We start from the raw sequence: 113387 nt of genomic DNA, 5'->3' as shown, positions 1-113387 counted from the left end.
ACCTCACCCTGGCCCCCTTCGGCTACGACCTGGCCAAGCTGCTGCACACCCTCGCCCTGGCCCACGGCCGCCTGTCCCCCGCACGCCTCCACGCCGCCCGCGACGCCTACAACGCCGCCGCCAGCCGCTACGGCCCGGGACTGACCGTGAGCGGGGACGCCCTGGTCGGACACCTGCAACTGCACCAAGCCCTCACCGCGCCGTACCACGACCGCCCCCACTACCCGTATGCGCCGCGTCCGGCGCAGCCCGCCTCCGGGAGTACCCCGTGATCGAGACCGAACTCGTCCTGCTGCGCCACGGCCAGGCCCAGTGCAACCGCGACGGCGTCGTCGGCGGCCCGCTCACCTGCACCGGCCTGACCGACCAGGGCACCGCCCAGGTCGAACGCGCCGCGCGCCGCCTGGCCGCCGAACACGCCGAGCGCCCGTTCGACGTCCTGCTGGCCGGCCCGCGCCTGCGGCTGCGCCAGACCGGGCAGATCCTCGCGGGCGCGCTCAAGCTGCCGCTGACGGTGGAGCCGGTCCTGGACGGCCCGGTGCACGGCGCCGCCGACGGCCAGCCCTGGCGCACCGTCAAGGACCAGCACGGCGGCGGCCCCCACGCCCGCCCCGACCAGCCCTGGGCCGAGGGCTCCGACACCTGGAACGGCTACCTCCACCGCGCCGGCCTCGCCTTCGACCAGCTCATCGAGCAGCACCGTGCCAAGCGCGTCCTGCTGGCGGTCCACGGCGAGAGCGTCCAGGCCCTGCACACCCTGCTCCTCGGCCCGGTCGACCAGGCTGCGGTCGGCTTCACCGTCGACCACGCCTCCCTCACCCGCTGGCAGCACCACCGCAACACCCGCGGCCAGCGGCGCTGGCTGCTGGAGCGGCACAACGACACCGCCCACCTTGGGGAGGCGCAGCCGTGACCACCTCGCTGACCGACCCCCGCCTGGAACTGGCCCGCATCGTCGCCGGCGAGGTCACCGTCCACCCCGACCCGCGCCTGCCCGAGCGCATCCTGCACCTGACCGACGCCCAGGGCCGGGGCTTCTACGCCAAGCAGCACCAGCAGCCCGGACGCTTCGCCCAGGAACTGCGCGCCTACACCAGCTGGTCGCACCACGTCGGCGCGAAAGTCCCCGCCCTGGTGGCCCACCACGAGGCGAGCCGCACCCTGCTCCTGAGCGAAGTACCCGGCACCCCTGTCACCGCCCTGCCCCTGGACCACCCGGACCAGCCCCGGATCTACGAGGCGGCCGGCACTGCCCTTCGCGCCCTGCACGCCGCCACCCTGACCCCGCTGACGTCCGAACTCGGCCGACAGCTCGCGCTCAGGCTCACCGGCTGGGCCGACCGCGCCCACCATGCCGGCCTGACCAGCGCCGCCAGCCGCGCGTTCCTGCACGCCGCCGCAGCCGACCTGGCCGAGGCCGAACTCGAAGCTGCTGCCTGCCACTTGGACTACCAGCCCCGCAACTGGTGCTGGTCAGCGACCACCGGACTGGCCGTCGTCGACTTCGAGCACATGCGACCCGACGCCCGCCTGCGCGACCTCGCCCGCCTGCACCACCGGCACTGGCCCACCTCCCCGCACCTGCGCGACGCCTTCCACCGCGGCTACGGCACACCCACCGCCGCCGAGAGCGCCGTCCTGCACACCTTCGGCGCCTACGAGGCCGCCACCGCCCTGGTCCGCGGACACGAGAGTGGCGACCAGACCCTCCACCACTACGGCACCGCCCTGCTCGACCGCCTCATGTGACCGCGCACCCACTACTCGATCGGAGAAATCACGTGAACAGCAGCACCAGCCCCCGCAGGGTCGTGGTCACCGGAGCCGCCGGCTTCATCGGCTCCCACCTGACCGACGCCCTGCTGAACAACGGCACCACCGTCATCGCCGTCGACAAGCGCGACCACAACGACCCGGCCGCCGCCGCCAACCTCGCCCCCCTGCACGGCCGCCCCGGCTACCACCCCGTCACCGCCGACCTGCGCGACTGCGCCCTGCAACCGCTCCTCCTGGACGCCGACGCCGTCTTCCACCTCGCCGGCATCCCCGGCGTCCGCCCCTCCTGGGGACCGCAGTTCAGCGAGTACATCGACGCCAACGTCCTTGCCACCCAGCGCCTGATGGACACCGCCACCGCGATGCGCGTGCCGCGTGTGGTCGTCGCCTCCTCCTCCAGCGTCTACGGCGTCACCGACGGCCTGCCCAGCATCGAGAGCGACCACCCCGCCCCCGCCTCCCCCTACGCGGTGACCAAACTCGCCGAGGAACAGCTCAGCCTGGCCCACGCCGCCCGGCACGGCAGCGCCACCACCGTCGTCGCCCTGCGGTACTTCACCGTCTACGGCCCCCGCCAGCGAACCGATATGTTCATCCACCGCGCCCTGCACGCCGCCGCCACCGGCCAGCCCCTGCGCCTGTACGGCGACGGGCACCAGCGCCGTGACTTCACCTACGTCACCGACGCCGTGGCCGCCACCATCGCCGCCGCGACCACCGAGGAGGCCAACCTCGTCATCAACGTCGGCAGCAGCGCCAACACCTCCCTGCACGAGATCATCGCCCTGGCCGAACAGCTCACCGGACAGGCGATCGACCTCCAGGCCCAGGGCACCCGCGACGGCGACATCCCCAGCACCTGCGCCGACCGCACCCGCGCCAAGCAACTCCTCTCCTGGACGCCCATGACGGACCTGCGGACCGGTATGCGCGAGCAGCTCAACGCCCTGGTCGCCCGCCACCAGCCGGCCGCCGCATGAGCGCCGCCCAGGCGCCGGACCACCTGGCGATCATCCCCGCCCGCTGGGGCTCCACCCGCTTCCCCGGCAAGCCCATGGCCGACCTCGGCGGCCACCCCCTGTTCTGGCACGTCCACCAGCGCTGCCTCCAGGCCAAGCTCATCGTCGGCGCCGTCGTGGCCACCGACGACCAGCGCATCGCCAAGGCGTGCGAGACCTACGACGTGCCCTGCGTCCTCACCGGCCCCTGCGCCACCGGCACCGACCGCGTCGCCCAGGCCGCCCAACAGCTCACCGCCGACGGCTACATCAACGTCCAGGGTGACGAACCCTTCATCGACCCCGCCGCCATCGACGCCGTCTCCCACGCCCTGGCCCACGACCCGCTGGGCGCCGACGCCGTCAACGCCTGCACCCCAATCGACCACCCTGAAGACATCAACGACCCCAACATCGTCAAAGCCGTCGGCGACAGCGAGAACAACGTCCTGATGTTCTCCCGCCTCCCCATACCCTTCGCCCGCGGATCGCACCCCGGCTACCTGCGGCAACTCGGCCTCTACGCCATGACCGGCAGCGCCCTTCTCACTTTCGCGGCACTACCCCAAGGCCCCCTCGAACAGGCCGAATCTGTAGAGATGCTGCGCCTGATCGAACACGGACACCGGGTCCGGCTGCTGCGCACCCGCGACGGCGGCCCCGCCGTCGACACCCCCGCCGACCTCGACCAGGCACGCCAGCACCTCCAGCAACGTACCGCGTATCACCTCTGACCGGACCAGGATCAACCGCGACCCCCGGGGACCGGCGCCCGGACGCTCAGCGCCGTTCACGCGCTGATGCTTCACGGCCCCGACGCCGTGTTCAGGGCCGCGCGTCGGCGAGCCCGCTGCTGTTGAGCACGACGCGGTACAGCTCGGGCCGCGCCCGCCGACATCTACGAATCCCGGTCAGCCATGCCTGCTAACCGCTGGCAGGTCGGAAGAGGCTGTCCGACTGCACCCGGTCGAGTCGCGGGCCGGCATACCTACCCTGACCGGCGTGTCGGCCGATCACAGGCAGACGGGAAGGGAAGTGAGCCCACGCACCAGGCGAGTCCGCCGCCAGTCGAGTTGGTCGGTCGGGGTGGCGAGACGGATCCCGGGGAATCGGGACAGGACCGCAAGCAGCGCGATCTCTGCCTCGGCCTTGGCCAGGGGCGCTCCGATGCAGCGGTGAATGCCGTGGCCGAAGCTGAGATGGGAGGCAGTGTCCCGGTCGAGGTCTAGCTGGTCGGGCGACGGAAACCGCCCTGGGTCCCGGTTGGCTGCCCCGAGGGCGACTAGGACCGGTACGCCGGCCGGGATCTCGATAGCGCCGAGGGTGAGGGCTTTGGTGGTGAACCGGAAGGTGGCCGTGCTGACGGGCGCGTCGAACCGCAGCAGCTCGTCCAGGGCAGTAGGGAGGTCGCTCGGGCGCTGGCGCAGCCGGTTCAGCTCGTCGGGGTTCTGGAGCAGTGCCAGCAGGGCGTTGCCGAGGAAGTTCGTGGTGGTCTCGTGGCCCGCGACGAGTAGTAGCACCGCCAGGGACACCAGTTCCTCCTCGCTCAGGTGGTCGTCGCCATCTCGCGCAGCGATGAGCCGGTCGAGGAGAGAGTCGCCTGGGTGCCGACGCTTGGCGGCTATCAGGCTGGTCATGTAGTCGGCCATCGCATGTGAAGCGGCATCGATGACTTCGGGTTTTCCCGCTGCGAACAGCTCTGCGGACCAGCGCTGGACATCGAGCCGGTGGTGCTCGGGCACTCCGAGCAGCTCGCAGATCACGATGACGGGCAGCGGCACGGCCAAGTCGGCGACGAAGTCGACCTGGCCGCCACGGGGCCAGCGGTCCAGCAGCGTGTCGGTGACCTGGGCGATGAACGGACGCATCCGCACAACGGCTCCGGTCGTGAACGCCTTGGTCACCAGCTGGCGCAGGCGGGTGTGCTGTGGAGGGTCGCTGGCCAGCATCGACTGCGACACCGCGGCGTGTAGACGGCGGTTGCTGGGCTTGTCAGCGAAGAAGGCGCTGGTGTCCTTCGACAACCGGGGGTCGGCCAGCGCCTGCCGAGCCTCGTTGTAGCCGGTGACCAGGTAGCTGGTGCGGCCCTTGGCGTCGGCGAGCGCTTGCACGGGGCAGGCGGAGCGCATCCGGGCGAGGGTCGGATAGGGATCTTGAAGGAAGCGCGGGTCCTGGGTCGGTTCCATGGGGTCAGGCTCCAACGGGATCGGGGTGTCCGCCATTGGTGACACGGACGAGATCGCTGTGCGCGTAGGCGTCCGCCACCAGCAGAAGCCACTCGGTCTCGGCCCGCAGGTCGGCGGCGCGGGTCCCGGTGCCTGTATCGGCCGGTGCCGGGACAAGTTGCGGCTGGTTGGCACGGAGGGCGGCAAGCGCTGCGGTGACGACCGCAGCCTCGGTGATGGCGGACCCAGTCGAGGTTCCGCTGTCCGACGATGCGGCTACGGCGCGCTGGGCGGCGAGTTGCACCTCCAGGGAGCGGTACGGGAGCAGGGTGAGCAGGCCATCGCTGATTTCGATGACGCGCCGTTGGAGGCGGAAGTCGGCGTCGGTGCGCGGGTCGAGGTCGGCGTCGGACAGGATGATCTCGGGGGAGGCGTCCGTGAGGTCCTGCCACAGCGGACCCAGCCGATCGAACGAGCGCATCTCCCAGCGTCGCCGCCGGGCCTGCTGGATGGGGTAGACCACGGCAGGGAGTGTCAGGCCCACGAGAATCAGCAGAACTCCGAGCGCGGGGGCAGTGACGCTGAAGGCACAGGAGCCGGCCACCAGCGACGAGCAGCGCTCACCCTCGTACGCGAGGTGGTAGCCCAAGCCCAAGGAGACCAGCACCGTGGTCTTGTAGGCGACATACAGCAAGGCGAAGACGCAGCCGACGGCCGCGGTTCTCAAGCCCACGGTCACGCTACCTCGCACGGCGGTACCCGCCTGGAGTAGGGCTTGGCGGAGGAAGCCGACGATCGTGAACGTCAGCGAACCGACGAAGGTCAGCAGGTAGAGGGCGTGAATCCGCGAGGAGTCGTGGTCCAACTGCTCCCACGCGAACAGCGCCGTCAACGCGATGAGCGAAGCCGCGAGAATCACGACGCAGCTGTGGATTCGACGGCGGGCGTCGTCGGGCTCCAAGTTGACCTGCATCATCAAGGCCACCACGGACGTCGCAGCCATCAGCGCGAAGGAATTGCTCAACAGACGGGCCACGTGCGGGATCGTCGCCCCGACGGCGTCCTGCACCACCGGGGCGTAGGAGGCGAAGGCCAGGCCGAAGGAGAGGAGGAGGCTTCCCATCGCCCAGGTTCCGGCCGGGCGGGGTTTGCCTCGGCCAAGCATCCAGTAGCCGGCAGCCGCCGCGAGAACGAAAGCCATCCCGAGGAAAAGGGCATTCATCGTGAACGAAACCAGCCTTTCTTGATCTTGACGTGCTTGATTGGTTGGGAGAAAAGGGCATCCCAGCTATCGGCACCCTTTTTCGGTTCCCGGGAAGCAGATTCGCGGTCCAGGTAAATACGCTGACGGATGACAGTGGCCATCATTTCTGCTTCGCGCTCATCCGCCGTCGAATACTGGGTGCGACCCGACATTCGCAATGCCAGCGTGGGATTGACTCCGAGAGCGCGCGCCGTTGCGGGATTGAGTTCCAGGCTTCCGGGGTGGTCGCAGAACACGTGGCACAACTCGTGCGTCAGGATGTGCCGCTGGTGGTGGACGGAGGTGGCCTCCTCGTAGAAGAGGAAGTCAGCATCAACGCTCTCCAGCCTTACCCCGCAAGGGACCTTAATCGAGCCGAGCGTACTGAGGGGCCGGAGAACGATCGGCTTCCCCCGCAGTTCAGCGATGGACTCCCGTAGTTGGCGCGTCGTGAAGCGATGTGGAAGATGGAGGCTTTCCACTCGCTCCTCGCAGGCTCTGCGAAGTGTGATTTCGCCACTCTGCGGCAAGGGCATGGCAACTCCCCCTCAACCGGTACGTACAGCTTGTCGCTGGATCAGTGGCTAGATCCTGCCAAACAAAGGCGGGACATAGTATTAACCGGAACTAGTACTTCCGGTTACGTGCAGTGATGCTTACGCGGGCCCTACCGGGGAGGGAGTCGTGCGGCATGGGCCGTACGCGGAGGATCGGCCACGAGTCATGGCGAGCGAGCCCCCTGGATTTCGGCCGTAAGCCTAGTTAGTTGAAGAAGGAACATTTCGTTTCGGCTAGTTACGCAGGATGACCACCTCATGATCGTATGACGATGATTCAGTGCGTGTTGTGACCCAACTCACTCGATCGGGGCCTCTAGCATCTCGATTCATGGACGCCCGCGAGCAGGACGGCGAAGATTCGGCCGGGGAATCGCTCTCCGAGTTGCTACGCGCTTGGCGACGCCGCCCTCTGCTGCGGGGACGGGTACCGGCTGCCCAGCAGCGGCGGGCGCAGGGCCTCTCGCAGCAGGAGGTCGCCCGGCTGTCGGGGGTCAGCGAGCGCTGGTATCGCTCGCTCGAACTGGGCAAGCCGGCGAACTTCTCGGCTGACTTCCTGGACGGGCTGGCCTCAGCACTGCAGTTGAGCCCTGTGGAGCGCCATGTGCTCTATCTGAAGGCGGCTGGGCGTCCGCCGGCGGAGCCGGAGGGGGATACCGAGGGCGTCATGGACGAGCAACTCCAGCACTTCCTCGACAGCCAGGCCCCCAACCCGGCGTATGCCTCGGATATCGCCTGGAACATCGTCGGGACCAACGCTCCGCTGGCCGACTGGTTCCCGTGGGCACCGCACCGGGCCAACCTGATGCGGTGGTCCCTGCTGAGGCCCGAGGCCCGCCATCAACTCGTGGACTGGCGGAACGACTGGGCACGCCCCTACCTCGGTCAGATCCGCTACGTTCGCGCCCGGCACCCGCAGAACGCGGGCCTGCGGGAGCTGGAGCGCGATCTCCTCGCGGGTTCGCGCGAAGTGCGGGAACTGTGGGCCCTCGGTGAGGTGCACGACCACAGTGACGGGGTGGTGCGGCGGCTGCGGCTCCCGTTTCATGGCGGGAACGAGGTCTCCGTCAGCGTGGTGGCGATGGTGCCCATGCGCTTTCGGGCCCTGCGCGTGGTGGTGCTCATGCAGATGCCCCGGGGCCACGTTGTCCGGAACGGGGAGCGGGAAGGCTGATCAGCCGTCGAGGTCGAGGCCGCCGTCCGGATCGGCGTCTGCCATGCCCTCCAGCTTGCGCACCTGGTCGATCACCGTTCCGAGGATCTGCAGGCCCTCCGTGCTGAGCCCGGCGGCCCGCAGGGCGACTCGGCGCACTCCGCGGTCCTGCATTGCGGCGACCACCCCGATCTCGGCACGCGCGCGCTCGGCTGCCTCCTCCTCGAAGAAGTAGGCGGCCGGAACGCCGAAGAAGTCCGCCAGGGCGCGGACCGTCTCCAGCTTCGGGTTCTTGTTGACGCCCGTCCGCAACTGCTGGATCGCGCTAGCGGTGATCTTGAAGTCAGAGCTGTCGCGGATGCCCTGGGCGACCTCCTGGTAGGTGTACGGGCCACGATCTGGCGGGTGCACCTCCTGGAAGAGGTAGTCGAGCAGCTCCGCGAATGAGCGCTCCTGCTTCTCGGTCATCGCCGTCCCTTCGTTGTCGACCCGAGTCTATCCACTCCAGTGGTGCTGGTGCGCGCTCGGAGGCCCACCCCGTGAAACCGTGGTTGACTTCGGCCCGCAATTGCGATGTACGGTGACCCCATCGAGTCATCCATTGCAGTGTTTAATCGCAGGTGGGCGACGCTGCAAAGAGGCTGGACTGTGCGCCAGGGATCGCCATATGGTCCTGGTCGCCATACCAGCGGCAAGCCGGGTCAGCAGCGAGAAGGGGAGGGGCAGTGCAGACGAGAGCACCGTGACCGAGGCCGGGGTCGTGAGACCGGCGCCCGGGAGCTACCAACTCCCAGACGCCGGGTCGGCGCCCCGAAGGGAACCGAATCACATCTCGCGGGCGGCGTGCCTTTTCCACGAGAACGCCGCACCGCGCTCCTACGAACTACGGAGTATCACATGCTCGCCATGTCGAGCGAAACCCTGGCCTGCCCGGACACGGCCCGTCGGCAGCGCCTCGCGGCCCAGCTCACCGACATGATCCCCGGTGCGGCCAAGGTGTACGCCTGCCTGAACGACCCCGAGCACGAGTGGCCGCACCCGCACGCCACCGCCACGGACCGGTCCGGGAAGACCATCACGCTCAACCGCACCGCCTCGCGCACCGCCGCCCGCTGGATGATGCGGGTCTGGCCGGAGCTGGACTGGAACCGGCCGCGCGTCCTGGACCTGGCCACCGCCACCCTCACCGCCACCGAGCTGACCCCTTTCCGCAGGGGGCGCTGACATGGCGCGGATCCGCACCATCAAGCCGGAGGCGTTCATCTCCGAGTCGCTCGCGCAGGTCAGCGTCGAAGCCGAGCGGACGTTCTTCGGCCTGCTCACCCAGGCCGACGACCACGGCCGCCACCGCGACAACGCCGCGATCATCGCCGGACTGCTGTGGCCGCTGCGCGCCGAGCACACCTCCGTCCACGTCGAGGACGACCTCCAGCAGCTCGCCCAGGCCGGACTGCTCTGCCGCTACACCGGCTGCGACGGCCGCCGGTACCTGCACGTCGTCACCTGGTTCGACCACCAGAAGATCGACAAACCCAGCCAGTCCCGCCTGCCCGGATGCCCCGAGCACCACGCCGCCGAGCGCTGCGCGCCGTGCAAGGGCGTGTGCACCAAGCGGGTCGGGGAGTCGCCCACCCCTACCCGGGCGTTCGCCGACGCCTCGGCCACCCTTCTCGGAGGGCTCGCCGAGGCTTCGCCGAACGCTCCCCGAGCCTTCGATCTGCCCGCTGCGGCCGACGCGATGCCTTCCGCCCCGGGAGCAGGGCAATCGACCGGCCAGCAGGACGGCCCCGCCGCCACCCCCACCGCCGCTGACTCGACGGTGAGAGAAACCGCAGCTCAGGGCGGGTTCGCCGAGGCTTCGGGGAAGGCTCCCCGAAGCCTCGGCGAGGGCTCGGCGCCTGGATCTAGGATCTTGGATCCTGGATCTTCTTCTCCTACGGGGCGCGCTGCGCCCGACGGCCCGGCCAGCGCGCGGCAGCTGGTCGGCGAGTACGTGGCCGCCTGCGGCCAGCGCCCGCCGGGCGACCTGCTCGGCCACCTGGGCCGGGTGGTCAATAAGCTCCTCGATGAGGGCATCGCCGCCGACAACGTTCGGGCGGGGCTGCGCCGTTACACCGAGATCGGCGGGCACCCCTCGCGCCTGCCGAGCCTGGTCAACGACGCGATGAACCACACTCTGGCCAGTTTGGTGCGGCCGGGATTCGGGCCTAACGTGCCTGCTCACCAGGCGTGGACCAACCCGGTCGACGCTGCCGCTGCCTACGCCGAGGAGCTCTGATGGCCACCACCATGCCGCAGCCCCTCGGCCACAGCGGGGCGATGGACCGGCTGGCCCGCATCCTGGCCGAGCGGGGCATCTCAGCCTCCGCCGTGGCTGCAGTCGACGAGGAGGACGAGCGGGTCGACGCCCTGGAAGCCATGTCGGCCGGGATGCCGCCACGCTTCCAGCACGCGCTGGCCGACCACCCGCAGGTCGTGGACTGGGTTCGGACGGTCGCCGACGCGGCCGTCGCGCCTACCCTCGGCGCGCGGCGGCAGGTCACCGCAGGCCCCAGCCTGCTGATGGCCGGTGTCGTCGGCGCGGGCAAGACGCACCAGGCGTTCGGTGCTGTACGGAGCCTGGTGCAGGCGGGAGTCGGGGTGCGCTGGCGTGCGACCACCGCCGCCGACCTGTACGCCGAGCTGCGTCCGCGTCCTGGCGTTGACAGCGAGCGGACCCTGGCCCAGTACAGCCGGGTGCCGGTGCTGCTCCTGGACGACCTGGGCGCGGCCAAGTCCAGCGAGTGGGTCGAAGAGATCACCTACCGGCTGATCAACCGCCGCTACAACCTCATGCTGCCGACGCTGATCACCTCCAACCTGCGCATCTCCGACCTGCGCGCCTACCTCGGCGACCGGGTCACCAGCCGCCTCGCGCAGATGACCACCCGGATCGCGTTCGAGACCGCCGACCGGAGAAGAACCGGCAGCGCGGCCTGACCCGCGCCACCGGCCTCACCACCTCCGGCCGCCCGACCTTTCGGGCCGCGCCGCTCCACGCACCTGCCGAACCAGCGCAACCCCCATGCCGCCGACGCCTCCTGCGCGCGCCACGGGGGCGAACGGAGCCACCCAGATGACCACCACGATCCACCGACACCGCCTGCTCGGCGACCACGCCTGGCAGGCCCGCGCCGCCTGCCGCCCCCGCCGGCACCACGACGTGGACCCCGAGCAGTTCTTCCCCGAACACCACGAGACCAGCAAGATCGCCGCCGCCAAGGCGCTGTGCGGCCAGTGCCCGGTCCAACGCACCTGCCTGGACGCTGCCCTGGAGACCCGCGACACCGAGGGCATCCGAGGTGGCCTGACCGAAGAGGAACGAGCCCCCCTGCACGAGAACCTCCAGCACCGCCTGGACTACTCGCGCGTCAATGACGCCATCGCTGGCCGAGACATCCACCTGACCAAGGCCGAACGCAAGGCGGTCGTCACCGCCGTCTACCGCGACGGCCTGGGCGAGGAACGCCTCGCCGCCGTCCTGAAGATCAGCGTCGAGCACGCGCAGAAGCAACTGCGGCGTATGGCCCGCGCCGACCGTAACGGCACCCTCCAGGCCCAGCCGCCCTCGGCCAGCAGCACCGCCGACATCCACTTCACCACCCTGGGAGCAGTAGCGTGAGCGCAACCGCAGCAACCGAGACGACCGCCCGCATCAGCTGGTGGGACCGCATCGCGGTGATCATCCTCGGCGGAGCCGGATGCCTGCTGTCCTTCGATGCCCTGCGGCAGATGGCCGTCGCCATCCACATCCGTCCCGACCTGTCCTGGCTGTTCCCCGTCGTCCTCGACGGCTTCATCGCCTACGGCGTGCGCGCCGTCCTGGTCCTGCGCAACGCCCCCCTGACCTCCCGTCTGTACGTGTGGGCGCTGTTCGGCATGGCGACCACCACCAGCATCTGGGCCAACGCGATGCACGCGGTGCGCCTGAACGACCAGATCGCCCCCACGGCCGGGCTGCGGCTGACCGACCTGGTGGTCGCCATCCTGTCGATGGTCGCCCCGCTCGCCCTGGCCGGCGCGGTCCACCTCTACATCCTCATCGCTCGCGCCGCCTCGGCCAGTACCGACCGACGCCACCACCACGTTGACCGAGCGGAGCGGGCGGACCAGGGTAGCGGCTGGCCTGCCGTCGACCTCGCCCCCGAGGCAGGGTCAGCGCTGACCGGCCACGCCGCCCCGAGCGAGCTGGTCCCCGCCGACCCCGACTCCCAGCAACTGTCCGCCGGTCAGCAGGTGCCGCTGGCCGAGACTCCGACCGGACACTCCGGCTACGGCGGCACCGCCCCCACGGACAACGCCGCCGCCTTCGGTCGGCAGGACAAGCCGGGTCTTCCCGGCCAGGTCAGCACTGACCTGGCCGACACTGCGCCCGATGCCGAGCCTCCGACCGCGCCGGACCCGGCGGAGGACCGGCACGACTACGCCGACGAGGTCAACGCTGACCGGCAGGCGGAGGTAGACACCGAGGAACTGCTGGAGATCGCCCGCGCCGCGGTCCAGGCCGAGGACAAGCTCACCAGGAAGGTTGTCGCCGAGGCGATCCGGGGACAGCAGCTCCCGCTGTCCAGTGCGACCCTGACCGAGCTGATGAGTGAGCTGCGCAAGCAGCACCGGGTGCGGGTCACCCCCGTCCGCAACTGACCGACCCCGGCGGGTCAGGAGTGACCCCAGGTCGCTCCTGACCCGCCACCCCTCCCACTTCACCCGCCGGAGACCACCACCATGCGCACCCGACCCGCAACCGCCGCCGAAGTCGACTCCTGGCTGAGCGTCCTGCTCGAACGAGGCCACCTCTTCCACGCCGAAACCGGCCCCGACGGCACCTGGAGCGTCCAGCGCCGCCGACACGGCCGCCCCTGGACCCTGCACCACCCCGTCCTGGCCATGGACTTCATCGAGGACATCGTGCGCGACGTCCAGCAGCAGACCCCCGAAGCCGGCCGATGACCGGCCGCAACCCCGCCGCAACCAACCACCCGGAGCCGGAGAACGTCAACTCGGCACCTGGCGGAGCAAGTTATCGCCTACGACGGTCCTACGGCCCGACGTACGCACTTGCCCCCGCCCAGGGGGGCGAGGGAAGTCCTGCTGGTCTCCGGGCGGGGGCGCCCGGAGACCAGCAGGACTCGCAGCGCCAGGGGGCGCGGCAAGCGGGAGAAGCCGCCGACCAGCCCGCCGACAGCGCTCTGCCGTTCCCCGAGCGCAAGCCCCGACGCCGCACCCGCAACCCCAGCGAGCGCACCCACAAGACCACCGCCCGCCTGTCCGCCAGTGAGAAAGCCGAGATCACCGCCGCCGCCCAGCAGCGCGCCGTCACCGTCGCCCGCTTCCTCGCCACCGCTGGCCTCGCCGCCGCCCGCAACTCGACCACCCTGCACACCAACGACCAACTCGACACCGCCATCGACGAGCTGGCCGCGCTGCGCACCGGCCTGGCCCGCATCGGCACCAATATCAACCAGATCGCCCATGTCTACAACGCCGGCGGTCAGCCCCGCCCCGGCGAACTCGATCACGCCCTGGCCGCGCTCAAGCGCTCCCTGGCGAAGGTGGACGAGACCGCCGACGCCCTGGTCCGAAAGCGGGTCTGAACAGCAGTGATCCCCAAGATCCGACGCGGCTCGCGCACCTACGGCCTGCTGAACTACCTCTTCGGCCCCGGCAAGAACGAGGAGCACACCGACGCCCACCTGGTCGGCAGCTGGGACGGCATGGCCCCCGACCCCGGCCGCGACACCAGCGACGACCCCGCCGTCACCCTGTCCCGTCTGGCCGCAGCCTTGGACCTGCGCGTCAAGCAGGCCGGCACCGCCGCCCCCGCCCGCCACGTCTGGCACTGCTCGGTGCGCACCGCCCCCGGCGACCGCACCCTGAGCGACGCCGAATGGGACACCGTCGCCCGCCGCATCCTGCACGCCGTCAACCTCGCCCCGGACAACGACCCGGACGGCGGCCGCTGGGTGGCCGTACGCCACGCCGAGGACCACATCCACATCCTGGCCACCACCGTGCGAGGCGACCTGCGCCGCCCCCGCATGAACAACGACTTCACCAAGGCCCAGGCCGAATGCCGCCGCCTGGAGAAGGAGTTCGGCTTCCGCCGCCTCAACGCCGGCGACGGCACCGCCGCGAAGAACCCCACCAGCGCCGAACGCTTCAAAGCCGAACGCACCGGCCGCACCGACACCGCCCGCGAAACCCTGCGCGACGCCGTCCGCCAAGCCCTGGCCGGAGCCGCCACCGAAGCCGAATTCCTCACCCGCGTCCACGAAGCCGGCCTGCTCCTGCAGACACCCCGCTTCCCCTCCGGCGACCTGCGCGGCTACAAGGTCGCCCTGCCCGACGACCGCAACGCCGTCGGCCAGCCCATCTACTACTCCGGCTCCACCCTCGCCCCCGACCTCTCCCTGCCCAAGATCCGCCAGCGCCTCGCCGCCGCCACCCCCGACCGGCAGCACACCGACGAGAACCGCCAGGACGACCAGCGCCTCTGGTCACCTCCCGCGCGCAGCCGGCGCAGCGCCACCGCCGCCGTCGAGGACGCCCTGGCACTGCTGGACGAAGGCGCCGACGAGGCCGCCGCCCACCTGCCCGCCGTCGGCGAAGTCCTCGACGCCCTCGCCCAAACCTCACCCTCCCTCACCCGCAAGGAACTCGCCGCCGCCGCCCGCACCTTCGAACGCGCCACCCGCAGCCACACCCGCGCCGAACAGGCCGACATGCGCGCCGTACGCGGCGCCGCCCGCGCCATCGTCCAAGCTGGCAGCGCCCTGGGCCGAGGCGAGGACGGGGGTGCCACCGCCATGATTCTGTCCACCCTCGTCCTAGCGGCCCTGGCCGCCGCCCGCTGGCACGCCGCCCGCGGCCACGCCCAGCAAGCCGCCGCCGCCCGCCAGAGCGCCCAGCACCTGCGCACCGCCTACCAGCAGGCCGCCGCCACCCCCATGCAGGCCCTGCGCCACCACGGCCGCGCGCTGCCCGAAGGCCGCCGCACTTTCTACGACACCGCCATCCGCACCGCCCTGACCGGCAACAACCTCCCCACCACGACCGCCGCCCGCTTCGACGCCCTGGCCGCCACCCTCGCCCAGGCCGAACAAGCAGGCCACGACCCGGACACCCTGCTCCAGCAAGCCATCGACCAGCGCGAACTCGACACCGCCGTCGACATCGACGACGTCCTGGTCTGGCGCATCCGCCGCATCGCCCACCTCCCCGCTCACCCTGGACCCGCAGCACGGCCGACCACCACTCGGACGCCGGCACCCGGTAGGCAGGCGCAGCGTCCGACCCAACTGCCCGCCAGCCGCCCGTCACCGGCCGATCCGTCTCGCCGCGGCCCCCGGAGGTAACCGGGTGGGGGGCGGCCAGTCCCGCCCGCCCCCACCCGGAAAACCCTGGACACCGCGCCCGACCTGCTGATACGGCAGGACCTGAACGACTACGAACGGGGAATCGCTATGAGCAGAGCTATCGACACCACTCAGTCCACCAGCATCCAGCCGGACACCGGCAGCGACCTGGACCTCCAGGTGCGCTACGAGGCTGAGCCTCCGGCCGGCCCCGACGCGGTCCGCTGCCTGACATACCCCTATGCCATGGACCTGCGCGGCATACCCGTCATCTGCCCCGCCGACCGCGCCAGACAGGACTGGCTCCTGATCAACCAGCACAACAACGTCTGGATCATCTGCCGCTGCGGCCACCAGTGGCACGAGCCCGAACTCGCCCGCGCCGACTTCGACGCCCTCGTCCTGATCCCCACCCTCGCCCAATACCCCAGCGTCCAGGCAGCCCTTACAGCCCTCGGCTTCGACGGCACCTTCGCCGGTTTCAGCCTGTGACCGGGGAATCCCTTCCCCAGTTCGGGTCGCCGTGCTAAAAAATCGGGCACGACCTGCTTCGACGGACTGGTCACACGCGGTATCAACCGCTTTCCCGGGGTGTCGTACGCGGCAGCCCCCTTCGGCGTCCGCCGCTTCGCCAAGCCAGAACCCGCCGAGCACTGGGCGGGCGAGCGCGACGCCACCTCCTTCGGTCCCCGCGCTACCACCTCGACCGTACCGAACAATGCGGTCACCGCCTCGACGTCCACGTCGTCGATCCCGTCGAAAACCCAGTTCTCGTGAACAGAGCCAGCAGCTGGAGGCGCGAGAGAGCCGCCACACCGTGGGTGTGGCGGCTCTTCGTGGTGAGGGTCAGTGGTGGGCGAGGGCGGTGGTGGCCAGCCGTAGGGCCGCGCACAGGCCGCTGACCTCGTGGAGGGTGGGGCGGATCAGCGCGGGCCAGTGCTCGTCGGCGCTGGTCCAGGTGGCGAGGTGGACCTCGGTGCTGTGCAGGCCGAGGTGGGCGGTGACGTGGCGGCCGGACGCAGCGGTGGCGTCCCAGCGTAGGCGGATCTGCCCGAAGCGCAGAGGGACGTTCTCGGGGAGCCAGGTGGCGGTGACCGGCCGTGTGAGGTCGTGGGGAACGCGGTGGACCAGGACGCCCTGGTAGCCGGAGGGGATTCGGGCGGTGGCGATGGAGGAGAGGGGGAACGGCTCGGTACCGGTGAGCACGGTAGCGGTGATGGCGGCCTCCAGGGTCAGGGGTGCTGGGGGCGACCCCAGTCGAGGGCGGCGGTGACGGGCGCGGGGAGGTAGTCGTGCTGGCCGTCCTCGACGAGGTAGACGACGCCGTCGTCCACCCGGAGTCCAGTGGCGAGGTGGTGGGCGAACGGGAAGTCGGGGTTGATGGCGACGCGTACGGGGGTGTCGGGGTCGAGGGCTGCGTGGTGCAGGAGGCCCTGGATGGCTTCGGCGAGTTGGCCGACGGTCATGTGCGGCACGGTTCTCCTCGGGGTGGGGCGGCGGGTCATGGGGAACGGCCCTTCTACCGCTGGTACTTGGTCTGGCAGCGCAGGCTGCGGTTGTCGGCGGCGCGGGCGGCGCGGTGTCGCTTGGCCTTGGCGGTGGGGGTGTCGGGGGTGCGGTCGCGCCAGGCGAAGTGCTGGTCGCACTGGCGGTGGGCGTGGCGGTGGGTGCAGCGGCGGCCGTGGCCGGGGCGCAGTCGGCCGAGCATCGGGGCGAGCGGCAAGGTGGTCTCCGATTCTTCGCGGGAGCGGGGATGGGGTGGCCTGGCGCGGGGCCGGGCCACGGGCGCGGTCAGGTCAGGGAGTAGTTGTCGCCGCTCTGGGTGGCGATGCGGGAGCGGTTGAGTTCGGCGAGGAACAGGCGGATGGCGCGGGTGCCACCACCGAGGCGCTCGGCGATCTGGGCGGCGGTGGTGCCGGGGTGGGCGGCGAGGTCGGCGATAGCGCGGACCACGGTGCGCTCGCGGGCCTCGCTGGCGAGGGTGTCGAGGAGGAAGGCAGCCTCGGCTAAGGGGATGGCGTACCGGGTGGTGTAGCAGAGGATGATCGCTGCGATGGTGGTCATGCGGACGGCGAACGCGAGGGTCGGGTGGGCGAGGGCTCTGAGCACGTGGTGCGTCCTTGTCGTTGAAGATGAGGTGGGGCGGGGCGAGGGCGGGTCAGTTGCCGGTGGGGCCGTAGAGCGCGGCGATGAAGGCAGCGACCAGTTCGGCGGGGACCTGGTGGCCGAACTCCTGGGTCCAGGGCTGGCCGTGGGCGGGGGTGACCTGGAGCGTCCACAGGGTGCCGCGTGCCCAGGCGGCGGGGTCCTCGGGGAGGAAGGCGAGGTAGGCGCGGCCGTCGGGGCTGGTGGCGTGGGCGTCGCCCAGCGGGGTGGCGACGACGGCCCACCCCAGGGCGGTCAGGAGGTCGAGCACGGGTGCGGCGGTGCCGTTGCCGACGGGCCACTCGACGGCGGTGGCAGTGGGGCGGACGGTGGCGGGGAGGAGGGCGGAGGAGGTGGTCACGGTGCACGGTCCCTTCGTTGACCTGCGGTTTTTCCGGTACCCGTACGTTGGCATGGGTGTCGGAGCAGGTCGTAGTCCTTTCCCGCGAGGTGCCGTCTGCCGTGGGCGAACTGCGATCGGGCAGGCCGGGCGGGAATGGATCAGCGCACCGGGTTGTCGTACCTGCCCTGCGGCGAACGGCCGCGGGCGAGCGAAGGGGGATGCCGGGATGGGCAGAGGTGTGCGGCACTGGGACGGTGCGGGCCTGGAGCGCAAGATTCGCTCGGCGGGCAGGCCGTGGACGGTGGGCGACATCACGATGATCGCCGAGGGGCAGTGGGCGGTGCCCACCCGCCCCGAGCCGTGGCTGGAGTGGGAGGACGACGCGGTGGTGCGCCAGCACGGCGAGGACGGCCGGCGGGTGGAGATGACGCTGGAGGAACTGGCCCGCGCGGTGGGCTCGCGGGTGTGGCAGGCCCACCGCGCGGACGAGGTGTAGTTCGTTCAGCGGTGCGGGCGTGCGGCCGGCGCTGCGAAAGCTGAGCGGGCCGGTGCGGCGGGAGCGTCGGCAGACAGGCCCAGGGGGCGTGGGGCGAGGTCGCTGCGCGCCGTGGCGGCCTGCGCGCGCCGCTGCTGGTCCGCCGGTGCGTTGAGGGCGGCGGTCTTCGCGTCGACGATGTAGTGCACGGCAGCCAGTGCGGTGCGCCTTTCGCCGAGCGCCACCTGGATCTTGATCCCGGCCTCGGTGATGCGCTTCGGGTCGAAGGGGGACGGGGCGGTGCCGGGTCGGGTCAGGGATTCGAGCTGCTGCTGGCAGTCGGTGATCGTGTAGTCCGCTCGCTGAACGGCGCCGCGCATGCGCATGGCCGCGCGCAGCAGCGGATCGTCGGCCGGGCGGTGGATGGCTCGGCGTTCCAGTTCGGCGGCGGGCCGGCCCCAGGTGGATTCGATCAGGGCGGTGATGCTGTCGAGTTCGCTGGTCTCGGACACGGGATGCCTCCGGGCAGCGGGTCAGCGGGAGCGCTGCGGTGCGGGGTTGGCGCGCAGCGGCACAGGCGGCACCGGGGCGTGGCTGAAGACGGCCGCAGGAACGTTTCGCCCCAGGCTCGTTGCCGCAGGGCTGCGCCGCAGCGCTGCGGCGCTGCGGTCGGCCCCCGGGCGCAGCGGGACGCCGGTGTGGGTGCGGACAGCGGCCTGCACTGGCGTCCCGCTGCGGCCAGGGGCGAAGGGGGCGGTCCAGCGGTCGAGGGCGTCGTAGACCGGGGCGAGGGCCTGGCCGGCGGGGGTCAGGGCGTAGGGGGCGGGGCGGTCGCTGCTGGTGCGAGTAAGCAGGCCGTCCTCCTGCATGCGCAGCAGCCGCTGGCTGAGCAGGGTGGTCTCCACACCGGTCTGCTGGGCGAGCGCGACCAGGCGCTGCGGGCCGCGCTCCTGCAGCGTCTGGGCGACGGTGGTGGTGTTGCGCAGGTACAGGCGCTGCACGGCGTCCTCGATCCGCTCGGCCGCCGCCACCGGGCCGAGCACGAGGTGCTGCTGGGACCAGTCGGACAGCGCGTCGAACACCGGGGTGAGGGACTGGCCACGGGCGCTGACCTGGTACGGGGCGCGGGGGCGGTCCTGGGTGAGCAGGCCGCCGTCGCGCAGCTGGCCCAGACGCTTGCCGACGTGCTGCTCGGAGATGAACGGCAGCGCCGTGCTGACGTCGGTCATGCGCACGGGGCCGTGGTGCTGCGCTGCGGTCTGGAGCACCCACACCGTCCAGTAGGGGGACAACTGGTGCAGGGCGTCCTCGATGCGCTGGGCGCTGGCGGCGGCCGTGGTGTCGGTTGGAGGCATGGTGGCGGTTCCGTTCGGGAGGGAGAAGCGGCGGGCCAGGAGAGAGGTCAGACCAGGTCGGGGCGCTCGGTGCGCAGCAGGCGCAGCACGGCGCCCAGGCGGACGTTGCTGGCGCGCACGCCGCGGCGGCGCAGCCGCTCGCGCAGCACCTCGCGCGAGAGGCGGTCCAGGTCGGCGGTGGCCTGCCGGGCTATCTCCAGCAGTTCCTCGTCGTTGGGGGTGAACGGCGCGGGCTCGTCGTCGGCGAAGGCGTCCTTGATCTCGAAGTCGGTGATCTCGACGTCAGTCAGGGCCGGTTCGGCGGTGGGCTGGTCCGGGTCGGCCGGGCCGAGGAGCAGGCGCAGGTCGAGCAGGTCGAGCAGGCCGTCGGCGTAGGCGTTGGCGTCGACCTCGTGCAGGGCGGTCTCGATGGTCTGCTTGAGTAGGCGGGTGGTGGCCTCGGGCTGGTCGGCGCGGTAGGCGTGGCAGGCCCCGGCGAGGCGGCGGCGGGAGGCGCGGGCCTGGAGGTCGGCGGCTTCCAGGTCGTCGGCCTGGCTGAGCACGACGGCGAGGGCCGGGTCGCCGGTGCCGGCGGCGGCCTGGCGGCGCAGCTCGGTGTAGGAGTTGCCGAAGCGGTGCTCGATGAGGCGGTGGGCGGCGATGGTGGTGGGCATGGCGGTCTCCGCGGGCTGGTTGCGGGTGTGGTGGGGGCGGGTGCTGAGGCGGGTGGCGGGGCAGCGGTTCACGGCGTGACCTGCATGCGGGCGAGCAGGGTGCGCACCAGGGTGGGAAGGCCGGCGGGGTCCTCGTCCAGGCGCACGTCGGCGGCGGTCAGGACCAGGGCGGCGTCGTTGGCCAGGCTCTCGGCGATCTCGGTGCACGCCTCGTCGATTCGCTCGGCGGCCAGCAGGCTCTCGCTCAGGGCCTGCACGTACGCGTCCAGGGGAAGGTTGGCGGCCTCGGCGGCGGCCTGCAGGACCGGCAGCTCGGGCACGCCGTCCCACTGCGGCGCGGGCTCCTCGGTGCCGGCCTCCGCGCTGGCGGCGGTGTCGGCCTGGTCGCAGATGCGCTCGACGGCGGCGGTCAGGTCGGTCAGGGACTCGGAGAGCCAGCCCAGGCCCGCGGCGTAGGAGGCCAGGGCGAACAGTCCGGCCGGGGTGGTGGGGCCGGGGGCGTCGGCCAGGCGCTCCAACTGCTTGTTCAGCTTGCCGACGACCTGCGGGGTGTGGGCGAGGATGCCGATGACGGGCAGCAGGTAGGACCGCGAGGCTGGCACGGGGTGCTCGGCGGCCAGCAGGTCGTGAACGCGGCCGGCGGCTTCGGCGAGAAGCGCGCCGAGGTCCTCGCGGGAGGACAAGGCGGTGGCGGTGGTGGGCTCGGTCATCGGTGGGCCTTCCGGGACGGGGCGGGAACGGGGGCGGCGGCGGCCGGTACTGGTTCGGTTGTGGCCGGCGGCTTGGTGGTGCTGCGGGAGAGCGCGGCCTTGGCGCGTGCGGAGAACTGCGGGTCGTCGCCCAGGCGCTGGTGCAAGGTGATGCGGCCGGTGCGAAGTTGGGCCTTGTGGTAGACCTGGTAGGCCACTCGCGGGCCGGCGGCGACGAGGTAGACCTCGCGCCGGTGGGCGGATCCGGCGGGGGCGTCGCGGAACTGCACGACCAGGCGGTGGCTGTCGCGGTAGTTGCCGGTGCCCAGGGTGACCTTGTGGTAGCCGACCAGGCTGTGGTCCAGGGGCTTGGCGATGTGCTCGCCGCGCACCAGGTCGTGCAGGTGCAGCAGCGCCTGGTCGCGTATGCCGTCGGGCAGGTGAGCGAGGTCGCGCAGGGCGTCGGGGTGCGCGGCGAACCCCATCACGGCCTTCACCGCGCCCGCCCCGTGCCAAGCCCGACGGCGGGCAGCGGCAGCTGGACGTCGCCGGCGGGCGAGAGCGTCACCGGCAGCCCCGAGTGCGTGCGGGCCAGCGCGGCATCCGCGCACCGGCGGTCGGCGGCCGGGAGTTCCTCGGGGGGATCAGGCAGCGGGCCGGGCCGGTTATGGAGCCAGTCGTAGGCGGCGGCGTCGTCGGCGAACGCGCCCTCACGCAGGGTGGCCAGCGGGCCGGGGCCGAAGGTCTCCACGAACAGCCGCACCGGCAGGTCCCCGCCCTGGGCGTCGGTGACCAACTGCCACACCTCGCCGTCGGTGCCGCTGGAGCTGTAGGAGTCGACCCCGGCGTAGCGGGTGCCGCTCTCGCGCAGCTTCGTTGCGGTGTGCAGGCTCTGCTCGTCGCTCGGCTGGTAGTACGGCTCTTCGACATGGCAGAGCAGCGGGTCGGCGGGGCAGCCGCGCTCGATGAGCCAGGCGTGGGCCGCGGCCTCCAGGGCGTGCCGGGTGCAGGTGACGCGGATCTGGTTCATGGCGTGGTCGCGCTCGACCGCGATCGCCACCAGCTGCGGGCCGCCGGCGTCGTCCCAGACTATGGACAGGTCCCCGCAGCAGTACCAGGAGTGGGAGTCGTTGCGGGTGCTGTACTGCGACAGGACGTACAGGTCGCCGGGGACGAACCAGTCCTCCAGCAGCTCGCGGGTGGTCTCGTCCACCGGCTGGAGGCCCTGCTCGCGCAGTTCGAGGTCGCCGTTCACGCGGCCACCGCCTTCGCGCTCTCGCCCGGGTGGGGAAGGCGGCGGTGGTTGGTCCGGGCGGCATTGGTGGTGCACGCGCCGAACGGACCTGCCGGGGAGCGCAGTTCGGCCAAGGCGGGGCCGAGGTGGTCGCGGTGCCAGGTACTGGGACCGGCCAGGCCGCCCTCGGTGTCGGTCAGCTGCTGCCACGCCAGCCACAGGGCGTGCAGCCGCGCCACCGCTTCGAGGTGGTCGTCGCTGAACCACTGGTCGCACCACGGCTGGGTGGTGCTGATCTCGCGGCCGTAGGCCGGCAGCAGCAGCTGGTCCACCCAGTTGCGCAGTGCCGCCAGCTCGACGGCGTACTCGTCGTCGGCCAGGGCGAGGATGAACAGCGACGCCGGACCCTCCCCGCCCTCGCCGGCCTCCTCCCTGGCGTCCGAGCCCTCCGCCTTGGCAGAGGACTCGGATGCTTCGGTGGCGGGGAACAGGGCGGGGGGCTCGGAGTCGAGGCGGTCGATGATGCTGCCGTGGCGGCGGACCTCGGCCACGGTCGCGGCCAGCGCCGCAGACAGGTGGTCGAGGCTCTCCTCGGGCAGCCGGAACGGCTCGGGAACGTCGCCCGGTTCGGCGGCGGGCGGGGTCGGGTCGGGCACGGGAACTCCACAGGTGTGCACGGAATGGTCGGAAGGCGGGGCGGGGCGGGTCTTCTGAACTGCACGGCGGCACCTCTGTTGCTGGTCGGCATGGGGAACACATTGCTCAGGATTCGCGGCTTGGTATGGCCGGAAATACCTGGTAGAAGCCGCCGCTCACCCCGCGCAGCGCGGGCAGACGAGCAACGGCGGGGCAAGCAACTGCAAGGCCCGGGTGGCCTGTTGGGGGACGACGCCGTTGCCGAGCGCGGTCAGCTGCGCCGGGCGCCCCAGGCCCTCGGTGGCGGTGACCCAGCCGGCGGGGACGCCCTGCATCCACTCCACGAAAGCGGGCCGGAGCCGACCGCGATCGTCGGTGGGCGCCGGAGCCGGGCGGGTCAGCTGCTCCCAGCGGGCGACGGCGGCCCCGTACGGCCCCCACCGCCGGTCGGCTCCGGAGGCGGGTCCGACCACAACGGCAGGACCACCGCCGACAGCGGCGGGCGGAATCCAGAGCCCGCCCGCCGGCCCGGGGTGCCGGTGTCGCTGGCCCTCGGCGTCGGCAGCAGCGAAGCCGTCACCGCCGAGAGGGTGAGGTCGCCGTTGCCGTGCCGCTGCCCCGGCGAGCCCTTCGTCCCGTCCGAGGCCGTCGGCGTCGGCAGCAGCCACTCCACCTCGTCGGCCAGGTTCGGACCGTGGCCGCCAGCCTGGCGCTTCGCCGGATGCTGCGAACCCCCGTTCTTCCCTAGGTTGCTGGTCGGCGTCTTCAGCAGCAGGTCCTCCCGCTGCAAGACCGGCCTGCGCGCCGCCGGCGCGATGGGCGTCGGCTGGCCAGGCGGCGAGGAAGGTGCGCTCTCGACGGTGCGGGGCTCCGACGTCGCTGGCGCGTAGAACGAGCCACCGAGCGTCGTACCGCAAGTCGGCCAAGGCTCCGAGTACGGCACCAAGTGCCCGCACAGCAGGGACGGCTGGGTCCTCTCCCAGACACCACGGGCAGAATTCCACGTCGCCAGGGGTTCCGGCGGGCGCGGAGAGCAGTCCGCGGACATTCTCGATCACCACCAGGTGCGGCTGAAGGGCCTCGATCGCACGGGCGACGTGCAGCCAAAGCCCGCTACGGGTGTGGGCGTTGAGTCCGGCGCGGCGGCCGGCGAGGGAGACGTCTTTGACAAGGGAAACCTGCCGTCAGGACGCACACCCGCGGTACGTCGGCCCAGTTCACGGTGGTGATGTCTTCGAGGTTGGGCGTGCCGGGCCAGTGGCGGGCGAGGATGGCGGCGGCGGCCGGCGCGGGGTCCGCGTGCCAGGCGACCTGTCCGCCGAGCGCGGCCATGACGCCCAGCTCCAGCCCGCCGTAGCCGGAGCACAGGCTGCCGATCAGCGGCCCCGGCAGCGCCGCGCCTTCCGTCTCCAGGCGCAGGGCGTGCTCATGCAGGGCGACGACGTCGTGGGGGTTCATCGGTGCTGATCCGTTCGGTGGAGGGGCGCAGAAGATCGGGCCGCGGCGCGGGCGTGGTGTGGCGGTGCCGTGCGCGGTGGCGCGGTGCGGGAGCTGCGGGCCAGAGCGGCCCTGGCGCGCGGGCCGTCCGCCGCAGCGGGTTCCGCCGGCGCGGCGTCGCCGGTGGCCTGCTGCCAGCGGGCGCGGACCTGGTCGAGGGGTTCGAGCGCGGCCAGCGCCTGGGAGAGCAGCCGGCCCGGGGCGAGCGACTCGTCCTCCGCCAGCGCCTGCACCGTGCGCGCGGCGTTGGCGGCGGTGCGGGCCAGGCAGGCGCGAAGGACGGCCTCGCCGTACCAGCCGGGGTCGCCGCCGGGGCTCTCGCCCAGCTGCGCGAGGCGTTCGCTGGTGGTGACGGCGGCGGCGAGCAGGCCGCGCCGCCGGGCCTCCCAGGTCAGCGTCACCTCGTCGATCGGTTCGCCGCGGTGGTGCAGCACGCCAAGGCACCGGTAGACCTCGCCGTGCTCGCGCACCGCGAAATCGTCCGGTCGCAGCCAGCCAACGACCTGCTCCATCGCGCCGCGCTCGCAGGTGAGCACCCGCAGCAGCATCTCCTCGTCCGCCACCACGCCCTCCCCGCAGCCGACTTCGGCCGCCCCGGGCAGGGCCGGGTTGGCGACGGCCGGGGGTAGGCCGGTGTTCCAGCGCTCGGCGAGGTCGTGCAGCACGTCCGCCAGGACGTCGGCCTGGACCAGGGCGTGCTCGGCCGTGCCCTGGGCGGCGTCGGTGCGGGCGGCCTGGTGCAGGCGCACGGCGTGCTCGGTGACGGTGCGGTGGATCGCGCCCTCCAGCACCATCCGCCCGTAGACCACCGCGTTCCCCGACACCGGGCAGGCGGCGACCAGGGTGTGGACGTAGGAGGCGGACAGGCCCCGCACCTGGTAGCTGGCCTCCGCCTGGGCATCCACCAGCAGCGCCAGCCGCGCCGCCTTGCCCGCGTCCGGGGCGAAGCCGGCGTGGCCGACGCGGTGCAGGGTGCGCAGCGCCTCGAACACCGCCCGATGCCCGGGACGGTAGAAATGCTGCGGCTCCAGCCAGTCCAGGAGGGCGAGTTGACCGGGGTCCAGCAGCACCGCGCCCAGCAGCGCCTGCTCCGCCCGCAGCAGCGGCGTCACCCGGCCACCCCTGCGGCCGGTGCGGGGAACGCAGCGGCAACGGCGGCGTCCGCGGCGGCCAGGGCGCGGGCGAGGCGCTCCAGGTCCGCGCTCAACGCGGCGTCCGCGGGGATCGCCCGGCCAGCAGCGGCCAGCCACCAACTGCCGCACGCCAGCACGGCAGGCGTGCCCGCCAGCCTCGGCGCGGAGCCGAGCCCCCGGGGGCCGGCAGCGCCGGGGTCGGGCAGGGGGCCGGGCATCAGACGGCCTGCTGGTAGTCGTCGCGGATGCTGCTGGTGCCGCGGCACGACCACGGCGAGCAGCCCTCGCTGGCCCCCTGCTCCCACTCGTCGGCCGCCTCGGCGTCCAGTGGCACCTGCCGGTCGGCCCACTCGCGGGCGGTGACGTGGTCGATGGGTGCCTGGTCCAGCGGCAGGCGCGAGCGGTGCAGGAACGCCTCGCCGAGGAGCTGGTTGCCGCCGGCGTTCCCGCGGGCATTGCCGCTGCGGATCGCGTCGTCGAACGCGACGGCGTCGGCCCACTCCGCCGGGGAGGAGTCGCGCAGGGTCCGCCACTGGGCGTTGCCGTGGAACGGGCAGCCGATGCACGCGCTCTTGGGCGTGTCGGCGAAGCCGTGGGCGCGCAGCACCTGCTGGCAGTCCTCCCGGGAGAGGCCGAGGTCCAGCAGGGGGAAACGGTTCTTCATGAAGCCGACGTCGGCGTCCTTGGCGCGGTGGAACTCGTCGGTGGAGATCCCGATCCACTGCTCGACGTGCAGGCCGCGCGGCAACCGCTGCGGCCAGGGGCAGTTGAGCAGGCCGCGGACGGCGCGCTTGATGGGCTTGATCTTGTACTCGCCGGTGCACTGGCGGCGGATCATGCCCTGGCCGCCGTCGCGGTTGCGGACGAACAGCGGCATGCTGGCGAACCGCTTGCCGGGGTCCAGGGCGTCCTCGCGGATGCTGCCGGAGGACACCCGCAGGACCGGGATCCCTGCGGGGGCTGCGACCTCGCGTTCCAGGCGGTCGAGGTGGCGGTAGACGGCGGCGGGCTCCCAGCCGGTGTCCGCGAAGATCGCGGCGTCCAGGCGGGGCAGCCGGCCGGAGGCGGCCAGCAGGAGCAGCGTGGTGGACTGCACCCCGGCGCCGAGCGAGAGCACTCGCAGGGCAGGATGCTGCAGGTTGGGGGAAACGGTGGAAGGCATGAGCACAAGTCCCTGGTGAGGTGGGCGGATCGGGGCGGACCAGGGATGTGCTCTCGCGCGGGACGATGAGGACGGGCGAAGGCGGCCGGTGAAGCCGCTGGCCGGGCTCATACCGCCCGCCCGTAGCGCTCGTGCTTGGCCATGTGCACCGGTTCGGCGACCTCGGCGGTGGCCTTGGCGCGGGCGCGTTCGGTGATGGCGGCCGTCGCAAGGGCGCTGTCGCGGCCAATCGCCTTCGCGCCGGGCTCCTTGTACCAGGGGCGCAGGGTGAGCATCGCCGCCCGCAGCCCGGTGGCGAACAGCAGCGCCTGGCCCTTGGGCAGTGCGCGGATGGCGTCGGGGGGAAGGATCGCCTCGGTGCGCATGGAGACGGAGGTGGAGGTGCCGCCGTCGGACTTGGAGACGGAGACGGTCTGCACCTCGTGCTCGCCGATCAGGGAGGACAGGCGGCCGGCGAACTCGCTGTCGTCGATACCGCTACCGATGATCTTGATGGTGGCGGCGGACCACAGGGAGTCCATGCCGACCTCGCCCCACACCCGCTGCCCCTGGCGGTAGGACTGGAGGATCGTCAGCGGCAGCACTCCGCGCGACCCCAGGTGGGAGTACAGATCCGGCAGGTCGGAGATGCGGCACACGTTGGCGGCCTCGTCGAGCACGCACAGGGCGGGCGGGTCCAGGCGTCCGCCGGAGCGCTCGGCGACGATGACGGCCGACCGCATCACCGCGTCGGCCGCCGCCGCGATGATCGCCGACGCAGAGCCGCCGCCGTCCTTGCTCAACAGGTACAGCGTGTCGCGGGAGGAGGCGAACGCGAACGGCTGGAACTGCGGCAGCCCGGGGTCGGGGGTCACCCACTGGGCGACCTTGGGGTCCAGCAGGCAGCTGGCGTACTGCCTGGCCGTCTCGAAAATGCCGTCCCTGGTCTCGGTCGCACCGGAGACGGTGCCCTGGAGCTGGGCGGCGACCGCGTGGTGGCCGGCGTCACCGAGCAGGTCGACCGGGGTGCGGTCGGCGGGAGAAGCGAGCCAGGCAAGGACGTCGGTGACGGGCCGGCGGTGGCTGGCGGCGGCCAGGAACAGCGCGGCCAGCGTGTTGCTGGCCGCGGTGGACCAGAAGTCGCTGCCGTTGGACTCGTCCACCGAGGCGGCGACGAAGTGGTCGGCAAGCCTTCGGGCACCGGGCAGGTCGCGGGCATCGGCGAGGATGTCCCACCACATCTCCCGGGGGTGGTGGGCGATCTGCTGCGGGTCCAGCACCCACACCGTGCCGACCTTCGCGCGGGCGTCCACGGTCGCGGTGAACGCGTCGTTGGCCGCCTTGTTGGAGGTCAGCAGCACCGGGCCGGGGGCGGAGAGGATCGCGGGGATGGCCAGCGCGCTGGTCTTGCCGGAGCGCGGGGCCATGATGGCGACCATCACGTCCTCCCACGAGGCCCGCACCGGGGTGCGGCCCGGGGCCAGTGTGCCCAGCAGGATGCCGCGGTCAGCGGGCGCGACCTCTTTTACACTCCCGGCCGTTCAGCGTCGGGCGCAGCGAGCGGGCCTTGGCGGTGGCCTCCTTGTCGAGCAGTGGCGCGAGTTCAGCCCTGCGGGCCAGGCCGGTGCGCGGGCCGCGCAGCCGCAGCCACCCCGCCACCCCCGCCGCTGCCAGGGCGGCGGTGATCACGGCGGGTACGACCCGGGCGGCGACCAGCAGCGCGGTGGGGCCGAGGCCGGGCCACAGCTGGGCGGGGTGAGTGATGGCGCCGGTGGGGTTGAACGGTGCCCAGCGGCCGTGGCCGAACAGCCAGTTGGCGGTGTCCCCGCTGAGCCAGGCCAGGGAGCCGTAGACGAGGGCGGCGCCGACGGCGCCGAACAGAAGGTAGAGCAGGGCGTCGGTGCCGGTGGCTGTCGACGGCGTGCTGGTGCGCGGAGAAGGCATGGAGCGTCCAGAGGCGGAGGGGCGAGCGGGGGCTGGGCGGCGGTGCTCGCGGTGCTCTGGTCAGCAGGGTCATCTCGATGGCTCCTCAACGGTGTCGTTCAGCGGGTCGGGGCGCGGCAGCCGGCGGGACTGGCCGGGTGGTCGCGGGTGCGGCTGGGGTGCCGGCGGTGCCGACACGGGTGGCATGGGGGGACCTGGCCAGGGCTGCTGCGGCGCGGACCCGGCTGGGTGGTGGTGCGGTGCCCACGCGGTCGAACGCCTGCGACCGGGGTGCCGGCGGCAGTGGGGCGGCGTGTAGGGCGAGAGACCTGGCGGCGTCCTCCCGGTCCTCGGTCACGTCGACGAGTTCCAGGCCGCGGCCGTAGTTGACCAGCAACACGCAGTCCTGCAGTCGGTTGCGGGTGCCGGTCAGCCAGAGCGTGCCCTCACCGTCGCGCAGGCGCTGGTGGACGGTGAGGTCGCCGGTGGCGATGGCCTGCCGCAGCGCGGCGGCCTCCTCCTGGAACGCCTCCTCCTCCCACTGGCGCTGCAGCTCCAGCGACTCGACGTCTTCGAGGTCGTCGCACTCCGGGCAGATCCCCGGGCACCAGTACCGCCCGCAGTCGCCCATGGCTACCGCGCCCCGGGGGCGGCGTTGACGCCGGCCTGCGGAAGGTCGGTCGCCAGCGGGGAGCCATCGCCCGGAAGGGCGGCATCGAGAAGGGGCGAGCGCCCCAGATCGTCGTTCCAGCTGGCGAGTTCGCTGCTCAGAGCGGTCATCAGTTCCAGCAGCACAGCGTCGGCAACCTCGCCGGGGGCTCCTTCCAGCGCGTGCACGGCGTCCCTGCCGCGCTGCAGCACGGCGTTGAGGTCGGCGAGGAGGAGGCGCTCGGCCTCGAACTGCGGCTGGTCGAGCGCGCCGCCCAGCGCGACCGTCTCGGCCTGGGCCTGGAGGGAGTCGAGCATGAACAGGGCAGCGGCGGACAGCGCGGCGGAGGTGGACTGGTAGGTCGACATGGAAGAACTCCCAAGGGCCGGAACGGGTGAGTGGAAGACCAGACTCTCCGCGAAGGCCGGTTTGGTAAGGCCGGAAATCCCTGCTAGAAGGCGTGGCACCGGGCGAAGGCGGCGCGCTCGGGAATCAGCGCGCACGGTGCCCGGTAGCGCCGTCGCCCCTCCGTGCGGCAGCGGGTGCGGCCGGCGTCGGTGCGGTGCCGGTGGCTGCGGCGGCGGGCGAGACCGCCTTCGCCGCATCCGCACGGCCCGCCCTGGCCAGCCACGAGGCGAACCCCGGCGCGGCGGTCGGCGGCGCGGTTGGACAGGTCCCGCTCCGCACTGTGGCCGCAGGCGTGGTCAATAGTCCAGATCTTCTTCACCCCCGGGGAATTGCGCTTGATGGGCTTGACGTTCGAGATCGGACTGCTGGTCTGGGGCTTCATATCGACTGCTTTCGTTGGAGGTTGGGGGTGATGGCCTGGAGTGCTTGGCGGTGGTCTCGGGGACGCATCCGCCCCCTGCGCCGTCTCAGCGGGTCCTGCGGATGGCGTCTGTGGCCGCCTTGGCGATGGCGGCGGGAGCGCTGGAGGGCTGGGGCAGATGCAGCAAGGTGGTCCCCGGCAAGTGGCGGGAGTTCGCGGTGAGGGTCAGTTGGAGTACGGCGCAGCCGGCGGTCGTGAGGCGCTTGATGCGGGTGACGGCTTGAGCGGTTTGGTCGGGGGTGTAGATGGCGTCGGTGACGATCACGATGAGGCGGCCGGTGCCGGGGCGGCTGAGTTCGAGGCCGTGGTCGAGGGCGTCGAGGGCGTCGCCGAGGTTGTGGCTGCCACCGCGGGCGTCGAACGTCGTCACGCGCTCCGGTGCCCGGTGGGTGGGGCGGGTCAGCGCGGTAAGACTCCTGTCGTAGGCGATGGTGGCGGTCAGGGAGTCGGGGTCGGTCAGGGCTGCTGCGCGTGCCACGATCCAGGCGGCGGACGCGACGGGCGCGCAGGCGGCACGCATGGAGCCGGAGACGTCGACGGCGATTCCCACGCGGAGCGGTGGGGTGGGCGAGCTGCGGCGGCGGGTGTGGGTGAAGGGTTCCGCGGTGGGGACCGACCCGGCCGCGCGCTGGGCGTCGCGGGCCAGGGCCGCGCGCATGTTGAGGCGGCCGGGCGGGGTGGGGCTGGTGCTCCGCTCCTCGCTCCGCTCGCGGTAGGCGGCGGCGCGCAGGGCGCGGCTCAGGCGGGCTGCGGCGCTCTGCTCGGCGGCGGTGGGCCTGCGGGTGCCGGTGACCGGGTTGCCCAAGGGCGCCGGTGTGCCGTCGGGGTCGACGGTCTTGCCGTGGGTGTTGAAGACCGACTTGGCGGTGGCGGCGGCTTTGCGTCGCTGGTCGGCCCGCTGGGTGCGGTCCTGGGCCTGTGCCTCGGACCGGGCGGCCGTGGCGGTGGTCGCTGCCGCCTGTGCCGCGAGTTCGGCGGCGTCGGTGGCGGCCGTGCTGTCCATGACGACCCCCACGGCGTCGGACAGCAGATCGGAGAGGTTTGCCGGCACGGGCAGGGCGGGGGCCGCGGTGTCCAGAGCGTCGCACCATTCCTGAGCGTGCGCGAGCATGGCCGTGGCGTCGTGGTCGGCGCACTGGTGGGCTGCGCTCCAGATGCGGGTGAGGGCGGCCAACAGGTCGGCGCCCAGCACCTGTTCGCACAGGTCGGCGCCGGCCCGGGTCTCGCCGGCGTCCAGGATGCCGACGTCACGGCGGCCGAGGATCAGGGCCGCCACGGCGGCGGCGTGCTCGATGCCCTGGAAGGTGGGGTGGGCGAGGTCGGGCATGACCAGGGTCCGGGCACTGGTACGCAGATAGGTGCGGTCCGTAGGCCGCGTGGTCAGGTGCGCGCCTTCGACACGGCTCTCCTCCAGCAGGAGCGCGGCCTCGACGACGCGGGGGTCCGCTCCGGCGGGCTCCGTCCAGACGGAGTGGGCGGCGTGCGCGGCCTCGTGGACGAGCACTCCCCAGGCGGCGGGATACCGCTCCTCGTCGCCCACGATCCGCGGGTGGACCTCGTGGGGCTGGAGCGGGTCGAACAGGCCGGCGTCGAACTCGACCTCGCCCAGCGTGGGGAAGAACGCGGCCGGTGCGCCGCTGCGGGTGCCGGGGCGGCAGGTGACGAGGAGGTCCTGGCGGCCGGAGAGGGCGACGAGGCGGTCGCCGAGTTCGGCTCCGACGCGCAGCCACGCGTCCGGGGAGGTGCGCGGTTGCGCGGGCGGTGCGCCATCGTCGTCCCAGCGCGCGAGGTCGGCGTCGTCGTCTGGTGTGGTGGCGGGTGACTGGACGTGGTGGTGGGCGCTCATCGCGTGCGGCCCGGGTGTGCGGAGGCGGTGCTGCCCGGGGTCTGCCGGACGGCCGGGGAGGGAAGCTGCTTGCCCAGGGTCAGGGGCTCGATCTTCTTGACGCCGACGGCCTTGATGACGGCTTCGGCGACGGCGTCGCGGTCCTCCACCGGGGCGATGCCGACCAGGTTCCCGAGCGCGGCGTTGGTGCCCAGGACGGCCTCGGTCTTCTGGTAGCTGAGCAGCTCCCGCAGCTGGGGAGCCCAGCCCAGCTCGCCGAGTTCGACCTGGCGGGCGAGGTTGCGGGCGACCCGGACCACCCGGGCGTCGATCCGCAGCGCCAAGGCCAGGTCGTAGTCCGTACCGACCTGGATCTGTACGCTGAAGCGGCTCGACAGCGCCTCCGTCAGCACCGCGCCGTGGACGCCGGGATTGTGGCCCGCCACGACGTAGAAGCCCGGCTCGGCCTTGATGGTCTCGCCCCGGTGGGCCTTGACCTGGATCTGCCTGCGCCCGTCCATCGCGGGATACAGCGACGCCAACACCTTCGGTGAGATCAAGGTGGCATCGTCGATCAGCAGGGCGCGGCCCTCGGTCATCGCGGTGACCAGCGGACCGTACTGGAAGACGTAGCCTCCGCTGTCGGCCTGGGTGTACTCGCCGATCAGGTCGCCGACCGTGGTGTCGCCGTCCCCGGCGACGGTGAGCAGGTCCGGGAACGCCGCCTCCACCAGCGACGTCTTGCCGGTGCCCGGAGGGCCGTAGAGCAGCACCGGCACGTCGGCGTCGCGCAGGCGGTTCAACGCCTCGACATCGGGCAGGTCGGCCAGCTCCCGGGGGTGGTAGAGCTGGCCCCCCGCGCGGCGGATCGGGCCGGTCTGCTTCGGCGTGGCTGCTGCGGGCATGGTCGTGCGGGCCGTGGCCGCCTGGACGCGGGGAGCGTGGGTGCCCGGCGGGCTGATCACAGCGCTCTGCGCGGCGGCGGCGGTCTTCGAGTTCGCACGGAACTCCGGTTGGCCGGTTCCGCTCTGGTCGGCCTCGCCGCGTCGCACCAGAGTGTGGGCGGCGTTGCGGACGGCACCGTGGGAGTGGCCCAGCTGCCGGGCCATGCCCCCGATGGTGAGCGCGTCTGCCGGCCGGTCGGCCAGCAGCCGGGCGACCTTGGCCCGTAGTTCGCCGCCCTTGGTGCGCGCAGGACTGGTGGGCGGTGCGGGCGTGGTCACGACGAGGCCCCTTCAACAGCTACGGGTGCGGGCGGGGTTGGCGACGAGCAGCTCGCCGAGTGGTGGGCAGGCTCGTGCGTCCGCTGCGTACCGGGTTCCGTTGCCCGGCAGGCGCAGCCGGGCGTCTCTTCGAAGCCGTCCTGGAGCAGGATCCGCCGGGCGGCGGCGTTGTAGCTCGTGGTGGTGATCTCGCCGGTAACGGCGTGCCGTATGGGCAGGAACGGTTCTGCTGGTGTGTCGGGCAAGGCGGATCTCCTTACAGCATTCGGGGGTTCAGCGGGTCGCCCGCGGCACGGCGCGCTCCGAGGCGGCCAGCGGCGTGGTGGCCGGCGCGGGTGCGGAGGGCGTGCCGGTAGGCGGGGCTGCGGGCAAGTGCTGCTGCGCGCATCGGCGCACTGCGGCCGAGGTTCTGCGTCGGCGCGGGAGCCGGCGTGGTGCCGAGGGTGCGCTGGGCATCGTCGAGCAGGCCGGTCTCGGCGGCAACGACGGCGCCGGTTTCGCGCAGCTCGCGCATGGCGGCGCTGAGGTTGCCCAGGATCCTGTCCGGGTTGCCGGGCAGTTGGTGCAGGTAGACGTCGAGCGGGCGGTGGTGGTGCCAGCCGCGGCGGCCAGGACCTGCCCGGTTCTGGGCGGGGCGGCGGGGCCGGTGGCGGCGATGACGCCCAGTATCGGGTGCTGCGCGAAGGCGACGTCCGGCTCCGGGGCGGCCGTTTCGGCCAGGGAGGTGTCGAAGCTCATCGCGTCCCACCGCCCGGCTTCACTCGGGGTGAAGTTTCGTCAGTATTCGTGAACCCGCGCGGGTTCGCGTTCATGCGGGCGTCGGTGTCGAACAGGGCGCGCTCGGTGGGATGGAGCAGGTGCTGGACGACGAAGCTGCGTCCGGCGACCTTCCACAGGCCGCGGCCCTTGGGCAGTGCGGCGACTGCCTGGGTCTCGACGCCGGTCAGGCCCAGGAGGGAGGCGGCGGCGGTGAGCTGGTCGGGTTCCTGGCGGTAGATGATCCGGGTCGAGCAGTCCGCCAGCAGTCCCTCGGCCAGGACCCGGCCGCGCGAGCCGGCGTCGCCCGCGCTGAGCAGGTCGGACAGGCGGTGGATGACCATGAGGTTGGCGATGCCCAGGCCGCGAGCCAGCTTCCACTGCTGCTGCATGCGCATGAGCAAGCCGACGTGCCGCATCAGCCGCCACGCCTCGTCGTAGATCACCCAGCGCCGCCCGCCGTCGGGGTCGGCGAGCGCGGACTCCATCCACGCGCTGGCGCAGGTCATCGCCAGCACCAGCGCCGTGTCATCGCCCGTGGTGCCCAGCCGCGACAGGTCGATCGACAACATCGGCAAGGTCGGATCGAACGTCACGGTCGAGGGAGCGTCGAACATGCCGGACAAGTCGCCGTGGACCAGCCGGCGCAGTGCGTGGGCGAGGTCCTGGGCGGCCTCGCCGATGCGTCCGCCGTGGTCGCCCAGCGCCCGGTCCAGCCCGGCGTGATCACCGAGGGCCTGGGCGACGTCGCCCAGCAGCGGCACCGAGCTGGCGGCTGCGGTTGTGGTGACGGCATGGTCCAGGGCGACGTCGAGGGCAGTGTGCTCGACGGGCAGCAGGTCGCGGCCCAGCACGGTGCGCGCCAGCGACGCCAAGAGCAGCAGGCGGCGCTTGCGGACCTCGCCCGCCCAGTCCTCCTCGGCCACCGACGAGGGGCGCGGCGGCGCGTCCAGCGGGTTGATCCGGCCCGGCAGGCCGGGGCCGAGCGCGATGCTGGAACCGCCCAGCGCCAGCGCCAGCTCGGTCCACTCGCCTTTAGGGTCGCTCGGCACATAGACGCGGTAGCCGTGCGCGATGGCGCGGGTGGCAATTGACTTGGCCAGGGCGGACTTGCCCATGCCGATGATCCCGGCCAGGACCGCGTTGGGGTTAGTGAACCCCTCGACGCGCCCGCTGCTGTAGAGCGCGAACGGGTCGAACGTGAAAGCCGCCTCGGCGTGGACGTCGCGCCCGATGAAGATCCCGTCCGAGCCCAGACCGCCTTCGGCAAGGAAGGGGTACGCGCCGGCGGCGACGGCGGTGGTCATCCGGTGCGGCGGCAGCCGCAGTCGGCCGCCGCGCGCCGAGGCCGGCCCCGGCCGCCCGGCGGCGGGGTACTGCGCCCGCAGCTCGACGTCCTCGACCTGCCGCTCGGCGGCCGGGCGGGTACTGGTGGGGATCAGGCGGGCCTTGCGGCGGGCTGCGGCGTAGTCGGCGCGGGCCGCGCGCTGCTGCGCGCGGCTGGTCTTGCGGGGCGTGAACAGCGGGGAGGCACTGGCGCGGTCGTGATGCATGAACGTTTCTCCGTGCAGGGGTTCGGGCGCGCGTCAGCGCTGGACGAGGCCGGTGTAGGGGGCGTGCAGCTCGGCCGGGGTGGTCTGCCGGCGCACCAGCAGGGCGGTGCGCTGGTGGCGCTGGCAGATCGTCAGCTCCGGCGCGCCCTCGGGCAGCCCGACCCGGCACGCCTCCCTGGCCGGAGGTTCGCCGCCGGGGGTGTGCGGGGCGGCGTGGTAGGCGGCGTGGACGTGGTCGGCTGCCATCCACACCCGGGTGCGCGCGGCCCGCAGTTGCTCGCCCTCGATCTCGGCGACGGCGGCGGTGCGGGCGGTGTGGGCGTCGAGCAGGCCGTGCAGGGAGACCAGGTGCTCGTGCAGGCAGTCCAGTTCGGCGCGGCTGGCGACAAGCGGACCTGCGGGGACGTTCAGCGCGCGGTGGAAGTCGAGGGCGGCGGTGGCGAAGGGCACGAAGTCCTGCGCGGAGTCGGTGGTGCGGGACATGACGGTGCTCCTTCCGAAGCGAGTGGCGAGGTGGGGGTCAGACGGCGAGGGCGAGGGGGAGGGCGGCGGCGGTGAACGCTTCGCCCTGCTGCCAGGTCAGCGGGCGCAGGTCGACCTGGGCGCCGACGGCCGCGGTCTCCACCGCCGCGCACGAGGCCCGCAGCTGGTCCTCGGTGTCGGCGGAGACAGTGAGCAGGCCGGTCAGGGCGACGTCGGCGTGGCCGGCGATCAGCTGCCGCTCGCGCAGCTTGATGTCCTGATACTCGATGGAGTCGGCCTCCGACTCCACCCGCCCGCGCCGCGCCCGCTCGGCGGCGTCGGCGATCACGCCGGCCTTCTTGCGCTGCACGTCGCGCAGCGCGGCGTCCAGGCTCTTGGGCTGGTAGGACAGCGAGAGCGTGCGGCGCGAGCCGGCGGTGAACAGCAGCGGGTGCAGGAACCCAGCGGAGGTCTCGGTGCGCGGCCAGTCCTCGACCCAGTAGGTGGCGTGTACGGCGGAGTCGGTGGCGATGTGGTCCGCCTTCTCGACCACCACCACCGGCCCGGCGGCGGCAGGTGCCGCGGTGGGGCGGCCGGTGGCGGACCAGCCGGTCAGCGCGGCGAGCGCCTTGGGGTCGTAGGCGGTGCGCACCACGGCGGCGATCTCCCCGGCAGACAGCCAGCCACCCGGGGTCAGCCCAGCGGTGCGCGCGGCCTGGTCCAGCGCGGAGGTCAGCTGCGCCAGCACGCTGAACGCTCCGGTGAGGCCGCCGCCGGCCTGGTTGATCAGCCGCCGGGCGGCGCGGGTGTCCAGCGCCACCGCGATGTACGCCTCGTGCGGGGCGGCGGCGGGGCCGGCGGTGCGCACCAGGTCGTCGTAGATCTTCCCGGCGACGGGGGCGTCGGGGTTGCCGTGCTCGGCCCAGTATCGGCGCAGGCCGTCGCCGGAGTCGGGGACGGTGCGCTCGATGACCTGGATGCGGGCGACGTGCCCGGTGCGGGCCAGCGCCGCCAGCGCCCGGCCCCATCCGGCGACGTTGCCGTTCTGGGTGTCGGAGTCCAGCAGCGCGAACGCGCGGCTGCTGACCTTGACGACGGCGGTCAGGGTGCCGGTGTGCGGATTATGGACGGCGGCGTAGCGGCGGTCGGGGGCGGTGACCACGCGCAGGCTGGCGGCGGTGCCGGGCAGGTGCAGCAGCCCCTCGCGCACCGGCCGCTGCGAGGGCCGCGCTAGCCACAGCAGTTGCCCGCGCGCCCGGCGCAGCAGGTAGCGGGCGTAGACGGGGGCGAGGTCGGGTAGCGACCGGCTGCGGTAGCGGGCGAAGACCGCCAGCGCCAGTGCTGCCCAGAAGGGGGTCAGGACCAGGGCGGCGGGGATGCCGCGGGTGGCGACGACGGCGAACAGCAGCAGCCCGGACAGGGCGGCGAGCAGCAGCTGAGGGGCGGTCAGGCCGAGCAGCAGGCCGCGCTTGCTGCGGTGGGGGAACTTCACGGCGGCCGGGGAGGAGGCGGCCGGGGTGGGGTCGGGCATGGCGGTTCCAGACGCTGGTGACGAGCAGGGGGCGGCGAGCGGCAGCGTCGTCTCAGGTCCATAGCGATCTCCCAAACGGGGTGCAGAGGTAGGGGTGTGCGGGTGTGGGGGCGGGTAGCGGGGCGCATCCCGCCCCCACGATGGTTGCGGTGGTCAGTCGCTGGGCGGTTGCTGGGGAAAGACCCAGCGTGCCGGAGTCGGTCCGCCGAAAGCGGGCGGCGCCTCCGGTCCGATCGCGGGCGGGATCGGCGCAGCGCCGGACCCGGTTTGAGCAGCCGGAGCGCTGGGAGGACTCGCGGATACGGCAGCCTGTGCAGAGCCGGTGGCGCCGCCGACCTCGCTGGAGCCCCCGCCGCTGTCGTCGCTGCGGCGGGTGATCAGCGCCGGGATGCCAGGGCGGTTGACCAGGGGGAAGCCGCGGTCGCCGTCGCTGCGGGTCTCGCCGAAACGGAACCTGCTCGGGGTGGTCTCGGGTCCGGGGTCGATGCCCTCCTTGCTGAGCCTGCTGCCGGCGGGGTCGATGCCCGAGGCCAGGCCGTCGGCGCCAGCGCCGGGGATCTTCGCCGGGCCTGCGGGCTTGCCCAGGCCGGCCTGCATCGCCAGGCTCCCGGCGGTCTTCGCCGCGCCGACTGCGGTAGCGACGCCGGCGACGCCGCCGCGGTGCAGGTCGTCATGACCGCCGCCCTCGCTGGCCCAGTGCACGAACTTGTAGACCGCGTACGGGCACAGCAGGATCATCACCATGATGGTCAGCCCGGCCAGTGCGTCCGAGAGCGCGGACAGGCCGTCGCTGGAGCTGGTGTTGCCCATGGCGGAGACGCCGAGCAGGAACACGATGGTCATCACGAGCTTGCTGAAGACCAGCGTGGCGGTTGCCTCGATCCAGCCGCGCCGCCAGCGCTTAGCCGCGTCCCAGCCGCCGCCGGCCGCAGCGAACACCGCCAGGGTGACCAGGACGAGCACGCCGACCTTGCGGGCGACCATGACCGCCCAGTACATGAACGCCCCGATCGCGCAGCCCAGCGCCACGAACGAGGGGATCGCCCAGCCGAGTTGAAACATCGGTCCCAGCTCGGAGACGTCGATGATCCGGCGTACCGCGGAGCTGATCGAGGTGCCGGCCATGGAGAACAGGCCGTTGGACAAGGCATCGACCACAGTCACGGCGACGGCGGTGAAGGAGACGGCGCAGAACATGAAGAACACGCCGGTGACCGTGCCGTAGAGCGCTTGGGCCAGCGCCCGCTCGTCGCGCCTCCAGGCGGCGAGGACCAGTTGCAGACACAGCGTTCCCACGACGAGCACCAGCCCGATCGGCATGATCATCTCGTAGTTGTTCCTGAACCACGGGGCGTTCAGGTCGATGGCGGTGGTCGCGTTGACGGCCTTCGCCGCGAGGTCCGCGCCGCTGGCCGCGAGGTCGCCCAGCGACTCGGCGATCCACGCGCCGATGCCGTTGGTGATGGCGCCAGCCGGGTTGTTGGCGAAGTCCACGGCGTCGCAGACGGTGCCCATCAGGGGCAGGGAGCACACTCCCATGAGGGGTTACCTCCTCTCGGTTCGGTGGATGGTCACGGGGCGGGGGCGGGAAGCACGCCGGCCAGGGCGCAGATGGAGTGCGGGCGGCACTGGACGGCCAGGGTGATCGACATGCCCTGCACGCCGCCCCTCGGAGCGCCGTTCCAGCCGATGGTCTGCGTGCCGGTCACCGTCACCGCGTACACGTACGCCTGGGTGATCGCGCCGGGGTCGGCGGCCATGGCCTGCGTGAACGCCTGCGGATAGGCGGCCTTGGCGACCGTGGCGGTGGCGAACTGGCCCTGGGCCGCCATCCCCTCCCAGGTCTGCGCGGAAGGGATGAGCGAATCGACCGAGTCCTTGTCCGCGTACTGCTTCTCCGCCGTCAGCCAGCCATTCAGCGCGGTGACCAGCTGCGGCTGGGAGTAGGCGCGGGTGTCGTAGGACCACAGCGCGAGCGCCGCAGCCTGCGCGTAGGCGACCGGGTCGTCGGTCGCGGGCTGCACGGGCAGTCGGCCCCGGGCCGCGCCGGCGGCCGAAGCCGCCGACGCGGAACCACTGGGCGCGGCAGCCGGGGCCGCCGGTGAACTCGCAGCCGCAGCGGTGCCCTTGGCCGTGCTGCGGTGGCTGCGGGTGGCGTAGCCGATCAGACCGGCCACGCACGCGAGCACCACCAGGACGACGGCACCGGCCAGCAGCCGCAAGCCGGGGCCGCGAGGGTTGAGAGAACATTTCTGCATGGTCACTTCACCTGCGTGCCGAGCGCGGAGAAGAACGTGACCAGACCGTTCGCGGCGCCCAGGAGGAGGGCGACACCGGAGGCGACCAGGACGCCCTTCTTGCCGTTGGCCTCGGCCTGCGGGCCGCCGCTGTGATGGCCCCAGGCCCACACCACGGCACTGACGGCCAGCGCGCCGACGGCCAGGATGATGCCGAACAGGTTGATGCTGCCCATCACGGACTTCAGGACGGACAAGCCCGGGAGGCCCCCGTCGGACGGGGAGACGCCGGGGTTGTAGGCCAGGTGGACCAGGTGGGTGGAGAGGGAGGACACGGTAGCTCCAGTTCGTCCCCGGGCACGGCGTAGCGGCCCGGGGGAAGTGCTGAGAAGGCGGCATGGGGGCGTGGGCCGGTGCAAGGACCCGGCGTGCCGCGGCTCTCAGGGAGCGCAGGAGGAGCGGGGAAGGCATGGAGGAGCTCCGTGTCGGTTCAGGGCGTGCGGGAGCAGCCCGGTAGCAGCGCGGGGTAGGGAGAGAAGAGGGAAAGGGCTGGTCAGACGACTCGGCGCGCGGCCACGATCTCGGATTTCCAGGAGGCCAGGGTGTCGATGGAGACCACCGCGCCGGTGTGCGGCGCGTTGATGATCAACCCGGACCCCATGTAGATCCCGACGTGACCCGGCTCGGCGGCCGTGCCGTCGGTCCCGGCAGTGAAGACCAGGTCACCGGGCTGCAGCGCGTCGACCGAGACCGCGGTGCCCTCGGTGACCTGCTGGAACGTGGTGCGCTCCAGCGTGACCCCGGCTGCCCGGTACGCCTGCTGGACCAGCGAGGAGCAGTCGCAGCGACCCATCGCGTCCGAGCCGTGCGGGTTGGTGCAGTCCCCGCCCCACTGGTACTCGGTGCCCAGCTGCCCCATCGCCCAGCGGAGCGCGGTCTGCACCTGCGCCGGCGCGGTGGCGGGGATGGTGTAGCCCGACGGCACGCTGCCGGCGGGGATGGGGCCGAAGCCCGACCCGTCGTCGTCCGTCGCACAGCCGCCGACCGAGGCGGTCGACGCCGTGGCACCCGCTGACGCGGTCGGCGAGGGGGAACCGCTCGCGGAGGCTGAGGCCGAAGGGCTCGGGGTGGTTCCGGTGTCGGCCGACAGCCTCGGTGCGATGGCCTGCTGGAGAGCGGTGGCCAGCGGCTCCCACTTGGCGTAGGCGTCCGGGTAGGCGGACTGCTGCACCGCCTGGGCGGCCTGAGTGACGGTCAGCGACTGCCAGCCGGGCACCTGCAGCAGGGCCTGGTAGAAGCGGGTGGAGGCGTACACGGGCTGCATGATCTGCTCCGCCGACCCCCACCCCTGCGAAGGCCGCTGCTGGAACAGCCCCAGCGAGTCGCGGTCACCGGAGTCCAGGTTCCGAAGGCCGCTCTCCTGCAGTGCTGTTGCCAGCGCCACCACCTGTCCGCGCGCCGGGACGTGCAGGGCCAGGCCGGTGGCGGTGATCGTCACGGCGTTGGGCAGCTGGACCGACGGGTCGTCCAGGCCCGGCACCGAGACCCCGCTGGCCTTGCCGCCGGCCAGGATCTGCTGCACCTCGGCGGCGACCGCCGAGGTATCCACAGCCTGTGCACCGCTGGCGCACGAGGCGGCGGCGACCCCGGAGGACGCGAACAGCACCGGAGCCGCCAGCAGCAGCGGACCGCAAGCCACCAGGGTCAGCCCGGCCAGGGTCTTCTTCATCGCCGCCGCCGCTCACCACGGCGAAGACGCCGAGGGGCGAGCGGGTCGGGGCGGGGGTGTATCAGGGCGTGCGGCATCGCCGCCTCCTTGCAGGTGGTGGTAGGAGGCGCGGTGCCGGCATCTCGTGGAAAGGCCGCCGGCACCGCGCCGACGTGACTCCGCCCGAGGGGCGGACCCGGGCGTCACCGGGGAGTTGGTAGCTCCCGGACGCCGGTCAGAAGTCGTGCGCGGCAGCCGGCCGCGCTCGTAATCTCAGGTGGAACACCGCAACTCCCCGCACGCCTCGGACCGGATGGACACCGCGCTCCCCGCGCGCCGTGCACAGCGGCGACGGCGGGGGAAAGCACAGCTCAGCGGGGGTGGAGCTGGGCTCCGCCGTGCTGATGACCGAGACATTAGACGCGGATTCCGGCCGCACCAAACGACCCCCAGCGCCAGGGAGCGGGCGGCCGATGCTCGTTAGGTCCGGCCGGAGATCGCGGCTAATGTCCACACAACCCCCTCCGGAACAGCCCTCATCGGGCTGCTCACCGGTGTGCGGTCCTTCGTTCCCCACGCCCTGATTCGAGGCTCCGCCGTGAACTACACCCTGCACCGAGGCGACGCCCTCACCGTGCTCAAGACCATCCCCGACGAGAGCATCCACGCCGTCATCACCGACCCGCCCTACAACTCCGGCGGGCGCACCAGCAGCGAGCGCACCGCCCGCACCGCCCGCGCGAAGTACACCAGCGGGGATGCCGCCCACGACCTGCAGAACTTCCCCGGCGAGAACCGCGACCAGCGCGGCTACCGCTCCTGGCTGACCGCCCTGCTGACCGAGGCGTACCGGGCCGCGGTCGAGCACACGGTGGCGATGGTCTTCACCGACTGGCGCCAGGAGCCCACCACCTCCGACGCCCTGCAGATGGCCGGATGGACCTGGTCGGGCACCATCCCCTGGATCAAGCCCGCCAGCCGTCCCCGCAAGGGCGGCTTCAAGCAGAGCGCCGAGCTGATCGTCTGGGGTGTCAAGGGCACCCTCGACAAGGACCGCGACCTCTACCTCCCCGGCCACTTCATCGCCTCCCAGCCCCGCAAGGGCCGCGTCCACATCACCCAGAAGCCCGTCGAGGTCATGCAGCAGCTCGTCCAGATCTGCCCCGAAAGCGGCACCGTCCTGGACCCCTTCACCGGCTCCGGCACCACGGGCGTGGCCGCCCTGCGCGAGGGCCGGAACTTCATCGGCGTCGAACTCTCCACCCACTACGCCGACATCGCCGAGAACCGCCTGCGCACGGAACTGCACCGAGACGACTACGTCCTCGCCGGCCCCGAAGCCGACGCATGACCCCCACCGCCAAGCCACCGACGGGCCGCAGACGCACGAGGGGCGGTCGGTGCGGCGGAACCCGTCCGCCGCACCGACCGCCCCCGGCTCCTCGTCAGGCCGCCTCGAACGCCCGCCGGAACAGCGGCGCCGCCCGCTCCACGTCCTCCACCGAGGCGACCTTCACCTCCAGGTCCCCCGTGCCCAGGTGACCGATCCCGCGCAGATCCCGGGTGAACCCCTCCACCAACTCCACGGTGTCCGGGTCCAGCCGCAGGGTCACCAGCACGTGCCCCAGCGAGGGCCGGAACAACACGGAACCCAGGTTCCGCATCCTCCGGTAGGCGATGTAGTGCCGCAGCGGCACCACCTCCACCTCACCCCACGCCGACAGAGCCTCGTCCACCTCCCCGTACAGCTCCCGCAGGCACTCCGGCACCGCCACCACCTCCGGGACACCCACCGCAGCCCCGGCCGCAACCTCGGCGATCCCCTCAGACACGGGCTGCTCGACCTCGTCCGCCGCCGCGACCCACGAAACGGAGTCCACCAGATGCAGCGCCAGCAGCCCCTCCCCGCCGTCGTCGAACACCCGGTAGCGCACCAAGTCCACCGGCTCGCGACGCTCCTGGACCATGACCCGGTCATGGTTGGAGAAGCCGGCCGCGACGCACACCGCCCGAGGCCGACGCCAGTCAACCGCCGCCGCAGCCTTTTCGCCGAGCCGCTCACGCACCAGAGCCTCGAACTCCAGCCGCGCCGATTTCAGCCAGGCCACGTAGAACATGGCCTGCGTCACCACCCCGGCATCCACACCGCGCTTGAACTCCACTTTACCGACCGCAGGAGCTCGGATACCGGCTCTGAACTGCGACAATCCATAGACTACATGTCTGTGACGGCGGGTTGGGTTCGATGCTGTCCCTCGTCCGAGTGGTCTCGGTTGTCCGGACGCTCCGATGTTGGCCTGCAGTCGGCGTAGCCGACGTTCCCAGCTGAGTCCACGTGAAAATGCTCACCGAGGCGTAGGCACGGTCAGCGCGGGCAGAGCGAGGACGCGCGCGAGGGCGGCGGTGACAGCGGTGGAGTGGGCAGGTAGGTACTGAGACGCCCAGTTGGCGGCAAGCGCCAGGAAGCTGTTCAGGTCTTGCTCGGCACCGCCGAGCAGATGGCGGAGCTCGGTGACAGTCAATTCGATCACCGGGCTGTCGCTCTGCTCGGCGTTGACGGTCAGCCGAACGGTGTCGCCAAGTCGCTCGGCGAGCGCGTCGGGGTCGTGGCCGAAGGACGCATGGCCGCTGCCGTCGACGACTTTGCGCCAGTCATGCCAATCCTCCAGCCCGTTGGAGCAGCCGGGGCGGAACGTGGTGCCCGTGGAGCTGTCCGTGACCCGCAAGCCGCCGGCTGCGAAGAGGTCGTCGAAGGTCAGCAGTCCGTTTAGGAAGGCACCGCTGTCCCGACCTCGGTAGGGGAAGTCCGTCGCTCAGCGGCAGGTGGCTGAACGGCTCGATCTCGGCGACGGGCCAGAGGACGAAGCCGTCGGGCATGTAGATCTCCAGGACGGGCTGCATCACGATCACCTGTGAAGTGTTCCGCATCCCTTGCCCAGACCGCCCAATGATTACGCCTAAGCGGCCGCGGTGACGTCCTCTGCTGATCGTCGGACGCAGATCTGTTGAAGGGTCAGTGCCCGGACGGGACCGACTTGTGGATCTGCTGGATCACCCACCCAAAGCGAACCGCACATCGCCAAGACCGCTTAGCGCTAGTGTGAGAGCCGTCCAGTTGGACGAGTTGAGCCTGTCGCTATTTGGGCGGAGAGATCATGTATTTTGCCGCAGGGGCGATCAGTGACCTGATCGAGTGGTTCAATGCGAACGCGAATTCAGAGAAGATACTCTGCTTATTCGTACCCAAGGATCCAGAAGACGAAAAACTGCTGAGTGACCTATTTAATGCGAGAGGGGTAATTAGTCCCCAATTGAGAGAAATAGCATTTTGCCTCTTCTCCAGCCGGGCAACCATGGACGAGTTGCGAGCTCGAACTCCCGATTGGTCAGACTATCTATTCGTCCCAGGGTTGATCAATGTGCACAACATGCCTGCGCAGTGGCGCAACTGGCGGCGAGTTAACCCGGCCCGGGCGGAAATGATCCCCGCGTATGTGCGCGATGAAGTACTGCTGCGTTCGCAGGCTATCTCTGGCGAGATCGTCGAATATTTCCAACTCGACGACACGGAACCGCCGTTCCTAGTATTCGTCATCCGTGACGACCTAACTCCCTTCGTGATCCAGACCAAGGGGAGCGCAAGCCTTGCAGCGATTCGTGAGCTTTTCAATGATCTTGACCGCGTGGCAAGTATGATCAATCGGTTCAGTATGCTGAAAATTCCTGCTCTAATAGCAGAGCGACAGGGAATTATGGTGCGAAGAGCTAGAATGGAGGCGGACCTCCAAATCCACCATGCGAGCGCCGCACGGGGGCTCATGGCGGCTGCCGCCGCCTCATCGAGTTACGGCCTAGACCAGGTGATCAGGGGAATCGATCCGAGTGCGGCGCACCATCTCTTCCGATACCTGGGCTTGCATCATAAAGACAAACGGCCGCTGCCTGTCCTGCCAGCAACTCGGACTGCTGCGGCGGCTGCAATACTGGACCCTCCTGTTCACGCGGCATTCCGTGAAGTAGTTAAAGCTGGCAAAATACGACGGAAAGTCGAGATTGAAATCGAAGAACTTGACTCCCGGGTGGTGCGGATTGATCGAAAATTGAGCCGCAATTCTCTACTCGGAGACCTTCGTACGGTAGAGGATGAGATCGATGCGGTCTGCGCAAAATATGAGAGAAAGTTTAAGCGTGCAAGCCACTATATGACGCTGCGGCGATTCATCACGCTACTTACTGGCGCGGCAACGGCTGTCGAAAGTGTGACCACTTCGATTGGGTCAACTGTGGACAATATTGCCAATGGACTGCCTCGAACTCTGGACTAGGCGGTCCTGGTGATGTGCGGTGCGCTTTAGGTGCGCGGTCCCCAAGTTGGTCCCAGCCGGACACTGGCCCGTCAACAGATCTGCTTTCGATGATCAGCTGAGGGCTTCACCAAAGCCGCTTAGCGTTCTAGCGACTACTGGTGAAATGGGGGCCAGTCGATGGCGCCTGCGGAGCGGAGCGATTGGCCAAACGGAGTCCAGAGCACGATCACGCGTTCAGCCAGGATCGGCCATGCCTCGTGGAGCCAGTTCCGGCTGTAGAGGTCGTTGGTGTACTCCTCGACCATGTCGTCGTAACCGTCCTCGACCTTGCCCACGAGCCAGGCCCACTTGTCGACCATCTCCTGGACGGTGAACGCCTTGCGCCAGCCGCGTTGATGCAGGACCTCGCCTGCTGCCTGCTCGTTGTGGGGCTCCATATCCCGGAGCCTGGCATACCGCACGGTCGTTGACCAAGGGTTTCCCTGGTCAACAGACCTGATTGAGCGGCACTCCTTGGGCGGTCAGGTGGCGGCGACCTGGGCTTCGAGGTCGGCGACGCGGCGGTCCTGGAAGCGCAGGTTGGAGCGGGCGGCCTTGAGGCGTTCGTCGAAGGACCGGTTGTCGGCGGTGAGCTGGCGGACGCGTTGCTTGAGGGTGGTGTTCTCCGTGGTGATCCGCTGGATGGCCTCCTGGGTCCATTCGGCTTCCAAGTCGCGGACCTGTCCTATGAGTTCGCCGATGCGCGTGCGCTGGGTGAGGATCTCGGCATGGGCGGCTTTGAGGGCGTCCTCGGCGTTGAGGGCCCGTTCGCGCCAGGTCGCCTCGCGTGCCTCGTCCTGGTCGGTGACCAGCTGGGCCCGGCGTTCGCCGGCTTCGGCCGTGGCGGTGGCGACCGCGGCTCTGGCGTCGGGGTGGTCGTAGAGGAAGGTGCGGGAGACGTTGGCGCGGCGGGCGACGGCGGCGACGCTGAGCTGGGTCTTCTCGCGGCGGAGCCGGGTGATGGCGTCGCGGACCCGTCCGAGGGCAGCCTCGGTTGTGCGGTGGCGGGCGGCGAGGGCGGCGGCCGTGCGCGGGTCGGGGACGGTGGTGGTCACGCGCATTGCTCCTGTTCGTCGGTGGTGTCTTCGGCCTGGGCCTGTTCGTCGCCGACGGGCTCGGCGAGGTCGGTGGCGCGAAAGGCGGTGGACCACACGCGGTGGAAGTAGTCCTGGGGTTTGCGCAGGTCCAGGGCGAGGGCATCGTCGAGGAGGCCGAGGCCGGCCAGGGCGCTTTCCAGACCGTCGATGGCGCGGGCGGTGGGTTCGAAGTAGCGGTGGAGGTAGTCGGCGGTGGCGTCGTCGGGGGCGCCCTCGGCCAGGAGCCGCCACTGTTCGCGCTTGCGACGCCAGTAGAGGAGGTCGGCCCCCGACAGGACGAACTTGTCGCAGTTGTGGCAGTCCAGGTTCCAGGGGCAGGCGCCTCCCTCGACGACGGGCTGGAAGGTGCAGAACCCGCCCTCGGCCGGGGTGCTGCGGCGCGAGAGGTCGATCGCCAGGGCCTGGGCCTGCTCGCGGGTGAGTGGTGCGGCGATCCCGGCCAGGAGTTCGCCGGGGTTGGCGGTGCCGGGGCCGGCGACCCAGACGCGCTGGAGTACGTCGTCGAGGTCGGACTGGGTCAGGTGGACGTAATGCTCCGCCATTCGATCACTGACCTGTCCCATATATCGGCGGATGTGGGTCAGGCTGGCCCCGGCCCGCAGTAGCCGGGTTGCCAGCGTGTGCCGGGCTTGGTGGGCGACGTAATGGCCGCCCAGGTCGAGGTCGGTGATCCAGTTGCGCAGGCCGGTATGGAACCAGGTGTAGGACAGGGCGCGATGGCCGTCGGGGTTGAGCATGTCGGTGGGGAACAGGGCCAGGTGGACGCGCTCGGCGGGGGTGGGGGCGCGGCCCGCGTGGCGGTCGGCGAAGCGGGCCAGGGTCTTGCGGCGGCGTTCTTCAAGGCGGTCCATGAGCCGGTCGGGGATGCGGATGGCCGCGTTCAGGTTGCCGACCTTGGTCTGGTCGTGCCAGAGCACGGGCATCCCGCCGTAGCGGCCGATGCAGTCCAGGTGGAGCTGGATGACCTCGTTGGCGCGCCGGCCGGTGATGATGATGGCCTCCCACATATCCCGCAGGCCGCGGTCGTGCGGGTCGTGGTCTTCGGCGAGCTGCCGCAGGTTGCTCTCGTCCGCGAGAGCGCGGGCCACCTCGTCGGGGAAGGGGTTGCGGCTGCGGGGCGTACCCGGGCCGCCGACCGGCATGGCGGTGATGAAGGCGCGGTTCAAGCCGATTCGCTCGGCGCTGCCGTTGTCCAGCGCGCCGCGCAGCACGGACCGGCCGTAGTTGAGCACCAGCCGACGCATGTTCTCGGTGACCTTCGACTTCTTGCCGTTCAGGCGGGCCTGGCCGCGGAAGGCAAGGCCGAGACGTTCGCGGTTGCGCAGGTCAGCGACGAAGCGGTGGGCGTGTTCCTCGCGCAGTGCCCGGGGATCGTGGCCGCCGTCCGGTGCCTCGGCCTCCAGGAACGCGCTCAGCTCGGCGCCCGCGCGGCGTTGGTAGTCCACCGGCTGGGCGCTGCGCGGGCAGGAGGGCGAGCGCAGCACGTCGGCGATATGGTCCCACAGCAGGTCGCGCAGCCACCGCTGGGAGACGCAGGTCAGGTCGATGTAGCTGGAGCGGTGGGGGAAGCGCACTCCGAAGTGCTCGGTCTCGATGTAGCCGGCATCGCGGGTGTCGGAGGGGCTGAAGTAGACCTTCCGCAGGGCTTCCTGCATCTCCTGGACCATGCGCTGGTGGTAGTCGCGGTGGAAGTCGGAGGGGTCCAGGCCGGCCAGGGACGCCACGTCGCGACGCTGGCACTCGTCCGCGAGCGACTGCACCCACGTCAAGTTCCACACGGCGGTGGGCTGCAGGCGGTGGGCATACATGCCCCATTGGAACTCGGCCCGCAGTAGGGGCCGCAGGCCGCGCAGGTAGATCCGCCCGGTGCGGTGCACCGGCAACTGCGCGCGGCACCAGGAGCGGAAGGCGATCTGGTCGTCGATGGAGATGGGGACAGGTCGGTCCTGCCGCTCGAAGGTGGCGAAGTAGTTCTTGGGCAGCCGGGCTCCGCCCGGACGCCCGGCCCGGATGTAGCCGCGCTCGTGCGCGCCGCACAACCCCAGCGGCGAGGAGGCCAGTTCGTCGCACACCTCCGTGCGGCACTCGCCGTAGCCCGGGCAGGGCTGCTGATCGGCCAGCCACCGCTCGAACTGCCCGTCTTCCTCGCTGGCGCCGGGGTGCCGCTTCAGGTAGCCCAGCCACCGGTTGCGGTGGCGGAAGCACAGCACCAGGCGCAGGCTGAAGGCCGGTCGCTGCGGGCAGATCCGGCACATCATCTCCTCCGGGACGTCGGACGCCGCCAGCGGCTCTGCCCCGCGCAGGAACTGGGCCCGGCTCATCCCGCTGGCCTCTGCCTCCTGCCACTGGCCGGCGTGCACCGAGCACATCGCGTAGCGCTGCCAGCGCGGCCGTGCGCAGTCGGGGACCGTGCAGCTCCACGGATAAACCGGGTGGGTCGGCGGGATCTTCAGGACCCCGCCACGCAGTACCGGGTCGAACTCGGGCCCGTTGATCAGCACGGTGAGCACCTCCAGCCGGTCCCGTTGCGTGCGGGCATCCTGCCGGGGAAGGAGGGAGGGCGCGGTCACTGGGCGCCACCCCAGACCGTGCGCAGGGCGGCGTCGAAGGCATGGTCGTGGATGTCGACATGCCCGTAGACCTCGTCGACCATCGCGGCCGAGGCCCAGCCACCGGCGTCCCGGGCGATCAGCAGGTTGCCACCGGCCGCGTCGAGCACCGCCGAAGTGAAGTTGTGGCGGAAGGCATGGGGCTTCACGACGCCGAGCCCGGCGCGCTTCCCGGCGCGGCCGAGCATCCGGCGGGCCCCGACCGGCGCCCATGGCTGCCCCGAGTTCTTGCCGTGGAGCTGGATCAAGAGCATGCCGTGCCCGGCGGTTTCGCGCGGGTACTCGCCGCCGGTGAGGTACTCGAAATAGGTGTGCACCATCGCCGGGCTGACTCGCTTGATCAGTCCGCCGGTCACTGTGCTGCCGTCGATGCGCCAGGGGAGCTTGGTCTTTGCCTCGGCGCGGTTCGGGTTGCCGGGGCGGTGGCAGACGTGGACGTGCGGGGCGCGGCACTCCCCGCAGGCTGCGTTCTCCCGTAGGTGCAGGTCCACCAGGTGCAGCCCGCAGAGCTCGCCGATCCGCAGGCCGCCGTCGGCCAGCCAGGTCACCACCAGCCGGTCGCGGGCGGCGTTCACCACCGCCAGGAGCTTGTCCCGTGCACCGTCGGGGAGCATCTTCGGGTGCCGACGGCGCGGCCGCGTCGGCGCGAGCGGGTTGGTGGGCAGGGAGTTCTTCACGTGCCCCAGGAACGCGCGGCGCCGGTCCGCGCGCGTGGGCAGCCGCGAGGTGTCGAGCTTCTTGCCGAGTTCCCCGTTCACGCCCAAGGACGACTGGTGCAAGTAGAAGCCCTTCAGGCAGGCCGCCGCGGTCGACAGCGCCGAGCGACCGTAGGGGCGCTTGCCGGTTCGCCACGGCTCTCCGAGCGGCATGAGGACCTCGGCGCCGACGATGCCCATGTAGCGCTCAAGGTCTCGCAGCACGACCTTCTCGAAGGCCAGGCACTCGCGCTCCAGCCACCGCAGGTGGTCCACCAGGTAGTACGCGTAGGTCCTCTGCGTCCCTGACCCGTCGTGCACGCGCAGGAACCGGTCCGCCTCCGCGTGAAGACTGCCCTCGGGCCACACGATCGTCCACGACCGCCGCCCGTCCTTCCGCTCGATCTGCTGAACCCTCAGGTCCCCGACCACCACTCGCCCTGCCACTCGTCCTCCGTACCGACTCCGGAACATGACGGGCGCTCCGGACACGGTCGGTAAACGAGCCCGCGACGCCCAAGTCACAGACCCAGACGGACATCACGGGCAGCACTACCTGCGGTCGGTAAACTCGATGACCACTGGCGCGTTGTTCTCGTCCAGACCCAGCGTGTCCACCCGGCCCCGGTGCCACCGACCCGTCGTGTACTCCGACGCCACGAGCCGGATGCCCAGCATCTCCTCCAGCCCAGCCTCGACCCGAAGCTGCAGAGCGCGCTCCAACCGCACCGTTGATCCGCGCAGCTCCGACTCACGACCGTCGCTGCCTCTCCGGAACACCCGCAGGTCCGTCATCGTCATTCCCTCCCCGTGATCGTTCGGGGAACCCAATCAAGAAGAGCCGCGCGATATTCCGGATCCGCAGAAGCACGCCAGCGCCCGGAACGGCACAGGCCCCGACCGGAGCGGGGGCCTGTGCTCAATCTCATCGTCCAGGTCGCAACAAGACCCACGGCGGCGCTTGCCGGGGTGTCCTATACGGCACGCAGATGCGCCGTCGGATTGACGATCAGCGCGGCCAGTTCGTTGACCTGCTTTTGGAGACCAGCCAGCTTCTCGCGGAGATCGTCATCCGCGACGGCGATGAGGTCGTCAGGATCGATCGCCTCAATGCTCTTCGCAGTGCTACTCAGCGCCTTGGAGAACCTGGTCCGCTGCTCGCGGGTCTGAATCTCCGGATCTGCCTTGACCACCTCAGCAGCGATCCCCTGAACGGCCTCGTAAGCCTCTGCAACCTCTTCTGATGTGGCGTGGGGGTCTTCTACCACGGCCAACAGCTTGCTGGCTGTGTCCTTCGCCTGCTTGGGAAGATCGAGCACCTGACCGGCTGCACTCTTCACCTGCCCGGTGTCGACGACGTGCCGCACGTACTCGGCACGCTCCGCCTTCCTGGACTCGACGGCCGTCTCCTTGCGGAAGACAGGGTCGTGGGCAATCGTGCGCGCCATCGTGGCCCGCAGATTGCCGTCGCTGCGTGAGCGCTCCAGGAGTGCTGAGTACGCCGCCTCGGCTGTGCTGGTGTCGGCGATGATTGCAGCCTTCATGGCACCTGGGCTCTTGGCCGCGTTCACCACCTGCCCCATGCTCAGCCCTGCTTCTACCGCAGCGGTCTCCAAAGATTCGGCGCGCTCGGAGTTGACGCGGCCCGGGACGAAGCAAGCCGCCCAGGTCTTGGCGGCGGGCAACGGCACGTGCATGCCGGGCTTGAGCTGGTCGAAGGCAGGGAGACCATGCCTCTCGATTCCCTTCTCCCACGCCCGGTAGTACCGCATCACGCGATCGGTGCTCCAGCCGATCCGGCGGCCGAACTCCGTGGGGGAGACTTTCCCAAGATCATCGCGTTCGCGACGATCTTGCTCGGAAAGCGACCCTGGCTTGCTCTTGATGATGTTCCGGGCGACTTTGAGCGCCCAGACCCAGCTGCCGGACCGACCCACTGACCGCAGCTCGAAGGCGTCGCGGTCAACGGGGTCGGCGAGATCGAGGTCGGGCTCGTCACTCTGTGCGAGGGCCACCGGGTCGTCAGAAGGGTCGCGCCAGAGCGGATCCTGCGAGGGCAGCACACCCGATGCGCGCTCTGCCGGCTCATTCCAGACGTTCTTCTCGGCCTGCTGGAACTCGGCTACCGGGCGCCCGAGTAGGTTGGCTACCAGGTGCGCGGTCTCGGTGTCGTCGGCGACCAGGCGCATCAGCTCTGCGACGCTGTACCCCAGGCCCTTGGTGGGCTTCGCGGTGACGAACGACTCGAAGGACGCATGCGTCACCTGCTCGCCGCGCGGGGTAGTGAAATTGCGCCAGGAATCTTCTTCGATCACCTGCCGAACCAAGCCTGGGACAGACTCCATGCCGTTCATGGTGGACCGCATAGACGAGCTGAGCGCGTTGACCAGCACCGCGTTTCCGTTGGCGTTCTCCGTTGCGTTCACTTCTTCTGTGCCTCCTTGATCGCGGCGTCGAGCATCGCCAGGCGCTTCTGAAGCTGCTCCATCGTCGCGGTCTTGACGACGTTGCCGAGGGACTGGTTCAGCTCCCCGTTGATGTGTTCGTAGGGGCGGTTGGTGAGTGCCGAAAGTCGGCCAGCCTTGCGGTGGATGAGCCTGCGCAGAGACTTCTTTTGGTCACCGAGTGGTTCAACATCGGTGTCTGCGCGCTGGCCGGGGAGGGCATTTCCGTTGAGGAGCTGGGCCGATGTGAGCAGGCCCGCCACCCACTCTGCGGTCACTGAGGGCGACGTCGGCCCGGCCATCGCCATGGTGCGCTGGGCGAAGTCCAGCTGTTCGGGGGTGAACTGGGAACCCCCGGCGATCGTCACGTGGTGGGTTGCGACAGATGAGCTCACCGTTTCGTAGGCCGGGATGAGCGTGTCGCCCTGGCCATGGGTGTCCTGCATCTCGCGGATCTGCTTCTCCTCCTCGGCGAGCACCGCATCCACCATCTTCTCGATGTCCTGCGCGAAAGCCAGGAGGACAGCTATGGAAGGGATGAACAGCCGAGCCGTCGTGGGGTCTTCGTCGCCGCGCATGCGCACGAAGCGTCCCACGACCTGGGTGAAGAACATCTTGGTGCGAACCCGGGAGGCGTAGACGCCGACACCCAGGCGTGGGATGTCGACGCCTTCGGCGATCATCTGTACGGCGACGATCCAGGGGGCATTACCCCTGGCGAAGTTCTTGATGATGTCGGAGGCGTTCGGCTCGTCCGAGATGGCGACCGGGACCTGAACTCCGGCGATCCGTTCGAGGATCGCTGCGTACGCGGTGGCGGCGAACTGGTCGCTTGCGATCACCAGGCCACCTGCGTCGGGGGTGTCGATCCGCATCCGCAGGAGGGCTTCATGTGCCTCCTGGAGGACGGACGGAATCCAGGCGCCGGTCGGGTCGAGGGCGGCCTTCAACGCCGGGGGAATCTCGTCCTTGTCAGCATCGCTCAGGTCGACCTCGGTGACGGCCAGTTGCCCCGACCTGCGCCACTTCGACTTTCCGTCCCAGGCCGGGAACACGGCCGGACGCACCACGCCGCCGTCGGCCAGTGCCATGCCGTAGTCATAGCTATAGCTGGGCACGGCCCGGCGGGTCTCGTCATACGCGACGAACGGGAGCGGCTTGCCGTCGGTGCGGAACGGCGTTCCTGAAAGCAGTAGCCGCCGTGTGGCGCTCTCGAAGGAATCCTTGAGGGCATCGCCCCAGACCAGGCCGTCACCGTCGCCGGCATGGTGGATCTCATCGAAGATCACGAGGGTGCGCTTGCTGGCGCACAGGCGCTTCCACAGCAGCGGGGCGGATGCGATGGCCTGGTATGTGGCCACGACACCGTCGAAGTCGGAACCGACCGCGCCGTTCTTGTTCTCGAAGAGGTGATCGAGCTTGATGCCCACCCGCGCCCCAGCCTCGGCCCACTGGCGGCGCAGGTGCTTGGTGGGGGCGACGACCACGATGTTGCTGATGGTGCCGCGGCTGATCAGGTCCTCGGCGATGGTCAGCGCGAAGGTGGTCTTTCCGGCCCCTGGGGTGGCGACGACCAGGAAGTTCGAGTTCTCGCCGCCATTGCGAGAGTGGTAACGCTCGCGTGCTTCCTGCTGCCAGCTTCGCAGACCGGAGGAGATCGCCATGGACCTGTTTCCCTTCTTCAAGTTGCAGCTCGGGCAGGTCGCGCGTCCGTTGATCACATCGGTCGGGCCGCCTTCGGACCAAGGTTCGATGTGGTCGCCGTGCCATCCGGGTTCCAGCTCCTGGCCGCATTCGGCGCACCGTCCGTCTGCGGCGAGGAACAGAGCGATGCGCTCTTCACCGTTGAACGAACGACGGCGGTCGCGGGACCCTTCGGGAATTCCTGCCATAACGTCGCAGAGTAGCGGCCGGGTACGACAACCGGTGCTCCATCAACCGAAACTGACGAACAGACACAGTGAGGGACGCCGCCAGCTGACTCCCGGGTGGGTCGCGCCGCGCTGTCCGCGTGACCGTCTCTTACCGCCCGGCCACTGCGCTAGGCCGAAAGGATGAGCTGGTTCCGGTGTGCACGCGAGGACTCCCCCTTGCGCAGGGATTAGGTATCGCCACCGCTTCCTCAGCACCGTCTCGATGGGGTGGAGTGCACCATGGAATGAAGGCCGCTCCCTGCGATCTCTGCTGACGGTTACACTGCGTGACCGTCGGAGGCACGCGGACCGCTCCAACACCGCGGTCGACGGGACGCAGGAAACGGCCCTGCTGCTGCTCATGCTCGATAGGGTGATCCCGTGTCGCCGCAGGCTCGGCACCAGGTCAGGAGCGGAGGTGGGGGTGGGTGTCGGTACCTGCGCTCAAGGCGATGGAGCGCGCCCAAGCCGCTGGCGGCCGCCTTGTGGACCTCACCCGGCGGGAGGGTCGCGGCCTCACACAGGTTTGCCCGTGGGACTTGGTGGAGACCATCGGGCAGGAGCCCGAGGACCGCGCTGCAGCAGCATGGATCGTCGCCGACGAGATCATGCGGGCCCGCACCGATCTTGATAATCGCGCCTATCAGCTCTGGCGCGACAGCGTCCTGGTCGGCACCCCACTGGCTGGCCTCGATCACGCGCACGTCCTCTTGTACGCCGGTCCGGTGTTCGAGGCCAACGACCCCACTGGTGTTACCGGCTACGTGGGGGAGTGGCTCTGGTACCTCTCGACCCGCGACCTTGCCCCCGAGCCGGGGCGCAGCGTGGAGATTCTGGACCCGCCCTCGTCAACGGTGACCGACAGCGGTCCCGACGGGCTGCTGATCCACCGTGTGCCCGGCAGCGATCTGGGGTTCGTCTTCCGATTGTGGGAGATGAAGAAGTTCACCGCCGAGACGACGAAGCCGAGCGACACGATCCGCAAAGCGTGGCAGCAGTTGAATGACTGGGGAGCGCGGTACCTGGGGCAGATCTCGTGGGGTGGGCGGGAGCTCGCCCCCGACACCCGGGGGTTCGTCAGTTCGATGGCGCGGCAGTGGGTGGAGGCGAAGGAGTCGAGCAACGGCGGTGTCAGCGTGGCTCTCGACGCCGCGGATACCCCCGCCACGGCCTTCGACCGCTCTCACAAGCACTTCACCACCCACACCCACGATGGGGCACTGCAGGGAATGGTGGTGGCGATCGACGATCTTGAGGACTTCGCGAAGACCGTGAGGGGGTACGTGTGGAGCGCACTCTAGACCCGGAGGTGCTCGCCTCGGCGCTCGGCGAGTACCGGGTGGGCGGGGTGCTGCCCAGCGCCCAAGACCTGCTCGCGGCGATGACCGAGTTGGAGGTCGCAGCGTTCCGCGGTGAGCGGGAGATCCGGGACGAGACCCTCGCCACAGCGTGGTACCTGCACGGGCTCGCCGCGCTCGACCCGGAGACTCCCGGCTATGACGCGGTGCGCGTGCGGCGGGCTTTCGCCGCCAGCGCGCACCTGATGGACCTTGCGCTGGGCGACGAACGCCGACCGGAAGCCGAGCGGCTCCAGATCGCCTTCGCCGCCCAGGCCGGGTACCGGCGCAGTGAGCAGGACCCGAATGCCACCGCCGTCTACCATCGGGTCCGCGCCCTCGTCGATATCAGCGGCGAGCTCCGCCTGCACATCGGCACCTTGGCGGTGGAGGCCGGCGTCGTCTTCCTCGGCTTCGACCGCCCGAAGCTGGGCCGGGCGCTGCAGGTGTGGCGGCGGCAGCTGCGCAGGGTGCGGGCGGTGATGCGCCGAGAGTCCCTCGCAGGGACCATGTACGGGCCGGCGGAGGCTGTCGTGGAGGCGATCTTCCACCTCTACCAGTTCCTGAGTTTCGGCGAGGAGTATGAGCTGCTAGCCGCGCAGCGGCTGCTGCTGGACGTGATGACGGAGACGGTCGGCCGGGGCGACCGGCTGGCGCGGTGGGTCGCCGCGCACCTGCTCCAGTTGAGTGGGGAGATGGCGGCCAGCAGCCTGTACCAGCTGCTCCCACCGGGCACCCCCCCGGCAGTGGCGCGGAGCTTTGCGCTGTCGAGGCCCCCGGTGATGACGCTCTGGCCGCCGCAGCGCCAGCTCCTGAAGCTGGAGCGCGGTAACCCGCTCGACCCGGCGACGTCGCGCAGCCTGATCAGCGTGCCGACTAGCGCGGGCAAGACACTGATGGCCCAGCTGGTGATCTGCTCGCACCTGGCGCAGCGTCCGGGGCGGGTGGTGTACGTGTCGCCGATGCGCAGCCTGGGGCGGGAGATGCGCGGGGCGCTGAGGGGCCGGCTGCGGGTGCTAGGGCGGCGTCTGGCCGCGGAGCAGCCGGAATTCCCGCTCGGCCGGTGGGCCTCGTCGGCCGAGTCGGACGGTGGGGACGTGGAGATCGTCACCCCTGAGCGGCTCATGCACATGATCCGCAACAACACCGGCGATGCGCTGGAGGGCGTCGGGCTGGTCGTCGTCGACGAGGCCCACCACCTGAGCCAGGGGCGGCGCGGCTTCGTGCTGGAGAGCCTGCTCGCGCTGCTGCAGGTCCGCAGCGGCATCCGGCTGGTGCTGCTGTCCGCGGCGGTCGGCAACAAGGGCGACATCGCCTCGTGGCTCGACCCGCAGCGTCCCGAGCGGGAGGTCTACTTCACCGACACCTGGCGGGGCCCTCGCCGGATGCACGGCCTCATGTACCCGAACCTGATGGTGGAGCGGGCCGAGCTGGCGGAACGGCCGGCGACGGCGAAGCGCCCTTCGCAGGTGATCGCCACCGTGCCGGTCGAGAACCTCCTCGCCGTCCGGCCGACCGCCTCCTCCACCATCGCCCTGCTGACCACCGGCGAGGTGGGCACCCGGCGCTACCCTGGCCGTGACCCCGGCCGGTGGAAGGCCAGGACCGCCCTGTCGGGCGGGATCGCCGACTACAAGGTTTTCGCCGCCGGCGCCGCAGAGCTCACCTCGGCCGGCAGCGTCCTGATGGTCGTCGGCACCAGGCGGGCAGCCCGCGACACGGCGCTCGCCATCGCCGAGCGCCTGCCTGAGCGGCCCGAGGCCGCCGTCCTCACCGACTACCTTGCCGACACCCTCGGCGAGGAACACCCGCTGGTGCGATGCACCCGGCACGGCGTCGCCTACCACCACGGTGCCCTGCCCGAGGACGTCCTCCACGCCGTCGAGGGCGCGCTGCGCCGCGACGAGCTCCTGGCGATCGCCAGCACCAGCACCCTCACCGACGGCGTCAACCTGCCAGTGCGCACCGTCATCGTGCACCACAAGGTCGACGGTGACCCGCTCGCTTACGACAGCCAGCGCGCCCTGTCTCCCGCCGAGCTCCTCAATGCCATCGGCCGCGCTGGGCGGGCCGGCCGGGAAAGCGAGGGGTGGATCCTCCTGACCCGCCCCTACCCGCCCCGCCCCGCAGAGTTCGACGCCCTTAACCCCGACCCGGAGCAACTGCGTGTCGTCTCCACACTGTTGACCGACGAGGCACTGGCCGATCTCGCAGCCGCCGAGAACACCTTGCGCAACAACGCTGACGGCATCTTCGCACTGGCGGACGGCACCGCTGCGGACTTCGTCTCGTTCGTCTGGCTCGTCCTCCATCTGCACGCTTCGTCATCGGCGCCGCAGGGTGCTTCCCTCGATTCCATGTACGCGCTGTTCGCTCTGTCTCAGACCGGCAACAGGCCGACCGCCAACCGGTGGATCGCCCTCGCTAACCAGGTCGTCACCGTGTTCTACGACACCGATCCTGCGCCAGCCGGCCGGTGGGCTGGAACTGGCACCAGCCTGGGGTCTGCTCGCCAACTCGACTGGCTCGCGGATTACCTGGCCACGTGGCTCAACATCACGGGAGAGGACCAACTCGCCGAACCGCAGGAATGGTCGCTGCAGCGCACCCTCGACTTCCTCACTGAGCACCAGGTCTTCGATCGCCTCCTCAGTAGACTCCCAGAGGTCAACAAGACCTGGAGCTTTAAGGACAAGGAGACTCGGGGCGCGGAGATGACCGTCCCGATTGCCCCCGCGCTCCGGGAGTGGATCTCCGGCGCACCCATCCCTGATCTCGCCCGCTCCTGGCAACCCGCTATCCCCACCGGGTGGGCGCTCGATCAGGCAGTACGTAACATCAGCACCGCCTTCGGTCACGCCCTGAGCTGGACTGTCGGCGCCCTGATCAACCTGGTCAACACCAGCCCTGCACTCTCCCCCATCGCCCCGAGGCTGAACACGCACACTGCCTGGCACATCCGCCACGGCGTCGACACCGAGCAGGCGCTGACCCTGCTCACCTCCGGTATCACCTCCCGTCGCATCGCCCACCTCCTCGGCCGTGACGCCGCCCGCCTCGGGTACCGGTCGAGCGCGCTGCGTCAGTGGACCGCCCAGCACCACATCGACGGCTGGACGGAGCACTACAGCGCGGGCGAGTTCGAGGTCCAAGACCTCCTCGACTACGTCCGTACTCCCTCCGATCTCATCAACCGGCTACTCGACGACCGTGCCGCGGCCACCCCGCTGACTCGGCTCGTACCGGGGACACCCGCCGGGCCGGTCTCCGTCGCACCGCCCAGCGAGAGCAACCCGACCATCCGCGTCCACCGTGACCGGCGCCGGGTGGCGACCGTGCCAGCTGACCGTCACCTTGACGTCCTCGCGATGCTCGACAGCGGACTCGACCTCGACCACCACCTCCACGACGGCCAGCTCGTCACCACCCGGCGCACCCGGTAGCGCCGCGCCGCTGTCGGCCGGATTCGGGCGGTGTGACCAGAACGGATGAACGGGCGGCGGCCCGTGACTACGGTCACGGGCCGCCGCCCGTTGGCTCGCTTGCGGAATGGGCTATGGGCAGGTCAGGCCCAGTGCACTCGGGGAGCCGCTGGGGACTTTTCGGGGACTTTCTGCTTCGTCTGGGGGACTTTTCGGGGACTTTTCGCGGTGCAAGCAGGGAAGCCGCTGACAGCTCTGAAAGAGACGAAGCCGCAGATCAGGGTGTGTTTCGTCAGCACTCGATGACGTTGACCGCGAGGCCGCCGCGGGAGGTCTCCTTGTACTTGACCTTCATGTCGGCGCCGGTCTCCTTCATGGTCTTGATGGCCTTGTCGAGGGAGACGTGGTGGCGGCCGTCGCCGCGCAGGGCCATACGGGCGGCGGTGACGGCCTTGACGGAGGCCATGCCGTTGCGTTCGATGCAGGGGATCTGGACCAGGCCGCCGACCGGGTCGCAGGTGAGGCCGAGGTTGTGCTCGATGCCGATCTCGGCGGCGTTCTCGACCTGTTCCGGGGTGCCGCCGAGGACCTCGGCGAGGCCGCCGGCCGCCATGGAGCAGGCCGAGCCGACCTCGCCCTGGCAGCCGACCTCGGCGCCGGAGATGGAGGCGTTCTCCTTGAAGAGCATCCCGATGGCGCCGGCTGTCAGCAGGAAGCGGACGATGCCGTCGTCGTCGGCGCCGGTGATGAAGTTCAGGTAGTAGTGCAGGACGGCGGGGATGATCCCGGCCGCGCCGTTGGTGGGGGCGGTGACGACCCGGCCGCCGGCCGCGTTCTCCTCGTTGACGGCCATGGCGTAGAGGGTGACCCACTCCATGGCGTTGGCCGGGCCGATGCCCTCGGTGCGCAGGGCGCGGGCGGCGGGGGCGGCGCGGCGGCGGACCTTGAGGCCGCCGGGGAGGATGCCCTCGTGGTTCATGCCGGCGCGGACGCACTCCTGCATGACGTGCCAGATGTCCAGCAGGCCGGAGCGGATCTCGGCCTCGCTGCGCCAGGCCTTCTCGTTCTCCAGCATCAGCGAGGAGACCGACAGGCCGGTCTCGGAGGTGAGCCGCAGCAGGTCGGCGCCGGTGCGGAAGGGGTAGCGCAGGACGGTGTCGTCGGGCTTGACCCGGTCCGCGCCGATGGCGTCCTCGTCGACGACGAAGCCGCCGCCGACCGAGTAGTAGGTCTTCTCCAGCAGCGGGGCACCGGTGTGGTCGTAGGCGCACAGGGTCATGCCGTTGGCGTGGTACGGCAGGGACCGGCGGCGGTGCAGCACCAGCTGGGTGTCGGCGTCGAAGTCGATCTCGTGGTCGCCGCTGCCGCCGAGGTCGGCGCCGAGCAGCCGCAGCCGCCGGGTGGCCTTGATCCGCTCGACGTCGAGGTCGGCCTGGGCGATGTCGACGGTCTGCGGGGAGTTGCCCTCCAGGCCGAGCAGGATGGCCTTGGGGGTGCCGTGGCCGTGGCCGGTGGCGCCGAGCGAGCCGAACAGCTCGGCCCGGACGGAGGCGGTCTGCGCCAGCACGCCCTCGGACTTCAGCCGGCGGGCGAACATCCGTGCCGCGCGCATGGGGCCGACCGTGTGCGAGCTGGAGGGTCCTATGCCGACGGAGAAGAGGTCGAAGACGCTGATGGCCACGGGAGACGCCCTTGTCTGTGGTGGGGGGAGTACGTGCGGCGGGGCACCGGCCCACGGTCCGGTGTGCGCGGTGCCCCGTCCATTGGCGACCGTACGCCCCTGGGGTGAGGAGCGCCGGTCCGGCGGTGCAGGGCCGGGTTACAGGCCCGGGTACAGCGGGTGCTTGGCGGCGAGCGCGGTGACGCGGGCGGCCAGGGACTCCCGGACGGCGTCGTCGAAGGACGGCTTCAGGGCCTCCGCGATGATGTCGGCGACCTCGGTGAAGTCCTCGGCGCCGAAACCGCGGGTGGCCAGCGCCGGGGTGCCGATCCGCAGCCCGGAGGTGACCATCGGCGGGCGCGGGTCGAACGGCACGGCGTTGCGGTTGACCGTGATGCCGACCGAGTGCAGCCGGTCCTCGGCCTGCTGGCCGTCCAGCTCGGAGTTGCGCAGGTCCACCAGGACCAGGTGCACGTCGGTGCCGCCGGAGAGCACGGACACGCCGGCCTCGGTGGCGTCGGCGCGGGTGAGGCGCTCGGCGAGGATCTGCGCGCCGGCCAGGGTCCGCTGCTGGCGGTCCTTGAACTCGTCCGTGGCGGCGACCTTGAAGGCCACGGCCTTGGCGGCGATCACGTGCTCCAGCGGGCCGCCCTGCTGGCCGGGGAAGACCGCCGAGTTGATCTTCTTGGCGTACTCGGCCTTGGAGAGGATGACGCCGCCGCGCGGGCCGCCGAGGGTCTTGTGCGTGGTCGTGGTGACGACGTCGGCGTAGGGCACGGGCGAGGGGTGCAGGCCCGCCGCGACCAAGCCGGCGAAGTGCGCCATGTCCACCATCAGCAGCGCGCCGACGGAGTCGGCGATGCGGCGGAAGGCGGCGAAGTCCAGCTGGCGCGGGTAGGCGGACCAGCCGGCGATGATCAGCTGCGGCTGGTGCTCCTTGGCGAGGCGCTCGACCTCGTCCATGTCGACCAGGTTGGTCTCGGGGTCCACGTGGTACGCGGCCACGTTGTACAGCTTGCCCGAGAAGTTGATCTTCATGCCGTGGGTCAGGTGGCCGCCGTGGGCCAGGTCCAGGCCCAGGATGGTGTCGCCCGGCTTGATCAGCGCGAACATCGCCGCGGCGTTGGCGGACGCGCCCGAGTGCGGCTGGACGTTGGCGTGCTCGGCGCCGAACAGGGCCTTCACCCGGTCGATCGCCAGCTGCTCGACCACGTCGACGTGCTCGCAGCCGCCGTAGTAGCGGCGGCCCGGGTAGCCCTCGGCGTACTTGTTGGTCAGCACCGAGCCCTGGGCCTCCAGAACCGCCACCGGGGCGAAGTTCTCGGAGGCGATCATCTCCAGGGTGGACTGCTGGCGGTGCAGCTCGGCGTCCACGGCCGCGGCGACCTCGGGGTCGAGCGCGTGCAGGGACTGGTTCAGAACCGTCATGTTTGCTTCCTCGGAGAGGTCGGAGTCAGGCGCCGGTGAAGGCGGAGTACTCGTCGGCGGTCAGCAGGCCCTCGGGGGTCCCGGCGAGGCGGATCTTGAACAGCCAGCCCTCGGTGAAGGGCTCGGAGTTCACCAGCGACGGGTCGTCCACGACCGCCTGGTTGGCCTCGACGACCTCGCCGGAGGCGGGGGAGTACAGGTCGCTGACCGACTTGGTCGACTCCAGCTCGCCGCAGGTGTCGCCGGCGGTCACGGTGTCGCCGACCTCGGGGAGCTGCACGTAGACCACGTCACCGAGCGCGTCGGCGGCGAAGGCGGTGATGCCCACGGTCGCCACACCGTCCTCGACGGCCGTCAGCCACTCGTGTTCCTTGCTGTACGTCAGGTGCTGGGGGTTGCTCATGGTGGCGATTCTCCAGGATCAGGGGGTGGCGGGGCGAAACGGCCCGGCCCGCGGCGACCGCTGCGGCCGGACGGGCGGGGCGGGGGTGACGGGAGGGTACCCGACCAGTGTCAGCGGGCGCGCTTGTAGAACGGCAGAGCCACGACCTCGACCGGCTCGTGCGTCCCGCGGACATCCACCGCGACCGGGGTGCCGGGCACGGCGTGCGCCGCGTCCACGTACGCCATCGCAATCGGCTTGCCCAGGGTCGGCGAGGGCGCCCCGGAGGTGATCGAGCCGATGACCGAGCCGTCGGCCGACACCACCGACATCTCCGCCCGCGGCACCCGGCGCCCGGCCGAGACCAGGCCCACCAGCACCCGCGGTGGCTGCGCCTGGGCCTGCTCGGCGGCCTTCTCCAGCGCCTCACGGCCGACGAACGCGCCGCCGTTGGTGGTCTTGTCGAAGCGGACGACCCGGCCCAGGCCCGCGTCGAAGGGCGTGAGCGAGGTGGTCAGCTCGTGCCCGTACAGCGGCATGCCCGCCTCCAGGCGCAGCGTGTCGCGGCAGGACAGGCCGCAGGGGACCAGCCCGCGCCCGGCGCCGGCCTCGGTCAGCGCGGCCCACAGCGCCTCGGCGTCGCCGGGGGCGACGAACAGCTCGAAACCGTCCTCGCCGGTGTAGCCGGTGCGCGCCAGCAGCGCCGGGCGCCCGGCCACGGTCGCCGGCAGCGAGGTGTAGTACTTCAGGCCGGGCAGGTCCGCGTCGGTGAGCGGGGCCAGGATGGCGGTGGCCTCCGGGCCCTGGACGGCGAGCAGCGCGAAGGCGTCGCGGTCGTCCCGGACGGCGGCGTCGAAGCCCTCGGCGCGGGCCGTCAGCTCGTCCAGGACCAGCTGGGCGTTGGAGGCGTTGGCGACGACCAGGAACTCCTGCTCGCCGGTGCGGTAGACGATCAGGTCGTCCAGGATGCCGCCGTCGGCCGCGCAGATCATGGTGTAGCGGGCGCGGTTGTCGCCCAGCGCCGAGACGAAGCCCACCAGGGCGTGGTCCAGCAGCTCCCCGGCCTGCGGCCCGGTGACGGTGATCTCGCCCATGTGGGAGAGGTCGAACAGCCCGGCGCGGGTGCGCACGGCGAGGTGCTCCTCGCGCTCGCTGCCGTAGCGCAGCGGCATGTCCCAGCCGGCGAAGTCGGTCATGGTGGCGCCGAGCGCGCGGTGCACGGCGTCCAGGGCCGTGTGGCGCAGCGGCTGCGCGGACGAGTCGGGGCTTTCGGGGCTTGACGACGTCATGGAGGAACTCCTCGGTGCTCTCGGTCGGGCACATGCAGGGCATGCTGCGGCAGTCTCCCCCTCTGTCGCTGCAACCTGAGAGCTTCACCGCGGGCCCGCGTGGCGGACGGCTGCGGCTTGCACCGTTGGTGGGCCTGCCCGGACGCCGGGCCTGCCACTTTCCAGATGTGCCTCGCCCGTGCGGTAGCTGTGCCTGAGAGATTCCGGGGAAGGCTTGCTCCTTCGGCGCCGACTGCGACCCCGGCCCCGGGGGGCGGTGGTCGGCCTGGCTCTCCCGCGCGGGTTCGAACGGCCGGTGTGAAGTTGTTCGTCGCGCTCATCATGGCACGGAGGGCCGACACGGCGCACGGGCCGGGGCACGGGGCTCCGGCTCCGGCACCGTCCTCGTTATCCTGCTCACTGCCGGTACCGACGTCGCAGAACGGTGGTAGGACCATGCAGCACCCGGGGATTCCGGCGCAGAACGGCGCGGGCGGCTGGCCCGCCAACGAGTTGGAGCGGGTGCTCACCGCCGCCGTCGGCGACCCCGGCGCCACCCCCCGGGTGGTGGAGGTGCTGCGGCGCAGCCATGTGTGGCTGCCGCTGCCGGGCGGCCCGACCCGGGACGGCGCGACCCTGGACCTGCCGACGACCGAGCTGGCCGGGCAGCCGTTCGTGCCGGTGTTCAGCTCCGAGGAGCAGTTCCGGCTGATCGCCGGGGACCTGCCGTTCGCGGTCGCGCCGGTGCCGGAGCTGGCCGAGGGCATGCCGCTGGGCGTGGGCATCGTGGTCAACCCGGAGGGCGCGGTGGGCATCCCCATCCCCGCCGCCGGCGTCCCGGAGCTGCGCAGCCCGGAGGTCCGCGGCGGCACGGCCAGCCGACTGGGGCTGCGCGTGCCCGGGCCGCACGAGGACCCGGTGGAGTTCCTGGTCGCGGCGATCGGCGAACTCACCGCCACCCCGGTGGTGCTGACCGCGCGCCGCGCCCTGGTGCAGGTCGAGGCCGACCAGGAGAAGCTGTACGTCGGCGTCGAGCTGGCCCGCTGCGAGCCGGAGGACCAGCAGGCGGCGACGCTGGCCCTGGGCCGCGCCCTGGGCGCGGTGCCGCTGCCCTGGGAGGTCGGCATCGTGCTGCTGGACGCCGTCCGCGACCCGCTGGTCGACTGGATGCTGAGCGCCGTACAGCCGTTCTACGCCAGGGGCTAGCGGGATAGGCTGAGCCGTTCTCCGGCGGCGCCGGGCAGGCGGTCACCGCGCGGGCACGGCGGGACGGGCGGCACGGGCGGCACGGCGGGACGGGCAGGGCAGGACACCGGGGGAGAGGGCGGCACAGCACGTGGTCCAGGCAGGTGACGGTCGCGCCGTCGAGCAGGCCCTGCGGGGCGTTGCCCCGGGGCGCTACGAGGCGTACGAGGAGCTGCTGCGCGCCCTCGCCGAGGGCCACGTGTGGATGCTGCTCTGGTACGGCGAGCCGGGCCGTCCGGACGCCCAGTACGGGAACATGGAGGTCGGCGGCTTCGGCTACGCGCCGTGCGTGACCTCCGCCGAGCAGCTCTCCGCCAGCGGCTGGACCCGGGCGCACCAGCTGACCCCCGGCCGCGAGGTCGCCGCCTCGCTGTACCGGGAGCGCTGGGGGCTGTGGCTGAACCCGCACCAGCCCGGCGGCGGTGTCGGCGTGCCCTGGGCGGACCTGCGCCGGGTCGCCGGCGGCCTGGACCGGCTGCCGGCCGGTCCGCTGCAGATCACCGACGCGGGGGTGGCCGCGGACGCCTTCTACGCCGCGCTGGAGCAGGCCGCGCACGGCGCCCCGGCGGTGCGCACGCTGCGCAGGGCCTGGGTGCGCCCGGCCTGGGGCGAGCCGTACCTGGTGATCGGCCTGGAGCTGTACGACGCCGGTCCGGCGGCGGTGGAGTCGGTGCGGCTGATGATGGAGCAGGCGCTGCCGACCGCCCCGGAGGGGGTGGCGGTGTCCACGGTGGCGATGTCCGACCCGTACGACCCGGTGGCGCTGTGGCTGCGGGTGCGGGCGGTGCCCTTCTACGACAGCGAGGCCGTCGGCCGCCCCGGCTACGGCTACCCGCAGCCGCTGCGCTGACGCCCGGCAGGGCGGGGCGCCGAGCGCGGCTGCGGCGCCGGACCCGCGCAGCAGAAAGACGGCGGGCGGCAGAAAGACGGCGCGCCGGGCCCGCGTCCTCCCGCAGTCGGGAGGAACGGGCCCGGCGCGCCGTCGGTGTACCGGGGGCCGGTCGGGGCTCAGGACTCCGGCGCGACGACCTGCCGGACCTCGGGGAAGTGGCAGGCGGCCTGGTGGCCGTCGACCGAGTCGCCCAGCTGCACCAGCGGCGGCTCCTGGCTGGCGCAGATGTCCTGCGCCTTCCAGCAGCGGGTGCGGAAGCGGCAGCCGGAGGGCGGGTTGATCGGGCTCGGCACGTCGCCGGTGAGCCGGATCCGCTCGCGGCGGGACTCGCTGTCCGGGTCGGCCTCGGGCACGGCGGAGAGCAGCGCGTGGGTGTACGGGTGCTGCGGGCGCAGGTAGAGCGTCTCCCGGTCGGCGATCTCGACGATCTTGCCGAGGTACATCACCGCGACCCGCTCGGAGAAGTGGCGGACCACCGCGAGGTCGTGGGCGATGAACACGAAGGCCAGGTTGAACTCCCGCTGCAGGTCCTGCAGCAGGTTGACGACCTGGGCCTGGATGGAGACGTCCAGGGCCGAGACCGGCTCGTCCGCGACGATCAGCTTGGGCTTGAGCGCGAGCGCGCGGGCGATGCCGATGCGCTGGCGCTGGCCGCCGGAGAACTCGTTCGGGTAGCGGTTGTAGTGCTCGGGGCTGAGGCCGACGATCTCCAGCAGCTCCTGGGCCCGCTTCTTGTGGCCCTGCTCGGGGTTGATCCCGTTGAGCTTCATCGGGGTCTCGATGATGGTCCCGACCGTGTGCCTCGGGTTCAGCGAGGAGTACGGGTCCTGGAAGATCATCTGGAGGTTCTGCCGCGCCTCGCGCATGGACGACACCCGCTTGTGGGTGATGTCCTCGCCGTCGAAGCGGATGGTGCCGTCGGTCGGCTCCAGCAGCCGGGTGACCAGGCGGCCGGTGGTCGACTTGCCGCAGCCGGACTCGCCGACCAGGCCGAGCGACTCGCCCGCCCTGACCGAGAAGTCCAGGCCGTCCACGGCCCGGACGGCGCCGACCTGGCGCTGCCAGACGATGCCCTGCCGGATCGGGAAGTGCATCTGGAGGTTCTTGACCTCCAGCAGTGCGTCGCCGTCCGCTGCGGGGGCCGCCCCGTCGCGCGGGGCGGGGACGGTGTTGGTGGTGCTCACGCCATGCTCCTGTTCGTCCGCGGCCGTCACTTGGCGAGCCGGTCGGCTGCGCTGCGGATCTCGATCTTGCTGTCTCCGTCGAGGTGGCAGGCCGCGATGTGCTTGTCCGTGCCCGGCACGGGCAGCAGCTCCGGCCGCTCGGTGACGCAGCGGTCGTCCGGCACCCGGTCGCGGTACTCGCAGCGCGGGTGGAAGGCGCAGCCGCTGGGCAGGTTGATCAGGCTCGGCGGGGAGCCGGCGATCGGGTTCAGCCGGACGTTGACGTCGCCGCCCAGGTGCGGCATGGACTGCAGCAGGCCCCAGGTGTACGGGTGCTCGGGGGCCTTGAGGACGTCCCGGACGCTGCCGTACTCGATCCGGCGGCCGCCGTACATGACCAGGATGTCGTCGGCGATCTCGGCGACCACGCCCAGGTCGTGGGTGATGATGATGACGGCCGAGCCGAACTCCTGCTGCAGGTCCCGGATCAGGTCCAGGATCTGGGCCTGGACGGTGACGTCCAGGGCGGTGGTGGGCTCGTCGGCGATCAGCAGCTCGGGGTCGCAGACCAGGGACATGGCGATCATGGCGCGCTGGCGCATACCGCCGGAGAACTCGTGCGGGTAGCTCTTGGCGCGCTTGTCCGGCTGCGGGATGCCCACGCGCTGGAGCATGTCCACGGCGCGGATGTGGGCTTCCTTCTTGGTCACCTTGTGGTGCACCCGGTACGCCTCGGCGATCTGCGAGCCCACGGTGAAGAAGGGGTGCAGCGCGGAGAGCGGGTCCTGGAAGATCATCGAGACCTTGTTGCCGCGCAGCGGACGCATCTGCTGCTCGGTCAGGGCGACCAGCTCGTCGTTGTCCACCCAGATCTCGCCGGAGACCTTGGCCCGGGTGCCCTTGTGGAGGCCGAGCAGGGCCAGGCTGGTGACGGACTTGCCGGAGCCGGACTCGCCGACGATGCCGAGCGTCTTGCCCTTCTCCAGGGCGAACGACACCCCGTCGACCGACTTGACGAGGCCGTCCTCGGTGGGGAAGTGCACGCGCAGGTCCCTGACCTCCAGGAAGGAGGAGGGTGGGTTGACGGGCACAGTCTGCGTCGAGAGTTCGAGGGCCACTGGTACTTCCTAAGTCGACGGGGGGTCGGGATCGCCGACCCGCGCCGGTTGGTTCAGGCTCGGCTGTTCTGGCTTGGCAGATCGGTCAGGCGAGGCGGACGCGGGGGTCGATGATGCCGTAGACGACGTCGACGACGACATTGGCGAGTACGACGGCCACGGCGGCGAAGAGCGTGGTGGCCATGATGACAGGCAGGTCGGAGTTCTCGACCGACTGGACCGCGAGCGCTCCGATGCCGGGGATGCCGAAGACCGACTCGGTGATGACCGCGGCACCGCCGACGAGGGCGCCGAAGTCCATGCCGAAGATGGTGACGATGGGCGTGATCGCGGCGCGCAGCGCGTGCTTGAAGATCACGCTCCGCTGGGACAGGCCCTTGGCCCGCGCGGTGCGGACGAAGTCCTCTCCCATGGTCTCCAGCATGTTGGAGCGGGTGAGCCGGGTGTAGTAGGCGAGGTAGCCGATGACCAGCGAGGCCCAGGGGAGCAGCAGTCCTTCGAACCACTGGCCCGGGTCCTGGGTGATCGGCGTGTAGTTCGGGGAGGGCAGCAGCTGCCACTTGTCCACGAAGAAGAACTGCAGCACCAGCGCGGTGAAGTAGATCGGCAGCGAGATGCCGAACAGCGCGAAGCCGACCGCGAACTTGTCCACGCCCTTGCCCTTGCGGACGGCGGCGGCGATGCCCAGGCCCACGCCGGTGATCAGGAAGATCACGGCGGAGCCGGCGGCCAGCGAGACGTCGGCCGGGAGCCGGTTCATCAGGGTGTCCAGGACGTTGGAGTCGTCGTGGAAGGAGATGCCCAGGCAGGGTGCGTGGCAGGGGACCGCGAGCGGCCCGTCGCCGAAGGTGCGCCCGGCGAAGATGCCCTTGATGAAGTCCGCGTACTGCACCACGACGCTGTGGTCGAGGCCCAGGGAGTGCTTGATCTGCACGATGCGGTCAGGGGTGCACGCCTTGCCGCAGGCCAGTACCGCAGGGCTGGCCGGCACCGCGAAGAAGATGAAGAAGGTGACGATGCTCACGACCACGATGATGGTGAAAGCGCTCAAGAGGCGTCGAATGAGGTAACGAGTCATGTGGTGCGTGGACCCGACCGTGGTCGGGCCCGCCTCCCTCTCGCTTCGGGCGGCCGGGTATGACCTGCGCGCGGAGTGACGATACGGATGTGGGCTCCGGTCGGCGGCGGTGTCGCCGTCGCCGACCGGAGCGGGGTGGTGCTTGCTGCTGCTACTTCTTCAGGTAGACGTGCGCGAGGTTCATCTCGGCGAGCTCGCTGTCGTTGGTCAGACCGCCGACGTTCTTGCCCTGCAGCTCGTAGAAGGTCATGTAGACCAGCGGGACGACCGCGGCGTCCTTCTGGAGCAGCTGGACGTCCAGCGCGCCCCAGGCGGCGTCGGCCTGGGCCGGGTCGGCCATGGCGTCGATCGCGTCCATCTGCTTCTCGGCGGCCGGGTCCTGCAGCTGCGAGAAGACCTGGTTGCCCTGCGGCTGGATCTGACGGCCGTCGAACAGCGGCGGCAGGATGGTGCTGGCGTTGGGCCAGTCGGCGATCCAGTCGCCCCAGATCAGGTCGTACTTGTTGGACGTGTTGCCGACCGTGTTGAAGTAGGTCGCGCGGTCGATCTGCTTGATGTTGACCGTGATGCCGACCTGCGCCAGGGCGTCCGCGATCGCGGAGCCGACCTTGGCCTGGGTCGGGGTGGCCTCGACGGCGAGGGACAGCGTCAGGTTCTTGACGCCGGCCTGCGCCAGCAGCGCCTTGGCCTTGGCCGGGTCGCCGGCCGGGTTGGTGCCGTACGGGGCGGCGCTGTCCTGGCGGCCGTCGGTGCCCGGCGGCAGGAAGACGGTGGCGTACTGGCCGTAGGCCGAACCACCGAAGGCACCGCGGATGGTCTCCTTGTTGATCGCGTACTCGATGGCCTGACGGACCGCGAGGTTCTTGATCGTGGTGGTGTTCATCGCCAGGTAGTTGGTGCCCGGCGCCGGGATGGCGTGCAGACGCGACTTGAGGGTCGGGTCGTTGACGAACGAGTTCAGGTCGGTGCCCGCGATCGGGTCCTCGATGACGGCGTTCTCGGCGTCGGGGCCGTCCGCCTTCATCAGCTGGTCGATGGCCGCCTGGTCCATGCCCATCTTGATGTCGATCTCGTCGACATTCTGGTTCCGGAGCGGGTCGGTCGCCTGGCTCCACTCCGGGTTCTTGACAAGGATGAGCTCCTTGTTCTGGGTGTAGGACTTCACCTCGTACGGGCCGTCCGAGTACACGTGGGTGTCGTAGGTCGCACCCGTGTCGTGGGCCTTCGGAACCGCCGCGAAGGTGCCCATCGCGGTGGCCTCGTTGAAGTCGCTGACCGGCTGGTTCAGCTGGAAGACGATGGTGCTGGCGTTGGGGGTCTGGATGGACGCCAGGTCGCCGCTCTTGGTCGGGCCCTTGTAGCCCTTGTCGTTGGCCAGCCACTGCTGCGCGTAGGTCGGGCCGCCGGACAGGTCCGGGTCGAAGGTGCGCTCGACGCCGTACTTGACGTCGGCGGAGGTGACCGGCGTGCCGTCCTGCCACTTGATGCCCGAACGCAGGGTGAAGGTCCAGGTCTTGGCGCCGTTGCTGGAGACACCGGTGTTGGTTGCCAGGTCACCGGTGAGGGTGGGCTTGGCGTTGGGGGAGCTGGCGCTCTGCGTCCACCCGGTCAGGGTGCGGTAGATCTCGCGCCCGATGTTCTGGCCCTGGGTGGTGTAGGTGCGGCCGGAGTCGAGGTGGTCGAAGTCGCTGGGCGTGTAGTAGACGAGCGTCCCGCCCTTGCTGACCGCACCTGAGCTGCTGCTGGATCCTCCGCCACAGGCGGTGGCACCCAAGGCGACAGAAATCGCTATCGCGGTCATGGTGACCGTGCGCGTCTTGCGCATCATGAATGGGTCTCCTCTTGGTCTTCTTGGTTGCCCCGCGCCTGGTCCGCCGGTCCGGGGACGGGCAGGTGGTGCGGAAGTCTCAGTTCCGGCCGGCTCGCGGGTCCAGCGCGTCACGCACGCCGTCGCCGAAGAGGTTCATCGACAGCACGACGAGCACGAGCGCGACGCCGGGCACGGCCATGTACGTGGGGTCGTACAGGTAGTACTGGGTGGCGGCGTTGAGCATCCCGCCCAGGTCGGGGTTGGGCGGGACGACACCCACGCCCAGGAAGGACAGCGCGGCCTCGGTGGCGATGTTGGTCGGCACCGCCAGCGCGAAGGAGATCAGGATGGGCGCCCACAGGTTCGGCAGCAGCTGCTTGAACAGGATGTGGCCCCAGCCCGCGCCCATGATCTTGGCCGCGTCCACGAACTCGCGCTCGCGCAGCGAGAGGACCTGGCCGCGCACCAGTCGGGCGGTGTAGGCCCAGGCGAAGATCGAGATGATGAAGATGATCGCGCCCAGCTGCAGCGTCTCGCTGGTGCCACCGTGGGTGTTGGTGGTGAAGGCGTTGGTGATCACCGGGGTCACCGCGATGATGAACAGCAGCTGCGGGAACGCCAGGAAGACGTTCATCACCCAGTTGAGGAAGGTGTCGATCTTGCCGCCGAAGTAGCCGGCGGCCAGACCGATCACGACCCCGAGCACCGTGGAGATGGTGGCGGCCAGGATCGACACGATCAGCGACGTCCGCAGGCCGTAGAACAGCCGCGAGAACACGTCGTAGCCGGTGCCCGGCTCGACGCCGAGCCAGTGGTGCCCGCTCATCCCGCCGAGGGAGCCGATCGGGAAGTTGCCCGTGTCGGGGTTGATCGCCTTCAGGTCGGGGGTGATCGGGCCCCAGCCCTCCACCTTCGACAGCAGCGGCGCGGCGATGGCGGCGGCGATGAAGAGCACGGCCACCACGAACGCGATCATGGAGGCGCGGTCGCGCTTCAGTCGCGTCCAGGCCAGCAGGGCGGGCGAGCGGCCGGAGATGGCAGCTGCAGCCACGGGTTCGGGACCCTGCGACGAGTCAGCCGGGTCGGGCGTCAAGGTCGTCGTGTCGCCGTTGGAGCCCGTCGGCTGGGGTTGCTTGGTCATCGTGCAGACATCCCCGGATCTCAGTTCAGATGTTCGTATCGCGGCGCGGTGATAGGGGACTCTACGCATGCCGATTTTCGCTCCTCAAGAGCCAGCCCCCTGCTGAGACCAGAATGAGATCATGCGAGATCGCTACGTTATGATCGAATGTCCGATATGTAGCGAGATCGGCCACCTTCATGGATGACGCACAGCTATGGACCAACGGCATTATGTCCGTTTTAGTGTGGTTTATCCGAGCACCCCGTGCAGTGGTGCATTTTACGAGTTCTTTACATTCGCGTCTGAGGCGTGAGACGGCGGGTGTTTCCGGAGCGTGAATCGTCAACTACGCGGGCGATTGAATGGCCACATTCATTCTCCGGGGCGGCGACGACTTCCGTACTCGGGAAGCCGATACAACTGGGCTGTGACCACCTCACGACTCTTCTCGGCCGACGTGCAGCAGACCCTCGACCTCATCGGCATCTTCGTCTTCGCACTGTCCGGCGGTCTGCTGGCCGTCCGGAAGAACCTCGACATCTTCGGCATCGCCGTGCTCGCCGAGGCCACCGCGCTGGGCGGCGGGCTGCTCCGCGACCTCATCATCGGGGCGGTGCCGCCCGCCGCGTTCGAGAACCGGGGGTATTTCTTCACCCCGCTCGTCGCCGCCCTGGTGGTCTTCTTCCTGCACCCCGAGGTCGCCCGGATCAACAACGCCGTGCAGACCCTGGACGCGCTGGGCCTGGGACTCTTCTGCGTCACCGGCACCGCCAAGGCCCACGACTACGGCCTGGGCTCGGTCGCCGCCGTGGTCCTGGGCATGGTCACCGCGGCCGGCGGCGGCGTCATCCGCGACCTGCTCGTCGGCGAGCTGCCGCCCTCGCTGCTGCGCTGGGACCGCGCGCTGTACGCCGTGCCCGCGCTGGTCGGCGGCACCATCACGGCGCTGCTCATCGCCGCCCACAGCCTCGGCGCCGTCACCGGCACCGCCGCCGCCCTGGTCGCCTTCGCCGTACGGATGCTGGCGCTGCGCTACGAGTGGCGGGCGCCCCGGGCCTGGCACCGCGGCAGCGCCTCCAGTGGACCGGAGGACGCCTGACCCGGGCTCGCGTCCGACCCCGGCGGGCGTCCGGATTTCCGGTGGGCGCTCAGGCGTCCGCCCGGCCGCCGTACTCCTGCGAGACCGCCTCGGCCGTGCGCAGCAGCTCCGGGACCAGCCGGCGCAGCGAGGCCAGCGGGGCCACCACCGTCGGCGTCGAGATCGAGCAGGCGGCGATGGTGCGGCCGTCCACCCCCCGGATCGGCACCGCCACGCAGTTCACCGTCTCCTCGTACTCGCCCCGGTCCACCGCCCAGCCCTGCTTGCGGACCAGCTCCAGCTCGGTCAGCAGATCGCCCGGGGTGCGCAGCGAGCGCGCGGTGTAGGCGGGGAACTCCAGCGCCTCCACCACCTCCCGACGGCGCGCCTCGGCCAGGTCCGCCAGCAGCACCTTGCCCACGGCGGAGGCGGTCAGCGGCGCGCGCTTGCCGATCCGGGAGTACATCCGCACCGGGTAGCGGCTCTCCAGCTTGTCCACGTAGGTCACCTCGCCGTCCTCGTACACGGCCAGGTGGACGGTGTGCCCGCAGCGCTCGTTCAGATCGGCCAGATGGGGGGCGGCGACCACCCGGACGTCGATGCTCTCCAGCGCCAGCTGCGCCAGCGAGAACAGCTTGCCGCCGAGGCGGTAGCGGTAGTCCGACTGGCGGTGCACGAAGCCGTGCTCCTCCAGCGTCCGCAGCAGCCGCAGCGCGGTCGACTTGTGCACCCCGATCCGGTTGGCGGCCTGCTCCAGCGAGGCCGGCCCCTCGGCCAGGGAGGCCAGGATCACCAGGGCCCTGTCCACTGTCTGTGCCATAACCGCTCCCCTGCGGAGTCGTCCGAGCGTCGGGTGCGGCTCCGGGCGCGGACTTCGGGTGTGCAGGGAGCTTAGGCAGCCGTTGCGCAGGATGCAACGCGGGCGGCGGCTGCGGCTCGCCGCGCAGGCCCGGCGGCTGCCGTCCGGCCGCGGTCGGCGCGGGCACCGGTGCCCTCTACACTTGGTCCCGCCATGCCCTATCTCGACCACGCGGCCACCACACCGATGCTGCCCGAAGCGGTCCTCGCCATGACCGCGCACCTGGGCGGCACCGGCAACGCCTCCTCCCTGCACGCCGCCGGCCGCCGCGCCCGCCGCGTCATCGAGGAGTCCCGCGAGACCCTGGCCCAGGCCCTCGGCGCGCGCCCCAGCGAGGTGGTGCTCACCGGCGGCGGCACCGAGTCGGACAACCTCGCCGTCAAGGGCCTGTACTGGGCCCGCCGCGACGCCGACCCGGCCCGGGTGCGGATCCTGTGCAGCCCGGTCGAGCACCACGCGGTGCTGGACGCCGTCGAGTGGCTGGAGCGGCACGAGGGCGCCCGGATCGACTGGCTGCCGGTGGACCGCCTCGGCCGGGTCCACCCCGAGGCGCTGCGCGACGCCGTCGCCGCGAACCCGGACGACATCGCGCTGATCACCGTGATGTGGGCCAACAACGAGGTCGGCACCGTCCAGCCGATCCTCGAACTCTCGGCCATCGCCCGGGAGTTCGGCATCCCCATACACGCCGACGCGGTGCAGGCCTTCGGCCAGCTGCCGCTCTCCTTCGCCGACTCCGGCCTGGACGCGCTCACCGTCACCGGCCACAAGATCGGCGGCCCGTACGGCATCGGCGCGCTGGTGCTCTCCCGCGCGGCCGCCCCGGTGCCGCTGCTGCACGGCGGCGGGCAGGAGCGCGACGTGCGCTCCGGCACCTTGGACGTCCCGGCCGCCGCCGGGTTCGCCGCCGCCGCCGAGATCGCCGTGCAGCGCCGCCCCGAGTACGCCCCCCGGGTCGCCGCGCTGCGGGACACCCTGGTGGCCGGTGTGCTGGCGGCCGTCCCGGACGCGGTGTTCAACGGCGACCCGGGCACCGAGCCGGGCGGCCGGCTGCCCGCCGGGGCGCACTTCTCCTTCCCCGGCTGCGAGGGCGACGCGCTGCTGATGCTGCTCGACGCCCGCGGCATCGAGTGCTCCACCGGCTCCGCCTGCTCGGCCGGCGTCCCGCAGCCCAGCCATGTGCTGCTGGCCATGGGCGTGGAGCCGGCGCTCGCCCGGGCCTCGCTGCGGTTCTCGCTGGGCCACACCTCCACCGGCGCCGACGTCGCCGCCCTGCTGGAGGCGATCGGCCCGGTCGTGGAGCGGGCCCGGATGGCCGGCGCCGCCGCCGCCCGGCGCTGACCGCCGCGCGCACCCGGACCACGCCCGCACGGCACGTACCCTGGACGCATCATGAATGACTTTCCTGGGGCCCCTGACGCAACCTCCACCTCCCTCGGCGGCGGGCGGCTGCGCGTCCTGGCCGCCATGTCCGGCGGCGTGGACTCGGCCGTCGCCGCCGCCCGGGTGGCGGAGGCCGGCCACGAGGTGACCGGCGTGCACCTGGCGCTGTCCAGCAACCCGCAGTCCTTCCGCACCGGCGCGCGCGGCTGCTGCACGCTGGAGGACTCCCGCGACGCCCGCCGGGCCGCCGACGTGATCGGCATCCCCTTCTACGTCTGGGACCTCGCCGAGCGCTTCCGCGAGGACGTCATCGACGACTTCGTCGCCGAGTACGCCGCCGGACGCACCCCCAACCCCTGCCTGCGCTGCAACGAGAAGATCAAGTTCGCGGCGCTGCTGGACAAGGCCGTCGCGCTGGGCTTCGACGCGGTCTGCACCGGCCACTACGCCCGGATCCTCGCCGGCCCGGACGGCGCCCGCGAGCTGCACCGCGCGGTGGACCCGGCCAAGGACCAGTCGTACGTGCTGGGCGTGCTGGACGCCGAGCAGTTGGCGCACGCCGTCTTCCCGCTCGGCGACACCCCCAAGGAGCTGGTCCGCGCCGAGGCCGAACGGCGCGGCCTGGCCGTCGCCCAGAAGCCCGACAGCCACGACATCTGCTTCATCGCCGACGGCGACACCCAGGGCTTCCTGGAGCAGCGGCTGGGCACCCGCTCCGGCGAGATCGTCGACGTCGACGGCGTCCGCCTCGGCGAGCACAGCGGCGCGTACGGCTTCACCATCGGCCAGCGCAAGGGCCTGCGGATCGGCCACCCGGCCGCCGACGGCAAGCCGCGCTACGTCCTGGACATCTCGCCGGTCGACAACCGGGTCACGGTCGGACCGGTCGAGGCGCTGGACGTCAGCGCGCTCACCGGCGTCCGGCCGCGCTGGTGCGGCCCGGCCCCGGTCGGGCCCGGCGCGTACAGCGCGCAGCTGCGCGCCCACGGCGAGCCGGTGCCGGTCACCGCCGAGGTGGTCGACGGCGAGCTGCGGGTCGAGCTGGCCGAGGCCGCCCGGGGGATCGCCCCCGGCCAGGCCGTGGTGCTCTACGACGGCACCCGGGTGGTCGGCTCGGCCACCATCGCCACCACCGCCCGCCCGGCCATGACCGGCTGACCGGGCCGCCGACCGACCCCGGGGGGATCCTGTGCACATCACCGTCTTCTGCTCTGCCAACGACCTCGACGAGCGCTACACCAAGCCCGCCCGGGAGTTCGCCCGGCTCCTCGGCGAGCACGGCCACACCCTGGTCTGGGGCGGCTCCCACGCCGGGCTGATGGGCGCGGTCGCCGACGAGGCCAAGGCAGCCGGGGCCCGGCTGGTCGGCATCAACGTCGGCATGCTCGCCCACCGCAGCTACCAGCACGCGGACGAGCTGGTGATGACCGAGGACCTGGCCGCCCGCAAGGCGCTGCTGCTGGCCCGCGCCGACGCGGTGGTGGTCCTGGTCGGCGGCTTCGGCACGCTGGACGAGGCCACCGAGGTGGTCGAGCTGAAGAAGCACGGCCAGCACGACAAGCCGATCGTCTTCCTGGACACCGACGGCTTCTACGACGGGCTGCGCACCCAGCTGCGGCGGATGGAGAGCGAGGGCTTCCTGCCGGTCGCCATGGACGAGCTGGTGCGGTTCGCGGCGGACGGCGCGCAGGCCCTGGCCTACCTGGAGGGCTGCTCCGGCTGAGCCCCCGGCCCCGGGCAGGAGGCCCGCAGCGCCCGGTGGACCGTCCCGGCGAAGGCGTCGTCGCACAGCCGCAGCACCACCCGCAGGTGGCCGAACACGGACAGCCGGGATCGTGATACTGCTGAACCCATGGGTACACATCTGATCACCGGAGCCGGCTCGGGCATCGGCGCGGCCGTCGCCGAGCGGCTGGCGGAGCGCGGCGAGCAGCTGTGGCTGCTGGCCAGGGACGCCAAGCGGGCCGCGCAGCTGCGCGAGCGGTTCCCCGGGAGCAACACGCTGATCGGCGACCTGGGCACGCCGGACCGGCTCTCCTGGGCGCTGGGCCAGCAGACGCAGCCGGTCGAGCTGGACTCGCTGCTGCACATCGCCGGGGTCGTCCAGCTGGGCACCGTCGGGGACCTCACCACCAAGGTGTGGAACGAGACGCTGGCAGTCAACCTGATCGCCCCGGCCGAGCTGACCCGGCTGTTCCTGCCGACGCTGCGGGTCTCGCGCGGGCAGGTGGTCTTCGTCAACTCCGGCTCCGGTCTGGCCGCGCACCCCGAGTGGGGCCCGTACGCGGCCTCCAAGCACGGGCTGCGGGCGCTGGCCGACGCGCTGCGCGGGGAGGAGCACGGCAACGGGGTGCGGGTCACCAGCGTCTACCCCGGGCGCACCGCCACCGCCATGCAGCAGCGGGTCCGCTCGCAGGAGGGCCTGGCGTACGACGCGGACGCCTACATCGCCCCGGAGTCGGTGGCCGCCGCCGTGCTGACCGCGCTCGACCTGCCGCGCGACGCGGAGATCACCGACCTGACGGTCCGCCCGGGCCGCTGAGCCCGCGCCGGGCCCCCGCCCGGCTGGGGCGCGCGGGCCCGGTCCCGTACGCTGCGGTCGTGACCGCTACGAGTACGTTTCCGCAGTTGGACGGTCCGGGCGCGACCGGTGTCGGGTCGATGCCGGGGACGGACGCCCGGGAGGCCGCGAAGACCGTCACCGGCTCGCTGGGGGCGCTGCCGCACCTGGCCGAGCTGCCCGCCCGCGGGCCGGGCGCCGACATGACCGGCCGCAGCCTGGGCCTGCTGGTCGAGCTGTTCGCCCGGGTCGAGCCGTCCGGCTGGCGCTTCGGCGACCGTCCGGGCCGCGACACCCGCCGCGCCCGCTCCTGGCTCGGCGAGGACCTCGACGCCCTGGAGGAGTTCACCCAGGGCTGGACCGGCCCGCTCAAGGTCCAGGCCGTCGGCCCGTGGACGCTCGCCGCCTCGGTCGAGCTGCACCGCGGCGAGAAGGCCCTGGCCGACCCGGGCGCGGTCCGCGACCTCACCGCCTCGCTCGCCGAGGGCCTGCGCCTGCACCTCGCCGAGCTGCGCCGCCGCGTGCCCGGCGCACAGCCGCTGCTGCAACTGGACGAACCCTCGCTGCCGATGGTGCTGGCCGGGCAGGTCCCCACCGCCAGCGGCTGGCAGCGGCTGCGCGCGATCGACCGCCAGGTCGCCGAGGAGCGGCTGCGCGGCCTGGTCCAGGCCCTGGACGTGCCGGTGGTGGTGCACTGCTGCGCCCCGCAGGTCCCGATCGGGCTGCTGCGCCGCGCGGGCGCGGCGGCCGTCTCCCTGGATGCCGCCCTGCTGACGGAGCGTGACGACGACGCCATCGGCGAGGCGGTGGAGGAGGGCACCGTCCTGCTCGCCGGTGTCGTGCCCTCGGTAGGACCGGCGTTGTCGGACCCGGCCGGTAGTGTCAGCGGTGTCAGGACGTTGTGGCGCAGGCTGGGGCTGGACCCGGCTCTGCTGGCACGGCACGTCGTGGTGACGCCCAGCTGCGGTCTGGCGGGCGCCTCCCCGGCCTACGCCCGGCAGGCGCTGTCACACAGCGTCATCGCCGCGCAGAGCCTGGCGGACAACCCGGAGTAGTCAGGGGGGAGCACTGATGGCAGCGATCGAGGAGGACCGAGTGGTGGCCGACGTACCTGCGGAGGCAGACGACCGGGTGCGGCACGCGGAGCTGTCACAGGAGATCGAGGACCACCGCTTCCGCTACTACGTCAACGAGGCGCCGGTGGTCAGCGACGCCGCGTTCGACGCGCTGATGCGTGAGCTGGAGGAGATCGAGGAGCGCAGACCGGAGCTGCGCACCCCCGACTCCCCGACCCAGAAGGTCGGCGGCTCCTACTCCAACGACTTCGCCGAGGTCACCCACCTGGAGCGGCTGCTCAGCCTGGACAACGCCTTCACCGACGAGCAGTTGGACGGCTGGGCCGAGCGGGTCGAGCGGGAGCTGGCCGGGCGGGCGTACCACTTCCTGTGCGAGCTGAAGATCGACGGCCTGGCCGTCAACCTCACCTACGAGAACGGCCGGTTGGTCCGCGCCGCCACCCGGGGCGACGGCCGCACCGGCGAGGACATCACCGCCAACGTCCGCACCATCGCCGAGATCCCGGACCGGCTCAGCGACGACGGGGGGCACGCCGTGCCCGAGCTGGTCGAGGTGCGCGGCGAGATCTACTTCCCGATCGAGGCGTTCGAGGAGCTCAACGCCGCCCGCGTGGCCGCCGGGGAGGACCCGTACGCCAACCCCCGCAACTCCGCCTCGGGCTCGCTGCGGCAGAAGGACCCGCGGATCACCGCCTCCCGGCCGCTGCACATGATCGTGCACGGCATCGGCGCGCGCCGCGGGTTCGACATCGACTGCCAGTCGCACGCCTACGAGCTGCTGCACGCCTGGGGGCTGCCGACCGCCCGGCACAACGCGGTCGTCTCCTCCCTGGCCGAGGTCAAGGAGTTCATCGCCCGCTACGGCGACCGACGGCACTCCGTCGAGCACGAGATCGACGGCGTCGTGGTCAAGGTGGACGAGATCGCCCTGCAGGGGCGGCTCGGGGCCACCTCCCGCGCGCCGCGCTGGGCCATCGCCTGGAAGTACCCGCCGGAGGAGGTCAACACCAAGCTCCTCGACATCCGCGTCAACGTCGGCCGCACCGGCCGCTGCACCCCGTACGCGGTGATGGAGCCGGTGCTGGTGGCCGGGTCGGTGGTGGAGTACGCCACCCTGCACAACCAGGACGTGGTCAAGTCCAAGGGCGTGCTGATCGGCGACACCGTCGTGCTGCGCAAGGCCGGGGAGATCATCCCGGAGATCCTCGGGCCGGTGGTGGACCTCCGCGACGGCACCGAGCGCGCCTTCGTGATGCCCGCCAACTGCCCGGACTGCGGCAGCGAGCTGCGCCCGATGGCCGAGGGCGACATCGACCTGCGCTGCCCCAACGCCCGCTCCTGCCCGGCGCAGCTGCGCGAGCGGATCTTCTACCTGGCCGGGCGCAAGTGCCTGGACGTCGAGGCTCTCGGCTATGTCGCGGCCACCGCGCTCACCCAGCCGCTGGAGCCCGCCGAGCCGCCGCTGCTGGACGAGGGCGACCTGTTCGACCTCACCATCGAGCAGCTGCTGCCGATCAAGTCCGTCGTCCGCGACATGGACACCGGCCTGCCCAAACGCGACCCGGAGACCGGCGAGGAGAAGGTCGTCACGTTCTTCGCCAACCTCAAGGGCGAGCCCAGGAAGACCGCCCTCGCGCTGCTGGAGAACCTGGAGGCGGCCAAGCAGCGCCCGCTGGCCCGGATCATCGCCGGGCTGTCCATCCGCCACGTCGGCCCGGTGGCGGCGGCCGCGCTGGCGCGGGAGTTCCGGGACCTGGACCGGATCGCCGCCGCCAGCGAGGAGGAGCTGGCCGCCACCGAGGGCGTCGGCCCGGGCATCGCCGCGGCGGTGACGCAGTGGTTCGCCGAGGACTGGCACCGCGACATCATCGAGAAGTGGCGCGCGGCCGGCGTCCGCTTCGTCGAGGAGGGCGGCCAGGAGGAGCAGGGTCCGCGCCCGCTGGAGGGGCTGGTGGTGGTGGTCACCGGCACCCTCGCCGACTACACCCGCGACGGCGCCAAGGAGGCGCTCCAGGCGCTCGGCGCCAAGGTCACCGGTTCGGTCTCGAAGAAGACGGACTTCGTGGTGGCCGGCGACAACCCCGGCTCGAAGTACGACAAGGCGGTCCAGCTGAAGCTGCCGGTGCTCGACGACGCCGGATTCGCGGTGCTCCTCGCCGACGGCCCGGAGGCCGCCCGGTCGGTCGCCGCGCCGATCGCCGCGCCGGTCGCCGAGGAATGACTGATTGCTCGTCAAATGACTTAACGCAAAGGCAAAATGCTCAATGCGGTGCAATCCGGTACCGCGAACCGGCGGCAAGGACACCACTGGGTTACGTACCGTCCAATTTCATGTCCTCTGCACAGACGGGCACTTAGGCTTGAAGCAGCCCGTCCGCAGCGGGTGCGCGGGGAAGCAAGAGGACCACTTCATGGATCGCACCTCGAGGTCCGGCCATGCCGCCGGCCCGTCCGACCGGGCTGGGCAGACGGCCAGGGCCGCAGTGTTCGTCGGCGCGCTGACGGCCGGGGCGGCGCTGCTCGTGCCGCTGGTGGTGCTCACCCTGCGGCACGCGCCGCAACTGCTGCCGCTGTTCGCCGTCCCGCTGACGGTGCTGTACGCGGCCTGGCGCCTGGCCCGCGAGCGGATGCGCGACCAGGAGACCGACGCGCTGACCGGGCTGGCCAACCGCAGCGCCCTGCTGCGGGCCGCCCGCGAGGCCATCGCCGCCGACCAGCACCCGCACCGCACCCCGCACCTGCCCGGGACGCACCACGCCGCCGCCCTGCACCGGGTCGCGCTGGTCCTGTTCGACCTCGACCGCTTCCGCTCGCTCAACGACACCCTCGGCCACGCGGCCGGCGACCGGCTGCTGGTCCAGGTCGGCATCCGGCTGCGCCGCGCCGTCCAGACGCCCGGCGCGGTCGTCGCCCGGATCAGCGGCGACGAGTTCGCCGTGCTGCTGCCCGGCGCGGGCGGTGACGCCGACGTCCTCGGCACCGCCCGCCGGCTCGCCGCCGAACTGGCCGCGCCGGTCTTCCTCGACGGCATCCAGCTGGTGCTGGAGTCCAGCGCCGGGCTGGCCGTCTCGCCGGACCACGCCGCCGACGCCGAGACGCTGCTGCGCCGGGCCGACATCGCCATGGCCCACGCCCAGCGCAGCCGCAGCGGCATCGAGATGTACCAGCCGGAGCAGGACGCCGACACGCCGGAGCGGCTGGGCCTGCTGGCCGACCTGCGCCGGGCCCTGGACAACGGCGACGTGAAGATCCACTACCAGCCCAAGGTCGCCTTCGACGGCCATGTCGTCGGGCTGGAGGCCCTGGTCCGCTGGGACCGGGTCGGCCGCGGCCCGGTCAGCCCGGAGGAGTTCGTCGGCCTGGCCGAGTCCACCGGGCTGATGCCGCAGCTCACCGACTACGTGCTGGACGCCGCGGTGGCGCAGCTGGCCGGCTGGCGGGCCGAGGGCATGACCGTGCAGGTCGCCGTGAACGTCTCGCCGCGCGACGTGCTCCGGCAGGGCTTCGCCGGCTCCGTCGCCGACCGCCTCGCCCGGCACGGCGTCCCCCCGGCGGCCCTGCAACTGGAGATCACCGAGCGGCTGCTGCTGGAGGACGGCCAGCTGGCCGCCGCGACCCTGGAGGAGCTGCGCCGGCACGGCGTCGGCATGTCCCTGGACGACTTCGGCACCGGCTACTCCTCGCTCGTGCGGCTGCGCCGGCTGCCGGTCGGCGAGCTGAAGATCGACCGCTCGTTCGTCAGCAGGATGGTCGCCGACGACCACGACGCCGCCGTCGTGCTGTGCTCGGTCCAGCTGGCGCACTCGCTGGGCCTGACCGTGGTCGCCGAGGGCGTCGAGGACGACCAGACCTGGGAGCGGCTGCACGACATGGGCTGCGACGCGGTGCAGGGCTGGCTGGTCTCCGCCGCCCTCCCGGCCGACCAGGCGACCGCCTGGCTGCGGATCCGCAACGCCTCCGCGCCCGCGCTGGACGCCGCCCCGGGCGAAAGGCCGGTGCAGGCCCCCGCCCCGCCTCCGTAGGATGGGGGTCGCGCCGTTGTCAATACACTGGCGTCGACACGTGAAACTCACCCGGATGGGATCGCTGCATGCCTGGCATTACGCGCGAGGAGGTCGCCCACCTCGCCCGGCTGTCGCGGCTGGAGTTGAAGGCCGACGAGCTGGACCACTTCGCCGAGCAGCTCAACGCGATCGTGGACGCGGTCGCCCGCGTCAGCGAGATCGCCGCCGATGACGTACCGCCGACCTCGCACCCGCTGCCGCTGACCAACGTCATGCGCGCGGACGTGGTCCGCCCTTCGCTCACGCCCGCAGAGGCCCTCGCCGGAGCCCCGGCCGTGGAGGAGCAGCGCTTCCGCGTGCCGCAGATCCTCGGGGAGGACTAGGACCATGGCTGATCTCACCACCGCCTCCGACCTGACGCGGGCCACCGCCGCCGACACCGCCGCGGCCGTCGCCGCCGGCACCGTCTCCGCCGTCGAGGTCGCCCAGGCGCACCTGGCCCGGATCGACGCCGTCGACGGCAAGGTCCACGCCTTCCTGCACGTCGACACCGAGGGCGCGCTGGCCGCCGCCCGCGCGGTGGACGCCAAGCGCGCCAAGGGCGAGGAGCTGGGCCCGCTGGCCGGTGTCCCGCTCGCGCTGAAGGACGTCTTCACCACCAAGGGCGTGCCCACCACCGCCGGGTCGAAGATCCTCGAGGGCTGGATCCCGCCGTACGACGCCACGGTGACCCGCCGGCTGAAGGAGGCCGGCGTCGTCGTCCTCGGCAAGACCAACATGGACGAGTTCGCCATGGGGTCCTCCACCGAGAACAGCGCCTTCGGCCCGACCGGCAACCCGTGGGACCTCTCCCGCATCCCCGGCGGCTCCGGCGGCGGCTCCGCCGCGGCGCTGGCCGCCTACGAGGCCCCGCTGGCCATCGGCACCGACACCGGCGGCTCGATCCGCCAGCCCGGCGCGGTCACCGGCACCGTCGGCGTCAAGCCGACCTACGGCACGGTCTCCCGCTACGGCCTGATCGCCTTCTCCTCCTCGCTGGACCAGGGCGGCCCCTGCGCCCGCACGGTCCTGGACGCGGCGCTGCTGCACGAGGCCATCGCCGGGCACGACCCGCTGGACTCCACCTCCATCGACGCCCCGGTGCTGCCGCTGGCCGCCGCGGCGCGGCTGAAGGACGTCACGGGCATGCGCATCGGCGTCGTCAAGGAGTTCGGCGGCGACGGCTACCAGCCCGGCGTCATGCAGCGCTTCCACGAGTCGGTGGAGCTGCTGCGCTCGCTGGGCGCCCAGGTCGTCGAGGTCTCCTGCCCGGCGTTCAGCTACGCCCTGCCGGCGTACTACCTGATCGCGCCGTCCGAGGCCAGCTCCAACCTGGCCCGCTTCGACGCCATGCGCTACGGCCTGCGGGTCGGCGACGACGGCACCCGTTCGGCCGAGGACGTCACCGCGCTGACCCGCGAGGCCGGCTTCGGCCCCGAGGTCAAGCGCCGGATCATCCTCGGCACCTACGCCCTGTCCTCGGGCTACTACGACGCCTACTACGGCTCCGCGCAGAAGGTCCGCACCCTGATCACCCAGGACTTCGCGCGCGCCTTCGCCGACGTCGACGTGCTGGTCTCGCCGACGACGCCGACCACCGCCTTCCCGATCGGCGAGCGCGCCGACGACCCGATGGCGATGTACCTGGCCGACCTCTGCACCATTCCGTCGAACCTGGCGGGCAACTCGGCCATGTCGGTGCCCTGCGGCCTCGCCCCGGAGGACAATCTCCCGGTCGGCCTGCAGATCATCGCCCCCGCCATGGCCGACGACCGGCTCTACCGGGTCGGTGGAGCGGTCGAGGCGGCACTCAACGACAAGTGGGGACACCCCCTGCTGGAGGAGGCACCCGCACTGTGAGCAAATCCATCGTCAAGATCGAGAAGGCCGAGTCGTTCGACGCCAAGGCCGCCAAGGCCAGCCGGTCGAGCCAGCTCAAGGGCTTCAAGCACAGCAAGCCCGGCCTGCTGATCTCCATCGGCACCAGCGCCTTCGGCGCGGTCGGCGTGGTCAAGGACATCCGCAAGTCCCGCAGCGAGGGCGACACCCTCAAGCTGGTCAACGCGGCCGTGGCCGCACTCGCCATCGTCACCAGCACCGCGCTGCTCGTCCGCGAGCTGCGCCGCCTGGGCAGCGACGACGTACTGGCGCCCTGACGGCCCCTCCCGTCCGCGCGACCGGGCGGGGCAGGGCAGCTCGTGCCCGGCCCCGCCCCACGCGGCCCCGACCGCCCGTACCGCACGCATCGCACGCATCGCACGCATCGCACCGCGGAGGCAGTCCGGGAAGCTCGACGGCGGGACGTGCGCCCCGGCCGACTTCGACAGATCCCCGCCCACTCGACCTGGTTCGAGGGACTGACTCACGCATTGAAGGAGTTGCACTTCCTATGACCGTCACCGTCGACCTGGTGTCCTACGAGGACGCCCTCGCCGCCTACGACCCGGTGATGGGCCTGGAGGTCCACGTCGAGCTGGGCACCGCCACCAAGATGTTCTGCGGCTGCTCCACCGAGCTGGGCGAGGAGCCCAACTCGCAGGTCTGCCCGACCTGTCTGGGGCTGCCCGGCTCGCTGCCGGTGGTGAACGCGGTCGGCGTGGAGTCCGCCGTCAAGATCGGGCTCGCGCTGAACTGCGAGATCGCCCAGTGGTGCCGCTTCGCCCGGAAGAACTACTTCTACCCGGACATGCCGAAGAACTTCCAGACCTCGCAGTACGACGAGCCGATCGCCTTCAACGGCTACCTCGACGTCACGCTGGAGGACGGCGAGGTCTTCCGGGTCGAGATCGAGCGCGCCCACATGGAGGAGGACACCGGCAAGTCCTCCCACATCGGCGGCTCCACCGGCCGTATCCAGGGCGCCTCGCACTCGCTGCTGGACTACAACCGGGCCGGCATCCCGCTGATCGAGATCGTCACCAAGCCGATCGAGGGCGCCGGCAGGCGCGCCCCCGAGGTCGCCAAGGCGTACGTCGCCGAGCTGCGCGAGGTGATCCGGGCCCTGGGCGTGTCCGAGGCCCGGATGGACAAGGGCCAGATGCGCTGCGACGTCAACCTCTCGCTGCGCCCGCACGGCCGCGAGCAGTTCGGCACCCGTTCGGAGACCAAGAACGTCAACTCGCTGCGCAGCGTCGAGCGGGCCGCCCGGTACGAGATCCAGCGGCACGCGGCCGTGCTGGACGCGGGCGGCACCATCCTGCAGGAGACCCGCCACTTCCACGAGGAGGACGGCAGCACCAGCGCCGGGCGGATCAAGGACAACGCCGAGGACTACCGCTACTTCCCCGAGCCCGACCTGGTGCCGGTCGCCCCGGCCCGCGAGTGGGTCGAGGAGCTGCGCGCCGGGCTGCCGGAGATGCCCAGGGTGCGCCGGGTGCGGCTGCAGGGCGAGTGGGGGATCTCCGACCTGGAGATGCAGGCGGTGCTGAACGCCGGCGCCATCGAGCCGATCCTGGAGACCATCGCCGCCGGCGCCCCGGCCGACCAGGCCCGCAAGTGGTGGATGGGCGAGCTGGCGCGGCGCGCCAACGAGTCCGGCACCGACCTCAGCGCCCAGCCGATCACCCCGGCCCAGGTCGCCCGGGTGTGCGCGCTGGTCGCCGACGGCTCCCTCAACGACAAGCTGGCCCGCCAGGTCATCGAGGCCGTCCTGGACGGCGAGGGCGAGCCGGACGAGGTCGTCGCCAAGCGCGGCCTCGCCGTCGTCAGCGACGACTCGGCGCTGGGCGCGGCGGTCGACGCCGCGATCGAGGCCAACCCGGACGTCGCCGCCAAGATCCGCGACGGCAAGGTCGCCGCGGCGGGCGCACTGGTCGGCGCGGTCATGAAGGCCACCCGCGGCCAGGCCGACGCGGCCCGGGTGAAGGAGCTCATCCTCGAACGGCTTGCCTGAGAGGATCGGCAGCACAGCCTCGAACGGCTCGGCTGACCACCGCTGTGGGATCCGTGCCCCGTCCGCGTTCGCGCGGGCGGGGTACGGCCTTGTCAGGGGCCCTGTCTGTAACGGCAGTCGTTACGGTCGCCGCGAAACCGGCGCTGTCCCGCCCGCCGTGTAGGGGAGCAATACCAGCTTTCACACGGACCACCCGGGGGACCGCATGACCACGCCCAGCAACGCCCGCCGCCGCATCCTCCCGCTCGCCCTGCTCGCCGCCGGCACCACCCTGGCGCTGACCGCCTGCGGGGGCGCGACCGGAAGCAGCAGCACCGCCGCAGGCGGCGCCGCGCCGTCGTCCGCGACCTCGGCGGCGGCGTCCACGGGCGGCTCGGCCGCACCGCAGTCCTCCGCCCCGGCGGGCTCCACCGGCTCCACCGGCGGCAGCTCCACCAAGGGATCGACCGGCTCGACCGGCGGCTCCGCGTCCGGGACCACCATCAGCAGCGGCAGCTCCGACGCCACCAGCGACGCGTACGCCTACAAGCACCCCTGTGCCGGTGACCGGCTCGCGGTGAAGTCCGTCTACGACCCGTCGCTGGGCGCGACCAAGCGGCTGATCGAGGTCACCGACACCGGCAGCACCGCCTGCGGCCTCAGCTACTACCCGATGGTGGCGATCGACGCCAGCGCCACCATCAACGTCGGCCACGGCCAGGCCGAGACCATGCAGCCCAAGGTCCCCGGCGGCCTCGGCGGCGCGCCGTACTACGCGCTGTACGCGGGCCGGACCGCCTACGCCGTGGTCGACCTCGACCCGAGCCACAGCACGGCCGGTGCCGGCCGCAGCTACGACCAGCTGTCGGTCATCGCCAGCAGCGACCTGCCGAACGTCTACGAGGTGGACACCAAGATCGTCGAAGAGGGCGGCGGCTCCGGCAACCCCTACGTCAAGGCGCCCTTCCTGGGCCTGTACCGCAGCACCGTCGCGGACGCGGCGGCCTCCGCCAACCCCGCCAACGGCTGACCTGAGGCCCCCCTCAGCCGCCCCGCCGACGACCGGCGGGGCGGCTGAGGCATTGCCGGGCCCCGTCTAAGGCATCCGGGCGCCGCAGGATGGGGCAGGCTCCCGATGCCCCGGACCCCCCTCGGCGAGCAGGCTTGGTCCAGGCAGGAAGACCTGCCGGAACCCGGCGGCAGCACCCGAGGAGCAGCCCATGTTCACCGAACTGACCCACCAGTCCCTGCAGGGCCGCGAGGCCGAGCTGCGCCGCTTCGCCGAGGAGCAGCGCCGGGTGCGCGCCGCCCTGGAGGGCGCCCCGGAGCGGACCGCGTCCTGCGGTCCACGGCCACCGGGGGGTGAGCCGGACTGCACGGCCCCGGCCCGGCCGTGGTGGGTCCGGCGCTCGCGCCGGGCGTCCGCCGCCGGATGCTGCTGACCTCGGCGCGGAGGTCTGTGCGATGCTCGCCTGTGTGGAGCGGATATCTGTGAGCCCGGTGTTCGTCGCCCGCTCCGTCGAACTGGCGGAGCTGGCGGCGGCCCTGGACCGGGCCGGGGCGGGGCAGCCGCAGGCGCTGCTGGTGGCCGGGGACGCCGGGGTCGGCAAGACCCGGCTGCTGGAGGAGTTCGCCGCGGTGGCCGGGGCCCGCGGCGCGGCCTTCGCCCTCGGCGGCTGCGTCGAGGTCGGCGCGGACGGGCTGCCGTACGCGCCGGTGGCCTCCGCGCTGCGGGCGCTGCACCGGGCGCTGCCCGCCGAGGTCGAGCGGGCCGCCGTCGGCAGCGAGGCCCATCTCGCCCAGCTGCTGCCGGAGTTGGGCGACGCCGCGGAGGCGGCCGCGGCCGCCCGGGACGAGTACGGCCGAGCCCGGCTGTTCGAGCACACCGCCCAGTTCTTCGAGCGGCTGGCCGCCGACCGCACCGTCGTCGTCGCCCTGGAGGACCTGCACTGGTCCGACCGCTCCACCCGGGAACTGCTGGTGTACCTGGTCCGGATGCTGCACGACGCCCGGGTGGTGCTGGTCGGCAGCTACCGCAGCGACGACCTGCACCGCCGGCACCCGCTGCGGCCCTTCCTGGCCGAGCTGGACCGGCTGCGCACCGTCCAGCGGCTCGACCTCGCCCGGCTGGCCCGGGCCGAGGTCGCCGAGCAGCTGCACGGCATCCTGGACGCCGCGCCCTCGCCGCAACTGCTGGACCGGGTCTTCACCCGCTCCGAGGGCATCCCCTTCTTCGTGGAGGAGCTCGCCGCCAGCCACCAGCAGGGCTGCTCGGCCGGGCTCACCGACTCGCTGCGCGATCTGCTGCTGGTGCGGGTCGAGGCGCTGCCCGAGCCGGTGCAGAACGTGCTGCGGGCGCTGGCCCAGGGCGGCTCCGCCGTCGAATACCGGCTGCTGGAGGCGGTGCTGGGGCTGCCCGAGGACGAACTGATCGCGCTGCTGCGGGCCGCCGTCGACGTCAACATCCTGCGTCCGACGGCGGACGGCGACGGCTACCGGTTCCGGCACGCGCTGGTCCGCGAGGCCGTCGCCGACGACCTGCTGCCCGGCGAGGGCAGCCGGATCAAGCGCCGCTACGCGACCGTCCTGGCCGAGCGCCCGCAGCTGGTCCACGACGACGAGCGCACCACCCGCCTGGCCAACTACTGGTACGCCGCCGGCGACCCGGAGCGCGCCCTGCCCGCCGCCCTGGACGCGGCCCGCGAGGCCCGCAGCCGCAGCGCCTTCGCCGAGCAGCTGCACCTGCTGGAACGCGCCCTGGAGTTGTGGGACCGGGTGCCGGGCGAGGTGCTGGCGCGGCTGCGCCCCGGCGCCGACGTCGAGTCCTACCCGCTGGACCCGGCGGACCCGGCGGACCCGTCCGCACCGTCCGACGGCCCGGAGCCGTGCAGCCGGTCCGGTCCGCGCTGCGTCGACCTGCTGGCCGAGGCCGCCGTCGCCGCCCGGCTGGCCGGGGAGCGCGAACGCAGCCTCGGCCTGTGCCGCCAGGCGCTGCGGCTGATCGACGAGACCGCCGACCCGGCCCGCGCCGCCTGGTTCCTGACTCTCAGCTCCCGCGTCTGCGGCCCCGGCGACCAGGCCAAGGCCGAGCTGGAGCACGCCCGCCGGCTCATCGGCGACGGCCCGCCGAGCGCCGTCCAGGCCGAGGTGCTGACCCGCCTGGCCGCCTGCGACGTGGTGGAGTGGCCGGTCGAGGAGGACCTCGACCTGGCCGAGAGCGCGGTGCGGATCGCCCGGCAGGTCGGCGCCGAGACCGTGGAGCTGCACGCCCGCTGCACCCTCAGCTCGCTGCTGGTCGGCCTGGACCGCGAGCAGGAGGGGCTGGCGGAACTGGACCTGGTGCTGCCCCGGGCGCTGGCCCTGCAGGATCCCGACCTGCTGTCGCGCACGCACGTGCTCTACACCGACGTCTACGAGGGGCTGGGACGCTCGGCCGAGGCCGTCGAGGTGGCCCGCGCCGGAGCCCGGATGGCCAGGATCAACGGCCTGCTGGGTGCGTCCGGCACCACCCTGCGCGGCAACCTGGCCGAGTCGCTGATCTCGCTGGGCGAGCTGGACGAGGCCGCCGACCTGCTCGCCGCCGCGCCCCCGGAGCTGGGCTCGGCCGGGGAGCGCGGCTTCCTGGCCCGGATGCGCGGCGTCATCGCGCTGCTGCGGGACGACCTGCCCGAGGCCGCCCGCCAACTCGCCTGCTGCATCGAGCAGTCCGCCCCGTCCCGATTCCAGTTCCAGCTGCCCGAAGCAGAACTGACGATCCGTCTGGCCGTCGCCGAGGGGCGGTTCCAGGACGCCCGCGCGGAGCTGCTGCGGCAGCTCGGCGCGGCCTTCCCCCGGGGCAAGTCCCGCTACGTCTGGCCGCTGCTGGTGCACGGCGCCGCCGCCGAGGCCGACGGCTACGGCCTGCCCGCGGCCGCCGACGGCCGCCCGGAGGTACTGGCCCGGATCCGCGGCGCCGCCGCCGGACTGCGCCGCACCCTGCCGCTGGAGCGCGGCTGGTCGCTGCTGCTGGACGCCGAACTCGCCCGCGCCGACGGCCGGTCGGAGCCCGAGACCTACCGGGCGGCGGCCGAGGCGCTGGAGGCCACCGGCCTGCCCTACCCGCTGGACCTGGCGCTGCTGCGGGCCGCCGAGGCCGAGGCCGCCCGGGGCGACCGCGCCGCCGCGGCCGGGCTGCTGCACCGGGCGCAGGCCCAGGCCGCCCGGCACGGCGACGTCCGCACCCGGCGCGAGGCCGCGCTGCTCGCCGAACGCGCCCGGCTGCGCCCCGCCGACGGGCCCGCCGGACCGCAGCCGCAGGGCGGCCCGGAGCCGGAACCCGCGGTGTTCGGGCTCACCCCCCGGGAGCGGGACGTGCTGCGGCTGGTCGCGCTGGGGCGCACCAACCGGCAGATCGCGCAGGAGCTGTTCATCTCGCCGAAGACGGCCAGCGTCCACGTCTCCAACATCCTGGCGAAGCTGGAGGTGGCCGGCCGGGGCGAGGCCGCCGCCATGGCGCACCGGCTGCGGCTGGTCCCGGCCTGACGGCGCGCCCGTCGGGCGGCGTACCGGACGGCCGGTGCGGCACCGTAGCCTCGCTGCCATGACCCGTTACCTGCTGCCCTATCCGCCCGAGCAGATCGGCGGCCTGCCCGCCGACCTGGACGCCGCCGTCTGGGACGGCGTCGCCCCGCCGCCCCCGCAGGAGGTGCTGGACGGCGTCGAGTTCTTCTGCCTGCCCTACCTGACCGGCGGCGCCTCCCTGCCGCTGCTGGCCCGGCTGCCCGCGCTGCGGGTGGTGCAGACCCTCACTGCCGGGGTGGACGACGTGCTGCCGCACGTGCCCGCCGGGGTGGCCGTGCACAACGCCCGGGGGCTGCACGACGCCAGCACCGCCGAGCTGGCCGCGACCCTGGTGCTGGCCTCGCTGCGCGGCATCCCGCAGGCCGTGCGCCGACAGGACACCGGGGACTGGCAGCAGAAGTTCCACCCGGCGCTGGCCGACCGCACCGTGCTGATCGTCGGCTACGGCTCCATCGGCGCGGCGCTGGAGGAGCGGCTGCGGCCCTTCGAGTGCGACATCGTCCGGGTGGCGCGCAGTGCGCGCAGCGCGCCCCACGGGCCGGTGCACGCCCTCGACGAGCTTCCCGAGCTTCTGCCCGCCGCCGACGTGGTCGTCCTGCTGGTGCCGCTCACCGAGCAGAGCCGGGGCCTGGCGGACGCCGGATTCCTGGCCCGGATGAAGGACGGCGCGCTGCTGGTGAACGTCGCCCGGGGCCCGATCGTCCGCACCGACGCGCTCCTGGCCGAGCTGCGCTCCGGCCGACTGCGGGCCGCCCTGGACGTCACCGATCCGGAGCCGCTGCCGCCCGGCCACCCGCTCTGGCACGCCCCCAACGTCCTGATCACCCCGCATGTCGGCGGCCCCAGTTCGGCGTTCCTGCCGCGCGCGCTGCGGCTGCTGCGCGCCCAACTGCTGCGGCACCTGGCCGGGGAACCGCTGGCCAACGCCGTCGCGGCGGGCTGAGCCGGAGCGCCCCCGGGCCGCACCGGCGCCGCCCGCGCGTCCGCCTTCGCACCAACACCCCTGCCGCGCCACCGTTTCCGGGCACCTTCACCCGGCGGAGCGAATCCCCTGCGGCGGTCGCACCGGGCTCCATTACTCTGAGTTGAGTGTGCATGCCGCAGAGTGACGAGAGTGGTGTAAGGTCCAGACCGGGAGAACCGGTACGGAGCTTTCCGCCCCGATGCTCCGACCGCACCCGGGGCCGGAGGGGGAGTTGCCGGTGTTGAGTACTGAAACCGTGTTGCCCGGCCCGCCCTGGGGCGAGGAGCACTCCGTGCCGGGGCCCGGCGTCCAGCGGACGCTGGCCCCCAGTTCCACCTTCGAGGACGTCCACGCCGACCTCACCGCGGACCCGGGCCCGGACCGGACCGCACCCGACGGCGCCGGTCCGGACGGGCAGCCGCCTGGCCGCCCCCCGCGGCTGCCCCGGCTGCTGATCCTGGTCGTCTGCCTCGGCTACCTGGCCGGGGCGTCGGCCGGCTGGGGCTCCCAGCGCCTCGCCGACTTCATGGGCGACTTCGGCCTCGCCGCCGCCGCCCTCACCGCCGCCCTGTCCTGCCTGGCCCACGCCTGCACCGCGCACGGCGCCCGGAGCCGCTCGGCCTGGCTCTGCTTCGGCGTCTCCTCGCTGATGGTCGCCTTCGGCAACGGCGTGTGGGGCTGGTACCAGGTGGTGCTGCAGAAGCCCGTGCCGGTGCCGTCCATCGCCGACTACGCCTTCCTGATGTTCGCGCCGCCGGTCATCCTCGGCCTGCTGCTGCTGGCCAACCGCCCGCGCAACCTGGCCGGATGGGTCTGCCTCACCCTCGACAGCTGGCTGATCGCCGGATCGCTGCTGACCCTCAGCTGGAGCCTGGCGCTCTCCCGCACCGCGCACGGCGCGGGCGGCGGCCCGCTGCGGCTCACCCTGGCGCTCGCCTACCCGCTGCTGGACATCCTGCTGATCAGCATGGTGCTCGGGCTGCGCTTCCGCAGCCGCGAGGGCAACCGCGCCGCCGTCAACACCGCCATAGTGGCGCTGGCGCTGACCGTCCTCTGCGACGCGCTGTTCACCAGCGACACCCTCACCGGCTCCTACCACTCCGGCCAACTCCTCGACAGCGGCTGGTTCACCGGCAGCATGCTGCTGGCCTGGGCGCCCTGGGCCGGCGGCAGCCACGGGCACGGCACCGGCCACGGCCCGCGCCCGCGGGTCGCCTCCACCTTCAGCGCGCTCACCCCGTACCTGGCCGCCGCCGTCTGCACCGCCGGGCTGCTGTACGACGTCCTCACCCAGCACCAGCTGGACCGCTTCGTCCTGATCGTCGGCTGCACCGTCGTCTTCGCGCTCATCCTGCGGCAGGGCATCATGCTGCTGGACAACCTGGCCCTGGCCCAGCGGCTGGCCCGGCAGGAGCAACACTTCCGCTCCCTGGTCCAGGGCTCCAGCGACGTCATCATGATCGCCGACCCGGGCGGCGTGCTGCAGTACGTCAGCCCCGCCGCCAACGGCGTCTACGGCAGGCCCGCCGAGGAGATCGTCGGCACCCGGCTGCCGGAGATGGTCCACCCCGACGACCTCGGCCATGTGCTCTGGGAGGTCCAGCGCTACCTGGCGGAGAGCCCCGACAGCGAGCCCACCGCGCGCATCGAGTGCCGGGTCCGCTCCGGCGCGGGGGAGTGGCTGGACGTCGAGTCCACCGTCAACCGCTACCGCGACGGGCTGATCTTCAACTGCCGCGACGTCTCCGAACGCGTACGCCTCCAGGCCCAGTTGAAGCACAGCGCGTTCCACGACACGCTCACCGACCTGCCCAACCGGGCGCTGTTCCTGGACCGCGGACGGCAGGCGCTGGGCGGCCGCGACAGCACCGGCCGACAGGCGGCCGACCACGACGCCGCCGCCCGGGAGGACCCCGGCCAGGTCGCCGTGCTGTTCCTGGACCTCGACGGCTTCAAGGCCGTCAACGACAGCGCCGGGCACCAGGCCGGCGACGAACTGCTGGTCCAGGCCGCCCGGCGGCTCCAGGAGTCGGTGCGCGCCACCGACACCGTCGCCCGCCTCGGCGGCGACGAGTTCGCGGTGCTGCTGGTCGGCGACCTCGACCAGCACAAGGCCGCCGACGTCGCCGAGCGGCTGCGCTGCGCGCTCTCCGCGCCCTACTGGATCGGCGGCGAGGAGCTCACCGTCGCCGCCAGCATCGGCATCGCCTTCGCCGAGCCCGGGGTCACCCCGGCCAAGCTGCTGCGCAACGCCGACCTGGCCATGTACCAGGCCAAACGGCACGGCAAGGACCGGGTCTCGCTCTACACCCCGGAGCTGCGCAGCGAGCTGCACCGGCGCACCGAGCCCGACCAGCGGCTGCGGGTCGCCGCCCGGCCGTGCCGCCCCGCCGATCCGGTGCGGCTGGTCCACCTGACGGGTGACGTCCCGGTGCCGGAGGCCCGCACCGAGACCTGCCCGGACGCCCCGGCGGCCGCCCGCGGCAGCACCCCCGCCGAGCCGGGGCCGCACGGCCGCGACCGCTCCCACCTGGGCGTTGACCAGCAGTTAGGCTCCCGGACCGGGCCGTCCGCAGGGCATCTCGATCCGGGTCCGCATGATGAGACGGCGATCCCGCCGGCTTGACACTCCCCAGGGTGCGGGAGGAAGGTCGAGCACATGACCACCCGAATTCTCGTACTTGGCGGGCGCGTCGGCTGATCCGGAGACCCTGTCCCGGAATCGAGTAGCTGACGCGCCACCCCTCGCATGCCCCCGGGCACGAGGGGTTTTTTACTGCCTGCTTTCGGGGGAGGACCCCGAACCACCGGGCACCCAACGCCAGGAAACGCCGTGACGCATCCCCCGAGAAGGAACAGCAGATGACCGAGCAGCCAGCCGCCGCCACCCAGCGCGGCGAGACCCCCGTGGCCGAGCCCATGACGGGGGCCCAGTCGCTCATCCGCTCGCTCGAAGCGGTCGGCGCCGAGACGGTCTTCGGGATTCCGGGCGGCACCATCCTCCCGGCGTACGACCCGCTGATGGACTCCACCAAGGTCCGCCACGTCCTGGTCCGGCACGAGCAGGGCGCCGGCCACGCCGCCACCGGCTACGCCCAGGCCACCGGCAAGGTCGGGGTGTGCATGGCCACCTCGGGGCCGGGCGCGACCAACCTGGTCACCCCGATCGCCGACGCCTACATGGACTCGGTGCCGATCGTCGCCATCACCGGCCAGGTCGCCAGCGCCGTGATCGGCACGGACGCCTTCCAGGAGGCCGACATCTGCGGCATCACCATGCCGATCATCAAGCACAACTACCTGGTCACCGACCCGGCCGAGATCCCCCGGGTGGTCGCCGAGGCGTTCCACATCGCCTCCACCGGGCGCCCCGGGCCGGTCCTGGTCGACATCTCCAAGGACGCGCTGCAGGCCCAGACCGTGTTCCGCTGGCCGGTCGAGATGCAGCTGCCCGGCTACCGCCCGGTCACCAAGCCGCACGCCAAGCAGATCCGCGAGGCTGCCCGGCTGCTGACCTCGGCCAAGCGCCCGGTGCTGTACGTCGGCGGCGGCGTCATCAAGGCGGGCGCCACCGCCGAGCTGCGCATCCTGGCCGAGCTGACCGGCGTCCCGGTGGTCACCACGCTGATGGCGCTGGGCGCCTTCCCCGACACCCACGACCAGCACCTGGGCATGCCCGGCATGCACGGCTCGGTCGCCGCCGTCACCGCGCTGCAGAAGGCCGACCTGCTGTTCGCCGTCGGCACCCGCTTCGACGACCGGGTCACCGGCCGGCTGGACACCTTCGCCCCGCACGCCAAGGTCGTCCACGCCGACATCGACCCGGCCGAGATCGGCAAGAACCGGGTGGCAGACGTCCCCATCGTCGGCGACGCCCGGGAGATCCTGGCCGACCTGATCCAGGCCGTGCAGGCGGAGTTCTCGGCCGGGACCGCCCCCGAGTACGGCGAGTGGTGGGAGCAGCTCAACGGCTGGCGCAAGACCTACCCGCTGGGCTACGACGCCGCGCCGGACGGCATGCTCAGCCCGCAGCAGGTCATCGAGCGGATCGGCCGGCTGGTCGGCACGGACGCCGTCTACGTCGCGGGCGTCGGCCAGCACCAGATGTGGGCCTCGCAGTTCCTGACCTTCGACAAGCCGTCCACCTGGCTGAACTCCGGCGGCGCGGGCACCATGGGGTACGCGGTCCCGGCCGCCATGGGCGCCAAGGCGGGCCGGCCCGACACCGAGGTCTGGGCGATCGACGGCGACGGCTGCTTCCAGATGACCAACCAGGAGCTGGTCACCTGCGCGCTGAACAACATCCCGATCAAGGTCGCCATCATCAACAACGGCTCGCTGGGCATGGTCCGGCAGTGGCAGACGCTGTTCTACGGCGAGCGCTACTCCAATACCGTGCTGCACGACGGCCCGGCCAACGACGGCCGCGGCCCCGCCGCCGGCACCCGCATCCCGGACTTCGTGAAGCTCGCCGAGGCCATGGGCTGCTACGGCCTGCGCTGCGAGCGCCCGGAGGACCTCGACACGGTGATCCAGCAGGCGATGGCCATCAAGGACGGCCCGGTCGTGATCGACTTCATCGTGCACCAGGACGCCATGGTCTGGCCGATGGTCGCCGCCGGCACCAGCAACGACGAGATCCTGGCCGCCCGCGACGTCCGCCCGGACTTCGGCGACGAGAACGACTGAACCCCGCAGCCACGGAACCGAGAGCCACGGAACAGAGAGCCGAACCCATGTCCAAGCACACCCTCTCCGTCCTGGTCGAGAACAAGCCCGGCGTGCTCGCCCGCATCGCCGCCCTGTTCTCCCGCCGGGGTTTCAACATCGACTCGCTCGCGGTCGGACCGACCGAGCACCCCGACATCTCCCGGATGACCATCGTCGTCAACGTGGAGGACCTGCCGCTGGAGCAGGTCACCAAGCAGCTCAACAAGCTGGTCAACGTCATAAAGATCGTCGAGCTGGACCCGGCCGCGGCGGTCCGCCGCGAGCTGGTGCTGGTCAAGGTGCGCGCGGACAGCGAGACCCGCTCCCAGATCACCGAGATCGTCCAGCTGTTCCGGGCCAAGACCGTGGACGTCTCCCCGGAGGCCGTGACCATCGAGGCCACCGGCAGCTCGGACAAGCTCGAGGCGATGCTGAAGATGCTGGAACCGTACGGCATCAAGGAGCTGGTGCAGTCGGGCCTGGTGGCCGTCGGCCGGGGCGCCCGCTCCATCACCGACCGCTCGCTGCGCGCGCTGGATCGCAGCGCCTGAGACAGTAGTCTCACCATTCGAGAACAAAACCCGTCTCGCCGCCACCGGCGTACGGTGTCCAATAACTGCTAGACACCCCGCAAGGAGAAGCCAGCGATGGCCGAGCTGTTCTACGACGAAGACGCCGATCTGTCCATCATCCAGGGCCGCAAGGTCGCGGTCCTCGGCTACGGCAGCCAGGGCCACGCCCACGCGCTCTCGCTGCGCGACTCGGGCGTCGACGTCCGGGTCGGCCTGCTGCCGGAGTCCAGGTCGCGCGCCAAGGCCGAGGAGCAGGGGCTGCGCGTGGTCACGCCCTCCGAGGCCGCCGCCGAGGCCGACGTCATCATGATCCTGGTGCCGGACCCGATCCAGGGCGACGTCTACAAGGAGGCCGTCGAGCCCAACCTGAAGGCCGGCGACGCGCTCTTCTTCGGCCACGGCCTGAACATCCGCTTCGGCTTCATCAAGCCCCCGGCCGACGTCGACGTCTGCATGGTCGCCCCCAAGGGCCCCGGCCACCTGGTCCGCCGCCAGTACGAGGAGGGCCGCGGCGTCCCCTGCATCGTCGCCGTCGAGCAGGACGCCACCGGCAAGGGCCTGGAGCTGGCGCTCTCGTACGCCAAGGGCATCGGCGGCACCCGCGCCGGGGTCATCAAGACCACCTTCACCGAGGAGACCGAGACCGACCTCTTCGGTGAGCAGGCCGTCCTCTGCGGTGGCGCGTCCGCGCTGGTCAAGGCGGGCTTCGAGACCCTGGTCGAGGCCGGCTACCAGCCCGAGATCGCCTACTTCGAGTGCCTGCACGAGCTGAAGCTCATCGTCGACCTGATGTACGAGGGCGGCCTGGAGAAGATGCGCTGGTCGATCTCCGAGACCGCCGAGTGGGGCGACTACATCACCGGCCCGCGGATCATCACCGCCGACACCAAGGCCGCGATGAAGCAGGTCCTCACCGAGATCCAGGACGGCACCTTCGCCACCACCTGGATCGCCGAGTACAAGAACGGCCTGCCCAAGTACAACGAGTACAAGAACGCGGACAGCGAGCACCTGCTGGAGACCACCGGCAGGAAGCTGCGCAAGCTGATGAGCTGGGTGGACGACGAGGCGTAAGCCCCGGGTCCGACCGGCGGGGGCGTCCGCTCACGGGCGCCCCCGCTTCTTTGTACGGTTTGGCTGATCCCGTGCGGGTGATTCCTCCGCATGGGCGCCGGTCATGCCGCCAACCCTCGATAGACTCCCGATTGCGCGTCAGGCTCACAGCGTCGTGCGTCTCCAACGCGGCATGCCACCGTCCCCACCATGCCGTCCGTGCCCATGGCCCTGCCATGACAGCACCAGGGTGCCCACCCGCACCCCGAGCGGCCGGGGAGACCCGGACAGTAAGGACAACTGTCGTGAGCGCTGCTACCCCTCAGAAGAAGCCTGTCGTTCTCATCGCGGAAGAGCTGTCGCCTGCGACCGTCGACGCACTGGGCCCCGACTTCGAGATCCGCCACTGCGACGGCGCCAACCGCGCCGAGCTGCTGCCCGCCATCGCCGACGTGGACGCGATCCTGATCCGCTCCGCCACCAAGGTCGACGCCGAGGCCATCGCCGCCGCCCGGCGGCTGAAGGTCGTCGCCCGGGCCGGCGTGGGCCTGGACAACGTGGACGTGCCCGCCGCCACCAAGGCCGGCGTGATGGTCGTCAACGCCCCGACGTCCAACATCGTCACCGCCGCCGAGCTGGCCTGCGGCCTGCTGATCTCCACCGCCCGGCACATTCCGGCCGCCAACCTCGCGCTGAAGAACGGCGAGTGGAAGCGCAGCAAGTACACCGGCGTCGAGCTGGCCGAGAAGACCCTCGGCGTGGTCGGCCTCGGCCGCATCGGCGTGCTGGTCGCGCAGCGCATGTCCGCCTTCGGCATGAAGATCGTCGCCTACGACCCCTACATCCAGGCCGCCCGCGCCGCCCAGATGGGCGTCAAGCTGCTGCCGCTGGACGAGCTGCTGCAGGTCGCCGACTTCATCACGGTGCACCTCCCGAAGACCCCGGAGACCATCGGCCTGATCGGCGACGAGGCGCTGCACAAGGTCAAGCCGACCGTCCGCATCGTCAACGCCGCGCGCGGCGGCATCGTCGACGAGGAGGCCCTGGCCTCCGCCCTCAAGGAGGGCCGGGTGGCCGGCGCCGGCCTCGACGTCTACGTCAAGGAGCCCTGCACCGACTCGCCGCTGTTCGCCTTCGACAACGTCGTCTCCACCCCGCACCTCGGCGCCTCCACCGACGAGGCGCAGGAGAAGGCCGGCATCTCGGTCGCCAAGTCCGTCCGGCTCGCGCTCGCGGGCGAGCTGGTCCCGGACGCGGTCAACGTCCAGGGCGGCGTCATCGCCGAGGACGTCCGCCCCGGCCTGCCGCTCGCCGAGAAGCTCGGCCGGATCTTCACCGCGCTGGCCGGCGAGGTCGCCGTCCGGCTCGACGTCGAGGTCCGCGGCGAGATCACCCAGCACGACGTCAAGGTGCTGGAGCTGTCCGCGCTCAAGGGCGTCTTCGAGGACGTCGTCGCCGAGACCGTCTCCTACGTCAACGCCCCGCTGTTCGCGCAGGAGCGCGGCCTGGAGGTGCGGCTGACCACCACCAGCGAGAGCCCCGAGTACCGCAACGTCATCGTGGTCCGCGGCACCCTCAACGACGGCCGCGAGGTCTCCGTCTCCGGCACCCTGACCGGCCCCAAGCGCATCCAGAAGATCGTCGGCGTCGACACCTTCGACGTGGACCTGGTGCTCACCGACCACATGGCGTTCTTCCGCTACGACGACCGCCCCGGCGTCGTCGGCACCCTCGGCCGCCTGCTCGGCGAGGCCGGCATCAACATCGCCGGGATGCAGGTCTCCCGCGACGACGAGGCCGGGGACGCCCTGGTCTCGCTCACCGTCGACAGCGAGATCCCGCAGCCGCTGCTCACCGAGATCGCCACCGAGATCGGCGCCCAGTTCGCCCGCTCGGTGAACCTCTCCGCCTGACCGCGCCCACGCCCCACCCACCAGCCCCCGCCCTCCGGCGCACCGCAGCTGCGCACCGGAGCGCGGGGGCTGGTGCGCGGTCAACGCGGCGGCGGGGGTCGCACCTTGGTGTGAGATTGCCCTGGGCACGCCAATCCGGTTGCCGGGCTGTCGGAGGGCATCCCTATGATGGACGGAGGCAGTACAGGGGGAGGGGGAAGCCGGGCATGAGCGACGGCAACGGGAAGAAGAGCACGGGATACCAGGTGGACGTGGCGGCCCTGTCGTCCACCGTCGCCAAGCTCAACGCGGTCTCCGTCGAGCTGGGCAACACGTCCGACTGCGCGCTCTACGACACCACCATCGGCAGCGGCACCCTCGGCAAGGGCTTCGCGGGTGCGGAGAACCTGCTCGGCACGCACGACGCCATGCAGAAGTGGATCTCGCAGATGGTCGGCCTGCTGCAGGGCTTCATCGACGAGTACGGCGGCCAGACCAAGCAGGTGGCCGACAACTACGACGAGCTGGAACACCAGACCAAGCAGAACATGTACAGCAACGGGTGATCGCGTGGTGCCCCCAGGCACCGCGCCGGCACCGGAACGGGGGCGGCAGTGAGTGGGATCGACGACGCCCGGGACCTGCAACAGTCCCGGCAGCAGCAGCAACGGTCCAGCGTCCTGGCCAGGACCGACAACGGCCACGCGGGTCCGACCGGGTACACCACGGACTTCACCGCCGACGACGTCGGCGGTCTGGACGGCCTGCGCGCGATGATCGAGAACGCCGACCCGGCCGTGCTGGACACCGTCGCCGGCCACTGGCTGAAGATCAACAAGGCGTTGGTCGCGGTCCAGTCCGACTTCCAGACCCACACCAGCGCCGCCCTCGAACACTGGGAGGGCGCGGCAGCCGACGGCTTCGCCGCCCGCGCCCAGCAGCTGCACGAGTCCCTGGGCAACGGCGCGCAGTACGCGGCCAACGCGCACGAGGGCGTGACCGTCGCCTCGACCGCGCTCAGGGCCGCGAAGAAGGCCATGCCCAAGGACCCCAGCGAGTGGCAGAAGATCAGCCGCAAGGCCACCAGCGAGACCAACGACCACCAGTTCAAGGCCGACCTCAAGAGCGGCATGAGCCGCCAGTCCGCCATAGCCCTCGACGGCGGCGAACTCTCCGCCGACGAAGAGGCGCACCAGCGCGCCATCGTGGTCATGCAGACGCTGGAGGGGTCGTACGGATCGGCGGCGAAGAAGATCGGTGAACCGCCTGCGCGGTCGGAAGATCAGACCGTCTGGCCGCCGCCTCCGGCGACCGTCACCCATGACCCGGTGGACGGAACGGACGGCGGGACCGTGGCCGGGCCCGGCCACGGCGGCACGCTGCGCCTCACCCAGGACGGCGACCCCGACTCGGTCGGCAGTGAAGACGGCCTGACCCCCGGTCAGGGTGGTCACGGCTCTCCGGTCGATCCCGGTGACGGGGGCGACGGCATCTCGGGTGGCGAGAAGCTGCCCCCTGCGCCCGGCGAGGGAACGACGCTCACCGGGATTCCTGGCGGCCTGGGCACTGTCCCGGGCGGGGGCTCGGGCGGCACCCCAGGCGCGGTCGGCGGGGGGCTGTTCGGAGTGGGCGGCGGCAGCGGAGGCCGACGGGGATCCGGCTCTGGCCTCAGCCTGGGCTTCGCGGTGCCGGGCCAACTGGGCGACGCCGACGGGGAATCCTACGGGCTGGGCGGCGGAAGCCTCGGCCAGTCCGGACTCGCCGACGGGGCCGACGATTTCGAAGCCGGCTCGGCACGGTCGGGCACGGGGAGCGGTTACATCGAGGAGGACGCTGCCCGCAGACAGGCCGAGACGGCTGAGGCTGAGGCATCCGAGTCGGAACGGGGCATGGGCGGAATCCCCGGCGGCCTCGGAGGGCAGGAAAAGAAGCGCAAGCGCCGTCCGCGCCCGCACTACCTGGTCGAGGACCCGGAGAGCTGGGCTTCCGGAGTGACGGTGAATCCGCCGGTCATCATGTGATGGGTCGGCTGCCGGACGAGAACGAGGATCAGAGCATGGGATATGCGCGGACACGGCGTGCTGTGTGCGCGGCTGCCGCTGCCGGAGCAATGCTGATGTCAGCAGCTCCGACGGCGCATGCCGACGCGGCGCGGGACAAGCAGTGGCCGTTGCAGGCATTCGAAGCCGCCAAGCGGATCTGGCCTGTCACGACCGGCAAGGGCCAGATTGTTGCCGTCATCGACACAGGGTTCAGGACCACCCACGTGGACCTGGTGGGGCAGATGCTGCCCGGAAGGAACTTTGCGCCCAGCAGTTACAACGTGCCCGCGAATGAAGCGCACGGCACGATGATGGCAAGTCTCGTTGCCGGGCATGGCCACGGCCCCGACGGGGCTGACGGAATCATGGGGTTGGCTCCTGGAGCGAAAATCCTGCCGCTGACCGTTGATCTCTCTGCTGCCGACATCCAAGGCGAGGTTGCCGACGCCATCCGCTACGCGGTGGCGCACGGAGCCGGAGTGATCAATATGTCCTTCGGGAACGCTTTCCCGAGTTCCATCGAGCAGTCGGCCGTAGCTTATGCAGAGGGACACAATGTTGTTCTGGTCGCTGCGGCCGGCAACGACGGTCTTGAACTGGCTGACTACCCCGCGTCCTTTCCTGGCGTCGTCGATGTAGGCGGAGCGAATCAGGACGGGAGCATGTGGAGCGGTTCCGACTACGGTTCGCATATCGTCATAGTCGCGCCTGGCTCGAATGTCCTCGGGGACGACAGCGGTACGGATACCCAGTACTCCCTGGGCAACGGCACCAGCGGTGCCAGTGCCTACGTCGCTGCCGCTGCCGCGCTGGTGCGGGCGAAGTTCCCGGATCTCACGGCCGGGCAGGTGGTCAACCGGCTGATCAAGACGGCTATCGATCCCAATGCCAAGCCCGGTCAGACCACGCCGGATCTCCACTACGGCTACGGGGTGGTCCGGCCCGATGCCGCGTTGACCGAGGACGTCCCGGCGGGGCCTGCGGCCGGGCCGCTCGCGCAGGCGAGCGACCCGTTGGCGGTGCCGGCCGCGTCCGCGCCGGCGGCTGCGGTGACGGCCAAGGCGGCTGACTCGTCGTCGGGCGGGCCGCTGGTCTGGCTGGTGACCATCGGGGCCATGCTCTCCGTCGGCCTGATCTTCCTCGGGGTGATGCTGCTGCGCCGTCGCCGGAGCGTGGCTTGACGGCTGCCGGGCCCGCTCAACTCCGCTGCCCGGCACCGGCGGCGGCGGTGTACCAGGCGACGAGGGCAGTGGCGATGGCGTGCAGGGTGCCGTCCTCGTAGGCGGCGCCGATGGTGCCGTCGCAGAACCGCTCGCCGCGGACGACGGCCGTGGCGGCGCGCACCGCGTCGGCGGGCGGGTAGGTGTCGTCCCAGCTCAACTGCGGTACCGGGAAGGCCGTCCAGTGATACGCGGGGGTCACGGCGCCAATGCCGCCCAGGGCGCTGACGACGGCCTGGACGCGCTCGCCGTACGCCGGGTGTGCTCCGCCCGGCCACCCCCAGTCGTCGTCCTTGACCCGCCAGTCGGCGACCGCTGCCGCCAGCCGGGCCCATGCCTGTGTCTGCCGCAGGTCCAGGCGGGCCAGGAGGGCCGCGTCTCCCGGGTCGCCCGGGCAGGGGGTGGTCGGCCGGTGTTCGGCGGCGGAGGGATCCCAGCGCAGCAGTCGGCGCATCCGGGCGTACTTCTGCCGCAGCCGGACACGGGTCTGCGGGTCGAGGGCGGCCAGCCGGTCCGGGCGGCAGTTGTGCCGCATGTCGGCCTCCTTGACGGCCACCGCTCCGGGGACGGCGCGCAGCCGGGCTGCGTAGGCCCGGGGGTCCTCGCCGGGCTGCTTGGTCATCGCCAGCACCAGCGCCTTGGTGCGCGGTGAGAGCGCTGCCGCTGCCAGCCACTCCTCGGTGAGGGCGTCGTCCTCGATGGCGTCGTGCAGCCAGGCGGCGGCGATCTGCTCCTGGTCGCCCCCGGTCTGCCGGACGCCCTGGGCGACGGCGGCCAGGTGCTCGGCGTAGGGCTGACCGGCCTTGTCCACCTGCCCCGCGTGCGCGGCCCGCGCCACCGCCTCGACCTCGGCCAGGCTCAGATACGCCACGGGTTCCCCCTCATGCTGCCCGGCAGCGGCCGAACGCCCGAAACGCCGTTGGGGCCTTCCCCCAAGGAGGAAGGCCCCAACGGCTCTGCAAGCTGTGCGCCGCCAGGGACTCGAACCCCGGACCCGCTGATTAAGAGTCAGCTGCTCTAACCAACTGAGCTAGCGGCGCCTGCTGACCTGGAAGAGATTACATGATCCGGCGGGAATCTCCGAATCGGTATCCTGGGCGCGCCGGGTGGCCGCCCGGCCTGCCGCCTTGCCACCCGCCCGGGGGAACAGATGACCGACAGCAGTGCCGCCAGCGAGAACACCGATGTGGACGCGCAGGCGCGCGCGGAACTGGCGAGGCTGCGGGACAGCATCGACAACATCGACGCCGCGATCGTCCACATGCTCGCCGAGCGCTTCAAGTGCACCCAGGAGGTCGGCCGGCTGAAGGCCGAGTACCGGTTGCCGCCGGCCGATCCGGCGCGGGAGCGGGAGCAGATCGAGCGGCTGCGCGGGCTGGCCGAGAGCGCCCGGCTGGATCCGGCCTTCGCCGAGAAGTTCCTGAACTTCATCATCGCTGAGGTGATCCGGCACCACGAGACCATCGCCCGGAGCTGACCGCACCCGGCCCCTCCTTCCCGCCCACCGCTGCCGCCCGCACGGCCGCCGGTGGGCTTTCGCGTCTCAGATAGTAGGAAATCCAAGTAGTTGTGCAGACACCTGAAGCGCCCTGTCGTACGGTGAGGACATCAGGCAGTCCGCTGCATCTCCAGCCGGTCCTGATCGGCCCCTGCCGCAGGTGACCCCTGCGCGGCCACGCACCTCTCAAGTTCACCCTTGTGCGTGACACGCTCCCCGCGTGTGATCCGAGTGATCGGAGTTCCCCATGAACACCATGAACCAGCTGCGTCCGCAGACCACCCACCACCACCGCCGTACCCGTCGCCCCGACCGGTGCAACGACGCCGCCAACGCCGCGGCCGCGCTGCAGCGGGCGCTGGACCGCCGTGACAACGGCGGCTCCACCGGACACGGCGACCGCTGACCGACCGGCCCGAAGCGACGGCCGGTGCCGTCCACCATCCGGACGGCAACCGACCGACAGGTGAAACCAGGAGTAAGGTCACCGGCATGTCTCGCACTCTCCGCCTCGCAGCAATCCCCGGTGACGGAATCGGCCAGGAAGTGGTGGCCGAAGGACTGAAGGTCCTCTCCGCCGCGCTCCCCGCCGACACCAAGGTGGAGATCACCGAGTACGACCTCGGCGCCCGCCGCTACCACGCCACCGGCGAAACCCTGCCGGACAGCGTGCTGGCGGAGCTGAAGGGCCACGACGCCATCCTGCTGGGCGCGATCGGCGACCCGTCCGTGCCCTCCGGGGTGCTGGAGCGCGGGCTGCTGCTCAAGCTGCGCTTCGCCTTCGACCACTTCGTCAACCTGCGCCCCGGGAAGCTGTTCCCCGGGGTCGCCTCGCCGCTCGCGGGCAGCCCGGAGATCGACTTCGTGGTCGTCCGCGAGGGCACCGAGGGCCCGTACGTCGGCAACGGCGGCAGCCTGCGCACCGGTACGCCGCACGAGATCGCCACCGAGGTCAGCCTGAACACGGCCTTCGGCATCGAGCGCGTCGTCCGGGATGCCTTCGCCCGCGCCCAGGCCCGCCCGCGCAAGAAGCTGACGCTGGTCCACAAGACCAACGTGCTGGTGCACGCCGGCGGCCTGTGGGCCCGGGTCTTCGAGCAGGTCGCCGCCGAGTTCCCCGAGGTCACCACCGACTACCTGCACGTGGACGCGGCGACGATCTTCTTCGTCACGCAGCCCGAGCGCTTCGACGTCATCGTCACCGACAACCTCTTCGGCGACATCATCACCGACCTGGCCGCAGCCGTCACCGGCGGCATCGGCCTGGCGGCGAGCGGCAACATCAACCCCTCGGGCGAGTTCCCCTCGATGTTCGAGCCGGTCCACGGCTCGGCCCCGGACATCGCCGGTCAGGGCAAGGCCGACCCGACCGCCACCGTGCTGTCGGTCGCCATGCTGCTGCAGCACCTGGGCCTGGCCGAGCAGGCCGCCCTGATCGAGTCCGCCGTCGCCGCGGACCTCGCCGAGCGGGTCGGCCGGGCCCCCCGCTCCACCTCGCAGATCGGCGACGCCCTCGCCGCCCGAGTAGCCGGCTGACCAGCCGGCGCCTGAGACCACGGACCGACAGCGGTCCGGAAGACAGCGAGCCGAACCCGGCTGGTCAGCACCGTCTGTGACCCAGCCGCCACCGGTACGCGTCCTCCGGGCCGCTTTGTCGTACCCCGAGCCGGACCCGCGTCGGCGCCCGAGCCGGACCCCGGCCGGGGCCCCGACCCGCCCGGCTGTTCGACCGGCCCGTAAAAGTGCGACCATCGACCTGGACCCCTGCCCCGCGACGCCCGCCGGCGACGCCCGGGCGGTCCGCCATGACCACACGGTGAAGGACGTATCCACCCATGACCTCCCCCATCGAGATCCAGCTCAAGCCCTCGGCCCACCCCCTGGCCGCCGCGGAGCGCGAGGCACGCCTCGCTGCGCCCGGCTTCGGCCGCTACTTCACCGACCACATGGTGACCATCCGCTGGACCGAGGGCCAGGGCTGGCACGACGCGCAGCTCGTCCCGTACGGGCCGCTGGAGCTGGACCCGGCCACGGCGATCCTGCACTACGGCCAGTCGATCTTCGAGGGGCTCAAGGCGTACCGGGGGGCCGACGGCAGCATCAAGACCTTCCGCCCGTACGCCAACGCCGCCCGCTTCCAGGCGTCCGCGCGCCGGCTGGCCATGGCCGAGCTGCCGCAGGAGACCTTCGTCGCGGCCGTCGAGGCGCTGGTCCAGCAGGACCAGGCATGGGTTCCCACGCAGGACGAGGCCAGCCTCTACCTGCGGCCGTTCATGATCGCCACCGAGGTCGGCCTCGGCGTCCGGCCCGCCAACGAGTACCTCTTCGTGCTGATCGCCTCCCCGGCCGGGGCCTACTTCCCGGGCGGCATCAAGCCGGTCTCGGTCTGGCTCTCCGAGGAGTACGTCCGGGCCGCGCCCGGCGGCACCGGCGCGGCCAAGTGCGGCGGCAACTACGCCGCCTCGCTGGTCGCCCAGGCCCAGGCCGCCGCGCAGGGCTGCGACCAGGTGGTCTGGCTGGACGCGCTGGAGCGCCGCTGGATCGAGGAGATGGGCGGGATGAACCTGTACTTCGTCTTCGGCGAGGGCGAGAACGCCCGGGTGGTCACCCCCGAGCTGTCCGGCTCGCTGCTGCCCGGCATCACCCGCGACTCGCTGCTGAGCATCGCCGCCGACCTCGGCTACGCCACCGAGGAGCGGAAGATCTCCACCGACGAGTGGCGTGACGGCAACGCCGACGGCACCCTCACCGAGGTCTTCGCCTGCGGCACCGCCGCGGTGATCACCCCGGTCGGCTCGGTCAAGTCCGCGCGCGGCGACTGGACGGTCGGCGACGGCGCCCCCGGCCCGGTCACCCTGCGGCTGCGCGAGACCCTGCTCGCCCTGCAGACCGGACGCCGCGAGGACCCCCACGGCTGGATGCACCGCATCGCCTGACCGGCCGCCGCCCGCACCGCACGTCCGCCCGCACCGCACGCCCGCACCGCACTCCGCCGCCCCCGCCCGCTCCACCGAGCCCGGCGCGGGCGGCGGAGCCGCGCGACGGGGACGCCACCGGCACCGGCCGGTCGCCGGTCCCGCATCCTGAGACCGACTGTCCACGCCCGGCACTCTGTGCGAGACTTCCGGCGTGTCCTCGCTCGCGCTCATTATTGGCAGCAGGCGCGCCGGTCCGCAGTGACCGCTCCGTACGACAGACCCGTATGCGGAACGGACACCGTGTCCTCAGACCCGCGCGCAGACCTCTCGCATCCGCGAGGGGTCTTTTTCGTTGTCCGGTACGTTCTCACAAGGGACGCCGGACGACCGAAGTGCACGCGGCTCAGGGGGACAGTGGAGCTTCGTCTGGGACATCCCCCAGACCCCTCGTGGGCCTCCGCCGGGCAGCAGCCCGGTGGGGGTCAACCAGCCCCCGGACAGGAGATCCCCAGGCCATGACCCTCAACGACGACTTCCACGTCTTCGACACCACCCTGCGCGACGGTGCGCAGCGCGAGGGCATCAACCTCACCGTCGCCGACAAGCTCGCCATCGCCCGCCACCTGGACGACTTCGGCGTCGGTTTCATCGAGGGCGGCTGGCCCGGCGCCAACCCCCGTGACACCGAGTTCTTCGCCCGGGCCGCGAGCGAGCTGGCCCTGCGCAACGCCCAGTTGGTGGCCTTCGGGGCGACCCGGCGCGCGGGGGGCAGCGCCGCCGACGACGCCCAGCTGGCGGCGCTGGTCGCCTCCGGGGCGCCGGTGATCACCCTGGTGGCCAAGGCCCATGACCGCCATGTCGAGCTGGCGCTGCGCACCACCCTGGACGAGAACCTGGCGATGGTCGCCGACAGCGTCAGCCATCTGCGCTCGCTGGGACGCCGGGTGTTCATCGACTGCGAGCACTTCTTCGACGGCTACCAGGCCAACCGCGACTACGCCCTCGCCGTGGTCCGCACCGCGCACCGGGCCGGGGCCGAGGTGGTGGTGCTGTGCGACACCAACGGCGGCATGCTGCCCAGCGGGGTGCGGGCGGTGGTCGCCGACGTCCTGGCCGAGACCGGGGCCCGGCTGGGCATGCACGCGCAGGACGACACCGGCTGCGCGGTCGCCAACACCCTGGCCGCCGTCGAGGCCGGGGCCACGCACGTGCAGTGCACCGCCAACGGCTACGGCGAGCGGGTCGGCAACGCCAACCTCTTCCCGGTCACCGCCGCCCTGGAGCTGAAGCTCGACCGCCGGGTCCTGCCCGCCGGGGCGCTGGCCGAGATGACCCGGATCTCGCACGCCATCGCCGAGGTCGTCAACCTGACGCCCTCCACCCACCAGCCCTATGTGGGGGTTTCCGCCTTCGCCCACAAGGCGGGGCTGCACGCCTCCGCGATCAAGGTCGATCCCGACCTGTACCAGCACACCGATCCGTCGCTGGTCGGCAACAGCATGCGGATGCTGGTGTCGGACATGGCCGGCCGGGCCTCCGTCGAGCTGAAGGCCCGCGAGCTGGGCTACGACCTGTCCGGCCAGCGGGACGCGGTGGGCAGGGTGGTGGCGACGGTCAAGGCGCGGGAGAACCTCGGCTACACCTACGAGGCCGCCGACGCCTCCTTCGAGCTGCTGCTGCGCGACGAGATCAACGCCCACCGCAACCGCTTCTTCGCGCTGGAGTCCTGGCGGACCATCAGCGAGCAGCGCGCGGACGGCAGCCAGGTGAACGAGGCCACCGTCCGGCTGCGGGCCAAGGACGAGCGGATCATCGCCACCGGCGAGGGCAACGGCCCGGTCAACGCCCTGGACCGGGCGCTGCGCACCGCGCTGGAGCCGTTCTACCCGCAGCTCGCCGATCTGGAGCTGGTCGACTACAAGGTCCGCATCCTGGAGGGCCAGCACGGGACGACGTCGATGACCAGGGTGCTGGTGTCCACCGGCGACGGCAAGGACGAGTGGTCGACGGTCGGCGTGGCCGAGAACGTCATCGCGGCCTCCTGGCAGGCGCTGGAGGACGCCTACACCTACGGCCTGATCCGGGCCGGGCTGGAACCCACGCAGGACTGAGCGCCACCCGGGGCCCGACCCGGGCCCAACCCGGACAGCCGGGTACGGACAAGGGCGTGGGATGGGACGGCAAGCGGGTTGCCGTCCCGTCCCACGCCCTTGGCGCCCGGTGGTCAGCGCAGTCGGGCGAGGAGGGCGTGTTCGACGAGGGTGATGAGCGCGGATTTGGCGCTGTCGCGTCGGCGGGCGTCGGTGGTGATGATGGGGGTCTCGGTGCTGAGTTGGAGGGCTTCGCGGACTTCTTCGGGGTTGTGGGTCTGGGATCCGTCGAAGGCGTTGAGGGCGACGACGAAGGGCAGGCCGCTGTTCTCGAAGTAGTCGATGGCGGGGAAGCAGTCGGCCAGGCGGCGGGTGTCGACCAGGACGACGGCGCCGATGGCGCCGCGGACCAGGTCGTCCCACATGAACCAGAAGCGGTCCTGTCCGGGCGTGCCGAACAGGTACAGGATCAGGTCCTGGTCCAGCGTGATGCGGCCGAAGTCCATCGCCACCGTGGTGGTGGTCTTGTCCGCGACATGGCTGAGGTCGTCGATGCCGGCGCTGGCGGAGGTCATGACGGCCTCGGTGCGCAGCGGGTTGATCTCGGAGACCGCGCCTACGAGGGTCGTCTTGCCCACGCCGAAGCCGCCCGCCACCACGATCTTCGCAGAGGTCGTGGCACGGGTGGTGGCCGGTGCGGCGGGGCTAGAGCTTGCGTAGTCCACTGAGGACCCTTTCGAGCAGAGTCACGTCGGGCGTGCCACCGGATTCGCCACCGGCGGCGGGCTGGTGGATGGCGACCAGCCCGGATTCGGCGAGGTCGGCGACGAGGATGCGGGCGACGCCGAGGGGGATGGTCAGCAGGGCCGAGATCTCCGCGACCGACTTGATCTCCTGGCAGAGATGGCAGATCCGCTGGTGCTCCGGGAGGAGGGAGGCGAAGCGCTCCGGCGGGGTCGTGGTCGAGACCAGCGCCTCGATGGCCAGCTGGTACCGGGGCCGGGTGCGGCCGCCGGTCATCGCGTACGGGCGGATCAGCGGTCCCTCGTCCAGCTCGGGCTCGGGAGCCTGGTTGGCCTGGCCGGGACGGCGGCTCCAGGCCTCCGCGTACTCGTCGCGGTAGCCCGACGAGGTGGCGGGGTAGCCGCTGTCGGGGTAACTGCTCTCCTGGTACGGGTTGTTGTCGTAGCCGGGGTATCCGGGGGCGTAGCCGCCACCGGGACCGCCGAACGCGTCATGACCTGTACCGGGATAGCCGGTGCCGTACTGACCGCTCTGATCCTCGGACGGTGTCACGGTTCCTCCTCACAGTGGGGCGACGGGGCGTTGCGGCTCTTGTCGGTGGTGCGGGGGGTGCGGGTGGAGCTGTGAAAGCCGGATGAAGCAAGTAAACCGGTTCGAACGGGCGTACAGGGGCAATTCAGTGCAGCAGGCTGCCCTGGAGTTCGGCGCGCAGGGCCGGGGTGAGCACCGTCCCGGCGCGGTCGACCAGCAGCGCCATCTCGTAGCCGACCAGGCCGATGTCGCTGTCCGGGGAGGCGAGCACGGCCAGCGAGGAGCCGTCCGAGACCGCCATGATGAACAGGAACCCGCGCTCCATCTCCACGACGCTCTGGGTGACCCGGCCGCCCTCGAAGATCCGGGAGGCGCCCTGGGTGAGGGAGCTGAGCCCGGAGGCGACGGCGGCGAGCTGGTCGGCCCGGTCCCGGGGGAAGCCCTCGGACATGGCGAGCAGGAGGCCGTCCGCGGACACCACCACCGTGTGCGAGACCCCGGGGGTGTTGTCCACGAAGTTGGTGATCAACCAGTTCAGGTTCTGTGCCGCCTGGGACATCTGACTCACTGCTAACGCTCCGGGTGGTTCGGGCTGCCGAAGAGGTCGGCGCCGCCGTGCTGGTCGGGGAGGGGAGTGTCGCCTGCGCTGCGGCCCTGCTGGACGCCGCGGCGCAGGTTGGTGAGCCGTCCGCGGACCTCCTCGGGGGTGCGGGACAGCTGTGCTGTGGTGGTCTGCTGGTCGCCCGGCTCCTGGACGTTGCCGGGGAGCAGGTTCTGCCGCGGCACCCGGCGGGGCAGGCCCGCCTCGGTGGTGCCGCCGGCGACGGGGGTGCGAACTGCCTCCACCGTGGGCTGGGGGAGCGGCGCGGAGAACGCGCTGTCCTCCTCGCGGGCGCCGGTGAACCAGTTGGGGCGCTCGCCGGCGGTGCGGTCGCCGATGGCCCGGCCGCCGAGGGCCTGGCCGGGGCGGCGCTGCGGGAGCCCGCTGCCGGACGCCTGGGGCAGCGCCGGTGCGGGGGTGGGCCGCTGCGGCAGCGAGGGCCGGCCGGACTCCTGCGGGGCCGGCGCCTGGGCGGCGGCTGCGCCGGGCCGGGCCGGGGGCTGCTGCTCGGCCTGCGGGTTCTCGCCGTAGTACGGCTGGCCCGGCTGGGAGTCGGGCTGGTACCGCTCGGGGCGGCCGTAGGGGTCGCGCTGGTAGCCGCCCTGCGGTCCGGCCTGCGGCCCGCCCTGGCCGCCGCCCTGCGGGGCGCCGGTGCCGAAGGAGTCGAAGTCGGCCGCGGTGTAGCGGCCCGCCTCGTAGCCGCCGTCGGGCGCGGCGTACGGCGGCTGCTCGCCGTACGGGCGCTCGCCGTAGGGCGCCCGGTCGCCGTAGGACTGCTCCTGGAAGGCGGCGGCCGGGAACGAGGTGGT

110 protein-coding genes, 1 tRNA gene, 6 pseudogenes and 1 riboswitch (2 of these 118 running past the window's edge) are annotated in these 113387 nt (G+C 71.6%); of the genes and pseudogenes, 52 read left to right on the top strand and 65 right to left on the bottom strand.

The window, feature by feature from the left end; all coding sequences use genetic code 11:
* The 5 genes in view from GXW83_RS28535 to GXW83_RS28515 are tightly spaced (at most 32 nt apart) and all read left to right on the top strand, a layout consistent with a single transcriptional unit that may run on beyond the window.
* Positions 1-272 carry the end of a phosphotransferase gene (locus GXW83_RS28535; protein ID WP_182445921.1) on the top strand. The gene continues 487 nt to the left of window position 1, outside the view, so the window shows 272 of its 759 coding nt (coding positions 488-759); its start codon lies beyond the left edge, outside the window; its stop codon occupies positions 270-272.
* Positions 269-913, top strand: a complete 645-nt coding sequence (locus GXW83_RS28530) for a histidine phosphatase family protein (RefSeq protein WP_182445920.1) — start codon at positions 269-271, stop codon at positions 911-913. The genes GXW83_RS28535 and GXW83_RS28530 overlap by 4 nt, the downstream gene beginning before the upstream one ends.
* On the top strand, positions 910-1749 hold the full coding sequence (locus GXW83_RS28525) for an aminoglycoside phosphotransferase family protein (RefSeq protein WP_182445919.1): 840 nt from the start codon (positions 910-912) through the stop codon (positions 1747-1749). The genes GXW83_RS28530 and GXW83_RS28525 overlap by 4 nt, the downstream gene beginning before the upstream one ends.
* 32 nt (positions 1750-1781) lie before the next feature.
* On the top strand, positions 1782-2756 hold the full coding sequence (locus GXW83_RS28520; RefSeq protein WP_225447305.1) for an NAD-dependent epimerase/dehydratase family protein: 975 nt from the start codon (positions 1782-1784) through the stop codon (positions 2754-2756).
* On the top strand, positions 2753-3508 hold the full coding sequence (locus tag GXW83_RS28515) for a 3-deoxy-manno-octulosonate cytidylyltransferase (protein WP_182445918.1): 756 nt from the start codon (positions 2753-2755) through the stop codon (positions 3506-3508). Before GXW83_RS28520 ends, GXW83_RS28515 begins: the two co-directional genes overlap by 4 nt.
* 279 nt (positions 3509-3787) lie before the next feature.
* Here the strand turns inward: GXW83_RS28515 and GXW83_RS28510 are convergent, their stop codons facing one another.
* From GXW83_RS28510 to GXW83_RS28500, 3 genes are read right to left on the bottom strand one after another with little or no spacing between them, the layout of a single operon-like run.
* Positions 3788-4960 carry a cytochrome P450 gene (locus tag GXW83_RS28510; RefSeq protein WP_182445917.1) on the bottom strand — a complete coding sequence of 391 codons (1173 nt, stop codon included), beginning with the start codon at positions 4958-4960 and terminating at the stop codon, positions 3788-3790.
* Positions 4961-4964: 4 nt separating this feature from the next.
* The gene (locus tag GXW83_RS28505) at positions 4965-6161 is read right to left on the bottom strand and encodes an MAB_1171c family putative transporter (RefSeq protein WP_182445916.1); all 1197 of its coding nucleotides are present in this window, start codon (positions 6159-6161) and stop codon (positions 4965-4967) included.
* On the bottom strand, positions 6158-6718 hold the full coding sequence (locus tag GXW83_RS28500) for a regulator component (RefSeq protein ID WP_182445915.1): 561 nt from the start codon (positions 6716-6718) through the stop codon (positions 6158-6160). The genes GXW83_RS28505 and GXW83_RS28500 overlap by 4 nt, the downstream gene beginning before the upstream one ends.
* Positions 6719-7070: 352 nt before the next feature.
* Between GXW83_RS28500 and GXW83_RS28495 the strand changes: the two genes are divergently transcribed.
* On the top strand, positions 7071-7913 hold the full coding sequence (locus GXW83_RS28495) for a helix-turn-helix domain-containing protein (RefSeq protein ID WP_182445914.1): 843 nt from the start codon (positions 7071-7073) through the stop codon (positions 7911-7913).
* Here the strand turns inward: GXW83_RS28495 and GXW83_RS28490 are convergent, their stop codons facing one another.
* Positions 7914-8360 carry a helix-turn-helix transcriptional regulator gene (locus GXW83_RS28490; protein WP_182445913.1) on the bottom strand — a complete coding sequence of 149 codons (447 nt, stop codon included), beginning with the start codon at positions 8358-8360 and terminating at the stop codon, positions 7914-7916.
* Positions 8361-8798: 438 nt separating this feature from the next.
* Here GXW83_RS28490 and GXW83_RS28485 point away from each other — a divergent pair, with 438 nt between their 5' ends.
* From GXW83_RS28485 to GXW83_RS28440, 10 genes are all read left to right on the top strand, one after another.
* Entirely contained in the window at positions 8799-9116 is a 318-nt protein-coding gene (locus GXW83_RS28485) for a transcriptional regulator (RefSeq protein WP_370466794.1), read from the top strand.
* A 1-nt stretch (position 9117) separates the two neighbouring features.
* The gene (locus tag GXW83_RS28480; RefSeq protein ID WP_182445911.1) at positions 9118-10170 is read left to right on the top strand and encodes a hypothetical protein; all 1053 of its coding nucleotides are present in this window, start codon (positions 9118-9120) and stop codon (positions 10168-10170) included.
* The gene (locus tag GXW83_RS28475) at positions 10170-10871 is read left to right on the top strand and encodes an ATP-binding protein (protein ID WP_182445910.1); all 702 of its coding nucleotides are present in this window, start codon (positions 10170-10172) and stop codon (positions 10869-10871) included. Before GXW83_RS28480 ends, GXW83_RS28475 begins: the two co-directional genes overlap by 1 nt.
* Before the next feature lie 136 nt (positions 10872-11007).
* Complete coding sequence (locus GXW83_RS28470; RefSeq protein WP_182445909.1) at positions 11008-11553, top strand: WhiB family transcriptional regulator; 546 nt, start codon at positions 11008-11010, stop codon at positions 11551-11553.
* Positions 11550-12575: a DUF2637 domain-containing protein gene (locus GXW83_RS28465; RefSeq protein WP_182445908.1), complete on the top strand. Its 1026-nt coding sequence runs from the start codon at positions 11550-11552 to the stop codon at positions 12573-12575. Before GXW83_RS28470 ends, GXW83_RS28465 begins: the two co-directional genes overlap by 4 nt.
* 81 nt (positions 12576-12656) lie before the next feature.
* Complete coding sequence (locus GXW83_RS28460; RefSeq protein WP_182445907.1) at positions 12657-12881, top strand: hypothetical protein; 225 nt, start codon at positions 12657-12659, stop codon at positions 12879-12881.
* A complete protein-coding gene (locus tag GXW83_RS28455) occupies positions 12878-13525 on the top strand; it encodes a MobC family plasmid mobilization relaxosome protein (RefSeq protein WP_182445906.1) in 648 nt (215 codons plus the stop codon). The genes GXW83_RS28460 and GXW83_RS28455 overlap by 4 nt, the downstream gene beginning before the upstream one ends.
* A 6-nt stretch (positions 13526-13531) precedes the next feature.
* Positions 13532-15286: a mobilization protein gene (locus tag GXW83_RS28450; RefSeq protein WP_182445905.1), complete on the top strand. Its 1755-nt coding sequence runs from the start codon at positions 13532-13534 to the stop codon at positions 15284-15286.
* A 108-nt stretch (positions 15287-15394) separates the two neighbouring features.
* Positions 15395-15778 carry a hypothetical protein gene (locus tag GXW83_RS28445; RefSeq protein WP_182445904.1) on the top strand — a complete coding sequence of 128 codons (384 nt, stop codon included), beginning with the start codon at positions 15395-15397 and terminating at the stop codon, positions 15776-15778.
* A 66-nt stretch (positions 15779-15844) separates the two neighbouring features.
* Positions 15845-16063: a carboxylesterase family protein gene (locus tag GXW83_RS28440; protein WP_182447616.1), complete on the top strand. Its 219-nt coding sequence runs from the start codon at positions 15845-15847 to the stop codon at positions 16061-16063.
* A 69-nt stretch (positions 16064-16132) separates the two neighbouring features.
* Here the strand turns inward: GXW83_RS28440 and GXW83_RS28435 are convergent, their stop codons facing one another.
* The 5 genes from GXW83_RS28435 to GXW83_RS28415 all read right to left on the bottom strand — a co-directional run bounded on the left by GXW83_RS28435 (position 16133) and on the right by GXW83_RS28415 (position 17792).
* Positions 16133-16492 carry an esterase gene (locus GXW83_RS28435; RefSeq protein ID WP_225447304.1) on the bottom strand — a complete coding sequence of 120 codons (360 nt, stop codon included), beginning with the start codon at positions 16490-16492 and terminating at the stop codon, positions 16133-16135.
* A gap of 26 nt (positions 16493-16518) precedes the next feature.
* Entirely contained in the window at positions 16519-16791 is a 273-nt protein-coding gene (locus GXW83_RS28430) for a hypothetical protein (protein WP_225447303.1), read from the bottom strand.
* A 14-nt stretch (positions 16792-16805) separates the two neighbouring features.
* Complete coding sequence (locus GXW83_RS28425) at positions 16806-17009, bottom strand: hypothetical protein (protein WP_182445903.1); 204 nt, start codon at positions 17007-17009, stop codon at positions 16806-16808.
* Positions 17010-17077: 68 nt separating this feature from the next.
* Positions 17078-17395: a hypothetical protein gene (locus GXW83_RS28420; RefSeq protein ID WP_182445902.1), complete on the bottom strand. Its 318-nt coding sequence runs from the start codon at positions 17393-17395 to the stop codon at positions 17078-17080.
* Between the two features lie 49 nt (positions 17396-17444).
* Positions 17445-17792: a DUF317 domain-containing protein gene (locus tag GXW83_RS28415; protein WP_225447302.1), complete on the bottom strand. Its 348-nt coding sequence runs from the start codon at positions 17790-17792 to the stop codon at positions 17445-17447.
* 208 nt (positions 17793-18000) lie between these two features.
* Between GXW83_RS28415 and GXW83_RS28410 the strand changes: the two genes are divergently transcribed.
* On the top strand, positions 18001-18270 hold the full coding sequence (locus tag GXW83_RS28410; RefSeq protein WP_182445900.1) for a hypothetical protein: 270 nt from the start codon (positions 18001-18003) through the stop codon (positions 18268-18270).
* Positions 18271-18275: 5 nt separating this feature from the next.
* Here the strand turns inward: GXW83_RS28410 and GXW83_RS28405 are convergent, their stop codons facing one another.
* The 29 genes and pseudogenes from GXW83_RS28405 to GXW83_RS28280 form a co-directional block, all read right to left on the bottom strand.
* Positions 18276-18761 (bottom strand): hypothetical protein, encoded by a 486-nt coding sequence (locus GXW83_RS28405; RefSeq protein WP_182445899.1) that lies wholly within the window; start codon positions 18759-18761, stop codon positions 18276-18278.
* A gap of 21 nt (positions 18762-18782) precedes the next feature.
* Entirely contained in the window at positions 18783-19604 is an 822-nt protein-coding gene (locus tag GXW83_RS28400) for a helix-turn-helix domain-containing protein (RefSeq protein WP_182445898.1), read from the bottom strand.
* Positions 19605-19651: 47 nt separating this feature from the next.
* Positions 19652-20329, bottom strand: a complete 678-nt coding sequence (locus tag GXW83_RS28395) for a hypothetical protein (RefSeq protein WP_182445897.1) — start codon at positions 20327-20329, stop codon at positions 19652-19654.
* A complete protein-coding gene (locus GXW83_RS28390; protein ID WP_182445896.1) occupies positions 20326-20967 on the bottom strand; it encodes a hypothetical protein in 642 nt (213 codons plus the stop codon). The genes GXW83_RS28395 and GXW83_RS28390 overlap by 4 nt, the downstream gene beginning before the upstream one ends.
* The gene (locus GXW83_RS28385) at positions 20964-21443 is read right to left on the bottom strand and encodes a hypothetical protein (RefSeq protein ID WP_225447301.1); all 480 of its coding nucleotides are present in this window, start codon (positions 21441-21443) and stop codon (positions 20964-20966) included. The genes GXW83_RS28390 and GXW83_RS28385 overlap by 4 nt, the downstream gene beginning before the upstream one ends.
* Positions 21440-22201, bottom strand: a complete 762-nt coding sequence (locus tag GXW83_RS28380) for a glycosyl hydrolase (protein ID WP_182445895.1) — start codon at positions 22199-22201, stop codon at positions 21440-21442. Before GXW83_RS28380 ends, GXW83_RS28385 begins: the two co-directional genes overlap by 4 nt.
* Positions 22198-22836 carry a DUF4913 domain-containing protein gene (locus GXW83_RS28375; RefSeq protein WP_182445894.1) on the bottom strand — a complete coding sequence of 213 codons (639 nt, stop codon included), beginning with the start codon at positions 22834-22836 and terminating at the stop codon, positions 22198-22200. The genes GXW83_RS28380 and GXW83_RS28375 overlap by 4 nt, the downstream gene beginning before the upstream one ends.
* Positions 22837-22992: 156 nt before the next feature.
* Positions 22993-23151 carry a hypothetical protein gene (locus GXW83_RS34545; RefSeq protein ID WP_225447611.1) on the bottom strand — a complete coding sequence of 53 codons (159 nt, stop codon included), beginning with the start codon at positions 23149-23151 and terminating at the stop codon, positions 22993-22995.
* A gap of 62 nt (positions 23152-23213) precedes the next feature.
* Positions 23214-23606, bottom strand: coding sequence for a hypothetical protein (locus GXW83_RS34540; RefSeq protein WP_225447568.1), 393 nt, complete (start codon positions 23604-23606; stop codon positions 23214-23216).
* Between the two features lie 94 nt (positions 23607-23700).
* Positions 23701-23919 (bottom strand): annotated as a pseudogene (locus GXW83_RS34970) (C-5 cytosine-specific DNA methylase); the annotation flags it as partial.
* Between the two features lie 10 nt (positions 23920-23929).
* On the bottom strand, positions 23930-24274 hold the full coding sequence (locus GXW83_RS34965) for a DNA cytosine methyltransferase (RefSeq protein WP_255431334.1): 345 nt from the start codon (positions 24272-24274) through the stop codon (positions 23930-23932).
* Positions 24271-25425, bottom strand: coding sequence for a DnaB-like helicase N-terminal domain-containing protein (locus tag GXW83_RS28365; RefSeq protein WP_182445893.1), 1155 nt, complete (start codon positions 25423-25425; stop codon positions 24271-24273). The genes GXW83_RS34965 and GXW83_RS28365 overlap by 4 nt, the downstream gene beginning before the upstream one ends.
* Entirely contained in the window at positions 25422-25664 is a 243-nt protein-coding gene (locus tag GXW83_RS28360; RefSeq protein ID WP_182445892.1) for a hypothetical protein, read from the bottom strand. Before GXW83_RS28360 ends, GXW83_RS28365 begins: the two co-directional genes overlap by 4 nt.
* Positions 25664-26527, bottom strand: coding sequence for a hypothetical protein (locus GXW83_RS28355; protein WP_182447612.1), 864 nt, complete (start codon positions 26525-26527; stop codon positions 25664-25666). The genes GXW83_RS28360 and GXW83_RS28355 overlap by 1 nt, the downstream gene beginning before the upstream one ends.
* A gap of 188 nt (positions 26528-26715) precedes the next feature.
* Positions 26716-28531 (bottom strand): annotated as a pseudogene (locus GXW83_RS28350) (type IV secretory system conjugative DNA transfer family protein).
* 85 nt (positions 28532-28616) lie between these two features.
* Positions 28617-29141 (bottom strand): hypothetical protein, encoded by a 525-nt coding sequence (locus GXW83_RS28340; RefSeq protein WP_182445889.1) that lies wholly within the window; start codon positions 29139-29141, stop codon positions 28617-28619.
* Between the two features lie 2 nt (positions 29142-29143).
* Positions 29144-29527 (bottom strand): hypothetical protein, encoded by a 384-nt coding sequence (locus GXW83_RS28335; RefSeq protein ID WP_182445888.1) that lies wholly within the window; start codon positions 29525-29527, stop codon positions 29144-29146.
* Between the two features lie 83 nt (positions 29528-29610).
* Positions 29611-29949, bottom strand: a complete 339-nt coding sequence (locus GXW83_RS28330) for a hypothetical protein (protein WP_182447755.1) — start codon at positions 29947-29949, stop codon at positions 29611-29613.
* Between the two features lie 85 nt (positions 29950-30034).
* Positions 30035-31834 (bottom strand): hypothetical protein, encoded by a 1800-nt coding sequence (locus GXW83_RS28325; RefSeq protein WP_182445887.1) that lies wholly within the window; start codon positions 31832-31834, stop codon positions 30035-30037.
* Positions 31831-33036 (bottom strand): AAA family ATPase, encoded by a 1206-nt coding sequence (locus GXW83_RS28320; protein WP_225447300.1) that lies wholly within the window; start codon positions 33034-33036, stop codon positions 31831-31833. The genes GXW83_RS28325 and GXW83_RS28320 overlap by 4 nt, the downstream gene beginning before the upstream one ends.
* Positions 33033-33254: a hypothetical protein gene (locus GXW83_RS34530; RefSeq protein ID WP_225447567.1), complete on the bottom strand. Its 222-nt coding sequence runs from the start codon at positions 33252-33254 to the stop codon at positions 33033-33035. Before GXW83_RS34530 ends, GXW83_RS28320 begins: the two co-directional genes overlap by 4 nt.
* A 38-nt stretch (positions 33255-33292) precedes the next feature.
* The gene (locus GXW83_RS28315) at positions 33293-33550 is read right to left on the bottom strand and encodes a hypothetical protein (RefSeq protein WP_182445886.1); all 258 of its coding nucleotides are present in this window, start codon (positions 33548-33550) and stop codon (positions 33293-33295) included.
* Between the two features lie 220 nt (positions 33551-33770).
* On the bottom strand, positions 33771-35345 hold the full coding sequence (locus tag GXW83_RS28310) for an ATP-binding protein (RefSeq protein ID WP_182445885.1): 1575 nt from the start codon (positions 35343-35345) through the stop codon (positions 33771-33773).
* A 33-nt stretch (positions 35346-35378) separates the two neighbouring features.
* Positions 35379-35828, bottom strand: coding sequence for a DUF6238 family protein (locus tag GXW83_RS28305; RefSeq protein ID WP_182445884.1), 450 nt, complete (start codon positions 35826-35828; stop codon positions 35379-35381).
* Positions 35829-35865: 37 nt separating this feature from the next.
* Positions 35866-37338 (bottom strand): SCO6880 family protein, encoded by a 1473-nt coding sequence (locus GXW83_RS28300; protein WP_182445883.1) that lies wholly within the window; start codon positions 37336-37338, stop codon positions 35866-35868.
* A 153-nt stretch (positions 37339-37491) separates the two neighbouring features.
* Positions 37492-38877, bottom strand: a complete 1386-nt coding sequence (locus tag GXW83_RS28295) for an ATP-binding protein (RefSeq protein ID WP_182445882.1) — start codon at positions 38875-38877, stop codon at positions 37492-37494.
* A 32-nt stretch (positions 38878-38909) separates the two neighbouring features.
* The gene (locus tag GXW83_RS28290; RefSeq protein WP_182445881.1) at positions 38910-39596 is read right to left on the bottom strand and encodes a hypothetical protein; all 687 of its coding nucleotides are present in this window, start codon (positions 39594-39596) and stop codon (positions 38910-38912) included.
* Positions 39597-39598: 2 nt separating this feature from the next.
* Positions 39599-39910 (bottom strand): DUF6112 family protein, encoded by a 312-nt coding sequence (locus GXW83_RS28285; RefSeq protein ID WP_182445880.1) that lies wholly within the window; start codon positions 39908-39910, stop codon positions 39599-39601.
* A gap of 218 nt (positions 39911-40128) precedes the next feature.
* Positions 40129-41304 (bottom strand): C40 family peptidase, encoded by a 1176-nt coding sequence (locus GXW83_RS28280; RefSeq protein WP_182445879.1) that lies wholly within the window; start codon positions 41302-41304, stop codon positions 40129-40131.
* 577 nt (positions 41305-41881) lie between these two features.
* Between GXW83_RS28280 and GXW83_RS28275 the strand changes: the two genes are divergently transcribed.
* On the top strand, positions 41882-42634 hold the full coding sequence (locus GXW83_RS28275; protein ID WP_182445878.1) for a site-specific DNA-methyltransferase: 753 nt from the start codon (positions 41882-41884) through the stop codon (positions 42632-42634).
* Between the two features lie 94 nt (positions 42635-42728).
* Here the strand turns inward: GXW83_RS28275 and GXW83_RS34960 are convergent, their stop codons facing one another.
* Together GXW83_RS34960 and GXW83_RS28265 are read right to left on the bottom strand one after the other, a co-directional pair.
* Entirely contained in the window at positions 42729-43445 is a 717-nt protein-coding gene (locus GXW83_RS34960) for a DUF5655 domain-containing protein (protein WP_255431333.1), read from the bottom strand.
* A 183-nt stretch (positions 43446-43628) separates the two neighbouring features.
* Positions 43629-44009, bottom strand: a complete 381-nt coding sequence (locus tag GXW83_RS28265; RefSeq protein WP_225447299.1) for a hypothetical protein — start codon at positions 44007-44009, stop codon at positions 43629-43631.
* 429 nt (positions 44010-44438) lie between these two features.
* Here GXW83_RS28265 and GXW83_RS28260 point away from each other — a divergent pair, with 429 nt between their 5' ends.
* Positions 44439-45608, top strand: a complete 1170-nt coding sequence (locus GXW83_RS28260; protein ID WP_182445877.1) for a hypothetical protein — start codon at positions 44439-44441, stop codon at positions 45606-45608.
* A 134-nt stretch (positions 45609-45742) separates the two neighbouring features.
* Here GXW83_RS28260 and GXW83_RS28255 read toward each other — a convergent pair whose 3' ends face one another.
* The 7 genes from GXW83_RS28255 to GXW83_RS28225 all read right to left on the bottom strand — a co-directional run bounded on the left by GXW83_RS28255 (position 45743) and on the right by GXW83_RS28225 (position 54366).
* Complete coding sequence (locus tag GXW83_RS28255) at positions 45743-46027, bottom strand: hypothetical protein (protein WP_182445876.1); 285 nt, start codon at positions 46025-46027, stop codon at positions 45743-45745.
* Positions 46028-46111: 84 nt separating this feature from the next.
* Entirely contained in the window at positions 46112-46684 is a 573-nt protein-coding gene (locus GXW83_RS28250; RefSeq protein WP_225447298.1) for a DUF6262 family protein, read from the bottom strand.
* Positions 46681-49296 (bottom strand): site-specific integrase, encoded by a 2616-nt coding sequence (locus GXW83_RS28245; RefSeq protein ID WP_182445874.1) that lies wholly within the window; start codon positions 49294-49296, stop codon positions 46681-46683. Before GXW83_RS28245 ends, GXW83_RS28250 begins: the two co-directional genes overlap by 4 nt.
* Entirely contained in the window at positions 49293-50477 is a 1185-nt protein-coding gene (locus tag GXW83_RS28240; RefSeq protein ID WP_182445873.1) for a tyrosine-type recombinase/integrase, read from the bottom strand. The genes GXW83_RS28245 and GXW83_RS28240 overlap by 4 nt, the downstream gene beginning before the upstream one ends.
* A 105-nt stretch (positions 50478-50582) precedes the next feature.
* Positions 50583-50825, bottom strand: a complete 243-nt coding sequence (locus GXW83_RS28235; protein ID WP_225447297.1) for a hypothetical protein — start codon at positions 50823-50825, stop codon at positions 50583-50585.
* A gap of 179 nt (positions 50826-51004) precedes the next feature.
* On the bottom strand, positions 51005-52456 hold the full coding sequence (locus GXW83_RS28230; RefSeq protein WP_182445871.1) for a hypothetical protein: 1452 nt from the start codon (positions 52454-52456) through the stop codon (positions 51005-51007).
* Positions 52453-54366, bottom strand: coding sequence for a DEAD/DEAH box helicase family protein (locus tag GXW83_RS28225; protein WP_182445870.1), 1914 nt, complete (start codon positions 54364-54366; stop codon positions 52453-52455). Before GXW83_RS28225 ends, GXW83_RS28230 begins: the two co-directional genes overlap by 4 nt.
* 449 nt (positions 54367-54815) lie before the next feature.
* On the opposite strand from GXW83_RS28225, the gene GXW83_RS28220 reads away from it, so the two are divergent.
* Positions 54816-55688 carry a hypothetical protein gene (locus GXW83_RS28220; RefSeq protein WP_225447296.1) on the top strand — a complete coding sequence of 291 codons (873 nt, stop codon included), beginning with the start codon at positions 54816-54818 and terminating at the stop codon, positions 55686-55688.
* A complete protein-coding gene (locus tag GXW83_RS28215) occupies positions 55673-59167 on the top strand; it encodes a DEAD/DEAH box helicase (RefSeq protein WP_182445869.1) in 3495 nt (1164 codons plus the stop codon). Before GXW83_RS28220 ends, GXW83_RS28215 begins: the two co-directional genes overlap by 16 nt.
* Before the next feature lie 271 nt (positions 59168-59438).
* Here GXW83_RS28215 and GXW83_RS28210 read toward each other — a convergent pair whose 3' ends face one another.
* The 4 genes from GXW83_RS28210 to gcvT all read right to left on the bottom strand — a co-directional run bounded on the left by GXW83_RS28210 (position 59439) and on the right by gcvT (position 63905).
* Entirely contained in the window at positions 59439-60827 is a 1389-nt protein-coding gene (locus GXW83_RS28210) for an L-serine ammonia-lyase (protein WP_182445868.1), read from the bottom strand.
* A 138-nt stretch (positions 60828-60965) separates the two neighbouring features.
* Positions 60966-62234, bottom strand: coding sequence for a serine hydroxymethyltransferase (glyA, locus tag GXW83_RS28205; protein WP_182445867.1), 1269 nt, complete (start codon positions 62232-62234; stop codon positions 60966-60968).
* 25 nt (positions 62235-62259) lie between these two features.
* Entirely contained in the window at positions 62260-62637 is a 378-nt protein-coding gene (gene gcvH, locus GXW83_RS28200) for a glycine cleavage system protein GcvH (RefSeq protein WP_182445866.1), read from the bottom strand.
* Between the two features lie 110 nt (positions 62638-62747).
* Positions 62748-63905, bottom strand: a complete 1158-nt coding sequence (gcvT, locus tag GXW83_RS28195; protein WP_182445865.1) for a glycine cleavage system aminomethyltransferase GcvT — start codon at positions 63903-63905, stop codon at positions 62748-62750.
* A 171-nt stretch (positions 63906-64076) separates the two neighbouring features.
* Positions 64077-64192: riboswitch (glycine riboswitch) on the bottom strand.
* A 148-nt stretch (positions 64193-64340) separates the two neighbouring features.
* Between gcvT and GXW83_RS28190 the strand changes: the two genes are divergently transcribed.
* Positions 64341-65090 (top strand): enhanced serine sensitivity protein SseB C-terminal domain-containing protein, encoded by a 750-nt coding sequence (locus GXW83_RS28190; protein ID WP_182445864.1) that lies wholly within the window; start codon positions 64341-64343, stop codon positions 65088-65090.
* 130 nt (positions 65091-65220) lie between these two features.
* Complete coding sequence (locus GXW83_RS28185) at positions 65221-65979, top strand: enhanced serine sensitivity protein SseB C-terminal domain-containing protein (RefSeq protein ID WP_225447295.1); 759 nt, start codon at positions 65221-65223, stop codon at positions 65977-65979.
* A 158-nt stretch (positions 65980-66137) separates the two neighbouring features.
* On the opposite strand, the gene GXW83_RS28180 is transcribed toward GXW83_RS28185, so the two are convergent.
* The 5 genes from GXW83_RS28180 to GXW83_RS28160 all read right to left on the bottom strand — a co-directional run bounded on the left by GXW83_RS28180 (position 66138) and on the right by GXW83_RS28160 (position 72331).
* Positions 66138-67205: an ABC transporter ATP-binding protein gene (locus GXW83_RS28180; protein ID WP_225447294.1), complete on the bottom strand. Its 1068-nt coding sequence runs from the start codon at positions 67203-67205 to the stop codon at positions 66138-66140.
* A 26-nt stretch (positions 67206-67231) separates the two neighbouring features.
* Positions 67232-68302 carry an ABC transporter ATP-binding protein gene (locus GXW83_RS28175; protein WP_182445862.1) on the bottom strand — a complete coding sequence of 357 codons (1071 nt, stop codon included), beginning with the start codon at positions 68300-68302 and terminating at the stop codon, positions 67232-67234.
* An 85-nt stretch (positions 68303-68387) separates the two neighbouring features.
* Positions 68388-69380: an ABC transporter permease gene (locus GXW83_RS28170; RefSeq protein ID WP_182445861.1), complete on the bottom strand. Its 993-nt coding sequence runs from the start codon at positions 69378-69380 to the stop codon at positions 68388-68390.
* A 151-nt stretch (positions 69381-69531) separates the two neighbouring features.
* Positions 69532-71208, bottom strand: coding sequence for an ABC transporter substrate-binding protein (locus GXW83_RS28165; RefSeq protein ID WP_182445860.1), 1677 nt, complete (start codon positions 71206-71208; stop codon positions 69532-69534).
* Positions 71209-71287: 79 nt separating this feature from the next.
* A complete protein-coding gene (locus GXW83_RS28160; RefSeq protein WP_182445859.1) occupies positions 71288-72331 on the bottom strand; it encodes an ABC transporter permease in 1044 nt (347 codons plus the stop codon).
* 409 nt (positions 72332-72740) lie between these two features.
* Here GXW83_RS28160 and GXW83_RS28155 point away from each other — a divergent pair, with 409 nt between their 5' ends.
* On the top strand, positions 72741-73412 hold the full coding sequence (locus GXW83_RS28155; RefSeq protein WP_182445858.1) for a trimeric intracellular cation channel family protein: 672 nt from the start codon (positions 72741-72743) through the stop codon (positions 73410-73412).
* A 49-nt stretch (positions 73413-73461) separates the two neighbouring features.
* On the opposite strand, the gene GXW83_RS28150 is transcribed toward GXW83_RS28155, so the two are convergent.
* Positions 73462-74211, bottom strand: coding sequence for an IclR family transcriptional regulator (locus tag GXW83_RS28150; RefSeq protein WP_182445857.1), 750 nt, complete (start codon positions 74209-74211; stop codon positions 73462-73464).
* Between the two features lie 192 nt (positions 74212-74403).
* On the opposite strand from GXW83_RS28150, the gene GXW83_RS28145 reads away from it, so the two are divergent.
* The 3 genes from GXW83_RS28145 to GXW83_RS28135 are packed head-to-tail and all read left to right on the top strand — an operon-like array spanning position 74404 to position 77356.
* Positions 74404-75591, top strand: a complete 1188-nt coding sequence (locus GXW83_RS28145) for a cysteine desulfurase family protein (RefSeq protein ID WP_182445856.1) — start codon at positions 74404-74406, stop codon at positions 75589-75591.
* 51 nt (positions 75592-75642) lie between these two features.
* Positions 75643-76791 carry a tRNA 2-thiouridine(34) synthase MnmA gene (mnmA, locus tag GXW83_RS28140; RefSeq protein ID WP_182445855.1) on the top strand — a complete coding sequence of 383 codons (1149 nt, stop codon included), beginning with the start codon at positions 75643-75645 and terminating at the stop codon, positions 76789-76791.
* A gap of 31 nt (positions 76792-76822) precedes the next feature.
* On the top strand, positions 76823-77356 hold the full coding sequence (locus GXW83_RS28135; RefSeq protein WP_182445854.1) for a TIGR00730 family Rossman fold protein: 534 nt from the start codon (positions 76823-76825) through the stop codon (positions 77354-77356).
* Here the strand turns inward: GXW83_RS28135 and GXW83_RS28130 are convergent.
* Positions 77332-77487, bottom strand: a complete 156-nt coding sequence (locus tag GXW83_RS28130; RefSeq protein ID WP_182445853.1) for a hypothetical protein — start codon at positions 77485-77487, stop codon at positions 77332-77334. The genes GXW83_RS28135 and GXW83_RS28130 overlap by 25 nt on opposite strands.
* Between GXW83_RS28130 and GXW83_RS28125 the strand changes: the two genes are divergently transcribed.
* From GXW83_RS28125 to GXW83_RS28030, 20 genes and pseudogenes are all read left to right on the top strand, one after another.
* Positions 77486-78175, top strand: a complete 690-nt coding sequence (locus tag GXW83_RS28125; RefSeq protein ID WP_182445852.1) for an SDR family oxidoreductase — start codon at positions 77486-77488, stop codon at positions 78173-78175. The genes GXW83_RS28130 and GXW83_RS28125 overlap by 2 nt on opposite strands.
* A gap of 119 nt (positions 78176-78294) precedes the next feature.
* Positions 78295-79248, top strand: coding sequence for a methionine synthase (locus GXW83_RS28120; RefSeq protein WP_182447607.1), 954 nt, complete (start codon positions 78295-78297; stop codon positions 79246-79248).
* 16 nt (positions 79249-79264) lie between these two features.
* Positions 79265-81490, top strand: a complete 2226-nt coding sequence (gene ligA / locus GXW83_RS28115; RefSeq protein WP_182445851.1) for an NAD-dependent DNA ligase LigA — start codon at positions 79265-79267, stop codon at positions 81488-81490.
* A gap of 250 nt (positions 81491-81740) precedes the next feature.
* Positions 81741-83291: pseudogene (locus tag GXW83_RS28110) on the top strand (putative bifunctional diguanylate cyclase/phosphodiesterase); the annotation flags it as partial.
* A 68-nt stretch (positions 83292-83359) separates the two neighbouring features.
* Positions 83360-83656: an Asp-tRNA(Asn)/Glu-tRNA(Gln) amidotransferase subunit GatC gene (gene gatC, locus GXW83_RS28105; protein WP_182445849.1), complete on the top strand. Its 297-nt coding sequence runs from the start codon at positions 83360-83362 to the stop codon at positions 83654-83656.
* 4 nt (positions 83657-83660) lie between these two features.
* Positions 83661-85172, top strand: coding sequence for an Asp-tRNA(Asn)/Glu-tRNA(Gln) amidotransferase subunit GatA (gene gatA / locus GXW83_RS28100; protein WP_182445848.1), 1512 nt, complete (start codon positions 83661-83663; stop codon positions 85170-85172).
* Between the two features lie 17 nt (positions 85173-85189).
* Positions 85190-85468, top strand: coding sequence for a hypothetical protein (locus GXW83_RS28095; protein WP_182447606.1), 279 nt, complete (start codon positions 85190-85192; stop codon positions 85466-85468).
* 233 nt (positions 85469-85701) lie between these two features.
* A complete protein-coding gene (gene gatB, locus GXW83_RS28090) occupies positions 85702-87204 on the top strand; it encodes an Asp-tRNA(Asn)/Glu-tRNA(Gln) amidotransferase subunit GatB (RefSeq protein ID WP_182445847.1) in 1503 nt (500 codons plus the stop codon).
* 205 nt (positions 87205-87409) lie between these two features.
* Complete coding sequence (locus GXW83_RS28085; RefSeq protein WP_182445846.1) at positions 87410-88213, top strand: DUF4232 domain-containing protein; 804 nt, start codon at positions 87410-87412, stop codon at positions 88211-88213.
* Between the two features lie 190 nt (positions 88214-88403).
* Positions 88404-88625: a hypothetical protein gene (locus GXW83_RS28080; RefSeq protein ID WP_182445845.1), complete on the top strand. Its 222-nt coding sequence runs from the start codon at positions 88404-88406 to the stop codon at positions 88623-88625.
* A gap of 34 nt (positions 88626-88659) precedes the next feature.
* Positions 88660-91704, top strand: coding sequence for an AAA family ATPase (locus GXW83_RS28075; protein ID WP_370466792.1), 3045 nt, complete (start codon positions 88660-88662; stop codon positions 91702-91704).
* Positions 91705-91762: 58 nt separating this feature from the next.
* On the top strand, positions 91763-92686 hold the full coding sequence (locus tag GXW83_RS28070; RefSeq protein ID WP_182445843.1) for a 2-hydroxyacid dehydrogenase: 924 nt from the start codon (positions 91763-91765) through the stop codon (positions 92684-92686).
* A 460-nt stretch (positions 92687-93146) separates the two neighbouring features.
* Positions 93147-95078 (top strand): annotated as a pseudogene (locus tag GXW83_RS28065) (diguanylate cyclase domain-containing protein); the annotation flags it as partial.
* Between the two features lie 437 nt (positions 95079-95515).
* Positions 95516-97396 (top strand): annotated as a pseudogene (locus GXW83_RS28060) (acetolactate synthase large subunit); the annotation flags it as partial.
* A gap of 47 nt (positions 97397-97443) precedes the next feature.
* Positions 97444-97968 carry an acetolactate synthase small subunit gene (gene ilvN / locus GXW83_RS28055; protein ID WP_182445840.1) on the top strand — a complete coding sequence of 175 codons (525 nt, stop codon included), beginning with the start codon at positions 97444-97446 and terminating at the stop codon, positions 97966-97968.
* Positions 97969-98064: 96 nt separating this feature from the next.
* Entirely contained in the window at positions 98065-99063 is a 999-nt protein-coding gene (ilvC, locus tag GXW83_RS28050) for a ketol-acid reductoisomerase (protein ID WP_182445839.1), read from the top strand.
* Between the two features lie 284 nt (positions 99064-99347).
* Entirely contained in the window at positions 99348-100955 is a 1608-nt protein-coding gene (serA, locus tag GXW83_RS28045; RefSeq protein WP_370466791.1) for a phosphoglycerate dehydrogenase, read from the top strand.
* A gap of 206 nt (positions 100956-101161) precedes the next feature.
* Positions 101162-101500 (top strand): hypothetical protein, encoded by a 339-nt coding sequence (locus GXW83_RS28040; RefSeq protein ID WP_182445837.1) that lies wholly within the window; start codon positions 101162-101164, stop codon positions 101498-101500.
* Positions 101501-101548: 48 nt separating this feature from the next.
* Positions 101549-102955 (top strand): hypothetical protein, encoded by a 1407-nt coding sequence (locus tag GXW83_RS28035; protein ID WP_182445836.1) that lies wholly within the window; start codon positions 101549-101551, stop codon positions 102953-102955.
* Between the two features lie 95 nt (positions 102956-103050).
* The gene (locus tag GXW83_RS28030) at positions 103051-104157 is read left to right on the top strand and encodes a S8 family serine peptidase (protein WP_182445835.1); all 1107 of its coding nucleotides are present in this window, start codon (positions 103051-103053) and stop codon (positions 104155-104157) included.
* Positions 104158-104173: 16 nt separating this feature from the next.
* Here the strand turns inward: GXW83_RS28030 and GXW83_RS34520 are convergent, their stop codons facing one another.
* The 3 genes and pseudogenes from GXW83_RS34520 to GXW83_RS28020 form a co-directional block, all read right to left on the bottom strand.
* On the bottom strand, positions 104174-104650 hold the full coding sequence (locus GXW83_RS34520) for a DUF6508 domain-containing protein (RefSeq protein WP_225447565.1): 477 nt from the start codon (positions 104648-104650) through the stop codon (positions 104174-104176).
* Positions 104636-105058: pseudogene (locus tag GXW83_RS28025) on the bottom strand (HD domain-containing protein); the annotation flags it as partial. The pseudogene GXW83_RS28025 and the gene GXW83_RS34520, both read right to left, overlap by 15 nt.
* A gap of 104 nt (positions 105059-105162) precedes the next feature.
* Positions 105163-105236, bottom strand: a tRNA-Lys gene (locus GXW83_RS28020).
* Positions 105237-105346: 110 nt separating this feature from the next.
* Between GXW83_RS28020 and GXW83_RS28015 the strand changes: the two genes are divergently transcribed.
* The 5 genes from GXW83_RS28015 (at position 105347) to cimA (ending at position 110723) form a co-directional block, all read left to right on the top strand.
* Complete coding sequence (locus GXW83_RS28015) at positions 105347-105673, top strand: chorismate mutase (RefSeq protein ID WP_182445834.1); 327 nt, start codon at positions 105347-105349, stop codon at positions 105671-105673.
* A gap of 268 nt (positions 105674-105941) precedes the next feature.
* On the top strand, positions 105942-106100 hold the full coding sequence (locus GXW83_RS28010) for a hypothetical protein (RefSeq protein WP_182447754.1): 159 nt from the start codon (positions 105942-105944) through the stop codon (positions 106098-106100).
* A gap of 86 nt (positions 106101-106186) precedes the next feature.
* Positions 106187-107230 carry a 3-isopropylmalate dehydrogenase gene (locus GXW83_RS28005; RefSeq protein ID WP_182445833.1) on the top strand — a complete coding sequence of 348 codons (1044 nt, stop codon included), beginning with the start codon at positions 106187-106189 and terminating at the stop codon, positions 107228-107230.
* A gap of 299 nt (positions 107231-107529) precedes the next feature.
* Positions 107530-108630 (top strand): branched-chain amino acid aminotransferase, encoded by a 1101-nt coding sequence (locus tag GXW83_RS28000; protein WP_182445832.1) that lies wholly within the window; start codon positions 107530-107532, stop codon positions 108628-108630.
* 497 nt (positions 108631-109127) lie between these two features.
* Entirely contained in the window at positions 109128-110723 is a 1596-nt protein-coding gene (gene cimA / locus GXW83_RS27995; protein WP_182445831.1) for a citramalate synthase, read from the top strand.
* Positions 110724-110836: 113 nt separating this feature from the next.
* Here the strand turns inward: cimA and GXW83_RS27990 are convergent, their stop codons facing one another.
* The 4 genes from GXW83_RS27990 to GXW83_RS27975 all read right to left on the bottom strand — a co-directional run.
* Positions 110837-111427: an ATP/GTP-binding protein gene (locus GXW83_RS27990; protein ID WP_182445830.1), complete on the bottom strand. Its 591-nt coding sequence runs from the start codon at positions 111425-111427 to the stop codon at positions 110837-110839.
* The gene (locus tag GXW83_RS27985; protein ID WP_182445829.1) at positions 111408-111998 is read right to left on the bottom strand and encodes a DUF742 domain-containing protein; all 591 of its coding nucleotides are present in this window, start codon (positions 111996-111998) and stop codon (positions 111408-111410) included. The genes GXW83_RS27990 and GXW83_RS27985 overlap by 20 nt, the downstream gene beginning before the upstream one ends.
* Positions 111999-112122: 124 nt before the next feature.
* On the bottom strand, positions 112123-112536 hold the full coding sequence (locus GXW83_RS27980; protein ID WP_182447605.1) for a roadblock/LC7 domain-containing protein: 414 nt from the start codon (positions 112534-112536) through the stop codon (positions 112123-112125).
* Positions 112537-112547: 11 nt separating this feature from the next.
* Positions 112548-113387, bottom strand: partial view of a nitrate- and nitrite sensing domain-containing protein gene (locus GXW83_RS27975; protein ID WP_182445828.1) — the end only. Its footprint extends 2379 nt past the window's final position; only the last 840 of its 3219 coding nucleotides appear in the window; the start codon falls outside the window, past its right edge — the gene reads right to left on this strand; it ends in the stop codon at positions 112548-112550.

Origin of the sequence: Streptacidiphilus sp. PB12-B1b (genome assembly GCF_014084125.1) — a bacterium.
Taxonomy (GTDB): Bacteria; Actinomycetota; Actinomycetes; order Streptomycetales; family Streptomycetaceae; genus Streptacidiphilus.
Note: the sequence above shows the minus strand (reverse complement) of the source record. Positions and strands in the feature narration are given on the sequence as shown.

Coding starts and splice junctions, on each gene's coding strand:
- GXW83_RS28515 (WP_182445918.1), top strand. CDS start 2,753: ATGAGCGCCGCCCAGGCGCCGGACCACCTGGCGATCATCCCCGCCCGC.
- GXW83_RS28510 (WP_182445917.1), bottom strand. CDS start 4,960: ATGGAACCGACCCAGGACCCGCGCTTCCTTCAAGATCCCTATCCGACC.
- GXW83_RS28505 (WP_182445916.1), bottom strand. CDS start 6,161: ATGAATGCCCTTTTCCTCGGGATGGCTTTCGTTCTCGCGGCGGCTGCC.
- GXW83_RS28500 (WP_182445915.1), bottom strand. CDS start 6,718: ATGCCCTTGCCGCAGAGTGGCGAAATCACACTTCGCAGAGCCTGCGAG.
- GXW83_RS28495 (WP_182445914.1), top strand. CDS start 7,071: ATGGACGCCCGCGAGCAGGACGGCGAAGATTCGGCCGGGGAATCGCTC.
- GXW83_RS28490 (WP_182445913.1), bottom strand. CDS start 8,360: ATGACCGAGAAGCAGGAGCGCTCATTCGCGGAGCTGCTCGACTACCTC.
- GXW83_RS28485 (WP_370466794.1), top strand. CDS start 8,799: ATGTCGAGCGAAACCCTGGCCTGCCCGGACACGGCCCGTCGGCAGCGC.
- GXW83_RS28480 (WP_182445911.1), top strand. CDS start 9,118: ATGGCGCGGATCCGCACCATCAAGCCGGAGGCGTTCATCTCCGAGTCG.
- GXW83_RS28475 (WP_182445910.1), top strand. CDS start 10,170: ATGGCCACCACCATGCCGCAGCCCCTCGGCCACAGCGGGGCGATGGAC.
- GXW83_RS28470 (WP_182445909.1), top strand. CDS start 11,008: ATGACCACCACGATCCACCGACACCGCCTGCTCGGCGACCACGCCTGG.
- GXW83_RS28460 (WP_182445907.1), top strand. CDS start 12,657: ATGCGCACCCGACCCGCAACCGCCGCCGAAGTCGACTCCTGGCTGAGC.
- GXW83_RS28455 (WP_182445906.1), top strand. CDS start 12,878: ATGACCGGCCGCAACCCCGCCGCAACCAACCACCCGGAGCCGGAGAAC.
- GXW83_RS28445 (WP_182445904.1), top strand. CDS start 15,395: ATGAGCAGAGCTATCGACACCACTCAGTCCACCAGCATCCAGCCGGAC.
- GXW83_RS28430 (WP_225447303.1), bottom strand. CDS start 16,791: ATGACCCGCCGCCCCACCCCGAGGAGAACCGTGCCGCACATGACCGTC.
- GXW83_RS28410 (WP_182445900.1), top strand. CDS start 18,001: ATGGGCAGAGGTGTGCGGCACTGGGACGGTGCGGGCCTGGAGCGCAAG.
- GXW83_RS28400 (WP_182445898.1), bottom strand. CDS start 19,604: ATGCCTCCAACCGACACCACGGCCGCCGCCAGCGCCCAGCGCATCGAG.
- GXW83_RS28390 (WP_182445896.1), bottom strand. CDS start 20,967: ATGACCGAGCCCACCACCGCCACCGCCTTGTCCTCCCGCGAGGACCTC.
- GXW83_RS34545 (WP_225447611.1), bottom strand. CDS start 23,151: ATGCAGGGCGTCCCCGCCGGCTGGGTCACCGCCACCGAGGGCCTGGGG.
- GXW83_RS34965 (WP_255431334.1), bottom strand. CDS start 24,274: ATGAACCCCCACGACGTCGTCGCCCTGCATGAGCACGCCCTGCGCCTG.
- GXW83_RS28360 (WP_182445892.1), bottom strand. CDS start 25,664: ATGCCCGGCCCCCTGCCCGACCCCGGCGCTGCCGGCCCCCGGGGGCTC.
- GXW83_RS28340 (WP_182445889.1), bottom strand. CDS start 29,141: ATGGGCGACTGCGGGCGGTACTGGTGCCCGGGGATCTGCCCGGAGTGC.
- GXW83_RS28335 (WP_182445888.1), bottom strand. CDS start 29,527: ATGTCGACCTACCAGTCCACCTCCGCCGCGCTGTCCGCCGCTGCCCTG.
- GXW83_RS28330 (WP_182447755.1), bottom strand. CDS start 29,949: ATGAAGCCCCAGACCAGCAGTCCGATCTCGAACGTCAAGCCCATCAAG.
- GXW83_RS28325 (WP_182445887.1), bottom strand. CDS start 31,834: ATGAGCGCCCACCACCACGTCCAGTCACCCGCCACCACACCAGACGAC.
- GXW83_RS28315 (WP_182445886.1), bottom strand. CDS start 33,550: ATGCGCGAGCTGCGCGAAACCGGCGCCGTCGTTGCCGCCGAGACCGGC.
- GXW83_RS28310 (WP_182445885.1), bottom strand. CDS start 35,345: ATGCATCACGACCGCGCCAGTGCCTCCCCGCTGTTCACGCCCCGCAAG.
- GXW83_RS28305 (WP_182445884.1), bottom strand. CDS start 35,828: ATGTCCCGCACCACCGACTCCGCGCAGGACTTCGTGCCCTTCGCCACC.
- GXW83_RS28300 (WP_182445883.1), bottom strand. CDS start 37,338: ATGCCCGACCCCACCCCGGCCGCCTCCTCCCCGGCCGCCGTGAAGTTC.
- GXW83_RS28295 (WP_182445882.1), bottom strand. CDS start 38,877: ATGGGAGTGTGCTCCCTGCCCCTGATGGGCACCGTCTGCGACGCCGTG.
- GXW83_RS28290 (WP_182445881.1), bottom strand. CDS start 39,596: ATGCAGAAATGTTCTCTCAACCCTCGCGGCCCCGGCTTGCGGCTGCTG.
- GXW83_RS28280 (WP_182445879.1), bottom strand. CDS start 41,304: ATGAAGAAGACCCTGGCCGGGCTGACCCTGGTGGCTTGCGGTCCGCTG.
- GXW83_RS28260 (WP_182445877.1), top strand. CDS start 44,439: ATGTATTTTGCCGCAGGGGCGATCAGTGACCTGATCGAGTGGTTCAAT.
- GXW83_RS28255 (WP_182445876.1), bottom strand. CDS start 46,027: ATGGAGCCCCACAACGAGCAGGCAGCAGGCGAGGTCCTGCATCAACGC.
- GXW83_RS28235 (WP_225447297.1), bottom strand. CDS start 50,825: ATGACGGACCTGCGGGTGTTCCGGAGAGGCAGCGACGGTCGTGAGTCG.
- GXW83_RS28225 (WP_182445870.1), bottom strand. CDS start 54,366: ATGGCAGGAATTCCCGAAGGGTCCCGCGACCGCCGTCGTTCGTTCAAC.
- glyA (WP_182445867.1), bottom strand. CDS start 62,234: ATGACGGTTCTGAACCAGTCCCTGCACGCGCTCGACCCCGAGGTCGCC.
- gcvH (WP_182445866.1), bottom strand. CDS start 62,637: ATGAGCAACCCCCAGCACCTGACGTACAGCAAGGAACACGAGTGGCTG.
- gcvT (WP_182445865.1), bottom strand. CDS start 63,905: ATGACGTCGTCAAGCCCCGAAAGCCCCGACTCGTCCGCGCAGCCGCTG.
- GXW83_RS28190 (WP_182445864.1), top strand. CDS start 64,341: ATGCAGCACCCGGGGATTCCGGCGCAGAACGGCGCGGGCGGCTGGCCC.
- GXW83_RS28170 (WP_182445861.1), bottom strand. CDS start 69,380: ATGACTCGTTACCTCATTCGACGCCTCTTGAGCGCTTTCACCATCATC.
- GXW83_RS28165 (WP_182445860.1), bottom strand. CDS start 71,208: ATGATGCGCAAGACGCGCACGGTCACCATGACCGCGATAGCGATTTCT.
- GXW83_RS28160 (WP_182445859.1), bottom strand. CDS start 72,331: ATGACCAAGCAACCCCAGCCGACGGGCTCCAACGGCGACACGACGACC.
- GXW83_RS28150 (WP_182445857.1), bottom strand. CDS start 74,211: ATGGCACAGACAGTGGACAGGGCCCTGGTGATCCTGGCCTCCCTGGCC.
- GXW83_RS28145 (WP_182445856.1), top strand. CDS start 74,404: ATGCCCTATCTCGACCACGCGGCCACCACACCGATGCTGCCCGAAGCG.
- mnmA (WP_182445855.1), top strand. CDS start 75,643: ATGAATGACTTTCCTGGGGCCCCTGACGCAACCTCCACCTCCCTCGGC.
- GXW83_RS28125 (WP_182445852.1), top strand. CDS start 77,486: ATGGGTACACATCTGATCACCGGAGCCGGCTCGGGCATCGGCGCGGCC.
- GXW83_RS28130 (WP_182445853.1), bottom strand. CDS start 77,487: ATGGGTTCAGCAGTATCACGATCCCGGCTGTCCGTGTTCGGCCACCTG.
- GXW83_RS28120 (WP_182447607.1), top strand. CDS start 78,295: ATGCCGGGGACGGACGCCCGGGAGGCCGCGAAGACCGTCACCGGCTCG.
- ligA (WP_182445851.1), top strand. CDS start 79,265: ATGGCAGCGATCGAGGAGGACCGAGTGGTGGCCGACGTACCTGCGGAG.
- gatC (WP_182445849.1), top strand. CDS start 83,360: ATGCCTGGCATTACGCGCGAGGAGGTCGCCCACCTCGCCCGGCTGTCG.
- gatA (WP_182445848.1), top strand. CDS start 83,661: ATGGCTGATCTCACCACCGCCTCCGACCTGACGCGGGCCACCGCCGCC.
- gatB (WP_182445847.1), top strand. CDS start 85,702: ATGACCGTCACCGTCGACCTGGTGTCCTACGAGGACGCCCTCGCCGCC.
- GXW83_RS28085 (WP_182445846.1), top strand. CDS start 87,410: ATGACCACGCCCAGCAACGCCCGCCGCCGCATCCTCCCGCTCGCCCTG.
- GXW83_RS28080 (WP_182445845.1), top strand. CDS start 88,404: ATGTTCACCGAACTGACCCACCAGTCCCTGCAGGGCCGCGAGGCCGAG.
- GXW83_RS28070 (WP_182445843.1), top strand. CDS start 91,763: ATGACCCGTTACCTGCTGCCCTATCCGCCCGAGCAGATCGGCGGCCTG.
- ilvN (WP_182445840.1), top strand. CDS start 97,444: ATGTCCAAGCACACCCTCTCCGTCCTGGTCGAGAACAAGCCCGGCGTG.
- ilvC (WP_182445839.1), top strand. CDS start 98,065: ATGGCCGAGCTGTTCTACGACGAAGACGCCGATCTGTCCATCATCCAG.
- GXW83_RS28040 (WP_182445837.1), top strand. CDS start 101,162: ATGAGCGACGGCAACGGGAAGAAGAGCACGGGATACCAGGTGGACGTG.
- GXW83_RS28030 (WP_182445835.1), top strand. CDS start 103,051: ATGTCAGCAGCTCCGACGGCGCATGCCGACGCGGCGCGGGACAAGCAG.
- GXW83_RS34520 (WP_225447565.1), bottom strand. CDS start 104,650: ATGCGCCGACTGCTGCGCTGGGATCCCTCCGCCGCCGAACACCGGCCG.
- GXW83_RS28015 (WP_182445834.1), top strand. CDS start 105,347: ATGACCGACAGCAGTGCCGCCAGCGAGAACACCGATGTGGACGCGCAG.
- GXW83_RS28010 (WP_182447754.1), top strand. CDS start 105,942: ATGAACACCATGAACCAGCTGCGTCCGCAGACCACCCACCACCACCGC.
- GXW83_RS28005 (WP_182445833.1), top strand. CDS start 106,187: ATGTCTCGCACTCTCCGCCTCGCAGCAATCCCCGGTGACGGAATCGGC.
- GXW83_RS28000 (WP_182445832.1), top strand. CDS start 107,530: ATGACCTCCCCCATCGAGATCCAGCTCAAGCCCTCGGCCCACCCCCTG.
- cimA (WP_182445831.1), top strand. CDS start 109,128: ATGACCCTCAACGACGACTTCCACGTCTTCGACACCACCCTGCGCGAC.
- GXW83_RS27980 (WP_182447605.1), bottom strand. CDS start 112,536: ATGTCCCAGGCGGCACAGAACCTGAACTGGTTGATCACCAACTTCGTG.